This is a genomic window from Cellulophaga sp. 3_MG-2023 (genome assembly GCF_030546975.1).
In the GTDB taxonomy this organism is placed as follows: domain Bacteria; phylum Bacteroidota; class Bacteroidia; order Flavobacteriales; family Flavobacteriaceae; genus Cellulophaga.
The window spans coordinates 115344-230686 of sequence record NZ_JAUOPS010000001.1 but is presented as its reverse complement, the minus strand read 5'-3'; the positions used below and the strand labels follow the sequence as shown (position 1 = coordinate 230686).

Annotated in this window: 103 protein-coding genes and 1 other RNA gene (2 of these 104 cut by a window edge); 65 read left to right on the top strand and 39 right to left on the bottom strand. The window is 31.8% G+C overall.

Annotation, left to right across the window (positions count from 1 at the left end):
* The 4 genes from Q4487_RS00865 to Q4487_RS00850 form a co-directional block, all read right to left on the bottom strand.
* A protein-coding gene (locus Q4487_RS00865) for an HAD family hydrolase (RefSeq protein ID WP_100896286.1) crosses the window boundary here: on the bottom strand, positions 1 to 607 show its 5' portion. Its footprint begins 98 nt before the window's first position; the window shows 607 of its 705 coding nt (coding positions 1-607); it begins with the start codon at positions 605 to 607; the stop codon falls past the left edge of the window.
* Positions 598 to 1326, bottom strand: coding sequence for a 3-deoxy-manno-octulosonate cytidylyltransferase (kdsB, locus tag Q4487_RS00860; RefSeq protein ID WP_303542414.1), 729 nt, complete (start codon positions 1324 to 1326; stop codon positions 598 to 600). The genes Q4487_RS00865 and kdsB overlap by 10 nt, the downstream gene beginning before the upstream one ends.
* A gap of 12 nt (positions 1327 to 1338) precedes the next feature.
* Positions 1339 to 1908, bottom strand: a complete 570-nt coding sequence (locus Q4487_RS00855) for a DUF4126 domain-containing protein (protein WP_100896288.1) — start codon at positions 1906 to 1908, stop codon at positions 1339 to 1341.
* Positions 1909 to 1989: 81 nt separating this feature from the next.
* Complete coding sequence (locus Q4487_RS00850) at positions 1990 to 3429, bottom strand: ATP-dependent RecD-like DNA helicase (RefSeq protein WP_303542411.1); 1440 nt, start codon at positions 3427 to 3429, stop codon at positions 1990 to 1992.
* 103 nt (positions 3430 to 3532) lie between these two features.
* Here Q4487_RS00850 and Q4487_RS00845 point away from each other — a divergent pair, with 103 nt between their 5' ends.
* Genes Q4487_RS00845 through Q4487_RS00835 form a run of 3 tightly spaced genes read left to right on the top strand, consistent with a single transcriptional unit; the run spans position 3533 to position 5539 of the window.
* Positions 3533 to 4186: a hypothetical protein gene (locus Q4487_RS00845; RefSeq protein ID WP_100896290.1), complete on the top strand. Its 654-nt coding sequence runs from the start codon at positions 3533 to 3535 to the stop codon at positions 4184 to 4186.
* Complete coding sequence (locus tag Q4487_RS00840; protein WP_100896291.1) at positions 4164 to 4991, top strand: DUF3822 family protein; 828 nt, start codon at positions 4164 to 4166, stop codon at positions 4989 to 4991. Before Q4487_RS00845 ends, Q4487_RS00840 begins: the two co-directional genes overlap by 23 nt.
* Positions 4991 to 5539: an RsmD family RNA methyltransferase gene (locus tag Q4487_RS00835; protein WP_100896292.1), complete on the top strand. Its 549-nt coding sequence runs from the start codon at positions 4991 to 4993 to the stop codon at positions 5537 to 5539. Before Q4487_RS00840 ends, Q4487_RS00835 begins: the two co-directional genes overlap by 1 nt.
* Here the strand turns inward: Q4487_RS00835 and rnpB are convergent.
* An RNA gene (gene rnpB / locus Q4487_RS00830) (RNase P RNA component class A) lies at positions 5539 to 5851 on the bottom strand. The two genes, Q4487_RS00835 and rnpB, sit on opposite strands and share 1 nt — an antisense overlap.
* A 121-nt stretch (positions 5852 to 5972) precedes the next feature.
* Between rnpB and Q4487_RS00825 the strand changes: the two genes are divergently transcribed.
* Both Q4487_RS00825 and Q4487_RS00820 read left to right on the top strand, forming a co-directional pair.
* Positions 5973 to 7772: a DNA polymerase III subunit gamma/tau gene (locus Q4487_RS00825; protein ID WP_303542407.1), complete on the top strand. Its 1800-nt coding sequence runs from the start codon at positions 5973 to 5975 to the stop codon at positions 7770 to 7772.
* A gap of 189 nt (positions 7773 to 7961) precedes the next feature.
* On the top strand, positions 7962 to 9353 hold the full coding sequence (locus Q4487_RS00820) for a hypothetical protein (RefSeq protein ID WP_303542405.1): 1392 nt from the start codon (positions 7962 to 7964) through the stop codon (positions 9351 to 9353).
* A gap of 59 nt (positions 9354 to 9412) precedes the next feature.
* Here Q4487_RS00820 and Q4487_RS00815 read toward each other — a convergent pair whose 3' ends face one another.
* The gene (locus Q4487_RS00815; RefSeq protein ID WP_303542403.1) at positions 9413 to 10138 is read right to left on the bottom strand and encodes a ThuA domain-containing protein; all 726 of its coding nucleotides are present in this window, start codon (positions 10136 to 10138) and stop codon (positions 9413 to 9415) included.
* A gap of 456 nt (positions 10139 to 10594) precedes the next feature.
* Here Q4487_RS00815 and Q4487_RS00810 point away from each other — a divergent pair, with 456 nt between their 5' ends.
* Positions 10595 to 11176 (top strand): tRNA-(ms[2]io[6]A)-hydroxylase, encoded by a 582-nt coding sequence (locus Q4487_RS00810; protein ID WP_100896296.1) that lies wholly within the window; start codon positions 10595 to 10597, stop codon positions 11174 to 11176.
* 2 nt (positions 11177 to 11178) lie between these two features.
* On the opposite strand, the gene Q4487_RS00805 is transcribed toward Q4487_RS00810, so the two are convergent.
* From Q4487_RS00805 to Q4487_RS00785, 5 genes are all read right to left on the bottom strand, one after another.
* A complete protein-coding gene (locus tag Q4487_RS00805) occupies positions 11179 to 12075 on the bottom strand; it encodes a Ppx/GppA phosphatase family protein (protein WP_198519442.1) in 897 nt (298 codons plus the stop codon).
* A gap of 9 nt (positions 12076 to 12084) precedes the next feature.
* Positions 12085 to 14160, bottom strand: a complete 2076-nt coding sequence (gene ppk1, locus Q4487_RS00800) for a polyphosphate kinase 1 (RefSeq protein ID WP_100896298.1) — start codon at positions 14158 to 14160, stop codon at positions 12085 to 12087.
* On the bottom strand, positions 14153 to 14638 hold the full coding sequence (locus tag Q4487_RS00795) for a histidine phosphatase family protein (protein ID WP_100896299.1): 486 nt from the start codon (positions 14636 to 14638) through the stop codon (positions 14153 to 14155). Before Q4487_RS00795 ends, ppk1 begins: the two co-directional genes overlap by 8 nt.
* A 94-nt stretch (positions 14639 to 14732) precedes the next feature.
* The gene (locus tag Q4487_RS00790; protein ID WP_303542397.1) at positions 14733 to 15908 is read right to left on the bottom strand and encodes a GlmU family protein; all 1176 of its coding nucleotides are present in this window, start codon (positions 15906 to 15908) and stop codon (positions 14733 to 14735) included.
* 89 nt (positions 15909 to 15997) lie between these two features.
* Positions 15998 to 16249, bottom strand: coding sequence for a type B 50S ribosomal protein L31 (locus Q4487_RS00785; RefSeq protein WP_077403788.1), 252 nt, complete (start codon positions 16247 to 16249; stop codon positions 15998 to 16000).
* 171 nt (positions 16250 to 16420) lie between these two features.
* On the opposite strand from Q4487_RS00785, the gene Q4487_RS00780 reads away from it, so the two are divergent.
* The 7 genes from Q4487_RS00780 to Q4487_RS00750 are packed head-to-tail and all read left to right on the top strand — an operon-like array spanning position 16421 to position 23081.
* Positions 16421 to 16924 carry a DUF4199 domain-containing protein gene (locus Q4487_RS00780; RefSeq protein WP_303542393.1) on the top strand — a complete coding sequence of 168 codons (504 nt, stop codon included), beginning with the start codon at positions 16421 to 16423 and terminating at the stop codon, positions 16922 to 16924.
* Between the two features lie 41 nt (positions 16925 to 16965).
* Entirely contained in the window at positions 16966 to 17916 is a 951-nt protein-coding gene (locus tag Q4487_RS00775; RefSeq protein WP_100896302.1) for a glycosyltransferase family 2 protein, read from the top strand.
* Positions 17917 to 17947: 31 nt separating this feature from the next.
* A complete protein-coding gene (locus tag Q4487_RS00770; RefSeq protein WP_303542390.1) occupies positions 17948 to 19657 on the top strand; it encodes a phospho-sugar mutase in 1710 nt (569 codons plus the stop codon).
* Positions 19657 to 21486: an ABC transporter ATP-binding protein gene (locus Q4487_RS00765; RefSeq protein WP_100896304.1), complete on the top strand. Its 1830-nt coding sequence runs from the start codon at positions 19657 to 19659 to the stop codon at positions 21484 to 21486. Before Q4487_RS00770 ends, Q4487_RS00765 begins: the two co-directional genes overlap by 1 nt.
* Positions 21487 to 21538: 52 nt before the next feature.
* Positions 21539 to 22081, top strand: a complete 543-nt coding sequence (locus Q4487_RS00760; protein ID WP_303542388.1) for an RNA polymerase sigma factor — start codon at positions 21539 to 21541, stop codon at positions 22079 to 22081.
* Positions 22082 to 22114: 33 nt separating this feature from the next.
* Positions 22115 to 22642 (top strand): hypothetical protein, encoded by a 528-nt coding sequence (locus Q4487_RS00755; RefSeq protein WP_100896306.1) that lies wholly within the window; start codon positions 22115 to 22117, stop codon positions 22640 to 22642.
* Positions 22632 to 23081 carry a hypothetical protein gene (locus Q4487_RS00750; RefSeq protein WP_303542386.1) on the top strand — a complete coding sequence of 150 codons (450 nt, stop codon included), beginning with the start codon at positions 22632 to 22634 and terminating at the stop codon, positions 23079 to 23081. Before Q4487_RS00755 ends, Q4487_RS00750 begins: the two co-directional genes overlap by 11 nt.
* 15 nt (positions 23082 to 23096) lie before the next feature.
* Here the strand turns inward: Q4487_RS00750 and Q4487_RS00745 are convergent, their stop codons facing one another.
* On the bottom strand, positions 23097 to 24125 hold the full coding sequence (locus Q4487_RS00745) for an oxidoreductase (RefSeq protein WP_303542384.1): 1029 nt from the start codon (positions 24123 to 24125) through the stop codon (positions 23097 to 23099).
* 283 nt (positions 24126 to 24408) lie between these two features.
* On the opposite strand from Q4487_RS00745, the gene Q4487_RS00740 reads away from it, so the two are divergent.
* On the top strand, positions 24409 to 25620 hold the full coding sequence (locus Q4487_RS00740) for an RsmB/NOP family class I SAM-dependent RNA methyltransferase (RefSeq protein WP_100896309.1): 1212 nt from the start codon (positions 24409 to 24411) through the stop codon (positions 25618 to 25620).
* Between the two features lie 80 nt (positions 25621 to 25700).
* Here Q4487_RS00740 and Q4487_RS00735 read toward each other — a convergent pair whose 3' ends face one another.
* A complete protein-coding gene (locus Q4487_RS00735) occupies positions 25701 to 26135 on the bottom strand; it encodes a hypothetical protein (protein ID WP_303542378.1) in 435 nt (144 codons plus the stop codon).
* Between the two features lie 725 nt (positions 26136 to 26860).
* Between Q4487_RS00735 and purL the strand changes: the two genes are divergently transcribed.
* Together purL and Q4487_RS00725 are read left to right on the top strand one after the other, a co-directional pair.
* Positions 26861 to 30514: a phosphoribosylformylglycinamidine synthase gene (gene purL / locus Q4487_RS00730; protein ID WP_303543965.1), complete on the top strand. Its 3654-nt coding sequence runs from the start codon at positions 26861 to 26863 to the stop codon at positions 30512 to 30514.
* Positions 30515 to 30627: 113 nt separating this feature from the next.
* Positions 30628 to 31110, top strand: a complete 483-nt coding sequence (locus tag Q4487_RS00725) for a CIA30 family protein (RefSeq protein WP_303543963.1) — start codon at positions 30628 to 30630, stop codon at positions 31108 to 31110.
* A gap of 4 nt (positions 31111 to 31114) precedes the next feature.
* On the opposite strand, the gene Q4487_RS00720 is transcribed toward Q4487_RS00725, so the two are convergent.
* A complete protein-coding gene (locus Q4487_RS00720; RefSeq protein WP_303543960.1) occupies positions 31115 to 31567 on the bottom strand; it encodes a hypothetical protein in 453 nt (150 codons plus the stop codon).
* Positions 31567 to 32121, bottom strand: a complete 555-nt coding sequence (locus Q4487_RS00715; protein ID WP_303543957.1) for a hypothetical protein — start codon at positions 32119 to 32121, stop codon at positions 31567 to 31569. Before Q4487_RS00715 ends, Q4487_RS00720 begins: the two co-directional genes overlap by 1 nt.
* 143 nt (positions 32122 to 32264) lie before the next feature.
* Between Q4487_RS00715 and Q4487_RS00710 the strand changes: the two genes are divergently transcribed.
* Positions 32265 to 32918, top strand: a complete 654-nt coding sequence (locus Q4487_RS00710) for a DinB family protein (protein WP_303543954.1) — start codon at positions 32265 to 32267, stop codon at positions 32916 to 32918.
* A 92-nt stretch (positions 32919 to 33010) separates the two neighbouring features.
* On the opposite strand, the gene Q4487_RS00705 is transcribed toward Q4487_RS00710, so the two are convergent.
* Complete coding sequence (locus Q4487_RS00705) at positions 33011 to 35602, bottom strand: T9SS type A sorting domain-containing protein (protein WP_303543951.1); 2592 nt, start codon at positions 35600 to 35602, stop codon at positions 33011 to 33013.
* Positions 35603 to 36043: 441 nt separating this feature from the next.
* On the opposite strand from Q4487_RS00705, the gene Q4487_RS00700 reads away from it, so the two are divergent.
* The 6 genes from Q4487_RS00700 to Q4487_RS00675 all read left to right on the top strand — a co-directional run bounded on the left by Q4487_RS00700 (position 36044) and on the right by Q4487_RS00675 (position 45643).
* On the top strand, positions 36044 to 37813 hold the full coding sequence (locus tag Q4487_RS00700) for a long-chain fatty acid--CoA ligase (protein WP_303543948.1): 1770 nt from the start codon (positions 36044 to 36046) through the stop codon (positions 37811 to 37813).
* Positions 37814 to 37981: 168 nt separating this feature from the next.
* Entirely contained in the window at positions 37982 to 38416 is a 435-nt protein-coding gene (locus Q4487_RS00695; RefSeq protein ID WP_100896318.1) for a MarR family winged helix-turn-helix transcriptional regulator, read from the top strand.
* Positions 38417 to 38444: 28 nt separating this feature from the next.
* Positions 38445 to 40850 (top strand): 3-hydroxyacyl-CoA dehydrogenase/enoyl-CoA hydratase family protein, encoded by a 2406-nt coding sequence (locus Q4487_RS00690; protein WP_303543943.1) that lies wholly within the window; start codon positions 38445 to 38447, stop codon positions 40848 to 40850.
* A 74-nt stretch (positions 40851 to 40924) separates the two neighbouring features.
* On the top strand, positions 40925 to 42115 hold the full coding sequence (locus tag Q4487_RS00685; RefSeq protein WP_100896320.1) for an acetyl-CoA C-acyltransferase: 1191 nt from the start codon (positions 40925 to 40927) through the stop codon (positions 42113 to 42115).
* Positions 42116 to 42241: 126 nt separating this feature from the next.
* Complete coding sequence (locus Q4487_RS00680) at positions 42242 to 44050, top strand: acyl-CoA dehydrogenase family protein (RefSeq protein WP_100896321.1); 1809 nt, start codon at positions 42242 to 42244, stop codon at positions 44048 to 44050.
* Positions 44051 to 44227: 177 nt separating this feature from the next.
* Positions 44228 to 45643, top strand: coding sequence for an aminotransferase class I/II-fold pyridoxal phosphate-dependent enzyme (locus Q4487_RS00675; RefSeq protein ID WP_303543934.1), 1416 nt, complete (start codon positions 44228 to 44230; stop codon positions 45641 to 45643).
* 63 nt (positions 45644 to 45706) lie between these two features.
* On the opposite strand, the gene Q4487_RS00670 is transcribed toward Q4487_RS00675, so the two are convergent.
* On the bottom strand, positions 45707 to 47509 hold the full coding sequence (locus Q4487_RS00670) for a glycoside hydrolase family 15 protein (protein ID WP_303543932.1): 1803 nt from the start codon (positions 47507 to 47509) through the stop codon (positions 45707 to 45709).
* A 102-nt stretch (positions 47510 to 47611) separates the two neighbouring features.
* On the opposite strand from Q4487_RS00670, the gene Q4487_RS00665 reads away from it, so the two are divergent.
* The 5 genes from Q4487_RS00665 (at position 47612) to Q4487_RS00645 (ending at position 54680) form a co-directional block, all read left to right on the top strand.
* Entirely contained in the window at positions 47612 to 49819 is a 2208-nt protein-coding gene (locus tag Q4487_RS00665; RefSeq protein WP_303543929.1) for a bifunctional alpha,alpha-trehalose-phosphate synthase (UDP-forming)/trehalose-phosphatase, read from the top strand.
* 50 nt (positions 49820 to 49869) lie between these two features.
* Positions 49870 to 51045: a nitrate/nitrite transporter gene (locus Q4487_RS00660; RefSeq protein WP_303543927.1), complete on the top strand. Its 1176-nt coding sequence runs from the start codon at positions 49870 to 49872 to the stop codon at positions 51043 to 51045.
* Positions 51046 to 51064: 19 nt separating this feature from the next.
* Positions 51065 to 52402, top strand: coding sequence for a M28 family metallopeptidase (locus tag Q4487_RS00655; protein WP_303543920.1), 1338 nt, complete (start codon positions 51065 to 51067; stop codon positions 52400 to 52402).
* Positions 52403 to 52476: 74 nt separating this feature from the next.
* Positions 52477 to 52947, top strand: coding sequence for an FKBP-type peptidyl-prolyl cis-trans isomerase (locus Q4487_RS00650; protein ID WP_303543917.1), 471 nt, complete (start codon positions 52477 to 52479; stop codon positions 52945 to 52947).
* 110 nt (positions 52948 to 53057) lie between these two features.
* A complete protein-coding gene (locus tag Q4487_RS00645) occupies positions 53058 to 54680 on the top strand; it encodes a M1 family metallopeptidase (RefSeq protein WP_303543914.1) in 1623 nt (540 codons plus the stop codon).
* Positions 54681 to 54761: 81 nt separating this feature from the next.
* Here the strand turns inward: Q4487_RS00645 and Q4487_RS00640 are convergent, their stop codons facing one another.
* Both Q4487_RS00640 and Q4487_RS00635 read right to left on the bottom strand, forming a co-directional pair.
* Positions 54762 to 57614, bottom strand: a complete 2853-nt coding sequence (locus Q4487_RS00640; protein ID WP_303543912.1) for a pitrilysin family protein — start codon at positions 57612 to 57614, stop codon at positions 54762 to 54764.
* A gap of 36 nt (positions 57615 to 57650) precedes the next feature.
* On the bottom strand, positions 57651 to 58229 hold the full coding sequence (locus Q4487_RS00635) for a hypothetical protein (protein ID WP_303543909.1): 579 nt from the start codon (positions 58227 to 58229) through the stop codon (positions 57651 to 57653).
* Positions 58230 to 58293: 64 nt separating this feature from the next.
* Between Q4487_RS00635 and Q4487_RS00630 the strand changes: the two genes are divergently transcribed.
* The gene (locus Q4487_RS00630) at positions 58294 to 58866 is read left to right on the top strand and encodes a YdeI family protein (protein ID WP_303543907.1); all 573 of its coding nucleotides are present in this window, start codon (positions 58294 to 58296) and stop codon (positions 58864 to 58866) included.
* A 4-nt stretch (positions 58867 to 58870) separates the two neighbouring features.
* Here the strand turns inward: Q4487_RS00630 and Q4487_RS00625 are convergent, their stop codons facing one another.
* Both Q4487_RS00625 and Q4487_RS00620 read right to left on the bottom strand, forming a co-directional pair.
* Positions 58871 to 60337, bottom strand: coding sequence for a magnesium chelatase (locus Q4487_RS00625; RefSeq protein ID WP_303543904.1), 1467 nt, complete (start codon positions 60335 to 60337; stop codon positions 58871 to 58873).
* Positions 60338 to 60418: 81 nt separating this feature from the next.
* Entirely contained in the window at positions 60419 to 61546 is a 1128-nt protein-coding gene (locus tag Q4487_RS00620) for a VWA domain-containing protein (RefSeq protein WP_303543901.1), read from the bottom strand.
* Between the two features lie 155 nt (positions 61547 to 61701).
* Between Q4487_RS00620 and Q4487_RS00615 the strand changes: the two genes are divergently transcribed.
* The 6 genes from Q4487_RS00615 (at position 61702) to Q4487_RS00590 (ending at position 68327) form a co-directional block, all read left to right on the top strand.
* On the top strand, positions 61702 to 62262 hold the full coding sequence (locus tag Q4487_RS00615; RefSeq protein WP_232732637.1) for a PepSY-associated TM helix domain-containing protein: 561 nt from the start codon (positions 61702 to 61704) through the stop codon (positions 62260 to 62262).
* Positions 62263 to 62311: 49 nt separating this feature from the next.
* Positions 62312 to 65518: a hypothetical protein gene (locus tag Q4487_RS00610; RefSeq protein ID WP_303543897.1), complete on the top strand. Its 3207-nt coding sequence runs from the start codon at positions 62312 to 62314 to the stop codon at positions 65516 to 65518.
* A 52-nt stretch (positions 65519 to 65570) separates the two neighbouring features.
* Positions 65571 to 66227 carry a YceI family protein gene (locus tag Q4487_RS00605; RefSeq protein ID WP_100896336.1) on the top strand — a complete coding sequence of 219 codons (657 nt, stop codon included), beginning with the start codon at positions 65571 to 65573 and terminating at the stop codon, positions 66225 to 66227.
* 106 nt (positions 66228 to 66333) lie between these two features.
* A complete protein-coding gene (locus Q4487_RS00600; protein WP_303543893.1) occupies positions 66334 to 66912 on the top strand; it encodes a superoxide dismutase family protein in 579 nt (192 codons plus the stop codon).
* A 79-nt stretch (positions 66913 to 66991) separates the two neighbouring features.
* Complete coding sequence (locus tag Q4487_RS00595) at positions 66992 to 67522, top strand: RNA polymerase sigma factor (RefSeq protein ID WP_100896338.1); 531 nt, start codon at positions 66992 to 66994, stop codon at positions 67520 to 67522.
* Positions 67523 to 67526: 4 nt separating this feature from the next.
* Positions 67527 to 68327 carry an anti-sigma factor gene (locus Q4487_RS00590; RefSeq protein ID WP_303543891.1) on the top strand — a complete coding sequence of 267 codons (801 nt, stop codon included), beginning with the start codon at positions 67527 to 67529 and terminating at the stop codon, positions 68325 to 68327.
* Positions 68328 to 68874: 547 nt separating this feature from the next.
* On the opposite strand, the gene Q4487_RS00585 is transcribed toward Q4487_RS00590, so the two are convergent.
* The 3 genes from Q4487_RS00585 to Q4487_RS17030 all read right to left on the bottom strand — a co-directional run bounded on the left by Q4487_RS00585 (position 68875) and on the right by Q4487_RS17030 (position 71620).
* A complete protein-coding gene (locus tag Q4487_RS00585) occupies positions 68875 to 70152 on the bottom strand; it encodes a lipopolysaccharide assembly protein LapB (protein ID WP_303543888.1) in 1278 nt (425 codons plus the stop codon).
* A gap of 73 nt (positions 70153 to 70225) precedes the next feature.
* Positions 70226 to 70921: a hypothetical protein gene (locus Q4487_RS17035; RefSeq protein ID WP_336622674.1), complete on the bottom strand. Its 696-nt coding sequence runs from the start codon at positions 70919 to 70921 to the stop codon at positions 70226 to 70228.
* Positions 70922 to 70942: 21 nt separating this feature from the next.
* Positions 70943 to 71620 carry a DUF4331 family protein gene (locus Q4487_RS17030; RefSeq protein WP_336622673.1) on the bottom strand — a complete coding sequence of 226 codons (678 nt, stop codon included), beginning with the start codon at positions 71618 to 71620 and terminating at the stop codon, positions 70943 to 70945.
* 144 nt (positions 71621 to 71764) lie between these two features.
* Between Q4487_RS17030 and Q4487_RS00575 the strand changes: the two genes are divergently transcribed.
* Positions 71765 to 72949 (top strand): LETM1-related biofilm-associated protein, encoded by a 1185-nt coding sequence (locus Q4487_RS00575; protein WP_303543886.1) that lies wholly within the window; start codon positions 71765 to 71767, stop codon positions 72947 to 72949.
* A gap of 92 nt (positions 72950 to 73041) precedes the next feature.
* On the opposite strand, the gene Q4487_RS00570 is transcribed toward Q4487_RS00575, so the two are convergent.
* The 5 genes from Q4487_RS00570 to Q4487_RS00550 all read right to left on the bottom strand — a co-directional run bounded on the left by Q4487_RS00570 (position 73042) and on the right by Q4487_RS00550 (position 76224).
* On the bottom strand, positions 73042 to 73797 hold the full coding sequence (locus tag Q4487_RS00570; protein ID WP_100896344.1) for a LytTR family DNA-binding domain-containing protein: 756 nt from the start codon (positions 73795 to 73797) through the stop codon (positions 73042 to 73044).
* A 92-nt stretch (positions 73798 to 73889) separates the two neighbouring features.
* Positions 73890 to 74231 carry a 2TM domain-containing protein gene (locus tag Q4487_RS00565; RefSeq protein ID WP_100896345.1) on the bottom strand — a complete coding sequence of 114 codons (342 nt, stop codon included), beginning with the start codon at positions 74229 to 74231 and terminating at the stop codon, positions 73890 to 73892.
* 1 nt (position 74232) lies between these two features.
* Positions 74233 to 74565, bottom strand: coding sequence for a 2TM domain-containing protein (locus Q4487_RS00560; protein WP_100896877.1), 333 nt, complete (start codon positions 74563 to 74565; stop codon positions 74233 to 74235).
* The gene (locus Q4487_RS00555; protein ID WP_100896346.1) at positions 74565 to 74870 is read right to left on the bottom strand and encodes a 2TM domain-containing protein; all 306 of its coding nucleotides are present in this window, start codon (positions 74868 to 74870) and stop codon (positions 74565 to 74567) included. Before Q4487_RS00555 ends, Q4487_RS00560 begins: the two co-directional genes overlap by 1 nt.
* 31 nt (positions 74871 to 74901) lie before the next feature.
* Positions 74902 to 76224 (bottom strand): 2TM domain-containing protein, encoded by a 1323-nt coding sequence (locus Q4487_RS00550; RefSeq protein WP_100896347.1) that lies wholly within the window; start codon positions 76222 to 76224, stop codon positions 74902 to 74904.
* Positions 76225 to 76451: 227 nt separating this feature from the next.
* On the opposite strand from Q4487_RS00550, the gene rluF reads away from it, so the two are divergent.
* The 5 genes from rluF to Q4487_RS00525 all read left to right on the top strand — a co-directional run bounded on the left by rluF (position 76452) and on the right by Q4487_RS00525 (position 80240).
* Positions 76452 to 77189: a 23S rRNA pseudouridine(2604) synthase RluF gene (rluF, locus tag Q4487_RS00545; protein WP_303543881.1), complete on the top strand. Its 738-nt coding sequence runs from the start codon at positions 76452 to 76454 to the stop codon at positions 77187 to 77189.
* On the top strand, positions 77182 to 78012 hold the full coding sequence (locus tag Q4487_RS00540; RefSeq protein ID WP_303543879.1) for an endonuclease/exonuclease/phosphatase family protein: 831 nt from the start codon (positions 77182 to 77184) through the stop codon (positions 78010 to 78012). The genes rluF and Q4487_RS00540 overlap by 8 nt, the downstream gene beginning before the upstream one ends.
* 2 nt (positions 78013 to 78014) lie before the next feature.
* Positions 78015 to 78611: an FMN-binding negative transcriptional regulator gene (locus Q4487_RS00535; RefSeq protein WP_303543877.1), complete on the top strand. Its 597-nt coding sequence runs from the start codon at positions 78015 to 78017 to the stop codon at positions 78609 to 78611.
* Positions 78612 to 78734: 123 nt separating this feature from the next.
* Entirely contained in the window at positions 78735 to 79565 is an 831-nt protein-coding gene (locus Q4487_RS00530) for a metallophosphoesterase (RefSeq protein ID WP_303543875.1), read from the top strand.
* A 246-nt stretch (positions 79566 to 79811) separates the two neighbouring features.
* Positions 79812 to 80240, top strand: coding sequence for a DUF2141 domain-containing protein (locus Q4487_RS00525; protein WP_303543873.1), 429 nt, complete (start codon positions 79812 to 79814; stop codon positions 80238 to 80240).
* A gap of 81 nt (positions 80241 to 80321) precedes the next feature.
* Here the strand turns inward: Q4487_RS00525 and Q4487_RS00520 are convergent, their stop codons facing one another.
* Positions 80322 to 80795, bottom strand: coding sequence for a Dps family protein (locus Q4487_RS00520; RefSeq protein WP_303543872.1), 474 nt, complete (start codon positions 80793 to 80795; stop codon positions 80322 to 80324).
* A gap of 106 nt (positions 80796 to 80901) precedes the next feature.
* Between Q4487_RS00520 and Q4487_RS00515 the strand changes: the two genes are divergently transcribed.
* The gene (locus Q4487_RS00515) at positions 80902 to 81852 is read left to right on the top strand and encodes a LysR substrate-binding domain-containing protein (protein ID WP_100896354.1); all 951 of its coding nucleotides are present in this window, start codon (positions 80902 to 80904) and stop codon (positions 81850 to 81852) included.
* A 36-nt stretch (positions 81853 to 81888) separates the two neighbouring features.
* Here Q4487_RS00515 and Q4487_RS00510 read toward each other — a convergent pair whose 3' ends face one another.
* On the bottom strand, positions 81889 to 82086 hold the full coding sequence (locus tag Q4487_RS00510) for a hypothetical protein (protein WP_100896355.1): 198 nt from the start codon (positions 82084 to 82086) through the stop codon (positions 81889 to 81891).
* A gap of 105 nt (positions 82087 to 82191) precedes the next feature.
* On the opposite strand from Q4487_RS00510, the gene Q4487_RS00505 reads away from it, so the two are divergent.
* The gene (locus Q4487_RS00505; protein WP_303543869.1) at positions 82192 to 83487 is read left to right on the top strand and encodes a D-alanyl-D-alanine carboxypeptidase/D-alanyl-D-alanine-endopeptidase; all 1296 of its coding nucleotides are present in this window, start codon (positions 82192 to 82194) and stop codon (positions 83485 to 83487) included.
* Between the two features lie 83 nt (positions 83488 to 83570).
* A complete protein-coding gene (locus Q4487_RS00500) occupies positions 83571 to 83906 on the top strand; it encodes a hypothetical protein (protein WP_303543867.1) in 336 nt (111 codons plus the stop codon).
* 139 nt (positions 83907 to 84045) lie between these two features.
* Here the strand turns inward: Q4487_RS00500 and Q4487_RS00495 are convergent, their stop codons facing one another.
* A complete protein-coding gene (locus Q4487_RS00495; protein WP_100896878.1) occupies positions 84046 to 84501 on the bottom strand; it encodes a DUF4442 domain-containing protein in 456 nt (151 codons plus the stop codon).
* A 239-nt stretch (positions 84502 to 84740) separates the two neighbouring features.
* Between Q4487_RS00495 and Q4487_RS00490 the strand changes: the two genes are divergently transcribed.
* The 5 genes from Q4487_RS00490 (at position 84741) to Q4487_RS00470 (ending at position 89772) form a co-directional block, all read left to right on the top strand.
* Positions 84741 to 85085 (top strand): PadR family transcriptional regulator, encoded by a 345-nt coding sequence (locus tag Q4487_RS00490; RefSeq protein WP_100896358.1) that lies wholly within the window; start codon positions 84741 to 84743, stop codon positions 85083 to 85085.
* Positions 85078 to 86811, top strand: a complete 1734-nt coding sequence (locus Q4487_RS00485) for a PspC domain-containing protein (RefSeq protein ID WP_303543865.1) — start codon at positions 85078 to 85080, stop codon at positions 86809 to 86811. The genes Q4487_RS00490 and Q4487_RS00485 overlap by 8 nt, the downstream gene beginning before the upstream one ends.
* 100 nt (positions 86812 to 86911) lie before the next feature.
* A complete protein-coding gene (locus Q4487_RS00480; RefSeq protein WP_303543862.1) occupies positions 86912 to 87628 on the top strand; it encodes a head GIN domain-containing protein in 717 nt (238 codons plus the stop codon).
* Between the two features lie 90 nt (positions 87629 to 87718).
* Positions 87719 to 88729, top strand: a complete 1011-nt coding sequence (locus tag Q4487_RS00475) for a dipeptide epimerase (RefSeq protein WP_303543859.1) — start codon at positions 87719 to 87721, stop codon at positions 88727 to 88729.
* A complete protein-coding gene (locus Q4487_RS00470) occupies positions 88729 to 89772 on the top strand; it encodes an aminotransferase class I/II-fold pyridoxal phosphate-dependent enzyme (protein WP_303543856.1) in 1044 nt (347 codons plus the stop codon). The genes Q4487_RS00475 and Q4487_RS00470 overlap by 1 nt, the downstream gene beginning before the upstream one ends.
* Before the next feature lie 13 nt (positions 89773 to 89785).
* On the opposite strand, the gene trxB is transcribed toward Q4487_RS00470, so the two are convergent.
* Entirely contained in the window at positions 89786 to 90742 is a 957-nt protein-coding gene (trxB, locus tag Q4487_RS00465) for a thioredoxin-disulfide reductase (RefSeq protein WP_303543853.1), read from the bottom strand.
* Between the two features lie 111 nt (positions 90743 to 90853).
* Entirely contained in the window at positions 90854 to 91999 is a 1146-nt protein-coding gene (locus Q4487_RS00460; RefSeq protein ID WP_303543850.1) for a formylglycine-generating enzyme family protein, read from the bottom strand.
* Positions 92000 to 92341: 342 nt separating this feature from the next.
* On the opposite strand from Q4487_RS00460, the gene Q4487_RS00455 reads away from it, so the two are divergent.
* Positions 92342 to 93697: a sugar MFS transporter gene (locus Q4487_RS00455; protein WP_303543847.1), complete on the top strand. Its 1356-nt coding sequence runs from the start codon at positions 92342 to 92344 to the stop codon at positions 93695 to 93697.
* Positions 93698 to 93775: 78 nt separating this feature from the next.
* On the opposite strand, the gene Q4487_RS00450 is transcribed toward Q4487_RS00455, so the two are convergent.
* Together Q4487_RS00450 and Q4487_RS00445 are read right to left on the bottom strand one after the other, a co-directional pair.
* Positions 93776 to 94552, bottom strand: coding sequence for a patatin-like phospholipase family protein (locus Q4487_RS00450; RefSeq protein WP_100896368.1), 777 nt, complete (start codon positions 94550 to 94552; stop codon positions 93776 to 93778).
* Between the two features lie 11 nt (positions 94553 to 94563).
* Positions 94564 to 95154, bottom strand: a complete 591-nt coding sequence (locus tag Q4487_RS00445) for a DUF6134 family protein (protein ID WP_303543843.1) — start codon at positions 95152 to 95154, stop codon at positions 94564 to 94566.
* A 449-nt stretch (positions 95155 to 95603) separates the two neighbouring features.
* Here Q4487_RS00445 and Q4487_RS00440 point away from each other — a divergent pair, with 449 nt between their 5' ends.
* The 5 genes from Q4487_RS00440 (at position 95604) to Q4487_RS00420 (ending at position 104798) form a co-directional block, all read left to right on the top strand.
* Positions 95604 to 97238: a hypothetical protein gene (locus Q4487_RS00440; protein WP_303543840.1), complete on the top strand. Its 1635-nt coding sequence runs from the start codon at positions 95604 to 95606 to the stop codon at positions 97236 to 97238.
* A 242-nt stretch (positions 97239 to 97480) separates the two neighbouring features.
* Positions 97481 to 100564 carry a TonB-dependent receptor gene (locus Q4487_RS00435; RefSeq protein ID WP_303543837.1) on the top strand — a complete coding sequence of 1028 codons (3084 nt, stop codon included), beginning with the start codon at positions 97481 to 97483 and terminating at the stop codon, positions 100562 to 100564.
* Between the two features lie 20 nt (positions 100565 to 100584).
* Entirely contained in the window at positions 100585 to 102315 is a 1731-nt protein-coding gene (locus Q4487_RS00430) for a RagB/SusD family nutrient uptake outer membrane protein (RefSeq protein WP_303543834.1), read from the top strand.
* Positions 102316 to 102325: 10 nt separating this feature from the next.
* Positions 102326 to 103891, top strand: coding sequence for a PKD domain-containing protein (locus Q4487_RS00425; protein WP_303543831.1), 1566 nt, complete (start codon positions 102326 to 102328; stop codon positions 103889 to 103891).
* 91 nt (positions 103892 to 103982) lie between these two features.
* Positions 103983 to 104798 carry a sugar phosphate isomerase/epimerase gene (locus Q4487_RS00420; RefSeq protein WP_100896372.1) on the top strand — a complete coding sequence of 272 codons (816 nt, stop codon included), beginning with the start codon at positions 103983 to 103985 and terminating at the stop codon, positions 104796 to 104798.
* A gap of 25 nt (positions 104799 to 104823) precedes the next feature.
* Here Q4487_RS00420 and Q4487_RS00415 read toward each other — a convergent pair whose 3' ends face one another.
* Genes Q4487_RS00415 through Q4487_RS00405 form a run of 3 tightly spaced genes read right to left on the bottom strand, consistent with a single transcriptional unit; the run spans position 104824 to position 107541 of the window.
* Entirely contained in the window at positions 104824 to 106068 is a 1245-nt protein-coding gene (locus Q4487_RS00415) for an NAD(P)/FAD-dependent oxidoreductase (RefSeq protein WP_303543826.1), read from the bottom strand.
* Positions 106069 to 106073: 5 nt separating this feature from the next.
* Positions 106074 to 106382 (bottom strand): 2Fe-2S iron-sulfur cluster-binding protein, encoded by a 309-nt coding sequence (locus Q4487_RS00410; protein WP_303543823.1) that lies wholly within the window; start codon positions 106380 to 106382, stop codon positions 106074 to 106076.
* A 1-nt stretch (position 106383) separates the two neighbouring features.
* Positions 106384 to 107541, bottom strand: a complete 1158-nt coding sequence (locus tag Q4487_RS00405) for a cytochrome P450 (RefSeq protein WP_303543820.1) — start codon at positions 107539 to 107541, stop codon at positions 106384 to 106386.
* A 182-nt stretch (positions 107542 to 107723) separates the two neighbouring features.
* Here Q4487_RS00405 and Q4487_RS00400 point away from each other — a divergent pair, with 182 nt between their 5' ends.
* The 10 genes from Q4487_RS00400 to Q4487_RS00355 all read left to right on the top strand — a co-directional run.
* Positions 107724 to 108560 carry an AraC family transcriptional regulator gene (locus Q4487_RS00400; RefSeq protein ID WP_303543817.1) on the top strand — a complete coding sequence of 279 codons (837 nt, stop codon included), beginning with the start codon at positions 107724 to 107726 and terminating at the stop codon, positions 108558 to 108560.
* 150 nt (positions 108561 to 108710) lie between these two features.
* Positions 108711 to 109616 carry a YihY/virulence factor BrkB family protein gene (locus tag Q4487_RS00395; protein WP_100896377.1) on the top strand — a complete coding sequence of 302 codons (906 nt, stop codon included), beginning with the start codon at positions 108711 to 108713 and terminating at the stop codon, positions 109614 to 109616.
* Positions 109617 to 109720: 104 nt separating this feature from the next.
* Positions 109721 to 110740, top strand: coding sequence for an AI-2E family transporter (locus tag Q4487_RS00390; RefSeq protein WP_303543813.1), 1020 nt, complete (start codon positions 109721 to 109723; stop codon positions 110738 to 110740).
* Positions 110741 to 110948: 208 nt separating this feature from the next.
* A complete protein-coding gene (locus Q4487_RS00385; RefSeq protein WP_100896379.1) occupies positions 110949 to 111590 on the top strand; it encodes an NADPH-dependent F420 reductase in 642 nt (213 codons plus the stop codon).
* Between the two features lie 48 nt (positions 111591 to 111638).
* Positions 111639 to 111938, top strand: coding sequence for a ribosome-associated translation inhibitor RaiA (gene raiA, locus Q4487_RS00380; protein WP_100896380.1), 300 nt, complete (start codon positions 111639 to 111641; stop codon positions 111936 to 111938).
* Positions 111939 to 112012: 74 nt separating this feature from the next.
* Positions 112013 to 112327: a hypothetical protein gene (locus Q4487_RS00375; protein ID WP_303543808.1), complete on the top strand. Its 315-nt coding sequence runs from the start codon at positions 112013 to 112015 to the stop codon at positions 112325 to 112327.
* A gap of 39 nt (positions 112328 to 112366) precedes the next feature.
* Complete coding sequence (locus Q4487_RS00370; RefSeq protein ID WP_303543805.1) at positions 112367 to 113755, top strand: NAD-dependent succinate-semialdehyde dehydrogenase; 1389 nt, start codon at positions 112367 to 112369, stop codon at positions 113753 to 113755.
* Positions 113756 to 113970: 215 nt separating this feature from the next.
* Positions 113971 to 114420, top strand: a complete 450-nt coding sequence (locus tag Q4487_RS00365; RefSeq protein WP_100896383.1) for a PA2169 family four-helix-bundle protein — start codon at positions 113971 to 113973, stop codon at positions 114418 to 114420.
* 260 nt (positions 114421 to 114680) lie between these two features.
* Positions 114681 to 115235: an AraC family transcriptional regulator gene (locus Q4487_RS00360; RefSeq protein WP_303543802.1), complete on the top strand. Its 555-nt coding sequence runs from the start codon at positions 114681 to 114683 to the stop codon at positions 115233 to 115235.
* 12 nt (positions 115236 to 115247) lie between these two features.
* Positions 115248 to 115343, top strand: the start of a protein-coding gene (locus Q4487_RS00355; protein ID WP_303543800.1) for a response regulator. The gene runs 351 nt beyond the window's last position; only the first 96 of its 447 coding nucleotides appear in the window; the start codon lies at positions 115248 to 115250; its stop codon lies beyond the right edge, outside the window.

Here is a 115343-nt window from a genome sequence, read left to right as displayed (position 1 = left end):
TATGAAAAGGAATGTGTACCGCCTGTGCACCCAACTTAACAATAGGTAACACATCAGACTTTAAAGAATTACCAAGCATTATAAATTCTGATGTTTTAATTTGAAGGTGATCTAACAAGTTTTTATAGTTCTCTTCCTTTTTATCACTTAAAACTTCTACGTGATGAAAGTATTTTTTTAATCCAGATTTTTCTAACTTTTGTTCTTGATCTAATAAATCTCCTTTAGTTAAAACTATTAATCTGTATTTAGACTGAAGCTTTTGTAAAACAGACTCAACACCTGGTAATAACTCTACCGGTTGCTCTATCATCTCTTTACCTATATCTAAAATTTTAGCTATTACAGAATTGTTTACTTTATTGTTAGACAGTTCTAAAGCAGACTCTACCATAGACAATACAAATGCTTTTATGCCGTATCCGTACCGACCTAAATTTTGCATTTCCATTTTAAAAAGCTCTTGATCTATTTTGTTTTTAGTCTCATACCCTTCTAACAACTCTGCAAAACGTTCTTCTGCCTCTCTAAAGTACGTTTCATTAACCCAAAGCGTGTCATCGGCATCAAAACCAATAACTTTTATATTCTTATAATCTACTTCCATTCTGCCTGTGCTCTTTCTAAATCCTCTGGCGTATCTATCTCTATACCAGATGTATTATCTACAATCATTTTTATTTTTTTACCATATTCTAAATAGCGTATACACTCTACTTTTTCTGAAGCCTCTAAAGGCAACATTGGTAAATTATAAAAATCCATTAATGCAGATTTTCTAAAAGCATAAACACCTTTATGCTCGTAGTATTTAAGACCTACATTTTTTTCTCTAGGATATGGTATTGGAGAACGAGAAAAATACAGTGCAAAATTTCTGTTATCTACTATAACTTTTACAAAGTTTGGATCTTTAATATCTTCTTCATTTGTCATTTCAGACATAATAGTGGCCAGATCTATTTCTTTTTTATCGTCGTTTTTAAAAACAGATAACAACTCTTCTAATCCTTCTTTTGGAGTAAAAGGCTCATCACCCTGAATATTAAAAACAATATCTACATCCATATTTTCTACAGCCTCAGCTATACGGTCGCTACCACACTCATGCTCCTTAATACTCATTATAGCTTTGCCACCAGCTTTTGTAATAGTATTGTAAATAGTATCGCTGTCTGTAACTACAAATACATCATCAAATAAATTTGTTTTTACAGCTGTTTCATAAGTTCTAACAATTACGGGCTTACCCGCTAAATTTTGCATTAGTTTACCTGGAAATCTAGATGCTGCATAACGCGCAGGAATCATTGCAATAATCTTCATGTATCTCTTTTTCTATTTTTTACGTTTGGGCATTAATTTTCTGTACATTCTAAAAATTAATGCTAGTATTATTACTACCAAAACAGCTCCAATTACAGGAGCTACAATGGTTGCTGTAGAAACAACCACAGCTGTGCCTGTTTCTACAGTTGCTACAATTGGGTTTGCTAAACCACCTGTTGTAGCCGTAGATGTTAATCTTGTTGCGGCAGAAGTACCTTTAATAGCGCTAGCTGTACCACCACCAGCAATAATTGCCAAGGACCAAGTTATAACTGGGTCTAAATTTGCAACTGTAGATACCATAACTGCGGTACCTGCAATTGCAGCCAAAGGTATGGCAGCAGAATCTAATATATTGTCTACCCAAGGAATAAAATAAGCAAAAATTTCTACTACTGTTGCTACTCCTAAAACTATTAAAGCTGGTAAGCTCCCAATCCAGTTCCAACTTTCATTTAGCTCCCATACACCAAAGTAAGAGGCTAAACTTAATGCAAATAAAGGTAAAAAGACTCTAAAGCCTACAGATGTAGCCAAGCCTATCCCTAAAAAAATACTAATAATGGTTTCTGATGTCATTTGTAATGGTTTTATGTGTTTAAGTTGCTCTTAAAAGCAGCTATATGGTTAGTTATACACATATATTGTACCAAAAATAGGCTATTCCCAATCAAGAAAAAAATCGTTCTTAAATCCTATTAAATACAATTGTTTTTTAGCTCTTGTTACTGCAGTATATAACCAACGTAGATAATCTTTATCTATACCATTAGGCAAATATGGTTGCTCTACAAACACAGTGTCCCATTGCCCGCCCTGACTCTTGTGACAAGTAATAGCATAGGAGAATTTTACCTGTAGCGCATTAAAATATTTGTTATTTTTAACCTTTAAAAACTTTTTATATTTAGAGGTTTCATCTGCGTAGTCTAACATTACCTCTTGGTACAACCTATTACTTTCTTCATAAGGTAAAGATGGTGTTTCTGCATCTATAGTATCTAAAAGTAAAACGGTTTCAAAAGCTGGCATATTAGGATAATCTACCATTTTTACATTAACCTCTGCAAACCTAAAACCATATAATTCTTTTATAGCAAAAATTTCTAGTACCTCTAATATATCTCCGTTAGCAATAAAACCAGCCTCTGTGGTTGGTTTTATCCAGAAATAATTATTTTTAACTACCATCATGTAATCACCTGTAGAAATAACATTTTCTAGATATAAAATTCTATTTCTAATATTTGCATTGTACAAATTTGCTCTTTTGTTAGAGCGTACTATAAAAGCTGTTTCTTCTTTTCCATTTTTAGAGTAAGAATCTTCTATAGCTTCTAGAATGTCATTACCTTCTATTAAACGTACTATGTCTTTATACGGATTCACATCAAACTTAAAATCATCAAAAAAACTGCCGTGTAATTGCTCTCTTAAATTGGTGGCGTTCATTAAAATACCAGAGTCTTCAGCTTGCCTCATAACTTCATCTAGTTCTACCCTGGTTACATCTTTATTGTAATTTAAAGATAACCTGTCTTCATCCAAAGCCGGACTAATATCTAACCTAACGGGTGGTAATTGAGCCGTATCTCCTATTAAAACAAGTTTACAATTGTGTCCAGAATATACATAAGACATTAGATCATCTAGTAAAGATCCGTTTTCAAAAAGTTTAGAATCAGTTGGAGCATCGGGTATCATAGATGCCTCATCTACTACAAAAATTGTATCTCTGTGTTTGTTTGGTGCCAATGTAAACTGCACACCTCCTCCACTTTGCTTTTTAGGAAAATATATTTTTTTATGTATGGTTAAAGCCTTTGTATTTGCATAGTTAGACATAACTTTTGCAGCCCTACCAGTTGGAGCTAAAAGCACAGCTTTCATTTTTATATTCCACAAATTTGTAACTATAGTTCCAATAATTGTGGTTTTTCCTGTACCTGCGTAACCTTTTAAAAGAAAAAGATTGTCCTTATTTTTAGATAATAAAAACTGAGAAAGCTTCTCTAAAGTGATGAGCTGCTTTAAAGTAGGCTCAAAAGGAAATTTTTCTTTTAAAATATTAAAGAATGATGTAGGGGTGGGTAGATTCATAAGTGTTCAAAGATAATGATGAAATTTAAGGTGAAATACTTTTGTGATTAAAAAAAAATTGTAGATTTGTGTCAAACCACTAAATAAAAACAACATTATAATAATGAAAACCGTAATTAAAATTGTTCTTTGGTTAGCAGCTATCTTTTTTGGATACATGATATACCAATCTGTAAATGGTCCTATAGAGTTTAAAAAAGTAAAACAAGAGCGCTTCCAAGCTGTAGTTAATTCTTTAAAAGATATTAGAAACATACAAGAAGCTCACAAATCTGCCACTGGTAAATTTGCTCCTAACTTTAATGCTTTAGTTAAGTTTGTTGATAACGGAAACTACTACATTATACAGCAAAGAGACTCTTCTTATATGGAGTATGATAAAGACTTTGGTATTGATTTACAAAGAGATGTAAAAATTGTAGATACATTAAATATTATACCTGTAAAAGATTCTTTATTTAAGAATGATGACAGATATAAAACACTTAAGTTTGTTCCTTTCTCTAAAGATGGTAAAGCTGAAATACAAATGAGTACTTCTACTATTGAAAAAGGTGGTAAACAAGTATCTGTATTTAAAGCATTTGTTGAAAAAGATGTAGTTTTATACGATCAGCCAAAAGACTTAGTAGCTAGAGAAAATGCTCAAAATAGTGTTGAAGAAATAAATGGTACTGAAATTATAGTTGGTGACTTACAAGATGTAAGCACTAGTGGTAACTGGCCTCCAATTTATGACAGAAAAGCAAAAAAATAATACATTAGATACTACATCTAATTATAAAAAATTGTCCATTCAAATTAGTTTGAATGGACTTTCTTTTTGTGTTGTTGATACTCTAGATAATACTGTATTGGCTTCTGAAAGAAAAATATTTGATACCGAACTTGATAGTTTAGAGCTAGAAAAAGAATTGGTAACTATGTTAAAAGAACATAACATTACCAATAATACTTACGCAGAAGTAATAGCCACACACAGAAATACGCTATTTTGCTTTGTTCCAAAATCTTTATTTGTAGAAGATGAAGCTCATAATTATCTAAAATACAACACAAAAGTTTTAGCAACAGATCTTATAGCACAAGATGAGATTGCAAACTTTGACATTGTAAATGTTTTTGTACCATTGGTAAACATTAACAACTACATTTACGATCTGTTTGGTGATTTTACATACAAACACAGTTCTTCAATTATAACATCATCTTTATTAAATGCAAATACAAATAACGATATTACTTGTTATGTATATGCATCTGAAAGACAAATGGATATTATTATAATTGACAAAAAGAAATTACTCCTTTTTAATAGTTTTGAATATACTACCACAGAAGACTTTTTATATTATTTACTTTTTACGTGCGAACAATTAAAATTAAATAATGAAACTGTTTTGCTTCGCTTGTTTGGAGACATAGAAGAAGATAGTACTATTTACAAAAATTGCTACAATCATTTTAAAAACATTTGTGTGTACGCACCAGACCATAGTACATTTCAACTAGGAGATTTTACTAAAAAAAATATAGACTTTACCGCTTTAAACGCTTTATAATGCGCATAATATCAGGAAAATTTAAAAGTAAAAGGCTAACAGCACCAAAAAAATTGCCCGTTAGACCAACAACAGATATGGCTAAAGAAGCCCTATTTAATATTTTAAATAACCATTATTATTTTGAAGATATAAGTGTATTAGACCTATTTGCTGGCACTGGTAACATAAGCTATGAGTTTGCTTCTCGCGGAACAGAAAATATTATTTGCGTAGATGCAGACTATGGTTGTATAAAATTTATTAGTCAGACTGCTAAAGATTTAGAGGTAGATATATCTACTATTAAAAGTGATGTTTTTAAGTATCTAGAACGTACATCTATTAAATCTACTATTGTTTTTGCAGATCCTCCTTACGATTTCTCTAAAGAAAATTTTGCCAAAATACCTGAGTTAGTTTTTAAAAACGACTTGCTTACTGAAGATGGTTTGTTAATTGTAGAACACTCTAAACACACAGATTTAGAAGATTTACCAAATTTTTCATACCTAAAAAGATATGGTGGCAGTGTTTTTAGTTTTTTTGAAATTAAAAATGAAGCTTAAAAAAGAGCAGGTCATAAGCCGGATTCTGTAAAGCCAATAAGTAGCTCCTCTATCATTTATCTAGACTTTTGGTTACCCAAAAGCTCAAACCGCCTACCCTTTAGCTTGGGCGTGTACCCTTATAGCGCTAATTTACATGGCGTTGCACCGCATAGAGTTTACCTGGTTTCACTACAGCATTACCTGTACATACTTTCTGCTGCACTTGTCCTCGTTTTACAACGGACGGGCGTTACCCGCTATGCTACACTATGGTGTCCGGACTTTCCTCTTTACAAATCAAGTTTGTAAAGCGATAGAGTAACCTGCTCGCGGCAAAGGTAATTTAATTGTTGATAAGTAAGTACTATATCTTTACAAAAAACAAGGTAAAATAAGAGGGTATTTTTATATTTGTAATATAAGAGTAGTTCACTAAAAAAAAGCATAGTAATTGGAACCATTTGTAGTATCAGCTAGAAAATATAGACCCCAAACATTTAAAGATGTTGTTGGGCAACAAGCTATTACAAATACACTTCTAAATGCCATACAAAACAACCATTTAGCACAAGCTTTGTTGTTTACAGGTCCTAGAGGTGTTGGTAAAACTACGTGTGCTCGTATTTTAGCAAAAATGATAAACTCTGACGGAGAAGAAAACTCTGAAGAAGACTTTGCTTTTAATATTTTTGAACTAGATGCTGCATCTAACAACTCTGTAGACGGTATTAGAAGTCTAATAGATCAAGTACGTATACCACCACAAGTTGGTAAATACAAAGTATATATTATAGATGAGGTGCACATGCTTTCTCAGGCAGCTTTTAATGCTTTTCTTAAAACATTAGAAGAACCACCAAAGCACGCTATTTTTATTTTAGCAACTACAGAAAAGCATAAAATTATACCAACTATTTTATCTCGTTGTCAAATATTTGATTTTAAACGAATTACAGTTAAAGACGCAGCAGAATATTTAAAATATATTGCAGAAAACCAAGGTATTGAAGCAGATGATGATGCTTTACATATTATAGCTCAAAAAGCTGATGGCGCAATGCGAGATGCTCTTTCAATATTTGATAGAGTTGTTAGTTTTTCAGGCAAACAATTAACCCGTAAAGCAGTTACAGAAAACTTAAATGTATTAGATTACGATACATACTTTACTGCTACAGATTATATATTACAAAATGATATCCCTTCATTACTAATACTATTTAATACAACACTTAGTAAAGGTTTTGATGGTCACCATTTTATTATTGGCTTAGCATCTCATTTTAGAGATCTAATGGTTTGTAAGCATCCAAACACAATAAACTTATTAGAAGTTGGGGACGAAGCTAAAAAACGCTATTTAGAACAAACGCAGCAAACAAATAATGCTTTTCTACTAAAAGCAATAGATATTGCAAACAGTGCAGATCTAGATTACAAAACAAGTAAAAATCAACGCTTGTTAATAGAACTTGCCTTAATGAAATTAGCCTCTATCACTTTTGATGGAGAAAAAAAAAATCCTGAATCTCTAGCTTTACACAATCAAATTATATCTTTAGTACCTGCTTCTCATTTTAGAAAAAGCAATCCAAATAGTACCCAAACTACTAAAGCTAAAGAATCAACACCCAGTACAGAGCAAGCTACAGTAGCTAATACCACTACAGAAACAGCTCCTGTTGCTACTCCAAAATCTGTTACACCTACTGTTGTATCAAAAACAAATACAGCAACCGCAGAGGTAGCTACAGCTCCCGCAATAAAAAAATTAGACATAAATGCGCCTAAAAGAGTTTCTGGCTTATCTCTTTCTAGCTTAAAAGCAAAACAACAGCACAAATTAAATAAAGTTGATGTTGTTGTAGACGAGAGTAAACTACCCAATGAAGACTTTGCTGTAGAAAAATTACAAGAATTATGGAATATTTTTGTAAATAAAATTGAAGCTGAAGGTCAACGTATTTTAGCTTCTAACTTAAATAGTGACACTCCTACTTTAAAGGATAGAACAACTATTAGCATACAACTACCTAATGACACTATGAAAAAAGAGGTTGAACGTGAAAAGTACGACCTTATGGAATACCTAAAAAAAGAGCTAAATAATTATTTTATTACTCTAGAAGTTACAGTTAATGAAGAAGCTGTAAAAAAGTTTGCGTTTACTCCTGAAGAAAAATACCAAAAATTAAGAGAAAAAAACCCTGTAATAGACTTACTAAGACAGGAATTTGATTTAAGTATATAGTAATAATTGACCTAGTTTTATTAAAAACGATTTCTACAACCAAAATTAAGACAAAGTACCAACTCCTCTAAAACAAATAGTTACGCTTTACAATTAACAGTTTTTTACTTACAAATACATCTAATAAACTATTAGAAACAAATTACATTTAGTACAGTTTTTAATTTGCGAAAAATTAAAAATATACAAATGAAGAAAAACAATTTTAAGTCAATTATCTCTGCATTATTAATGATTATAACAATAATATCATGCTCAAATAAAGATGATGACTCAAATGAAAAACAAGACTCTATAAAAAATAATGATCCGCTTGTTTATGAAGGCGAAACTACTAATGATAGATTAGCTGATAACGAAGAAAGATTTTACTCAAACAAAATACCCAACAAACAAATAGTAGTAAACTTAAATGGCGATTGCAACCCTATAGATAGCGATATATTAAATAACGAAATAGAATCATTATCCAATGAAGGCGGAGGTATTATAAGAATACCTAAAGGCAGATACTGCTTTAGAGATATATTATTAAGATCTAATATTCATTTAAAAATAGACCCTGAGGCTGTAATAGAACCAGATTTAAGTGGAAATATTTCAAATCAAAACATAACCATATTTGTTGTTGGTGAAGATTTTTATACAGAAAACGTTGCAATAACAAGCTTAGACGAAGATAATACTGATAAAAGTACCTGGTTTAAGTCTAACATTCCTAATGGAGAATATGGAGGTGTTAAATTAGTAGAATTTGGTAATGTGAAAAATTTCAAATTATCTGGGGTAACATTAACAGATAGCTTCTCTAAGTTTTCTAATATTGTTTTAAACCTACCTTCTAGTTCAAAAACAGATGAAATATCCACAAAAGGTATTATAAAAGATATATTTATGACTAATATGCATGTTGGCTATGGAATTATACAAATGCAAACCGGCAGAAGTATTTTATGTAAAAATTTAAGTGGTGAAGGCGGCATTACAATGAGAGTAGAAACTGGTGCCGCAGAAACAAATATGGTAAATGAAAAAACTGTAGACGATATTGTGGTTAGAGATATTTACGTTAAAAATGGTGATGCTGCTATGAATTTTTCTCCTCACAGAGTAGATCAAGGCAGAGTAGATGTTGAAAGAGTTGTTGCTATAAACTCAACGCATGCAGTACAAATAGCTGCTGGTTTTTTAGATAATAATACTAATGGCATAAATAATTTAGGTACGTTTGACAGTAAATCTTACGTTGGAGACGTGACAGTTACTGGTGGCTATGGAGCACAAGTTAAAGGAAAAGACTATAAATATTTTGGATGTGATAAACGAAAAGAACTAATAGAAAAATGCTATAATCCAGATGACGAAAGTGTTACAGGTTCATCTATAAGTGCTGTTAGAAATAACGCTAGTATCAACGCTGATTGCGCTAACGGTAGTGAAGGTGGTTGTTATGAAATAATTATAGGAAGAATAACTAAAACCAATGAAGATTTTGAGCTAGATGATTTTTTTACTTACCCAAGCAGTGAAGTAAAAGGTTGTCCTAAAGTTGAAAAACCTAAGGAAGGTAATTGCAATTAATTAGTTCTTAAAATAAATAAAAAAAGCGTCTAGTTTTAAAACTAGACGCTTTTTTTTATTTACTTCTCTCCCATTGCATACTGCAAACCTCCATAGAGATGTGCCAAAAACACTGGATTTTTAAAAGTAACTTTTGTGTGTCCTAAACCTGTATAAAAAGCTCTACCACCATCGTACTCATGATACCAAGCCATAGGATGCTTATCGCCATTTTTACCACCAGTATAACTCTTTTCATCTAAATTTAAAAGCACATTAATATCCTTATTTATATCTTTATAGTTATACCACTCATCAACTTTTTCCCAGGTAGTGTCTAACATTTTTGTTGAGGAATGCGTATTATCTACAACTTGTAAAGTAGCTTTTTGAACTTTAGGATGACCGTTAAAATAACCTCCAACTAATTTATTATACCACGGCCAACTATATTCTGCATCTGCTGCAGCATGTATTCCTACATAACCTCCTCCAGATCTAATATAATTTTCAAAAGCAGCTTGTTGTTTTTCATTTAATAAATCTCCTGTAGTATTTAAAAACACAACAGCTTTATACTGCTTTAAATTAGCCTCTGTAAACATATCTGCATTAGCTGTAGTGTCTACAATAAACTTATGCTCCTTAGCCATTTTTTCAAAAGCAATAACACCATCCTCTATAGAACCATGTCTAAAGCCCTCTGTTTTTGTAAATACTAAAACTTTTGAACTTTGTAAACCACATGAAAAGAAGGTTACACTTAAAAATATAAAAACAAAAACTTTTAAAAAGGTAGATTTCATATAATAGATTTTATAAAATTGGTTGTTATTAATAATTGGTAAGTTAGTAAAATTATGAAAATGTAACCTATTTATTTTCAATTAGATAAACACACACCAAAAGAACAGTTATTAGTAATAATAAAATTAAAACACTGATTAACAGAGTGTTAATGTCATTTAAGTTATTATAAAATAGAATTATTCATTTAACAAATAGTACAAATTTGTTACTTTTCTGATTATTTTATTTCATTATTGAATGATTTATACTACATTTAGGCTTTAGTATAATTTTAACAAAAACACCACTAATTGTATTCTACTACAATAACAAGTGTTCTTAAAATAAATATTATATTTAAAATAACTGATCAACCAAAACCTTTAAAAGGCATATTTTCTATATTAGAAAATATGTCTTTTTTATTTGCATACAAATCAATATGACTATTTTTGCAGCTAAATTTGTGTGCTATGCTAGGTTTAAAATTACCAACAGACCCAAGATGGGTTAATATTGTAGAAAAAAATATTGATGATATATTAACAGATCATGCTTTCTGTGAGCAAAAAGCAGCATCTACAGCAATTTCCTTAATTGTAGGTTTTCCAGAGTATACAGACTTAGTACAGGAAATGGTAGCCTTAACTAGAGAAGAAATGGGACACTTTAAAATGGTACATGACCGCATTATAGCACGTGGTAACACTCTTGGTCGTGATCGTAAAGATTTGTACGTAATAGACCTTTTAAAATTTTTTCCAAAAGGAGGTAGCAGAACAACACAATTGGTACACAGGTTGTTATATGCTGCATTAATAGAAGCGCGTAGCTGTGAACGCTTTAGATTATTATCTGAAGAATTAACAGACAAAGACTTAGCTGAATTTTACCGTAAATTAATGATTAGCGAAGCAGGACATTATACAATGTTTTTAAACTTTGCTAGACAATATGGAGACCGTGAAGAAGTTGACCAAAAATGGCAAGACTTACTAGAATATGAAGCTGAACTAATGAAGAATTTGGGTGAAACAGGTAATGTACACGGCTAATACTAAATAGAATCTTTATTTTTTTGATACAGCGTCTTTATCATACCATCTGATAATCCTATTTTTGGCACATGTATTTTTTTAGATCCAGACCATTTAGCTGAAGATAAAAAAATACGTGTTGCTGGTATAATTACATCTGCTCTATCCTGGTTTAAACCAAGTTCAGATACTCTATCTTCATAACTCATACTCTCTAAAAAATGATACTGAGCATTTAGCCAAATATAAGATAAAGGCTCACCTATTTTACGGCCAGACATTTTATGTAACTTATTTATATTACCTCCAGAACCAATTATAGATACTTTAGGCAAGTCCTTTGTATAAAGCTTTATCCATTCTTCAATTTGGTTCCAAACTTTAACACCTACCATATCATTTAGCAATCTTACAGTGCCAATTTTAAAAGATTTTGATGCCACCAATTTCCCTTCAGAAAAAACAGTAAATTCTGTACTACCACCTCCAACATCTATATATAAATAAGCTTGGTCATTATTAATAAGCTCCTTTAAGTCTGTAGAAGCAATAATAGCAGCTTCCTTTTTACCATCAATTACTTCTATATTAACACCTGCCTCATTACGAATTTTTTCTATAACCTCATAACCGTTATTTGCTTCTCTAATTGCAGATGTAGCGCAAGCCATATAACTATCTACACCATTTACACTCATAAGTAATTTAAATGCCTTCATAGCATCTAACATACGCTCTATATTTCTCTCAGATATTTCACCTACTGTAAAAGAATCTTCACCCAAACGTATGGGCACCCTAACTAAAGAACTTTTCCTAAATTCGGTTTTCTTGTCTTTAGTTTCAATAATATTATGTATTAATAAACGTATGGCATTGGAACCAATGTCTATTGCTGCAAGTTTAAAAATCTTCAAAATATAAGTCTATTTACTTAATTGCTTTTTATAATAATCATACAATTCAAACTGAGAACGCAATTCTGGAGCATCGTTTATACGATAAGCATTATCTTGTTTATCTGAAAAGATACGTGCTTTTAAGTTATCATTCCATGAAATATCAAAAGTTTCTAATAATTGTTGTTTAATATCTCTGTCATAAATAGGACAACCAACTTCCACTCTAAAATCTAAATTTCTAGTCATCCAATCGGCTGAAGAAATATACACTTTAGGATCTCCGTCGTTTCCAAAAACAAAAAGTCTAGTGTGTTCTAAAAATTTATCTACAACACTAATAGCTTCAATGTTTTCACTCATTCCCTTAACACCAGGAACCAAACAACATACACCTCTAATAATTAACTGTATTTTTACACCAGCATTGCTGGCCTCATACAACTTATCTACCATTTTATAAGATGTTAAGCTATTCATCTTAATTCTTATAAATGCTTCTTTTCCTGCTTTTGCGTTTTCAATCTCTTGATCTATTAACGCTCTAAAAGCGTTTTTTGTATAATGAGGTGACACAATTAAATGTTTGTACTTATGAACTTTATAACTAGTTTCAAAAAAATCAAAAACTTTATTTAACTCTTTTAATATAGGTGAGTGCGCTGTAAAAAGAGTATAATCTGTATATATTTTAGCTGTAGACTCGTTAAAATTACCTGTACTAATAAAACCATATCGTTTTAAACCTTCAGCTTCTTCTCTCTCTATAACACATATTTTACTATGCACTTTTAAACCTGGCACACCAAAAATAAGCTTTACTCCTTCTGCTTGTAGCAATTCTGCATACTGTATATTTGCTTGCTCATCAAACCTAGCCTGTAACTCTATTTGCACAGTTACCTGCTTGCCGTTTTTAACAGCATTTATTAATGAAGACACTACCTGAGAATTACTTGCCAACCTGTAAACGGTTAACTTAATGGTTCTTACCTGCGGGTCTAAAGCTGCCTCCCTTAAAAATTTAGTGATGTAAGAAAAAGTATGATAAGGCGTATATTGTAAATGATCTTTTACTGCTATTTGCTCTAAAATACTACCTTCAAAATTAAAATCTTTTACCAATAATGGCGTAATCTTATCATACATAAGATCTTTACGCCCAAGACTAGGAAACTTCATATAATCCCTACGATTATGGTAAATACCACCAGGAATAATACTATCTGTTTCTTCTATTCCCATTTTCTCCATAAGAAAAGACAGCGTATCTTTTGCTATTCTTTTATCATAAACAAAACGTACAGGATCACTAATTTTACGGTGCTCCACACTAGAAGAAATTTTCTCTATAAAACTTTTACTTAAATCGTTATCTATATCTAATTCTGCATCTCTAGTTATTTTAATCATATGTGCAGATATAGACTCATAAGTAAACATATTAAAAATATGGCGCAGAGAATATCTAATTAAATCATCTAAAATAATAATGTAGTTTTTATCACCCTCTTTAGGTAGCACTACAAAACGATCTATATCTTTGGGTATTTCTATTAAAGCATATTTGTTCTCTGGCACATCTTCCGCACCATCTAAACTGGTTAATACCATTTTAACTGCCAAATAAGCCGCAGTATCTTTTAGTAAAGGAAACTCTCTTAAATCATTTAAAACAATAGTCATTAATCGCGGACTTACCTTTTCCATAAAGTAAGTCTTAATAAAATCTGCCTGACTTTTACTAACCTCTTTTTCGTTAATAATAAAGATATTTTCTGCCTGCAGTTCCTTTTCAATATCACCAAGAATCTTTAAACTTTTTGTTTGTTGTTTAATTACAATCTTAGTTATTTCCTCAAGTAAATCTTTTGCTTTTTCTCCCCCTAAAACACTTTTACCTGTTTTACCAGCATCTACAATACGTTTTACAGTAGCATAACGCACCTTAAAAAATTCATCTAAATTATTAGAGAATATTCCTAAAAAACGTAATCTTTCAATTAAAGGCACTTTAATATCTGCACTTTCTTGTAATACACGCGCATTAAAGCTTAACCAGCTAATTTCTCTATTTATATATTGATTTTTTGACTTAATCATTCTTTAAATGTTTAGGAAATATTACATTCTGCGTATTGCCTTTTACAATACCACTCCACTCCAAAGTATTAAAATTTAACTCTACCAAGCCCGCTGTTGGCACATTCTCTATCTCTTTATCTCCGTACATATTTACAATGTGAGTTAAAGCGTGGTTGTGACCAAAAATAACAACGTTGTTAAACTTGTTATCTAAAGATTTTATAAAGTTGATAACATACTCTCCAGAAAAATCATAAAGCTCATCATAAATACGCAACTCACTAGAAGGTATATTTAAGACCCTTAAAAAGATATTACAAGTGTGTAATGCTCTATTAGCTGGACTTGAAAAAACAGCATCAATAATTGGCTCTTTTAGTGCACCAGCAACCAAATAAGCATCGTTAATACCACGTTCCAACAAAGGTCTATCTCTGTCCGATACATTGTAATTCCAAGAGGATTTTCCGTGACGAATTAAAGTAAGTTTTTTCATTTAATTTTAATACTATTATAGATTAAAAATTAAATGGAAAAATACAAAAACTTATTAGATTTAACTTAATGTATTAGCGCTTCTTAATTATTTTTTAATCTTTACGCCACTTTTTTGTTTCCTCAAAAATGTGCGTTAAAATAGCTTCATCTTGTTCTGTAAATTCTACATTACGCCTAGCCATCATAATTTTTGCAGTATCAAAAGCTTTTTTAGTACCATATGTTGTAAAGCCAGAAGCACCACCCCAACTAAAACTAGGAACAAAATTCCTAGGAAAACCTGGTACATAAATGTTAACATTAACACCTACCACTGTACCTGTATTAAACATAGTATTTATTGCACTTTTACTATGGTCTCCCATCATTAAACCACAAAATTGTAAGCCAGTTTGCTCAAAACTTTCGCTTTCATAGTTCCACAATCTAACTTTAGCGTAGTTATTTTTTAAATTAGAGTTGTTAGAGTCGGCACCAATATTACACCATTCTCCTAAAACAGAATTACCTAAATAACCTTCATGACCTTTACTAGAATAACCAAAAATAACAGAATTACTTACCTCTCCACACACCTTACTATAAGGGCCTATAGTTGTAGCACCATATATTTTTGCTCCCATTTTTATCACTGCATTATCACACAACGCTAAACCACCACGTACCATAGCACCTTCCCAAATTTCTGCGTTTTTACCCACATAAATAGGACCTTTAGTTGCGTTTAACATACAATACTCTACAATTGCTCCTTCTTCAATAAAAATATTATCAGGATTTATAAGTGTATTTGTTTCAGATATAGGAGCACTTATTCTTCCTTCAGTCACCAAATCAAAATCTGCCTGCAAAGCTTCTTCATTTTTAGCAAAAATATCCCAAGTATTTTCTACAGTTATCACATCTTCTGTATAAGTAATAGCTTCGTAGGTATCAAAATCTATTTCTTCTTGTGCTTCTTTAGCAAAAAAAGCAACAATATTATCGTTGTGATATATAACTTGGTTCTCCTTTAAATCTTCAATTAAAGCAACTAAACTAGCATTAGGTAAATATGATGAATTTATCATTACATTTTCCTCTAGCTCCACCATAGGATGTTTTTCACTTAAATAGTCCTCTGTTATTGTACTTGTTGTGCTACCCAAATACTTTTCCCACTTTTCTCTAATGGTAAGTATTCCTATTCTAATCTCTGCTACAGGCCTAGTAAAAGTAAAGGGCAATAAAGCTGTTCTTGCAGCGCCATCAAATAAAATATAATTCATAAGACTATTAAGGTTTTGTATTAAACTAAAAAAGCCACGTTTCAAACTTAATTGAAAAGTGACTTTTAAATATTATGATAAAGAAATTACTATTTAGTAAATTTCTTGTACTTGTTCTTAAATTTATCAATACGCCCAGCTGTATCTACCAATTTAGCTTTACCAGTGTAAAATGGGTGTGATGTTCTAGAGATTTCTAACTTTACTAATGGGTATTCAACACCATCAACCTCTAATGTTTCTTTTGTATTTGCTGTAGATTTTGTTAAAAATACTTCATCGTTAGACATATCTTTAAACGCTACTAATCTATAATTCTCTGGGTGTATACCTTTTCTCATTTTTTAAAACTTTAATTCTTCTAAATAAATTTAGCGGTGCAAAAATACTCTTTTTTATGAAAACTACAATAGCTAATTAAAAAAAAAGATAAAAAAATACTTTCCTTTGCAGTGTAACAAAAATACAAAAAAGAATACTTACTAGATAACAACCAAAAAATAAAAATTAATATGGATAATAAGAACATTAAAGAGTTTATACTACCTATAGCTTTAATGGCGGGTTTAGCAAGAGTTATACTAGATTTTATACCTAAAATGCTAGATGCTTCTCCTGCTATATATTATAGTACTTTTTTAATCTGTTTTATTGCAGAAGTTGTATTACTGACTATTGTAACTAAAAGATTTAAAAAACTAAACGACAATTATTTAACCACAAGGCAAGCAATTAGTATTGGAGTTACTGCTATGGTAATTATAGGTACTTTATATGGCTTATCATCATATATATATGATAATTTTATAGATGAGTTTTACCAAACAAACACAATGATTCGTTGGGGACAAATGTGGGGCCCAGAAGCAGAGCAAGCAATAAACCAACAAATAAAAGACAACCCTCCGGTAACAAATATTACAGCAATATTTATTACTATTGTTAGATTTAGCATACTTGGCTTAATAATATCTGCTATTATTGGTGCAGTTTTAAAAACAAAGAAGTTAGAATAGTTTAATATTTGTACTTTTGAATATATTTTCAAGAGTACCCTATGAATTTATCTATTGTTATTCCTCTTTTAAACGAGGAAGAATCTTTAAAAGAATTACATGATTGGATTGTATCCGTAATGCAATCCAATCATTTTTTATATGAAATACTATTTATAGATGATGGTAGCACAGATAATTCTTGGAAAATTATTTCAGAATTATCTACCACTAACGCCAATGTAAAAGGCATTCGTTTTCAACGAAATTTTGGTAAGTCGCAAGCACTACACGCTGGTTTTAAAGCTGTAAAAGGTGATGTTGTAATTACTATGGATGCAGATTTACAAGATAACCCTGAAGAAATACCAGAATTATACAACCTAATTATTAAAGATGGCTTTGATCTTATCTCTGGTTGGAAAAAAAAGCGCTACGACTCTGTAATTGCTAAAAATTTACCATCTAAACTATTTAATTGGGCTGCACAGCAAACATCTGGTGTTAAACTACATGATTTTAACTGCGGATTAAAAGCTTACAAAAAAGATGTTGTTAAAAACATTGAAGTATCAGGAGAAATGCACCGTTATATTCCTGTACTTGCAAAAAATGCAGGTTTTACAAAGATTGATGAAAAAGTGGTACAACACCAAGCACGTAAATACGGAAGCACTAAATTTGGAATGGAACGGTTTGTAAATGGATTTTTAGACCTAATTACAATTTGGTTTTTATCTAAATTTGGAAAAAGACCAATGCACCTTTTTGGAGCCTTAGGAGCTGTTATGTTTATTATTGGTTTTGGTTTTGCTCTGTATTTAGGAATAGATAAACTTTTTCTTAATAAATTTGGCAGGTTAATTACAGAAAGACCACAATTTTATATCTCTTTAACCGCTATGGTTATGGGTAGTCAGTTATTTTTAGCTGGCTTTATAGGAGAAATTATTGTCCGTTCTAAAAAAAATGAAACAAGATATTCTATCTCAGAAGAGTTAAATATCAACTAAAAAATATTGTACACTTAAAAAACCATTAGATATGAGTTCAATTTTAGATACAGCAAAAACTTGGCTTACAACTACTTTTGATACCGATACAAAAACAAAAGTAGAAGATTTAATAAAAAACAATACAGAAGAACTTAATGATAGTTTTTACAAAAACTTAGAATTTGGTACTGGTGGTATGCGTGGTATTATGGGCGTTGGCACCAATCGTATTAATAAATATACATTAGGTAAAAACACCCAAGGGATTAGCAACTATCTAAAAAAAGTATACCCTAATGAAGAATTAAAAGTTGTTATTGCTTACGATTGCAGACACAATAGTGATACACTTGCTAAAACTGTTGCAGAGGTGTTTTCTGCTAATGATATTAAAGTATACTTATTTTCAGATTTAAGAACCACACCTGCATTATCTTTTGCGGTAAAGCACTTAAATTGTCACGTTGGCATTGTACTTACTGCATCTCATAATCCACCAGAATATAATGGTTATAAAGTATACTGGACAGATGGCGGACAAATTGTACCACCACAAGACAAGGAAATTATTGCAGAAATAAATAAACTAGATTTTAGTGAAATTAACTTTAATGCTGATGAAACTAAAATTGAATTGATTGATACAGAAGTTGATGAAGCTTTTTTAAGTGCATCTGTAAAAAATGGTAGTTTTAATGCTAAAGATAAAGACAACTTTAAAATTGTTTTTACATCCTTACACGGTACTTCTATTACTGCTGTACCAGAAGTTTTAAAACGCGCTGGTTATAAAAATGTAACTATAATAGAGGAACAAGCTAAACCAGATGGTGATTTTCCAACTGTAGTTTCTCCCAACCCAGAAGAACCAGAAGCACTTTCTATAGCTATAAAAAAAGCAGAAGAAATTGGAGCAGATATAGTTATTGGTACAGACCCTGATTGTGACAGACTAGGTATTGCTGTTCGTAATTTAGAAGGGAAACTAGAGCTACTAAATGGTAACCAAACTATGGTTCTAATGACCAAGTTTCTTTTAGAACAACGTAAGCAAAAAGGATTTACAGGAGATGAGTTCATTGGTTCTACTATTGTATCTACACCAATGATGAACAAGTTGGCAGATTTATATAAAGTAGAATGCAAAACTGCTTTAACAGGCTTTAAATGGATAGCTAAAATGATAAAAGACGCACCTAACCAATATTTTGTTGGTGGTGGCGAAGAAAGTTTTGGTTTTATGGTAGGCGATTTTGTACGTGATAAAGATGCAGTTACCTCTACCCTATTGGCTTGCGAAATAGGAGCAAATGCTAAAGCAAACGGAAGTTCTTTTTATAAAGATTTAATAGACACTTATGTTGACTGTGGTTTCTACAAAGAAAAGTTAGTCTCTTTAACCAAAAAAGGTGCCTCTGGTGCAGAAGAGATTAAACAAATGATGGCAGATTTTAAAGACAATCCTGTTACTACAATAGATGGTTCTAAAGTAGAGTGGATACAAGACTATAATACATCTACAGCTAAAAACGCAATTACAGGTGAAGAAAAAGAAATTGCAATTCCTAAATCTAATGTACTTATTTACATAGCAGAAGACGGCACAAAAATGGCTGCAAGACCAAGTGGTACAGAGCCAAAAATAAAATTCTATTTTAGTGTAAACACCAATTTAGAAAAAGCTGAAGATTTTACGGCTAAAAACGACGAATTAGAACAAAAAATAAACAGAATTCTAAAAGAACTGAATTTAAATTAATGAAATATTTTAATAAAATACTAGTATATGCCAAGCCTTATAAGACGTACGCAATACTAAACATAATTTCTAATATCTTTTACGCTTTATTTAGCACGTTAGCAATGGTATCGTTATTTCCTATGCTATCTGTATTATTTGGACAAACTGAATCTATCACTGTTGCGCCAGAATGGACAAGTATCACAGAAATTAAAGATTATACTATAGACTATTTAAACTATTACATAACGCAAAACGTTGGTAACGGCAATCAAGGAGATGCTTTAATGTTAATGGTTGGTTTAGTAATAGGTATGTTTTTCTTAAAAAACTTATTTGGCTACTTAGCTATGTATTTTATTGCCTTTTTAAGAAACGGTGTATTAAAAGATTTAAGAAATGCTTTGTATGATAAAACTGTAGAGTTACCAATATCTTACTATTCAGAAAAAAGAAAAGGAGATACTATTGCACGTATTACATCTGATGTTTTAGAAATTCAGCATTCTTTTTTATCTGTTTTAGAGTTAGCTGTTAGAGAGCCACTTACCATTATTTTTACCATAGCAATGATGGTTGCCTTTAGCGCCAAACTAACAATTTTTGTATTTATTTTTCTTCCTATTTCTGGTTTTATTATTTCGTTAATAGGTAAATCATTAAAAAAGAAATCTGATAAAGTACAAAAAGAGCAAGGTACTTTTTTATCAATTTTAGAAGAAACTTTAGGAGGCTTACGAGTTATAAAAGCGTTTAATGCAGAAAAAACATTTGCAGGTACATTTCAAAAATCAACCAACAGATTTTTTAAATTCTCTAATAGCTTATTAAATAGACAAAATTTAGCTTCACCGGCTAGTGAATTCTTAGGCATTGGTGTTATTGGTATTTTACTTTGGTATGGCGGACAAATGGTATTGGTAGAAAAAAGTATAGAACCAGAACTTTTTATCACTTATATGGGGCTTGCTTACCAAATATTAACTCCTGCAAAAGCCATAAGTAAAGCATCTTATGGTGTTAAAAAAGGTAATGCAGCAGCAGAGCGTGTTTTAGAAATTTTAGAAACTGAAAATCCTATTGCTGAAAAAGAAAACGCAATTGATAAAAAAGAGTTTAACAACAACATTACTCTAAAAAATATCTCTTTTAAGTATGAAGATGATTATGTACTTAAAAACTTTAATTTAACAGTTAACAAAGGAAAAACCGTAGCCCTTGTTGGTCAGTCTGGTAGTGGTAAAAGTACTATTGCAAATTTAGTTACACGTTTTTATGATGTAAACGAAGGTGAAATTGTTATAGATAATGATAACATTAAAGACTTAACTAAAAAATCTCTTAGAGATTTAATGGGATTAGTTACGCAAGATTCTATTTTATTTAATGACACCATTAAAAATAACATTGCATTAGGTAAAACAAATGCAACTGAAGAAGAAATTATTGAAGCTGCAAAAATTGCAAATGCACACGACTTTATAATGGAACAACCAAATGGTTATGACACTAACATTGGTGATAGCGGAAACAAACTAAGTGGCGGACAAAAACAACGTTTATCCATTGCACGTGCGGTTCTTAAAAATCCTCCTATAATGATATTAGATGAGGCCACTTCTGCATTAGACACAGAAAGTGAACGCTTGGTACAAGATGCATTAGAAAAAATGATGCAAAACAGAACCTCTATTGTAATTGCCCACAGGCTATCTACCATACAAAGTGCAGATACTATTGTAGTTTTACAAAAAGGAGAAATTGTAGAAAAAGGTACACACTCAGAACTTATAAACAACAACAACGTCTACAAAAAATTAGTAGATATGCAGTCTTTTGACGTTTAGTTTTTAAACCTTTATATTTTAATTAAGTTAAACATTTAAATAAGTACATTTTTTGATAACCGAAGAAGCTTTAGTACATCAACTTAAAGATAAATCCTCCCAAGCCAAGGCTTTTGAGGTGCTGGTTGACACCTATAAAGAAAGGCTTTATTGGCACATACGTAAAATTGTACTAAACCACAATGACGCTGATGATGTGCTTCAAAACACATTTATTAAAGTATTTAGAAATATAGATAAATTTAAGGGAGACAGTAAGTTATTCTCTTGGATTTATCGTATTGCTACTAATGAGTCGTTATCTTTTTTAAAAACAAAATCTAAAATGCTTGGTGTAACTAGTGAAGAATTACAAAATTTATTGCTAGACAACCTACAATCTGATGTGTATTTTGAAGGAGATGAAATACAACTAAAATTACAAAAAGCGATTAGTACATTACCAGAAAAGCAAAAATTGGTATTTAATATGAAATATTTTGACGAGTTAAAATACGAAGAAATATCAGAGATACTGGGCACTTCTGTTGGTGGTTTAAAGGCATCTTACCATCAAGCAGCAAAAAAAATTGAAAATTATTTAAAAAGCAATTAAACCATTTAGAGTATTGATAGTCAAATTATAAGTATGAAAAGCTTACCAAAAAATAGCGGATTTAAAATGCCAGAGTCTTATTTAGATAATTTCTCTGCAAAACTGAATAATTCTATTAACCAAGAAGAAACTGCTTTACCAAAAAAAGAAGGCTTTACTGTACCTAATAATTATTTTGATAACGTACACAAAAACATACAAACCAAACTAAACCAAAAAACAGAAGTTAAGGTTATAAAACTAAGTTCTTTTAAAAAGAAACTCTATGCAGCATCTAGCATTGCAGCAGCGGTAGCAATATTAACAGTAGCTATAGTTTTTAACTCTAACTCCACTCCTATCTCATTTCAAGATATAGCGGCATCAGATATTGAAAGCTATTTTAATGAAAGTAACGTAGAATTTTCTACTTACGACTTAGCCCAAATATTACCCGTAGATGACATTAACATATCTGACGTTGTAGAAAGTGAATTTAACGAAGATGAAATTATGAACTATTTGGAGTCTAACAACGGTATAGACATACAAGGTATTTATTTAAATGAAGATGAAAAATAACACCCGTAACATACTTACAATTTTAGTTTTCTTTTTAGGAACTACACTCTTTTATGGTCAAAAAAACGACTGGGAAAAAATTAAATCATTAAAAGTAGCCTATTTTACTGATAAATTAGAGCTATCTAGCAACGAGGCTAAAGATTTTTGGCCTGTTTATGATGAGTTTGAAAAAGAACTACATACGCTATATGATAGTAGAAGAGATTTAAAAAGAAAGTACGATTATAACAACTTATCTGAAGAAGACTCTAAACACTTACTTGAAACGTATTTAGATTTTGAAAAAGAAAAGGTTGATATCACTAAAAGATACTATGCAAAAATTAGTAAAGTTTTAAACTATAAAAAATCTTATAAACTTGCCCGCGTAGAGGAAGAGTTTAAACGTCGTTTAATAAGCGAATATAGAAACAAACATAAAAAAGGAAAGCAATAAGCTTTCCTTTTTTATTTATTTAAAAATCAATTTAGATATTCTATCCTTACCAGCCGCGTAAGCAACACTATCATTTACAAATCTTATAGTGTAAAAGCCTTCGCTAGACAGTTCTTTCCAAGTCTGTCCCTTATCTTTAGAGTATGCTACTCCTGTAAAACCAACAGCAACAAGCTCATTACCTTTACGCCCAGGAACAAATTGCACACAACTTTTATAATCTGGCTCTTTACCATCTGCTACCAACGTCCAATTTTTACCACCATCTGTAGTTATAGCTTTATTTTTTATGTTTTGTTTTGGCTTAGTAAAATCGCCTCCAATAGCAAAACCTAAATTTTCATTATAAAAATCTATAGAAAAAATCCCGTGTGTTTCTCCTAAACCTGTCATTGGAACGCTATACACATCCCAAGTAACCCCTTTATCTGCAGAATAAAAAATACGACCTTTAGTTGTTGCAACCCAAGTTTTGTCTCCAACAATTTTTATATTGGTATTACTTGCTGCAAATGCTCCTTCACCAGCAATGCCTTCAGGCAAATTATTACAAATTATTTTGTTCCAAGTAGTACCACCATCTCTGGTTACAATAACAGACAAGCAACCATCTACACTATCGCCAACTGCAATACCTTCTTTTGTGTTCCAAAAATTTATAGCATCATAAAAAACACCATCTCCTTTTTCTGTATACACTAATTCCATTTTTCCGTTTTCACCGGTTTTGTATAATAACGCAGGGTTAGTTACAGAAAGCATAAAAAAATCTGTTCCCGTTGTACCAACAGCTCTAAACTCTGGTAAAATAGTATCATACTTCTGCACATTGGTCAACACTTCATCTGTTTTTAAATTTATAGATCCAAAAACACCATTACTACCAGCAAAACCAATACTACCATCTAAAACCTCAATAGCCCTAACACTAACATTTTTAGTATACACATCTTTTACCGTAACTGCTGTAAATGGTTTTACCTCATTTTTTTCTTCACAAGCAAAAAGTGCTAGCGCACAAATTGCAAATACTATTTTCTTCATTTTCATTTAATTTTGTGCATTCAGTAAATACCGTAAACTACGCCTTTCTACTATTTAAATACGCAGTTACAGGACTAAATAGCTCTTTACACACATATATTCCATCAAAAATAAGCGTATTCCTTTCTAAAACAATACCTTTGCAGCCATATTTTTTTAAACGAATTAAATGTAATTTTTCTACTATGAAAATTTACATAGCGTCAAATTAAATTTATATGTATTCTAGCATATGTTTTTGTTTTAAAAACTCCTAGAAATCAAAAAAAAATAAAAAGTAAAAATGAAATTACACAGAAACTTAGTATTTGCGGTTATAGACGCACTAAACCTTATTTTTAATGAAGATGAATATGCAGATAAGGTTGTAGAAAAAGTTTTAAAGTTTGATAAACGTTGGGGTTCCAGAGACCGTGGTTTTATAGCAGAAACTACATACGAAATTGTTCGTTGGAAAAGACTGTACACAGAAATTGCAGATGTTAAAGCACCATTTAGCAGACCTAACCTTTTTAGAATTTGGGCTGTTTGGGCAGTTTTAAAAGGAATTGAATTACCAGATTGGAAACAAATAGAACCTACTCCTACACGTAGAATTAAAGGTAAATTTGATGAATTATCTAAAATTAGAAAATTTAAAGAATCTATTCCTGATTGGATGGATGAATTAGGTGAAAAAGCTTTAGGTGACAAAAAATGGACAAAAGAAATTAATGCACTTAATAAGCAAGCAGAAGTTGTACTAAGAGTAAATACTTTAAAAGCAACAAAAGCCAGCTTACAAAAAGCATTATTAGAAGAAAATATTGTTGCCAACCCTATAAAAGGATACCCAGATGCACTAACCCTTACAGAAAGAGCCAATGTTTTTAGAACAGAGGCTTTTAAAAACGGAATGTTTGAAATGCAAGATGCGTCATCACAATTAGTAGGTCACTTTTTAGACGTAAAACCAGGTCAACGTGTTATAGACACTTGTGCTGGTGCTGGTGGTAAAGCTTTGCATATAGCCGCTTTAATGGAAAACAAAGGACTTTTAATTGCTTTAGATATTTATGGTAATAAGTTAAAAGAACTAAAAAGACGTGCCAAAAGAGATGGCGCTCACAATATAGAAACAAGAGAAATAGACTCTACCAAAGTAATTAAAAAACTATACAATAGTGCAGACCGTGTTTTAATAGACGCACCTTGTACTGGTCTTGGAGTTTTAAAACGTAATCCGGATGCAAAATGGAAATTACAACCAGAATTTTTAGATAAGATTACAAAAACACAACAAGAAATTTTACAAAGTTACAGTAGAATGGTTAAAAGTGGTGGTAAGTTAGTTTATGCTACGTGTTCTATTTTACCTCAAGAAAACAACGACCAAGTAATTGCTTTTTTAGCTTCGGAGGCTGGTGCAGATTTTACACTTACTAAAGAAAATAAAGTATATGCATCTGACTCTGGTTATGATGGTTTTTATATGGCTTTATTAGAAAAAAAATAAAACCTAATATATATAAATTAAAAAAGTCGGCTCTAACCAGCCGACTTTTTTGTTCCCAAATACAAATTATAAATTATCAATTATAATCCAATTCTAACGCTAGGTACCCTAATACCAACATTAGTTCTTACAACAGTTGAGCGTCTTGGTGCTCTTCTGTAATTATTGTAGCTATAATAATACGTTGTGTGACTATGGTAATAATCACTATGGTGACAATGAGAATTACAGTGCTCAGCGTGTTCTGCATATGCATCTCTTTTTCCTCTCATATACGCTCTATAGGCTTTTTTATCTCTTTTCCTTAAATTCTTCTCATAAGCTTTTTGATCTTCCCAAAATTCTTCTTCATCTTCTACAGCTACTTCTGTAGATTGTTCATAGGCAGCATCTTGTTTTGCTCTTTGCTCGTAATAAGATAACTTTTCCTTTTCTGTAGGTTCTTTTTCTTGCGCTACTGCAGTAAATGATACAGTTACTAAAATTGCCGTAAGTAAAAAATGTACTTTCTTCATAAAACTTGGTTTTTAGTTTAAGCTATTACAACACATAATAACATTGTAATACACTACTATAACAATTACAAAAAAGAAAACCCTACCAAAAATTTTAAATTATTTTTAAATCAATAAAATTCACTACAACAAAAGCACCTTAACTAACAACAATTATATAGCAATTGACAACATAAAGTTTATTAAACTACATCTCCTTTATATATTCGTAGTATAATTAGTCAGAATAAAATTTTTCATTTTCATATAGTGTTCTCGTAAAAAGAGTCTTGTTTTTGCCAACAAGACTCTTTTTCTTTTTAAACCTTTTTTATTTTAGTAGTAACAAGATAAGCGTGTGACACATCTATACAGCTCATCAAAGAACAATCTACATTCATTTTATAATAGATAAAAAAGCAAAACAACAAAAGCTCCTTGGCTAACAACAACTATAGTGTTATTTACAACATAAAGTTTAGTAAACTACATCTCCATTATATATTTGTAGTATAATTAGTCAGAATAAAATTTTTCATTTTCATATAGTGTTCTCGTAAAAAGAGTCTTGTTTTTGCCAACAAGACTCTTTTTCTTTTTAAGTAGCTTTTATATTTATATAAATAAAAATTAAACATAGAAGAAATTAACAATCTCCACCAAAAACTGTTAACTATTCTTCTAAAAATTTACACTTAAAAAGTGTAAATTTGTGGCTTGTTAAACAAAACAACACAAGAGCTACAATGATTCACTTTTTCGGAGACCAGACCAGCAAAATTTTTGCTGTAGAAACCAAAAATAATCTTACACAAGAAGATATTTCTAAATTAACATGGCTTTTTGGCAACAATACTAAAATAAATGCGGCGTCTCTTGACGCCTTTTTTGTTGGCCCAAGAGCAGCAATGATTACTCCTTGGAGTACCAATGCTACTGAAATTACTCAGAATATGGGTATTGAAGGCATTTTAAGAATTGAAGAATTTTTTGCTTCTACTGCAGATGCAAAAGATTTTGACCCTATGATATCTCAAAAATATACTGCTTTAACTCAAGATATTTTTACAATAGCTATTACTCCAGAAGAAGTTTTACCTATTGAAGATATTGCTGCTTATAACCAACAAGAAGGTTTAGCTTTAAGCGATGAGGAAGTTGAATATTTAGAAAGTGTAGCTACAAAAATTGGCAGGAAACTAACAGATTCTGAAGTTTTTGGTTTTAGCCAAGTAAACTCAGAACACTGTAGACACAAAATATTTAATGGTACGTTTGTAATAGATGGGCAAGAAAAACCATCTTCTTTATTTAAATTGATAAAGAAAACATCTAAAGAAAATCCAGGTACCATTGTATCTGCTTATAAAGACAATGTTGCTTTTATAAAAGGCCCAACTGTAACTCAGTTTGCACCAAAAACAGCAGATAAGCCAGATTTTTATACAGAAGAAGAATTTAAATCTGTTATATCATTAAAAGCAGAAACACATAATTTCCCTACAACTGTAGAGCCTTTTAATGGTGCTGCAACTGGTTCTGGAGGAGAAATTAGAGACAGGTTAGCTGGTGGTAAAGGTTCTTTACCTTTAGCAGGTACTGCGGTTTATATGACATCTTACTCTAGGTTAGAAGAAAACAGACCTTGGGAAAAAGCAATGGAAGAACGTCCTTGGTTATACCAAACACCAATGGATATTTTAATAAAAGCATCTAACGGGGCGTCTGACTTTGGAAACAAATTTGGGCAACCTTTAATTACTGGTTCTGTTTTAACGTTTGAGCATCAAGAAGATGCTCGTAAACTTGGGTTTGATAAAGTTATTATGCAAGCTGGTGGTATTGGTTACGGTAAAGATAACCAAGCTTTAAAAGACGAACCTAAAGAAGGCAATAAAATTGTTATTCTTGGTGGCGACAATTACCGTATTGGTATGGGTGGCGCAGCTGTTTCTAGTGCAGACACAGGTGAGTTTGCTTCTGGTATTGAATTAAATGCCGTGCAACGTTCTAACCCAGAAATGCAAAAAAGAGCAGCAAATGCTATTCGTGGTTTAGTAGAAAGCAATGAAAACCCAATTGTTTCTATTCATGATCATGGTGCAGGCGGACACTTAAACTGCTTGTCTGAACTTGTTGAAGATACAGGCGGACATATAGATTTAGACAAATTACCAGTTGGTGACCCAACACTTTCTGCTAAAGAAATTATTGGTAATGAGTCTCAAGAACGTATGGGACTTGTTATAGGTAAAGATGATATGGGCTTGCTAGAGCGTATTGCAGAGCGTGAGCGTTCTCCAATGTACGAAGTTGGTGAGGTTACAAACAACCATAGATTTACATTTGAGTCTAAAACTACAGGAGAAAAACCTATGGATTTAGCTTTAGAAGATATGTTTGGGAGTTCTCCTAAAACAATAATGACAGATAAAACTGTTACTCGTAATTACCAAGATGCTAGTTATTCATTAGAGTTTTTTCACGATTATTTAGAGCAAGTTTTACAATTAGAGGCTGTTGGCTCTAAAGACTGGTTAACAAATAAAGTAGACCGTTGTGTTGGTGGCCGTGTTGCCAAACAACAATGTGCAGGCCCATTACAATTACCACTTAACAATTGTGGTGTTATGGCGTTAGATTTTAAAGGAAAAGAAGGTATTGCAACTTCTATTGGGCACTCACCTATTTCAGGATTAATAGACCCAGCTGCAGGTAGTAAAAATAGTATTACAGAAGCTTTAACTAATATTGTTTGGGCTCCTTTAAAAGATGGTTTACAATCTGTTTCTTTATCTGCTAACTGGATGTGGCCTTGTAAAAACGAAGGTGAAGATGCGCGTTTATACGAAGCTGTAGAAGCTGTATCTGAGTTTAGTATTGCTTTAGGCGTTAACGTACCAACGGGTAAAGATTCGCTTTCTATGAAGCAGAAATACAAAAATGAAGAAGTTATAGCTCCTGGAACCGTAATTATTTCTGCTGCTGCAAACTGCAACAATATTAACCAAGTAGTAGAGCCTGTTTTACAAAAAAACAACAATGCTATCTACTACATAAACCTATCTAAAGACAACTTTAAATTAGGTGGTTCTTCTTTTGCACAAACTCAAAACAAAATAGGAAACAATGCACCAAATGTTACAGATGCTGCTTATGTAAAAACAGTGTTTAACACATTACAAGACGCAATAAAAGCTGATAAAATTAACGCCGGACACGATGTTGCCTCTGGTGGTTTAATTACTACTTTACTAGAAATGTGTTTTGCTGATGTTAATTTGGGTGCCAACTTAGACTTATCTGCATTAGGAGAAGAAGATACCATTAAATTATTATTTTCTGAAAATGCTGGTGTTGTTTTTCAGGCAGATAAAAGTGTAGAAACTTTATTTGCTAACGCTGGTGTAACTGCTACTAAAATTGGTTCTGTGGTTGAAGAAGCTACATTAACAATAAAAAATAACGGTATGGAAATGGGACTAAACGTAACTTCATTAAGAGATACGTGGTCTAAAACATCATACTTATTAGACAACAAACAAACAGCAAATAATTTAGCTAAAGACAGGTTTGACAATTATAAAAATCAGCCTTTACAATACACTTTCCCTGCTAACTTTACTGGTAAGTTACCAACAGTAAACGGAGAGAGACCAAAAGCTGCAATTTTACGTGAAAAAGGAAGTAACTCTGAACGTGAAATGGCAAATGCAATGTATTTAGCTGGTTTTGATGTAAAAGATGTGCATATGACCGATTTAATATCGGGACGTGAGAACCTAGAAGACATTCAGTTTTTAGGAGCCGTTGGTGGTTTCTCTAACTCAGATGTACTAGGCAGTGCAAAAGGTTGGGCTGGTGCCATTAAATACAACGAAAAAGCCAACAAAGTAATAAACAACTTCTTTAAAAGAGAAGATACATTGTCTATTGGTATTTGTAACGGTTGCCAGTTATTTATGGAGTTAGACCTTATTAACCCTGAGCACGAGCAACACGGAAAAATGACGTATAACGATTCTCATAAACACGAAAGCAACTTTACATCTGTTAAAATTGAAGAAAACAACTCTGTAATGCTATCTACTTTAGCAGGCACTACACTAGGAGTTTGGATTAGTCACGGTGAAGGTAAATTTAGCTTACCACAAAACAAAGAAGACTACAATATTGTTTCTACTTATGGTTATGAAGGCTATCCTGCAAATCCAAACGGTAGTGATTTTAATACTGCTATGTTGTGTGATAAAACAGGTAGACACTTAGTTACAATGCCACACATAGAGCGTTCTACATTCCAATGGAACTGGGCAAATTACCCAACAGACCGTAAGGATGAAGTTACACCTTGGCTAGAAGCATTTACAAATGCTAGAGAGTGGATTTTAAAACAATAAGGATAATATTTCTTTTTAAATTATAAAGTAAAATCCCGTTTCTTAGTTGAAACGGGATTTTTTACATCCAATAAAAACAGACTATCTTCACGCAATAAAACTCTTTAAATCATATGAAAACTATTATCGATTTTACTTCTTCAACAGACTCTAAAGAATGGCATACGATTACAGATGTTGTTATGGGTGGTGTATCTAAAAGTAATTTTGAAGTTTTAACTGATCATATTGGTGTTTTTAGTGGTCACGTATCGCTAGATAATAATGGTGGCTTTGCTATGGTTAAACATAAAACAACGTTACACTGTAAAAATTACACCACTATTTGTATTACATTAAAAGGTGACGGCAAGGCATATCAATTTAGAATAAAAGAAAACACAGAAACTAAACATTGGTTTATTGCTCCTTTTACTACTAATGGAGAATGGCAGACTATAGATATTAAATTAAATAGTATGTATGCAATGTTTAGAGGAAATGAGGTTAACATTCCTAACTTTAATGGTAATAGTATACATGAGATTGCCTTTTTAATAGGTAATAAAAAAGCAGAGGATTTTAAATTAGAACTTAAAAATATTACGCTAAAATAAGAGCCTACTTCTTAAAATTTTGCTTACTTATAAGTCTTTTTAACTGTAAAAAGCCATTGGTTATATTTCCTTTATTTACAACAATAGGTATCGCTAAAGTTACCAAAAGAGCAATACACGCTGCAGAACCTAATCCGCCTCCAAAACCTGTAAAGTAAGTACTTGTATTTAAATAAAGTACCGTAAAAATTATTCCAGAAATACTTATTACCCAATAACTCTTTGTTACACTAGAAGACACCATGCCTATAAACGATGCTCCAAAACAAACTAAAGGTAAATGATGAGAAAAATAAGTTGGCAACAAATTAGGAAATAGAAATACAAATCCGCCAGACAAAACTCCCACTAATGCAGATGCTCTAACAGCGCTTTGCTTATACTTAAACTGCAATAAAAAAGTTACAATAGCAGATAAACTTCCAATAAGTAGCAATACAAAGTGTTCTGTTCTCATTATGATAGTAAAAAGGTTATAAAAAAGGCCAATACTACACCTCCAAAAGCTAGCGTACCAAGCTTGCCTCCCACTCCGTTAAAACTGTCTTTAGACCCCACCAATAATACTCCTGTAAACAAACTAGCCAAGGAGATAAACACATAATCTGGTGCTATGCTAGCATTTGTCATACCCACAAAAGCACCGCAATACACAGCGGTAGGTATTGTATTAACAAGCGTATTATTTTTAATTAAATTGGGTAAAAAACTAATAACTAAACCTACAACAGATGCTGCCAAAACAGCTGTAAAACCAAAAGAAGTATGTAATAAGTATGTGATTATTGCCCCAAAAAACACAAATGAAATAGTTAAAATATGCTCCAACGTGTGATTTTTAGCACTTAGAGGTGTTTTTTTATAGGTAACAAATAATAAAATTAAAGCTATAATTAAAAAGCCCGTAATTAAATAATTGTTCTGTTTTTCAAACAAAATAGCTGTCAAAAAACCTAGATGACATAGAATTATAAGAATAAAAGTAAGCTGTTTTGCACGCTTCTTAATCATACTAACAAATTTACAAGTTGCAAAAATAAGGAATATAACAACTTTAAAATCAATTAAACTGTAAGAAATAAGAGCAAAAAAAGATGTATTTATGTTAAAGTGATTTTTGTAACTTACCTCATAAATCATCAATCTAAAAAAAAATGGAAAAAAAAGAACAAAACAGCAGTAGAAGATCTTTTATTAAAAATGCGTCTTTGCTTACAATGGGAACAAGTAGTTTATTAGCTTTTCCGCTAGGCAAACCCACAACTACTATTTACACACAAGATACAGATATAAATATTATTGGTCCTAAAGAAGGTTACAGTCCGCAAATAGGAACCTTAGTTTCTATGATGACGTGGATGCGAATGGTTATACTTGCTCCAGTACGTAATATGAGTATTTCTGATTTAGATTATTTAGTAGATGACAATGCTAACTCTATTGGAGCAATGCTCATGCATTTAGCTGCAACAGAACGCTTTTACCAAATACATACTTTTAATGACAAAGCTTGGGGAGATTGGCCTAAAGAGGATACTAAAAGATGGAGTATTGCTTCTGGATTGGGAGATAAAGCCCGTAAAAAAATAAAAGGTAATGAATTAAGTTATTATTTAGATGCTTTAGACGAAGTAAGACAAAATACACTAAAAGAATTTGCTAATAGAGATGACAAATGGTTATTAAAAGTTGACGAAAAATTTCCTTGGGGCCCAACAAATAACTACTGTAAATGGTTTCACGTATGTGAGCACGAGTCTAACCACAATGGGCAATTTAAATTTATAAAAAGTAGAATACCAGCATAGAAAAACAAAAAAGGCAGGATTATAAAAATCCTGCTCTTTTTTTTGAATGGTTGTGTTTATGTAATGGTTAGTGTTTACATTAATGGTTGTATTTATTTTTTTATCATTTTACCACTCCAAATAGCATTGTTAGAGCTAATTAACTTGTAAAGGTAAATTCCTGTTGCCAAACTAGACACGTTAACATCTATGCTATTTTGTCCTTGTTTTGCACTCCCAACTATAGTATACGCAGGCATTAATGTTCCTGATACAGTATAAATTTCTAGTGTGTAAGTACTTGGTAACTCTTCAAAAAAGTATAGTGTTGTATTATCCTGTACAGGGTTAGGCAATAATACAGATTTAGTCCTATTTTTTTCTAAATAAGCATTACGCTCTTCTGTATTATTAAAATCAATATCAGACAATTGCAATTCTTTTTCCTGTAAAGAGCCATCACCAGACTTTAAGTTAAATAACAATACTTTTAATGAATTAAAATCTGTATCGCCACCAAATTCATTTTTAAAGTCATTGTCTTCTAGTACAAAACGTTGTTCCTCATTAGTTAATTCCACTGTTGCTACATACGGTTCTCCTGATGCTTTTAATAGTTTTACTTCTAATGTACCAGTGCCAGAAGCTGTAAAAGACAACTGCTTATATTCTGATAAATCTACTGCTAAAAACCTTGGATTAAACGCTCTGTAAGTACCAATATACTCTTGTGTTGTTCCTTTTAAATGTACATTACGCTCTATTCTATACCCATCTCCTAAATAAGGCGAACTGTTTTGTTCCACTTCATAGATTGTTACATCTGTAGTAGCTGTAGAACTATCTACTCCCCAAGGTGCATCTGCAACAAATAAATCATCAGGAGTATCTCCTTTTTCATTTTTAAGCCTAAAACCTAAATCAAACAAAGCACCAGTTTCTACAACTACTGTGTCTATGTACCTATCTAAAGAAGCCTGTAATGTAACCATATCAGTTTCACTAGTTTCTGTTCTTTTTAAACCACCCTCCAAAGTCATTTTTTTAGATACGTTTGTGTTTACAACTGTCATTTCTACAGTACCATTTGTATATTTTGCAGATCTTACAAATACAGGTGGTGGTGTAGAACCCTTATGACCTTCTATTGTAGCATTGGCTTCAAGCAGAGATAAAATTTCTTCTGCCATAACAACCAAATCATCTACAGAATTAGACCATATTTGAAAATTGTAAAACATATTATCTTTTTCATATGCATCAATATTCCAGTGAGACTCTACTGTAAAACTATTATTTGGATTAACTCTTGCAGAAAAAGACAAAGCAAACTCCTTGCTACCATCTGCTTGTTTAATTATAGATTTTATAAAATTATTATCTCTTATATTTAAATTAGATACAGAAAGTAATTCTGCTCCTAAAAAACGATCGCATATAAATTTACTGTGTTCATAAACAGTATTATCTGTTTTTATAACCATTAGAGCTCCAATGGTTTGCTCTCCTTTTAAATAATCTACAGAAAAAATATCACTTGCATTAGTTAATGCTAACAAATCTGCAGGAGAAGATTCTATTGTACTAGTTTCTCCTAAAACATTTAATGGTACAAGAGCAGATAACGGTATGTTATCACTAGAATATTTTCCGCTTAATTTGTATCCTTTATCTTTTATAACCTGCTTGGCTGTAGTTTTATCAAAAATATAATTGTTTTTTGCTCTATTGTAATTTCTGTTTGTAATAAGGTTTGCAAGTCTATCATTACTCTCTAAACCTCCATCATTACCTCCAGATGTTGTTGTAATTGCAGGACATAAACTAATTCCTGAACAAGAAGGATCATCACAATCTACAAGTCCGTCTCCGTCATCATCTATACCATTAATACAATCTTCTTGTGGTACTGGAGCTGTAGGACAACGTGCTCCGTCATTAGAAGAACTTGCTGGTCCAAAGGCAAAAATATTAGATATTATAAGGTTAGAACTTATGTTTTGCACCTCATTAATTTTGTAAACAGATCCTGTTTGGTTTGCAGATATATAAAGATTACCATCTACATCAAAATAAACAGCTCCATAGGTGTAATTAAAACCCGATAAGATTGGTACTTCACCCAAATCTTCTACGGCACCTGTTTCTGCTGTAATTCTATATAACCTATTTGTACCTTTACTAACCGCATATAATTTACCGTCTACAGAATTAAAAGCCCAATCATGAATACTAATACTAGTATCCAAAGTATAAGATCCAATGTACCCTAAGTAATTATTAGATTCAGGATTTAAATCTATTGCGTAATATGTAGAACCTCCTGCCCTTAAATAATAAATTCCATCTAAGTTAATGTCTCCAACATACTTATTTCCATTATTTGGTAATTCAGGAATAGTGTGCACTGTAGGCGTAAAGTCTTTACCTATTTGCACAATAGAAATTTGCGGAGAAGACAAATACCCCCAAATGTAACCATCTGCAGAGTTGTATGCTGCAGCATTAATGTTTCCTGGTACAACATCGGCTGCTACTAGGTATGAACTTCCAGATGCTAAATCTAGAGCATAAATATCATTTGTTTGAAAGAGGTACGCATTATAATCGCACTCAAAAGGCTCTGACTGTGCAGTTGTACTTAAAGCACAGAATACCACACTAAGTAGCAGCAAGTAGGTTTTTAAAGGTAAAATTTTAGTCATAATTAATGATTTGGGGCGTTAATTAATTACAGCAAAAATGCCTCTTTACTTCTTATTTTAGTAGTAGCACAAGATTAAAGGCTTATTTAGTGCGATAAAATGCTGTTTAGTGTAGACAAACGGTTAATTCGCAATAAAAGAGGCAAATAGACTCTTTTGTAAATAAAAATATAACAATTTATTATACTTCCAATACGAGTAAATAGTTTAATTTAGGGTATAGATTATTAAAATATTAAACCGTTTAACTGCTCTACAAGTATAAAAACAAAACAAATGTTCATATTTTTTTAAATTTTAACAAAAACTTAACTTGTTATATTATAGCTGATTAATAATACTAACTAAGAAAATAATAGAAATTATGCTATTTTTTTACGAATCTAATTTTAAAATAAGCATTCCTTTTCTTAATTTGCAACACTGATACAATCAATTCTTATGCAAGAAGTAACTAGATTATTTGACTTTCCTTATTATCAATTAAAAGAGTACAACCTACAAAAGTCATTAGCAACTAAGCACAATGACAAGTGGAAATATATGTCTACCCAAGAGTACTTAGACAAAGCAAATACAATGAGTAGAGCCCTATTAAGATTAGGTGTTTCTAAAAACGATAAAATTGCCGTGATATCTTCTACCAATAGAATGGAGTGGAATATTATGGATATTGGTATTCTTCAATTAGGTGCGCAAAATGTACCTGTATACCCTACTATTTCAGAAGAAGATTATGCCTATGTATTAAATCATTCTGAAGCAAAATATTGCTTTATTTCTTGTAAAGATGTTTTTGACAAAGTAAATCAAATAAAAGACCAAGTACCGTCTTTAATAGAAGTTTACTCTTTTGATGAATTAGATAATTGTAAAAACTGGTCTGAAATTTTAGATCTAGGTAAAGACAAATCTAACCAAGATGAAGTAGAAAAATTAAAAGACTCTGTTAAGCCAACAGATTTGGCAACACTTATATACACTTCTGGTACAACCGGAAGACCTAAAGGTGTTATGTTATCACACGATAACCTAGTAAGTAACGCGTTAGAAAGTTTTAAAAGAATACCAATAGCATTAGGAACATCAAAAGCCTTAAGCTTTTTACCATTGTGCCACGTATATGAGCGCATGCTTATTTACTTATATCAGTACTGTGGTGCAGCTATACACTATGCTCCCATAGACCAAATTAGTGAGTATGCACAAGAAGTGCACCCACAAGTAATGACGGCTGTACCAAGATTATTAGAAAAAGTATACGATAAAATTATTGCCAAAGGAACTGCTTTAACTGGTTTTCAAAAAAAAGCATTCTTTTGGGCTGTAGAAGTAGGTTTACAATATGAACCATACCAACAAAATGGCTGGTGGTATGAGAAAAAATTAGGCTTGGCTAGGAAGTTAGTTTTTAGCAAGTGGAAAGCTGCCCTTGGTGGCGAAGTTGGCGTTATGGCTTCTGGTAGTGCTGCCTTACAACCAAGACTTGCACGTGTATTTAACGCTGCTGGATTTGGTGTTATGGAAGGATACGGACTAACTGAAACATCGCCAGTAATATCTGTAAACGATATGCGTAATGGCGGATTTAGAATTGGTACCGTGGGTAAACCATTAGACCGTACAGAAGTTAAAATAGCTGAAGACGGAGAAATATGTATTAAAGGTCCACAAGTAATGATGGGCTATTACAAGGATGATGCTAAAACTGCAGAAGTAATTATAGACGGTTATTTTCATACAGGAGACATAGGAGAAATAGATTCAGATGGTTTCTTAAAAATTACAGACCGTAAAAAAGAAATGTTTAAAACATCTGGTGGTAAATATGTAGCTCCACAGTTATTAGAAAACAGATGTAAACAATCTAGGTTTATAGATCAAGTAATGGTAATTGGTGAAGGCGAAAAAATGCCTGCAGCTTTTATTCAGCCAGATTTTGATTTTGTTAAAGAATGGGCTAAACGTTACAATATTACCATTACAAGTAATGAGGACTTGGTTACTAATGAAAAGGTAATAGCTCGTTTTCAGGAAGAGGTAGACGCTGCCAATGAAAACTTTGCTAAATGGGAAAAAATTAAACAATTTAGACTTACTCCAGATGTTTGGAGTATAGAAGGCGGACAAGTTACTCCTACTTTAAAATTACGTAGAAAAATAATAAAAGAGAAATACAAAGCTCTTTACAATGATATTTACGGATATTAATTTTTTTTAGCTGCTAAGACTCTAAAACCTTAGTAGCTAATTAACTACACTTCTACCCACTCTACTTAATTTTAATGTTAAGTATATATTAAGGACACATTTTTTCTTGAATTTATTATGCATGCATAATAAATTTTCACTATATTTGGTAACCTATTCAAATTACAAATGAAAGAGATTACCATAGATTATGCTTTACGAGAAACTTGGCTAGCGGTAGCTAAGATGTATAATGAAGAAGCAAAAAACCATAATAATACAATGGCAATGGCTTTTACTTTATTAAGCATAGACCCAAAAACAGGTACTGCATCTACTGCATTAGGACCAAAAATGGGGATGGAAGCCACCAGCTTATCTAGAATACTTAAAAGTTTAGAAGCAAAAGAGTTTATAGTTCGTAAACCCAACCCCAATGATGGCAGAGGTGTAATTATTCACTTAACAGATATTGGATTACAAAAAAGAACGTTATCTAAAGACACTGTCTTTCAGTTTAACAGTACTGTTAAAGCTAATATATCAGAAGAAAAGCTAAACAATTTTTTTGAGGTTACAGAAACAATCAACTCGCTTATAGCTAAAAAAGAGATTTTTAAATAATATAACTAATAAATAGGTCTAAATAGAAATGAACAAACACATTAAAAAAATAGCCATAATTGGCTCTGGTATTATGGGTAGTGGCATTGCCTGTCACTTTGCAAATATTGGTGTAGAAGTGCTATTGTTAGACATTGTTCCTAGAGAACTAAACGACAAAGAAAAAGCAAAAGGCTTAACACTAGAAGATAAGGTAGTTAGGAATAGATTGGTAAACGATGCTTTAAAAGCTTCTTTAAAATCTAAACCCTCTCCTATTTACAGTCAAAAATTTGCAAACAGAATTACAACAGGTAACTTAGAAGATGATATTTCTAAAGTTGCAGATGTAGACTGGATTATGGAAGTTGTTGTTGAAAGGTTAGATATTAAACAACAAGTTTTTGAAAAATTAGAAAAATACAGAACTCCAGGTACGTTAATTACTTCTAACACTTCTGGTATTCCTATTCATTTTATGAGTGAAGGTCGTTCTGAGGATTTTCAGAAAAACTTCTGCGGAACTCACTTTTTTAATCCTGCACGTTACTTAAACTTATTTGAAATTATTCCAGGACCAAAAACTGATGCTGCGGTATTAGAATTTTTAAACGGTTACGGAGAGAAATTTTTAGGTAAAACATCTGTAGTAGCTAAAGACACACCTGCTTTTATAGGTAACCGTATTGGTATTTTTAGTATTCAAAGTTTATTTCACGCAGTTAAAGATTTAGACTTAACTATAGAAGAGGTAGATAAATTATCCGGACCAGTAATTGGTCGTCCTAAGTCTGCAACTTTCCGTACAGTAGATGTTGTTGGTTTAGATACTTTAGTACACGTAGCAAACGGTATTAGAGAAAACTGTCCTAAAGACGAACGTTTAGAGCTTTTTAAATTACCAGACTTCATTAATACAATGATGGAGAACAAATGGTTAGGAAGTAAAACGGGACAAGGTTTTTATAAAAAAACAGTTTCAGCAGAAGGTAAAAAAGAAATTTTATCTCTTGACTTAAACACATTAGAATACAGATCTGCTAAAAAAGCAAAATTTGCAACTTTAGAACTTACCAAAACAGTAGATAAAGTAGTAGACAGATTTAAAATATTAGTAAAAGGAAAAGATAAAGCGGGTGAGTTTTACAGAAAAAGCTTTACTGCCTTATTTGCTTACGTATCTAATCGTATTCCAGAAATCACAGATGAGCTATATAAGATTGATGATGCAATGAAAGCTGGTTTTGGATGGGAACACGGTCCTTTTCAGATTTGGGATGCAATTGGTGTAGAAAAAGGTATTGAATTAATGAAAGCCGAAGGTTTAGAGCCTGCTGCTTGGGTAAATGAAATGGTTGCTTCTGGCAATACATCTTTTTACACAGTTAAAGATGGTGCTTCATTCTTTTATGATATTCCTTCTAAACAACAAGCAAAAATTCCAGGTCAGGATTCATTTATAATTTTAGACAATATTAGAAAAACATCAGAAGTATTTAAAAACTCTGGCGTTGTTGTTGAAGATTTAGGTGATGGTATACTTAATGTTGAGTTCCAATCTAAAATGAACACTATTGGTGGTGATGTTTTAGCAGGATTAAACAAAGCTATTGACCTTGCTGAAAAAGACTTTGCTGGATTAGTAGTAGGTAATCAAGCTGCAAACTTTTCTGTAGGTGCTAACATAGGTATGATATTTATGATGGCTGCCGAACAAGAGTATGATGAGCTAAATATGGCTATTAAATACTTCCAAGATACAATGATGCGTATGCGTTACTCATCTATACCAACTATTTCTGCTCCTCACGGAATGGCATTAGGTGGTGGCTGTGAACTATCATTACACGCAGATAAAGTAGTTGCTGCAGCAGAAACTTATATGGGATTAGTAGAATTTGGTGTAGGTGTTATACCAGGTGGTGGTGGTTCTAAAGAAATGGCTTTAAGAGCTTCTGATCTTTTTAGCAAAGGAGATGTACAGTTAAATGTACTACAAGAGCACTTCTTAACTATTGGTATGGCAAAAGTATCTACTTCTGCTTATGAAGCCTTTGACTCTAACCTTTTACAAAAAGGAAAAGATATAGTTGTTGTTAATAAAGCACGCCAAATAGCAGTTGCAAAGCAGCACGCTAAACTAATGGCAGATATGGGCTACACACAACCAGTACGCAGAACAGATGTAAAAGTACTAGGTAAACAAGCTTTAGGTATGTTCCTTGTAGGTACAGATTCTATGGAAGATAGTAACTACATTAGTGAGCACGATCATAAAATTGCAAATAAATTAGCTTATGTAATGGCTGGTGGAGATTTATCTGAACCAACATTGGTAAGTGAGCAATATTTATTGGATTTAGAGCGAGAAGCTTTCCTAAGTTTATGTACAGAACGTAAAACTTTAGAAAGAATTCAGCATATGTTAACTAAAGGGAAACCTCTTAGAAACTAGAAACAAGAAGTAAGACTTGGAGATTCAAGAAAATTTGTCTTGACTCTTGATTCTATTAATCTTAAAGAAAAAAAATGAAAACAGCATATATAGTAAAAGCATACAGAACCGCAGTTGGTAAAGCACCAAAAGGCGTGTTCCGTTTTAAAAGAACAGATGAATTAGCTGCAGAAACCATTAAACATATGATGACTGAGCTACCTAGTTTAGATCCAAAGCGCATTGATGATGTTATTGTGGGTAACGCAATGCCAGAAGGTGCACAAGGTTTAAATATGGCACGTTTAATCTCTTTAATGGGATTAGATATTGTAGATGTTCCTGGGGTAACTGTAAACCGTTTTTGTTCTTCCGGAATAGAAACAATTGGTATGGCTACTGCAAAAATACAAGCCGGTATGGCAGATTGTATTATTGCTGGTGGTGCAGAAAGTATGAGTAGTGTACCAATGACAGGTTTTAAACCAGAATTAAATTATGACATAGTTAAAGCTGGTCATGAAGATTATTATTGGGGAATGGGTAACACTGCAGAAGCGGTTGCAAAGCAGTTTAAAGTTTCTCGTGAAGACCAAGATGAATTTGCATTTAACTCTCATATGAAGGCGTTAAAAGCACAAGCAGAAGATCGTTTTCAAGATCAAATAGTACCAATAGATGTAGAACAAACTTATGTTGATGCTAATGGTAAAAAAGCGACAAAGAAGTATACCGTAACTAAAGATGAAGGTCCACGTAAAGGAACAAGTAAAGAAGCTTTAGCTAAATTACGTGCAGTATTTGCTGCTGGTGGTAGTGTTACTGCAGGTAACTCGTCTCAAATGAGTGATGGTGCTGCTTTTGTAATGGTAATGAGCGAGGATATGGTTAAAGAGTTAAACTTAGAGCCAATTGCACGTTTAGTTAACTATGCAGCTGCAGGTGTAGAACCTCGTATTATGGGTATTGGCCCAGTTAAAGCTATCCCAAAAGCATTAAAGCAAGCAGGTTTAAAACAAGAAGATTTAGGTTTAATTGAATTAAACGAGGCATTTGCTTCTCAATCTTTAGCTGTAATTAGAGAATTAGATCTTAATCCAGATATTATAAACGTAAACGGTGGTGCAATTGCATTGGGTCACCCATTAGGTTGTACAGGAGCAAAACTTTCTGTTCAACTTTTTGATGAAATGCGTAAGCGTGATATGAAAGGTAAATATGGAGCCGTTACAATGTGCGTAGGTACAGGACAAGGAGCTTGCGGAATATTTGAGTTTCTTAATTAAGAAATTCAAATAAATTAAATTTCAGAAGAAAATAAACAAATACAAAAATGATTTCAAGTTTCAAATCCAGACTTAAGCTGTCTTGATTCTTGGTTCTAGAAATCTTAAAATCTAATAAAAAAACAAATGGCAGATACAGAAAAAGATATCCTACGCGGAGGTCAATTCTTAGTAAAAGAAACAAATTGCGAAGACGTTTTTACTCCTGAAGATTTTTCAGAAGAACAAACAATGATGAAAGAAGCGGTAGCTGAATTCAACGAACGTGAAATTATAGCGCACAAAGCAAGGTTTGAAGCTAAAGATTATGCATTAACAGAAGAAGTTATGCGTAAAGCTGGTGAATTAGGATTTTTAGGTGTTGCCGTACCAGAAGCGTACAATGGTTTAGGAATGGGCTTTGTATCTACAGTATTAACGTGTGATTATATCTCTAGTGGTACAGGTTCTTTTAGTACTGCTTTTGGTGCACATACAGGTATTGGTACTATGCCAATTACTCTTTATGGTACAGAGGAACAAAAACAAAAATACGTTCCTAAATTAGCTACTGGCGAGTGGTTTGGCGCTTACTGTTTAACAGAGCCAGGTGCAGGGTCTGATGCTAACTCAGGTAAAACTACTGCTGCACTTTCTGAGGATGGAAAATCGTACAAAATTAACGGACAAAAAATGTGGATATCAAATGCAGGTTTTTGTAGCTTGATGATTGTTTTTGCTCGTATTGAAGATGATAAAAACATTACAGGTTTTATTGTTGAGTATGATCCAGAAAATGCAAACGGAATTACATTAGGTGAAGAAGAGCATAAATTAGGTATTAGAGCTTCATCTACAAGACAAGTATTCTTTAACGATACTGTTGTTCCTGCAGAAAATATGCTTGCCGGTCGTGGAGAAGGATTTAAAATTGCAATGAACGCATTAAACGTTGGTCGTATTAAATTAGCTGCTGCTTGTTTAGATTCTCAACGTAGAATTGTAACAACAGGTGTACAATATGCTAACGAGCGTAAGCAATTTAAAACTCCTATTTCAGACTTTGGAGCTATTAAAATAAAATTAGCAGAAATGGCAACTAACGCTTACGTTGGTGAGTCTGCAACATACAGAGCTTCTAAAAATATAGAAGACCGTATTGCTATGCGTGAAGCTGCTGGTAACACACACCAAGAGGCAGAACTTAAAGGTGTAGAAGAATATGCTATTGAGTGTTCTATATTAAAAGTTGCAGTATCAGAAGATGTACAGAGTTGTGCAGATGAAGGTATTCAAATTTTTGGAGGTATGGGCTTTTCTGAAGAGACACCTATGGAAGCTGCTTGGAGAGATGCTCGTATTGCTCGTATATACGAAGGTACAAACGAAATTAACCGTATGCTTTCTGTAGGTATGTTGGTTAAAAAAGCAATGAAAGGTCACGTAGATTTATTAGGCCCTGCTAGTGAAGTACAAAGTGAACTAATGGGTATACCATCTTTTGAAACTCCAGATTTTTCTGAGTTGTTTTCAGAAGAAAAAGTAATGATTAAGAAGTTAAAGAAAACTTTTTTAATGGTTGCTGGTGGTGCTGTTCAAAAATTTGGACCGCAATTAGAAGAACACCAACAGTTATTAATTGCTGCTGCTGACATTTTAATTGAAATTTATATGGCAGAATCTGCTATTCTTAGAACTGAGAAAAATGCCAAACGTTTTGGTGAAGATTCTCAGAAAACACAAATAGCAATGTCTAAATTATATTTATACAACGCTGTAGATATTATTGAGAAAAAAGGTAAAGAAAGTATTATTTCTTTTGCTGAAGGTGATGAGCAACGTATGATGTTAATGGGACTTAAACGTTTTACTAAGTACCAAAACTACCCAGACATTGTAGACTTACGTAATGAAATTGCTGAAAAAGTAAAAGCTGAAAACAAATATTGTTTTTAACAGATAAAACCGTACATTTACAAAGATACAACCTACATAGATTTAGCTTGTATACAATAATTGACTAATTCAAATTGAAGCTTATAAAGCAGAGATTTAACAAAACCATCAGTTTTACTGATGGTTTTTTGTTTTTAAAAGGCCTAATTTTACAACTAGTATTTTAAATGCATAAGATTGAAAAAATTAGTTGAAGCATACAGTCCAGAAAACTTTAGAAAAAGGGGACACGAGTTAATAAATGAACTAGCAGACCATTTTGAAAACACTTTAGAAAATAAGAACAACAAAACCATACATTGGAATCAGCCAAAGGATGAACATCTTTTCTGGAAAGATTATTTAAAAAATGGTGATGAAAAAAACTTATTTAGCACAATAATTAGTCACTCTATACACGTACATAATCCAAAATACATTGGTCACCAAGTAACCCCTACCCTACCAATAACAGCATTAAGCGCACTTGTAAGCGCTTCTTTAAACAATGGTATGGCTGTATATGAAATGGGTGTTGCTGCCTCTGCTATAGAACGTATAGTTACAGATTATCTATGTATAAAAGCAGGTTATACACAAGCCGCAAATGGCATATTAACATCTGGTGGTACGCTGGCTAATTTAACCGCATTACTTACAGCACGCAAATCAAAAGCATCTACAAATGTATGGGCACAAGGTAGCACCAACTCATTAGGAATTATGGTTAGTGAAGAAGCGCATTATTGTGTAGACAGAGCAGCTAGAATTATGGGTTTAGGCGATGCTGGAATTATAAAAATACCTTCTACCGAAAATTTTAATATGAATCTGAATTTGCTTGAGGAATATTATCAAAAAGCAAAAGACAATGGTATAGAAGTATTTGCTATTGTAGGTAGCGCACCCTCTACATCTACTGGTATTTATGATAATTTAGATGCCATTGCAAACTTTAGCCAAGAAAAAAACATATGGTTTCATGTTGATGGTGCTCACGGTGGTGCAGCTATATTTTCTAAAACCCACAAACATACTGTAAAAGGTATAGAAAAAGCAGACTCTATTGTTATTGACGGTCATAAAATGATGATGATGCCAGCTTTAACCACAGCCCTACTCTTTAAAGATGGTAGCACGTCTCACGCTACTTTTAGTCAAAAAGCAGATTATTTACTAGAAGAATCTAAAGAAGAAGACTGGTACAATATTGCCAAACGTACGTTTGAGTGCACTAAAACAATGGCAAGTATACACTGGTACACTATTTTGAAAACGTATGGAGAAGAAATTTTTGATGAATATGTTACTACGCTTTATGATTTAGGGCATCAATTTGCAGAAATGGTTGTTGCTGATCCAAATTTTGAAATTGCGGTACAACCAGCTTCAAACATTGTTTGTTTTAGATATGTTAACTCTAATTTATCAGAAAAAGAAACAAACTCTTTAAATGAAAAAATTCGTCAATCTATATTAGAAAAAGGAGAATTTTATATTGTACAAACAAAACTAAGAGGCATACATTACTTACGTGTTACTATTATGAATCCTTTTACAACAAAAGCACATTTACAACAATTACTAGAACGTGTATTAGACGAAGTAAACTAAAGCAAAACCCTTATCTATATAACAGATAAGGGTTTTGTTTTAATATCAAAAAAATACAATAAACTACTCTCTCATAGATTCTAATACTTTTTCATCACTTTCTTTTGCAGAAAAATTTAATGCACATTCTATTAATGCTAAATGAGAATATGCCTGTGGAAAGTTACCTAAAAGTCGTTTTGTTTTAAAATCTACATCTTCACTAAATAACCCTAAATGGTTGCTATACCCTAGCAACCTATCAAAATATATACGTGCTTTTTCTTCTTCTCCTATTTTAAACAAGCTATTTATAAACCAAAAAGTACATATTGTAAAAGATGAGGATGGCAATCCAAAATCATCTTCATTTTTATATCTATACAACAAACCATCATTACATAAATTATTTTCTACAGCTTTTACTGTAGCTACAAATTTAGGATGCTTGGCGTGTATAAAACCGTAAGACTCCATTAGTAAAACAGAAGCATCTAAATAGGTAGACCCGTAAGACTGTGTAAAGGCGTTTACTTCATCATTCCAAGCATTTTCTAAAATGTCCTTTTTAATCTGCTGCTCTAACCTAGTCCATTTTTCAATTTTATGTGCTTTATTAAAAATTCTAGCAACCTTAATAGCTCTATCTATTGCAACCCAACATAAAACTTTAGAAAAGGTAAAGTGACGATCTTCTGCTCTAAATTCCCAAATTCCCTTGTCTGCCTCTTTCCAGTGTTTATCTACTATCCAAACAATACCTTTTGTTATTCCCCAGAGATCTTCTCCATTTTCTAAGTCTGTAGAAAACTTTACTAGTTGCTCATAAATAACATCCATAAGAATGCCATAAATATCGTTCTGCTTTTGCTTGTATGCAGCATTACCAACGCGTACAGGTTTAGAGCCTTTGTAACCGTCTAAATGCTCTAGTGTCTCTTCTGTAAGTTCTTTTTCGCCATTAATACCGTACATAATTTGCAATTTTTCATCCTTATCTGGTATAAGATTTATTATAAATTGCAAGTATCTTTTGGCTACGTTTTTGTGTCCAAGCTCAGACATTACTTTTATAACCATAGAAGCATCTCTAATCCAACAAAAACGATAATCCCAGTTTCTTACTTCTCCAATAGTTTCTGGTAAAGATGTGGTTGCAGCGGCCAAAACAGCTCCAGTTTTATCGTAAGTTAATAGCTTTAAGGTTATAGAACTCCTGTTTATTTCTTTATTGTATAAATGATACTTAGGAATTTTTCCACTCCAGTTTAACCAATAAACTTTGGTGCGTTGTTGTTCTAAATAAACTTTTTTTACTGATGGCGAAAAAATCTTTTCATTGTACCCAAATAAAAAATAACCATCTTGGGTAAGCTCTATTTCATTACCACTAACTACACGTTCTTTATTAAAAGAGGTGTATAAAAAAACGGTATCAAACTTTTCTCCGTGTGTTAAACTAGTAATAAATTCTTTTTTTATATAAGTTTTTGTTTCGCCAGCTGCATATTCTAACTTAGGATTGTACAATACTTTAAAAGTAGGTTTACCAGATACATACCTTAAATAGCGTATAATTTCTGGTGGTGAGTAATACGAACCGTCTTCAGTCTTATATCTTGGCATAAAATCACGTACTTCAAAAATATGATTACCATTAGTATATGTAGTAACTAATATTGCAGTTTGTGTTATATAATTCTGAGTAATTTTATAATCGCTACTTGTTAGGATTTCAAAACTACCCCCTTTATTTTCATCTAAAATTTTAGCAAAAACTGAGGAAGAATCAAATGCAGGCAAACAGCTCCATTCAATTGCACCATTCTTAGAGATAAGGGCTGCGCTTCTACAATTTCCTATAATTCCATAGTCTAAATTATCCATATAATAAATTAGGGTTAAACATTTCTAATTAGTAGGTTTTATTACCAATTTTATCGAAATTTATACAAAAATCAATTAAATTCTAGCAAAAAATACCGATTTATGAGTAAAACTATCATTATCTCAAATAGACTACCAGTACAATTAGAAATTCATAATAATGAAATAAAAACAACACCTAGTGTTGGCGGATTGGCAACTGGTATGAAATCTGTACACTCTGGAAGTAATGATTTATGGATAGGATGGAGTGGTTTAACAGATGAAAATATACCAGAAGGTTTAGAAAGTAATATTGATGCTACCTTAAAAGATCACGGTTGTGCTAAAGTTAAATTAAATGCAGAAGAGGTAGATGGATTTTATTTTGGATTTAGTAATAGAACTATTTGGCCTTTATTTCATTATTTTTTAGAGTATTCTGAATTTGAACTTGATAATTGGGAGATATATAAAGCTGTAAACCAAAAATTTGCTGACGCAATTATAGCTAAAGCAGACGATGATGATATTATATGGGTACACGACTACCAATTAATGTTAGTACCACAAATGGTTAAAGAGAAAAAACCAGATATTTCTATTGGTTTCTTTTTGCACATTCCTTTTCCGTCTTACGAAATTTTTAGAACGCTACCTTGGCGTGAAGAAATTTTACGAGGCTTAATGGGGTCAGACCTTATTGGTTTTCATACCTATGATTACGAAAGACATTTTTTAAGTTCTGTTAGGCGTTTACTTGGCTTAGACGTTAGCTTTAATGAAGTACATATAGAAAACAGAATTGTAAAAGTAGATTCTTTTCCTATGGGAATAGATTATAAAAAGTTTAGTGAAGCTGGTAAAGCAAACTCATTAAACGCTACAGAAAACCAGTCAGATTTTCAACAACGATTAAACGCTCACAAAGCATCTACTAAAGACGCTAAACTAATTTTATCTATAGATAGGTTAGATTACACTAAAGGAATTGCAAAAAGATTAAACGCTTTTGAGTATTTTTTAAACAAGCATCCAGAGTATAAAGAAAAAGTTAGACTAATAATCTTAGCCGTACCATCTAGATCTAACGTGCCACAATACCAACTACTGAAAAAAGAAGTTGATGAATTGGTTGGTAGAATTAACGGAGAATTTTCTACAGTGAACTGGACACCAATATGGTATTTCTACAGGTCTATGCCTTTTGAAAACTTAATAGATTTATATACCTCTTGTGATATTGCTTGGCTTACTCCTATTCGTGATGGTATGAACCTTGTTGCTAAAGAATATATTGCAACTAGAACAGACAAAACAGGGGTATTAATTTTAAGTGAAATGGCTGGCTCTGCTAATGAAATGAACGAGTCCTTACTAATTAACCCTAATAACTTTGAGCAAACTGTAGAAGCGCTGCAGCAAGCAATTAATATGCCTGTAGAAGAGCAACAAGAACGTAATGATATTTTGCAAAAAAGACTAGAGCGTTATAATGTAGAAAAATGGGCTAACGACTTTGTAAATTCTTTAAAAGAACAAAAAGAAAATAGCATTTCTTATGTATCTAAAAAATTAGGAAAAGAGCTTTTAAGTACTGTAGAAAAAAACTACAAACTAGCTAAAAAGAAGTTATTATTTATAGATTATGATGGTACTTTAGCTGCCTTTAAAAACGATCCTCAAAAGGCTAGTCCAGACGAAGAGCTTTACACTTTATTAGATAATATTGCTGCACAACCAAATACAGATATGTACTTAATTAGCGGTAGAGATAAAGAAACTTTTACCAAGTGGTTTTTACATAAAAAATATAATATGATTGTAGAACACGGTGTTTGGATTTCTCAAAACGGAGAAGAATTTAGAATGCTAGAAAATGTAAAGAAAGAATGGATGCAAAAAATTCATCCTGTTTTAGAATCATTTGTAGACCGTACACCTGGTAGTTTTATTGAAGAAAAAAATTATTCTTTAGCTTGGCATTATAGAAAAACAGATCCAGATTTTGGAAACAAAAGAGCAACAGAATTAAACACAGTACTAACCAGTTTAATTGCTAATGATGATTTAAGCGTACTAAATGGTAATAAAGTAATGGAAATTAAAAGTAGTAACGTAAACAAAGGTCGTGCTGCTATGCGTGTTTATAATGATGATACGTATGATTTTGTTTTTGCTATTGGTGATGACTGGACAGATGAATTTATGTTTCAAGAATTACCAGAAAGTGCTATTACCGTAAAAGTAGGTCACCAAAAAACACAAGCAAAATATTATGTAGATGGTACTACAGATGTACGCAAACTATTAAAACGTTTTATAGATTAATATTTAGGATTTAGGTTTAGTACTTTTGTACGACCAACCAAAAACCTAATATGAATAGCTTAACAAGGAAATCCTATATTTTACCATTATTAATAGTATCGCAATTTGCGTGTACATCTTTATGGTTTGCTGGTAATGCTATTGTAGACGATTTAGCTTTAAAAACCGGACTAGGAAACAGCATAATTGGTTATGTTTTATCCTCTGTACAATTAGGTTTTATATTAGGTACTTTGGTGTTTGCCTTATTTATGATTGCAGACCGGTTTTCACCATCTAAGGTTTTTGCAATTTGTGCTTTGTTTGCGGCATTATGCAATTTTAGTTTACTTGCAGATACTATTACCAAATGGCACATTTTAGGTGCTAGGTTCGGAACCGGTTTTTTTTTAGCCGGAATATATCCTGTAGGTATGAAAATTGCCTCTGATTATTACAAAAACGGACTTGGTAAAGCGTTAGGCTATTTAGTTGGTGCTTTAGTTCTAGGAACAGCTTTTCCTTTTTTAATTAGTGGCTTAAATTGGGGCAGTAATTACCAAACAATATTACAAGCAACATCAATTTTAGCTTTACTAGGAGGCTTAGTAGTTGTTATTTTTGTTCCTAACGGACCTTACAGAAAACAAAGTTCTAAACTTAAACTAAAAGCAGGCGTACAATTGTTTAAAAATCCCATTTTTACAAAAGCTGCAATAGGTTACTTTGGTCATATGTGGGAACTCTATGCATTTTGGGCATTTACACCATTAGCTATAAAAACAATAAACAACATACAAAACACCAACTATTCTGTTCCTATTTTCACCTTTATGGTTATTGCTTTAGGTGCAGTATCCTGTGCTGTTGGCGGCTCTTTTTCTAAAAAGCACGGTAGCTATAAAGTAGCTGTAATTGCTTTATTTATTTCTGGACTCTGCTGCTTTTTATCTCCTTTATTTTTTAAACTACCTGCGCTATTTTTTATTATTAGTTGGTGTATTTGGGGAATGGCAGTAACAGCAGATTCTCCACAATTCTCTAGTCTAGTTGCACAAGCCGCACCAACAGAATTAAAAGGAACTGGACTTACACTTGTAAACTCTATAGGGTTTGCTATTAGCATTTTAAGTATTCAGCTTTTAGCGGCTTTAGCAACAAGCATTAATGCTTCTTTTATTTTCTTATTTTTAGGCATTGGACCACTTATTGGTTTATTTGCTTTACTTAAAAAGAAATACAACTAACTCACATAAAAACTAAAAAATGACTCTCAAAAAATTATTCTTACTATTATTTATTCTTGGTATAACGTTTACAAATGCACAAACAAACTCTAAAATTTACGATATTATTAATGCGGTTTCAGAAGAGCGCATTAAAAATGATATTACTACACTAGCTAACTTTGGCACACGTAACACCTTTAGTGACACTGTATCTAATACAAGAGGAATTGGAGCTGCAAGAAGATGGATAAAATCTGAATTTGACAAAATGTCTACCGAATGTAACAACTGCTTAAATGTATTTTATCAGAAAGATTTTGTTACAAAAAAAGGAAACGGTAGAGTACCACATGATGCGTGGGTTGTAAATGTTGTTGCCATACAAAAAGGCACAAAGTATCCTAACAGATATATAATTATGAGTGGCGATATAGACTCTAGAGCTAGTGACACTATGGATTTTACTACAGATGCTCCCGGCGCAAATGATAATGCTAGCGGTATGGCTGGCACAATGGAAGCCGCACGTGTCTTATCAAAATATAAATTTGAAAATAGTATAATTTATGTAGGTTTATCTGGTGAAGAACAAGGCTTATTTGGTGGTGCTGGTTTAGCTAAATATGCCAAAGAAAAAGAATGGGACATTATTGGTATTTTAAATAATGATATGATTGGAAATATTAAAGGTGTTGATGGCGTAATAAGTAATAGGGATTTTAGAATTTTTTCTGAACCTGTACCTGCAAACGAAACAGAAAGGCAACGTAAAGCAAGACGTTTTTATGGTGGTGAGGTAGACGGTATATCTCGTCAATTAGCGCGCTACATTCATAAAAATGTAAAAACATATATGCCAGAAATGAATCCGATGATGATTTATAGGTTAGATAGATTTGGTAGAGGTGGGCATCACAGACCTTTTAACGATCTTGGTTTTCCTGGCATAAGAATAATGGAAGCGCATGAAAACTACACTCAACAACACCAAGATATTAGAACAGAAAATGGCATTGCTTATGGCGATGTTGTAGAACACGTTAATTTTGCATATGCTAAAAAACTAACTGCTGTAAATGCTATAACAATGGCTAATTTAGCTTGGGCCCCTCCTTCTCCTACAACAGTTAAAATTGGAGGTATTGTAGAGGCTTCTGCCAAACTTGAGTGGTCTCCGGTAGAAGGTGCTATAGGTTATAAAATATATTGGAGAGATACTACTTCGCCTACTTGGGACAACAGTAAATATGTAGGTAATGTTACAGAGCAAACTTTAAACGGTATTGTAATTGATAATTCATTTTTTGGTGTTGCAGCCGTTGGAAAAGATGGTTTTGAGAGTGTTGTAGTTTTTCCTAATAAAATTATGAGGTAGTTAACATTAACTTATTTTTAAAATTAAAGCTAAAGCTAAACACTTATATTTGCTAAGCTTAAATAAAACTATAAATGAAATACGGAATACTGATACTTGTTTTTACACTATTTATATCTTGTAAAAATGACGATGTTACAATTAAAGAACCTGTAGATTACACTGCACAAAACGAAGCAGAAATTAAAACTTACATAGAAAAAAACAACCTTACTGCTCTAAAGAGTGATAGCGGTTTATATTATGTAATAAATGATGAAGGTAACGGAATAAGACCAACAGCAACCTCTGATGTTACTGTAGCTTATAAAGGATATTTTACAGACGGCAACACTTTTGATGAAAGTGATACTAACGGAATTTCTTTTAACCTACAACAAGTAATTGCTGGCTGGACAGAAGGTATTACCTACTTTAAAGAAGGTGGTAATGGTGTGCTACTAATACCATCTAGATTAGGGTATGGCAGTAATGATGTAAGCCGCATACCAGGAGGATCTGTTATAATTTTTGATATTAATCTACTAAGTGTAAATCAAAATTAAACCTTAAAAATACAAGTTAAACAAGCCATTAATTAGGAAACTCTTTAATGGCTTTTTCTTTTTATTACATTTACAGATAAATATATTTGTACTACTAACAAACTACTCATATGAAAAAAGCTTTATTAATTTGTGCTACCCTACTCCTATCTTTTGGTGTATATGCACAAAAAACATTTACAAAAACAGATACTTTACGTGGCACAATTACTCCAGAACGCGCTTGGTGGGATTTAAATTACTACCATTTAGACGTAACAGTAGACCCTGCTACAAAGTATATTTCTGGTAAAAACACCATTATGTATACTGTTTTAGATGAAAATCAAGTGCTTCAGGTAGATCTACAACCACCTTTAAAAATTACCAAAGTAACACAAAAAGGGAAAAAGCTAAAATTCACCTCAGCAACAAATGCGCATTTTATAAAACTAAAGCAAAAACAACAAATTGGTGCCGTTAACCAAATTGTGGTGTATTATGAGGGTAACCCAAAAGAAGCTGTAAATGCACCTTGGGATGGTGGTTTTTCTTGGTCTAAAGATAAAAACGGCAAGCCATTTGTAGCTACATCTTGCCAAGGTTTAGGTGCCAGTGTTTGGTGGCCAAATAAAGACCATATGTATGACGAAGTAGATAGTATGCGCATTAGTGTTACTAATCCTAAAGGACTATCTAACATTTCTAACGGAAGACTAGAAAAAATTGAGGAACACGCTAATACTGTAACATCTCATTGGGTAGTTAAAAACCCAATTAATAACTATGGTGTTAATGTTAATATTGGTGACTATGTGCAATTTTCTGAAGTTTATAAAGGTGAAAAAGGTCCTTTAGACATGAATTATTATGTGCTACGCGATAACTTAGAAAAAGCAAAAGTACATTTTAAAGATGCTCCTAAAATGATGAAGGCCTTTGAGCATTGGTTTGGACCTTATCCTTTTTATGAAGATGGTTACAAACTGGTTGAAGCTCCTTATTTAGGTATGGAACACCAAAGTTCTGTTACGTATGGTAACAAATATATGCAAGGTTATTTGGGCAGAGATTTGTCTGGTTCTGGCTGGGGTTTAAAGTTTGACTTTTTAATTATTCACGAATCTGGTCACGAGTGGTTTGCCAATAACATTACCAATAAAGACATTGCAGATATGTGGATACACGAAAGTTTTACAGCTTATTCTGAAAGTCTATTTTTAGATTACTATTACGGAAACCAAGCTGCTAATGAGTATGTTATTGGTACACGCAAAAGTATTGCTAACGACATTCCTATTATTGGTAATTACAATGTAAATGATGAAGGCTCTGGAGATATGTATTACAAGGGTGCTAATATGATACATAGTATTAGGCAGTTGGTTGATAATGATGAAAAATGGAGACGTATTTTAAGAGGGTTAAATAAAGACTTTTACCATTCTGTTGTAACCACAGCGCAAATTGAGGATTATTTAAGTCATCAATCTGGAATAGATTTAACAACTATATTTAATCAGTATTTAAGAGACGTACGTATTCCTAACTTAGAATATAAAATTGAAAGCAATAAACTAAAGTACAGATATACAAATATTGTAAGTGGTTTTGATATGCCTATAAAAGTAAAAATTAACGATAAAGAACAATGGATTTTTCCTTCTGCTGATTGGAAAACAACTAAAGTATCTTCTGAAAACGCTACTGTAGTTTTTGATCCTAATTTTTACATCAATCTTAAAAAAATATAAATATATAGCACTTATAAAATGAGTATAAAAAAATCCGCTTTACAATGTGTAAAGCGGATTTTTATGATTAAAAACTAGTGTTTAGTCTTTTAATATCACATCAGGATTTAATAATTCTGGCTCACCGTACCCTAACTTATTAAGTTTATTAAGCTGCGTTTTAGCATCACCCACAATTAAGTAAATCATTTTATCTGGATTAACATATTCATCTGCTAATGCTTTAACATCTTCTACAGACATATTTTTTACTCCTTGCTCTCTTTGCTTAGCATAATCTACAGGATAATTATACATACTAATATTCTCTAGCATATTTAATTTAGACCCCATAGTTTCAAAAGCTCTTGCATTACTTTTTACCATATAGCCTTTAGATACCTCCAAATCGTTTTGGTTATAGCCTTTACTATAATTTTTCATAATATCTTTAACCAACTGAGAAGCCTCATAAGTTACATTGGTACGTACACCACTAGATACTGTAAATAAACCAGATGTTTTACCACCACTAAAGCTAGAGCCTACCCCATAAGTATATCCTTTACCTTCTCTAAGTTCTTGTGTTAATTGCGATGCAAAACTGCCCCCACCTAGCCTATAGTTCATTACCTGCGCAGGGTAAAAATCTTTATCTGTGGCAGCAATTGCTGGTGTCCCAAATAACAATATAGATTGTTTAGCATCTGGTACATTATAAAAATACACTTTAGATTTTTCTGGAGTTTTAGCTGCAATTACTGTTGGTACAGTTACATTTTTTTGTTCCCATTTAGTATTTAAAGTCTCTAAAGATGCTGTAGCGTTAGCCGCAGTAATATCTCCTACTATATGAAAATTAGCAACCGTTGGTGATACATTAGCATTGTAGTATTCTTTTAAATCATCTAAAGTTATTGTCTTTACAGATGTTGTTGTACCTGCATTATTATTTGCTAAAATATTGTCTGCACCATATAGTACTTTATAAAATTCGTTTCTAGCAATACTATTAGGGTTAGCTTGCGCTCTTTGCAATTGACTAATAGTACTTTGTTTAAGCAAATTAAACTCTTTAGCATCCCAACGTGGTTCCAAAATAATTTCATTAACCAAATCCATTACTTTTGTATAGTTTTTAGCTAAACAATTACCAGAAATTATAATATACTGGTTGCTTGCAGATGCAACAATTGTTGCTCCTAAAGTTTCTATAGCATTCTCTAATTCTTCTGGCGTTTTATTTTTTGTCCCTTTGGTTAACATAGATGCTAGCAAATTAGAAACACCTATTTTATTTTTATCTTCTAGTAACATACCACCATTAATTATAAAATTAAATTCTACTAATGGTACTTCATTATTCTCTATACCAAATACCTTAATTCCAGATGAAAGCTCCTCTTTATAAACGTCTGGTACTTTTACATCTGGGCTATCGCCGTAAGGAGGCTCTATACTACGGTCAAAACTAGAAGGTGTTTTTTGGTAAGTAGCAGCAATACTAGGATCAAAAGTACTTTCTTTACCTTCAACAATTTTCTCTTCTACAACCTCAGCTTTTATAGACCCTTCTAAAACCAAAGAAGATTGACCTTTTGGCACAGCACTTACCGCAACAAAATTCTTTCCTTTTACATACGTGTTGTACACACGCATAACATCTTCTTTAGTTACTGCTAATATATTTTTCACATCTTCACTAACATAACCAGGATCACCTGCAAAAATCTCATATTGTGCCAACTGAAATCCTTTACCCAGAACACTAGAAAGTGAATTGTAAAAATCTGTTTCTTGACCTGCTTTTATTCTGTTAATATCTACATCAGAAATACCATCTTTTTCAAACTTAGTAAAAGCTTCTTGTACAGCATTATTTACACTTGTAAGCTCTGTAGTATCAAAAGCAGTAACAGATAATGTTAATTCACCTGCAAGCTCTGATGAGTAATTATACATACGCACACGATCTGTTAGCTTTTTATCTTCTACCAAAACCTTATATAAAGGTGCTTTTTTACCATATGCTAGGTATGATGATAATACATCTAATGCATACGCATCTTTATGAAACTCTGGTACAGATGGCCACGTTATAGATAGTTGTGGTAAACGTGCAAAGTTATCTTCATAGTATAACTTTTTAGTTTCTGGTAAAGTAACAGGCTGCTTCTCTAAAGCTGGTATATCATCACCTTTTTTAATTTCATCAAAATACTTTTTAACCCATTCTTTTGCTTGGTTTTTATCAAAATCACCAGCAATTGTTAATGTAACATTATTAGGAACATACCACTTATTGTAAAAATCTTTTACATCTTGTAAAGTTGCATTTTGCAAATCTTCTAAAGACCCAATAACTGTCCAGCTATATGGGTGACCTTCTGGATATAATGCCTTTGTTTGCACATAGTTTACGTGTCCGTAAGGATTATTATCTACTCTTTGTCTTTTCTCATTTTTTACAACTTCTTTTTCTTTAGCTAAAACAGGTTCTGTAACTGTATTTATAAAATACCCAAGCTTGTCTGCTTCTGCCCAAATCATTTTTTCTAAGGCATCTTTAGGCACTGTCTGAAAATAATTGGTACGGTCTCTACTTGTAGATCCGTTTGCACCAGAACCGCCAATACGCGCACTCATTTTGTCTAAACCACCTTTACCCAGATTTTCAGATTCTAAAAACAATAAGTGCTCAAATAAATGAGCAAAACCTGTTCTGCCTACTTTTTCACGAGCAGAACCAACGTGACTAGTTAATGCTACTGCCACAACAGGATCTGACCTATCTATATGAAAAATAACTTGCAAGCCATTATCCAATGTAAATTTATCATAATCTACTTTAAATTCTGTTTTTGCTATTTCTTCTGATGTTTTTTCTGTTTTCTCTTTACAAGAGATTACAAGCAACACAGTTACTGCTGCCAAAAAAGATTGTAATTTTCTCATTTTTTTATTGATGAATTAGTTTTAAGTTAAGTATAATTATTTTTTAGTTCCCATTAATACATTTACCCCTTTAGGCATTGGGTTTCCAGAAGATCTGCGCATAACAACTATTTGTCCGCTGTGCCATATTGCATCTGCAATAGGTCCGTTTATAGCATTCCAAAACGGAAGCTTAAATTCTTCATTAAAAACCAACTCGTGTTCTTTTAAGTCAGTTGCATTTTTTAAAATATCACTAGCTTTTTTAAAGTTCTCTAATGTTTGTTTTCTTTTTTCCTTAAAGGTTAGTTTTTGGTTTTTATCTTCATCAATCTTTAAACTCGTTGTTTTTAAAATCATTTTAGATAAACCATAAATATGATCTACGGTTTCACCAGTGCTCCTACCCTCTTTGTTTGGTTTGTACTCTAAATCTTTTGGCTGTAACCCTTCTGTTGCCCAATAATATCTAAAACCTAAGGCGTCTATAGTTCTGGCAGCTACTGTGCCAGCTGTAAAACTGTCTGGTGCTTCTGGTATTTGATAATATGGTAGATCTTGTTTAGACAGTTCTTGCGCATTTACAGACATCATAATTATAAAGGTTAAAACAATAAAGGTATAAGTACGTTGCATCTTTTTAGTTATTTTTGGATATAAATATACATTAAAGTTTATACTAAAATATCACCAAGCCAAAATGGAAACAAAACCAGAACTCTATTTTAAAAACACTACCGAATGGCGAGAGTGGTTGCATAACAACCACAAAACTAGTTCTGGAATTTATATAATACTATACAAAGTAAGTCACGCTAAAGAAAGTATGCTTTGGGAAGATGCGGTTAAGGTTGCACTTTGTTTTGGTTGGATAGATAGTACCGTTAAAAATTTAGGTGACGGAAAAAGAAGGCAATATTTTTGCAAACGAAAAGCAAAAAGCGTTTGGAGTAAATTAAATAAAACACATATAAAAAATCTAATTGCTGCTGATTTAATGCACCAAAGTGGATTAGATAGTATTAAAATTGGTAAACAAAATGGTTCTTGGACAGCTTTAGATGATGTAGAAAACGGAGTTATACCTAACAACTTACAAGAAGCTTTTAATGAAAACCCCAATGCTTTTAGAAACTACAATAGTTTTGCTCCATCCTATAAAAAACATTATCTATACTGGTTAAACCAAGCCAAAAGAGAGGAAACAAAGCAAAAAAGAATCGCAGAGATTATAAAACTCTGCGATGCCAATATAAAATCTAGGAATACGTAGTAGTTTACAATCCGCTTATATAATTACTATACGGATCTTTAAACTGTATACCTTCTGTAAATCTGTATTTACTTAATTGCTTAAACTGTACTAAGCCCCAAAGTATAAACTCTTTTACAAAATAGCTTTCTTCTTTTTTTAATTTTGGTTGATGTGCTCCTAACAAATCATCTAAAGGAGAAACAGCATCTAACATATTCTTGTATTGTTTATCACTTAAATCATCAAGAAGTTCAAATCCGGCTTCATTATTAAAAAACCAAGAAACCACATCATCATAAGGACTATCGTCTTCTTGTTTTTTAAGTTTTTCAATTTTAGGAAAATAATCTACAAACAACGTTTGTACAGCCTCACCTATTAGATTATAAGCTACGCTTGCTGCACCTTCTTGTTCTCCTTCATAAACTAACTCTACTTTACCCGTAATTGCAGGTATAATACCTAGAAAATCACTAAGTCTAACCGTAGTTTTAGTGTCTCCATTTTTTAATGCTCTAAGTTCTGCTGTACTTAATAAATTTTCAAAAGCAGTAATACTTAGTCTAGCACTTACACCACTTTTAGCATCTATATATTCGCTTTTACGTGCTTCAAAAACAATTTGTTCTAATAGGTCTTTTGCTAGCTCTGGGACCATTACAGCATTAGACTGCCTTTCGTCTAACTTTGCCTCTTGCGCTGTTATTACTTTAGCTGTTTCTATATCTTCTGGGTAATGAGTTAAAATCTGTGACCCTATTCTATCTTTTAAGGGCGTAACAATACTACCACGGTTGGTATAATCTTCTGGATTTGCTGTAAAAACAAATTGCATATCTAAAGGCAAACGTAATTTAAATCCTCTAATTTGTATATCGCCTTCTTGCAATATATTAAACAATGCAACCTGAATTCTTGCTTGTAAATCTGGCAGCTCATTAATAACAAAAATACAACGGTTAGCACGTGGTATCATTCCGTAATGTATTACTCTATCATCTGCATAACTCAACTTTAAGTTTGCTGCTTTTATAGGATCTACATCTCCAATAATATCTGCTACAGTAACATCTGGTGTAGCCAACTTTTCTGCAAAACGCTCGCTTCTGTGCAGCCAAGTAATAGGTGTACTATCTCCTTCTTCTTTAATAAGTTCTACAGCGTATCTAGAAATTGGCTGTAAAGGATCATCATTAATTTCAGATCCTTTTACCACTGGTATATATTCATCTAATAAATTAAGCATTAGTCTAGCCAAACGTGTTTTTGCTTGTCCACGTAAACCTAATAAGTTTATGTTGTGTCTAGATAGTATAGCACGCTCTAATTCTGGTATTACAGTATTTTGATACCCGTGAACACCTGTAAATGTGGTTTCTTTATTTTTAATTTTTTCTATTAAATTATCTCTTAGCTCATCCTTTATAGACTTACTTTGGTAACCAGCTTTTTTTAAATCGCCTAGTGTTTTTATTGTATCTATTTTCATATTTTCTTTTTAGAAAAGAGGTTTATAAATTTAAGAAAACTGACTTTATTGTCTTATCTTATTTCTATTCTCTAAATTCTTTTATCCTTTAATTCGTTTTTTTCTATTGGTTTCGTAATCTTCAAAAATCATTTCTCCAAGTCCTTTTAAACCTGTATAAAATGCTTTTCCTTGGTTTGCGTGTGTAAACTCCCTTACAAATTGCATTAAATACGGGTCTTGCGCAATCATAAACGTAGTTATAGGTATGTGTAGCTTTCTTGCTTGTTGTGCCATACCATAGCATTTATTTATAATGTTCTCGTCTAAACCAACACTATTTTTATAATACGTACCATCTGGCATTTGCAAACAACTTGGTTTACCATCTGTAATCATAAAAATTTGCTTGTTGGTGTTACGCTTTCTACGGAGTAAATCCATTGCCAATTGCAAACCAGCAACAGTATTAGTATGGTAAGGGCCAACTTGTAAATACGGTAAGTCTGCAATTTTAATAGGCCAAGCATCATTACCAAAAACAAGTATATCTAACGTATCTTTTGGGTAACGTGTAGTGATTAATTCTGCCAAGGCCATTGCAACTTTTTTAGCAGGTGTAATACGGTCTTCTCCATAAAGAATCATACTATGGCTAATATCTATCATAAGTACAGTACTCATCTGCGACTTATGCATAGTTTCTTCAACCACCAAATCATCTTCCGTTAACCTAAAGTCACCAATACCGTTATTTACTTGTGCATTACGGAGACTTTCTGTCATAGACACTTTATCTAAAGCATCTCCAAATTGGTAATTTCTAAAATCGCCAGTATGCTCATCACCTGCTCCAACACCTTTGCTTTTATGGTTACCAGAACCGCTACGTTTTATTTTACCAAAAATTTGGTCTAATGCGGCTTGTCTAATAGCTCTTTCTGTTTTAGCTGTAATAGCAGTACCATTGCTACCATCTGGTTTTATTTCTTCTCTAATATAGCCTTTAGCCTTTAGGTCTTCTATAAAATCATCAATAGTATAGTCTTCTGTAGTAAGCTTATATTCTTTATCTAACTCCCGCAACCAATCTATAGCTTCATCAAAATCTCCAGATGTATGTGTAATTAGCTCTTTAAAAATCTCAAAAAGCTTTTCAAACGGAGTTTGTGAAGGGGCTTTGTATTGCTTAAACACAAAACCTTTTCTGTTTATTTTATCATTCTTCATACAAGTATAAAAATACGGCTTTTTCAATAAACCTTCTATTTTCAAAAACGTATTTGTATTAAATGTTTGCTAAATGTAAGCTTGCTTTGTTAACATATTATTATGAAATTTTGGTGCAGTTTTCGTTATTTTCGGAAACTTTAAATAAGTTCCTATTGAAAATTAAGATTAACAAACTCGCAAAAAGCACTCGTTTATACAGAAATCTACATAAAACAGTAGCAATAATTTTGGTTGCTTTTATATTAATTATAAGTGTTACCGGAGCTTTGCTTGCCTGGAAAAGCGAACTTTACTTAAAACCTTCTACCTACAAAATAACTGCAAAAAACAATACTCTTGTTCCTTTAAAAACTATAGAAGAAAATGCCATAGCGTATATAGATTCTTTACAATTATCTACAATAATAGACCGTATAGATTACAGACCTAAAAAAGGTATAGCTAAAGTTAGGTTTGATGAGCATTTTACAGAGTTACAAATTAACTGCTACACTGGCAAAGTTGTATCTGTAAAACAACGTACAGATACTATTATTGAAAAAATACATGATGGATCTATTATAGATTATTTTATAAAAAATGATGCTTCAATATTTAAACTTTTATATTCTACTATACTTGCTTTAGGACTCATATTTATTAGTGTAAGTGGTATTATACTATGGATAAACCCTAAGAAGATAAAAAAAATAAAGACCACTAATAATCAATAACTTAACTCAATATTACTTATTTTTAAAAATCAACTAACAACTCTAAAAAATGAAAAAACTACACTCACTTTTATTCTTTTTTACTGTTTTGTGCTTGTCTGCGCAAGACTTTAAAATGGATTATGTACAAGACTTAAAACCCAGAAACATTGGCCCTGGAGGTATGAGCGGCCGTGTAACTGCTATAGATGCTGTACATAGTAATCCTGATATTATTTATGCAGGTACAGCCTCTGGTGGATTATGGAAATCTACCTCTGGAGGTATAAAATGGGACCCTATTTTTGATAAAGAAGTTACAGCTTCTGTTGGTGCTGTTGCCATACAACAAAGCAACCCTTCTGTAATTTGGGTAGGCACAGGAGAAGGCAACCCTAGAAATAGTTTAAATGGTGGTTATGGTATTTACAAGTCTTTAGATGGCGGTAAAAACTGGTTACCAATGGGCTTAGAAAAAACCAGACATATACACAGAATTGTAATAGACCCAACAAACCCAAACATTGTTTATGCTGGTGCAATTGGTTCTCCTTGGGGAGAGCACCCAGAACGTGGTGTTTTTAAAACAACAGATGGTGGTGTTACCTGGAAAAAAATACTATATACCAATAATAAATCTGGTGTTGCAGATTTGGTAATGGACCCTACAAACCCAAACAAGCTAATTGCTGCAATGTGGGAGCACAAAAGAGACCCTTGGTTTTTTAAATCTGGTGGTGTTGGTAGTGGCTTATATATGACGCACGATGGTGGAGAAAACTGGAAAAAAATTACTGAAGAAGATGGTTTACCTAAAGGAAATTTAGGCCGTATTGGTGTTGCAATTGCGCGCAACAAAACTAATGTTGTTTATGCTTTAGTTGAAGCTAAAAAAAATGCATTATACAAATCTACCGACGGTGGCTTTAAATGGAAAAAAATTAATGATAAATCTGATATAGGAAATAGACCTTTTTATTACTCAGAAATTTATGTAGATCCACAAAACGAAAATAGAGTTTATTCTGTTTTTACTTATATAAATGTATCTGAAGATGGTGGTAAAAACTTTAGCCAATTAATGCCTGCTTATGGTGCAGATAATGGCGTACACCCAGATCATCACGCCTGGTGGATACACCCAGAAAACGGACAGTTTATGATGGACGGTAATGATGGTGGACTAAATATTACCAAAGACGGTGGTAAATCTTGGCGTTTTATTGGTAACCTACCTGTAGCGCAGTTTTACCATATTAATGTAGATAACGAGTTCCCATACAACGTTTATGGAGGTATGCAAGATAATGGCTCTTGGCGTGGACCTGCTTTTGTTTGGAAAGCACAAGGTATACGTAACAGCTACTGGCAAGAAATTTCTTTTGGTGATGGTTTTGATGTTGTACCAGATTTAGATGATTCGCAATTTGGTTATACAATGAGTCAGCAAGGAAATGTATCTAGATATGATTGGAAAACAGGGAACAATTACTCTGTAAGACCAACACCACCAGATGCAGAAACAAAATTGCGTTTTAACTGGAACTCTGCTATTGGTCAAGATCCTTTTAACAATGCTACAGCATATTTTGGTAGTCAGTTTGTACACAAAACAACAGACAAGGGGTTAACGTGGACAATTATTTCTCCGGATTTAACCACTAATGATCCAGAAAAACAAAAACAAAGCGAAAGTGGCGGATTAACTATGGATGCTACCGGAGCAGAAAACCACTGTACTATTTTAGTAATAGAACCTTCTCCTGTAGAAAAAGATATGTTGTGGGTTGGTACAGATGATGGCCGTGTACACGTAACACAGAATGGCGGTACCAACTGGACAGATGTGACCAAAAATATAAAAGGTCTACCAAAAGGTAGCTGGATACCACAAATTAAAGCATCTAACAAAAATAAAGGAGAAGCTTTATTAGTTGCTAACGATTATCGTAGGTTTAACTACGCACCTTACGTTTACAAAACCGTTAATTATGGTAAAACGTGGACTAGAATTGTTGATGAGAGCGATGTTAAAAGTTATGCTTTATCTATTATTGAAGATCCAGAAACACCAAACTTATTATTTTTAGGTACAGATGATGGTTTGTATATATCTTTTAATGCTGGTAGTAAATGGCAAAAATGGACAGAAGGTTTCCCTACTGTATCTACAAAAGATTTAATAATACACCCTAGAGAAAACGACCTTGTAATTGGTACTTTTGGTAGAGCTGCTTGGGTTTTAGATGATATTAGACCACTACGTGCTATAGCAAAAGACAAAACTGTACTAACTAAAGATGTTGCTTTATTTACACCTCCTGTTGCCTACCAAGCAGCTTACCAACAACCTACAGGTAGCAGATTTGGTGCAGATGCATTATTTAATGGTGAAAACAAAAAAGGTGGTGCTATGCTAACGTACTTCTATAAAAAGAAAGAAAAAGTAGAAAAGCCTAAAGATGAAAACAAAAAGGAAGAAAAAGAAAATACTCCTACAAAAAAAGATGGTGTAGCTTCTAAAGATTCTTTACAAATTCAGTTTTTTAATGGTGAAGAATTAATACGTACTATTAAAATTAAAGCTCCTAAAAAAACAGGATTACACCGTTACTACTGGAATATGTCTGAAAAAGGTTCAGAAAGACCATCACGTAGCTTACGTAAATCTAAAAGAGAACCAAGCGGGCAAAGAGTTAAACCTGGTACTTATAAAGTACAGTTAACCTACGGCTCAACCACAGATGAAACAATGCTAACTGTAAAATCAGACCCAAGGTTAAATGTATCTAAAGCTAATATTGATGAAATATACAATGCTAGCAAAACATTAGCAAGTTATACCCAAACTGCTGCAGACGCTGTTAAACAACTTGTAGAAAGTAAAAATACTGCCACAAAGTACAAGTCAGATTTATCAAAACTAGACAAAGAAAAATACAAAGAAGAAATTAAAGCTTCTGCAACTATTATAAAAGATATAGATGCTGTAATTGCTCTTTATATAGGTAAAGTAGATAAAAGACAAGGAATTACAAGAAACCCAGAAATTACAGTTATGCAAAGAATTGGGGCTGCAAACGGTTATGTACGTAGCAGAAAAACAGGTTTAACTAGCACAGAAAACAACCTAATACAATTTGCTAAAAAAGAGTTAGAAACGGCTTTAGAAAAAACAAATACCTTTTTCTCTGAAAAATGGAATCCGTACAAAACAAAAATTAGCAGTTTAGAAACCAATTCTTTTAAAGAAATAAAAACCTTTACAATTAATTAAAAGGATAAGAGTAATAGATTTTTTACCTTTATACTTTAAAATTTATAGTATTATGAAAAAGATAAAATTAGTATGTGTAAGCTTATTAGCTGTAGCAGCTTTTAGTTGTAAAAATGCAAACAAAGAAAACTCTCATAACTCTGAAGATCATAAAAACGCAGATCATAGTCACACAGAGGCAGAGGCTCAATATACTTTAGTTGCAGACTCTACAAAAGCTAGTTTTACAGCATATAAAACTACAGATAAAATTGGTGTTGGCGGTACATTTAAAACGGTTAACATTAAAAAATCTAACACAGGATCTACTCCTTTAGAAGCTTTAAACGGTACAGAGTTTAGCATTCCTGTAAGTAGTTTATTTACAAATGATGGCACTGGAACAAGAGACCCAAAAATTATAGAATTCTTTTTTGGAGTGATGAAAAACACAGAATTAATTTCTGGAGTTTTAAAAGTTGAAGATGATAAAGCTTCATTAGATGTTACTTTAAACGGAGAAACAGCAAACATTCCATTAGAGACTGAAAAATTATCTGATAATAAATTTACATTTACAGGTGTAATGAATTTAGAAAACTGGAATGCTTTAGACGCAGTTGCATCTATAAACAAAGCTTGTGAGGCTTTACATACTGGTGCAGATGGTGTTAGTAAAACTTGGAGCGATGTACAGATAAAAGGCGAAGTACTTTTAGCTAAGAAGTAATTTTTTAATTGATAGCGTTACTATTTACTTTTTATGGGTTAAAGATATAAGAGCATTACTCTTAGTTTAGTGCAATAATTTTGTACTAATAGAAAACCATAATAAGATGAAAAAAATAATAGTAACGCTATCAATTCTTTTTATAAGTTTTACATACAGCTGTAAAAATCAAAATAAAAAAGCGGAGGAAACAACTACTACAAATGCCACCGTAATTCCTGATAATAAGGAATCAAAATCATTAACAATTACATTGGAGCCTAAAAGTAACAGTAATGTCACTGGTAAAATTACCTTTACCCAAAGCAAAAATAAAGTGGCAATGGTTGCCAACCTTACTGGTTTAAAACAAGGTGAACATGCCATACATATTCACGAAAAAGCAGATTGCTCTTCTGAAGATGGTAAATCGGCAGGCGGACACTGGAATCCTACTTTTGAAAAACACGGAAAATGGGGTGATAAAGAAGGATACCATAAAGGAGATATAGGTAATTTTATTACAGATAAAAACGGTAATTCTGAAATTAAATTTAGCACCAATGAATGGTGTCTAGATTGTGAAGATCCCAAAAAAAATATTTTAGGAAAAGGAATAATAGTTCATGAAGGTGTAGACGATTTTACATCTCAGCCAAGTGGAGATGCTGGTACAAGAGTAAGTTGTGCCGGAATCATAGAATAAATTAAACAAACTTATACATTATAAAAAAGCTACACTTATGTAGCTTTTTTATATTATCTTACAACAGTAAATACAATATATGCAATTAGAAACCCTAGTAATACAATTTCAAAAGAAAGATCCCAAAGCTTTTGAAAAGCTATATAATATGTATGCTGAAAATATCTGTGGTGTTATAAATACAATTGTAAAAAACACAGACATCTCACAAGAAATTTGTCAAGACGTGTTTGTTAAAATTTGGAATAACTCAGACAAATACAACTCTTCTAAAGGCAGGTTTTTTACTTGGATTTTAAATATAGCTCGTAATGCTGCAATAGACGAAGTGCGTTCTAAATCCCACAAAAACAGCAAACAAAACCTATCTGCAGATTACTTCGTAAGTATACTTGAAGATGGTAATAATCTTGATAGTCAAATGGATGCTATTGGAATTAAAAAGTTTTTAGTAAACCTAAAAGACAAGTGCGTACAAATTATAGAAATGCTATACTTTAAAGGCTACACTCAAAAAGAAGCTTCAGAAGAATTAGATATTCCTTTGGGAACAATTAAGACAAGAAATAGAAGTTGCATATCGCAACTAAGAAAAAATGTATTAGACTAGGTATATGAATATTGAAGAATACATAGCATCGGGAAAATTAGAACTTTATGTTGCTGGGTTACTCTCTGAAGAGGAAAACCTGCAAATACATAAAGACGCAGAACAGTACCCGGAAATTAAAAAAGAAATAGAGGCCATAGAAGCGTCTATACTAGCACTTAGTAAATCTGCTTCGCCTAAAATAAATAGTGGTATGTTTACCTCTATTAAGCGTAAACTTAATTTTACAGAAGAGACTAAAGTTGTACAATTACCTAAACAAAAAACCAGCTGGGCAACTTATACTGGTTGGGCTGCTGCTGTGGTTTTATCTGCAGGTATGTTGTGGATGTACAACCAGAATAAAGATTTAGAGTCTAAGATCGAAATAGTTTCAAAAGAGAAAGTAGACTTAGAATCTAAAATTGACAATGCAAATAATTCTTTAACTGAAACACAAGATTTATTAAATACAATTAGAGATAAAGATATAGATGTTGTTGCTTTAGGAGGACAAACAGTTTCTCCAGAGTCATTTGCAAAAGCATATTGGAACAAAAAGGAACAAAAAGTATTTATAGATGCTAAAGGATTACCAGAGCCACCAGATGGTTTTGTTTACCAAGTGTGGTCTTTAAAACTTGATCCTTTAACACCAACTAGCTTAGGATTACTTGAAGATTTTAAGGGAGATGAAAATAAAATATTTGCTTTAGCAAATGCCAACAATTCAGAAGCCTTTGGTATTACCCTAGAACCCGCAGGTGGTAGCGAGTCTCCTACACTGGAGCAATTATACACTTTAGGTGTAGCCGCTAGTTCTTAAAAAAAATCACATATTAAATCAAAAAATCCTCTAGAAATAGAGGATTTTTTTATGCGTAAAACTTATAACAATAAAAAAAGCCCTGCGAACACAGGACTTTATATTTAACAAAACCAATAAATGTTAAACAAACATATTTTAATTCAGAATTTAAAAAACACTACTTGTGTATTTTAATCTGTTTTTCTTTTAATTTATGAGCGTTATTATACTCTACTTTTTTCAAAGACTTATGAGCCGAAAACAACTTGTAACAATAAAATGCCATTACGGCTATCCAAATAATAAAAAAATAATATTCCATAACAAATATGTTTTAATAGCAATAGTTCTTAAATAGTACTACTCCTATTTTTACTACATACGGAGTTTTAGGTTAAGTGGTTTTATTAAAACTGCATTTTTATTGTTTTAGTATATTAACATAAAAAAATCTTAAAATTACACTTCACTAAAAAGCACCGAAACCCAACCGTTTCAGTGCTTTAAGCAACAACCTACAACTAAACTCTACAAAAGTTGTACTTGTAAATATTTTATTACCTACCTATAAATTTGTTATTTTCTTCTCCATATTTGGCCCTAATTCATAAATGGCACCTGTTAATTCTGTCTTTAGCTCCTTTACCTTTTCTGTATCACCAGCAGCTTTGTATATTTCTGCTGCATTGTATAAAATATGTGGTTCAAACGTTTTACCATCTATGTGCTTTTTAATAATACTTACTGCGTTTGATACATCTCCTTTTTTGTAAAAACTATGTGCCAGTAACATATAGGATTCTGGTGTTTTTCTGTTACTAATCTCTTCTTTTGCAATTTCTAAAGCTTTGCCATACAAATCTGTATAGTCTAAATAAAAGTTAACATTATAGGCATTATACATAGCTCCGTAAGCAGGGTTTTTGACTGCTTTTATGTATCTATCCATATTTTTAAGCTTCTCTGTTTTGTTTTCTTGATATTCTGCTATTTCAGCTTTTAACAAGTAATAATCTGGAGTGTTATAATTTTTAGTAATTGCATTTAAAATACGTAATGCTTCTGTTGGGTTACGTTCATAAGAAAAAGCAATCCAAGCAATTCCTTTTTTAGCATATGCATTGTAAGGTTCTAATTCTAAAGATTTTAAATAATACTTGTAAGAGTCTTTAATTCTTCCGGCGTGCCCATAATAGTCTGCTATATTTGTATAAGACCATACTTTTAAATTAGTATTGTTAGACATTTCTGCCAACTGTTTCGCTTTTTCCATATAAACTATAGTAGCATCTAAATCTCCTTTATAGTCTTTCCATTTTGCTATTCTAATTAAATAACCAAAGCTGTTTTTATCTTTTAATGATAATAAATTTTCTTCTGCCTTTTTATATTCACCTAGTTCCATATATACATCAAACAAAAGGCTATGTGTTTGCGCTACTCCACTTCCCATTTTTTGGGCTGCTAATGCCATTTCTAAAGCTTCTTTAAACCTATGCTGAGAAATATAATTACGACCCAACGATCTGTAAAAATCTGCTTTATTAACTGCTGCAACATCTACGGCTCTTGTTAAACATTGTTCTGCCTTTTTAAGATATTCTATTTTACCCGTGTTTTTAAAGTACCTGTTGTACTCTTGTGCAACCATACCAAAACTGGCAATTTGCATACTGTCTGGCTTTATTTTTGAGTTCCATAACTCATATTGTCTTGATGTTGTTTTTTTTGCATCAACCTTTAAAAATGCATTATAATCTTTGGCATTTGTAATTGCTGAATTACCTTCTAAATTACAAGAAGCAAGCGTAATTAAAAGGGTAAATAAGGCTATATTTTTCATTTTATTAAATTTTGTAGAGTTAAATATAAGTTGAGAAAAGGGAGGTTAAACCTCCCTTTATGGCTATTGTAAATTAGTTTTCTGGAGTTCCTAAAAAAGGGAAATCTGTAGAAACTGTTGCTGTTAAGCTAACACCATCTGATGTTAAACGAGGTAAATCTGCCGTACCATCACCATCTGTATCTTGACCACTAAAACGGTCTCCTTCTGCTCCTCCAAAAAGTAATATTAAAGACACATCAATAACATCATCTGTTATTAGTCTTCCAGTTAAAGCAACTTCATCGCCATCTGGAACAAGAATTCTTCCATCACCATCATTATCTGTACCTGGATTAAAATATGTAGTTGGTAAGTTTGGAGCAACTTCTAATACATCTGCTGCTAAATAGCTAGTTAATGTTACTGCATCTAGACCTAAAATATTGTTCTCGTAGTTTACATCTGCAGGATCTGCTCCTAATAAATTGGCATAAACATCATGGTACTGCTCTAATCTAGCCTCAAAACCAGCCTGAAACATTGTACCCATTTCTGAAGGTACTGTAACATTTTGGGCATCTTTTACACTTGATTGCCCATCTATATCATAAGACAAAACAGTGTTAATACCTGGTCTACCCATATGGTCTACCTGTGTGTATGTACCAGAAAAATCTGTTGCCTCTGGCTCCATATTCATATCTCCGTTATCATCATCAGAACAAGACGCTATAGTTAATGCCGCCCCAAAAGCTAAGGCAAGATGTTTTATATTATATAATTTCATAATTGTAAGTTTTTAGTATTATTATTTTTTATTTGTAGTTACCCAAGTTTTGTACACTTCTAAACCTAGAGCATTTGTAGCGGTAGTGGTACCCAACATAGTATTAGGAACTTCTATAGCAATAGACATTGTATTGGCACCATTAAAAGTATCTGTAGCTTCATCTGAAGCCTTAAAACCTTCTGGAGCCATACCACCTATTACAGCATTAAACTGTGTAAAGTCAAAAAAGAAAGCATCTTGTCTTGGACCAGCAAATAACTTAACACCATTAGATAGTTCCTCTATAGTTGCTGTAGCACCAGATATAGCAACAGACCCTAAAGGAGCATTTACCATAACTTCTCCATTTAAACCAGTAGAAGAAGGCTCTACAGGACCAAAAAAGTACATTTTACCATCTCTAGGTATTGCTTGTATTACCAAATCTTCTACCAAATCACCATCTCTATCAATATTTATTTCAGTTAATACACCTTCATCAAAAGAACCATAAGCTAAATCTGGTAAAACGTTAGTTTGTAGATCAACAACAAATACTGTATTGTCTGAACCAGTTGTTGGTTCAAAAGCATAAAAATCTGCAATATCTGCAGTTTGTCCTGTAGTAGAAGGCGCATCAATATGATCTGCCGCTACTAAAACTACACCCACTATTGCTAGTAAGCATACAACTAATAAATTTCTGTTTTTTCTCATTGTAGTATGTTTTAATTATAAATTCACCCCTACTTACGGAGCTTTAAAAAGTAGGGTTTGGTTTTTAATTGTTAAAATTTTGTTAAACAGAAATAAAGCATATATTGCATCTATACAATATATAGTTTAGCAAAAAATTAAGTTATGAACCCGTCTGCTTCTGGTTGGATAGATAAGTTTGGACAAGTAGTTACTAATAGTAATGTTGTCTACACTAATTTTAATGACTTATACCGTAGTCTTTGTACTACAGGTTTTATATATGGAATTCACGTAAAATGGCTACAATTCATTCCAATTACACATACCCCTACAGAAGATGAAAATGCAAAAGCTAATCTAATTTCTGCCCTATATTTTACATATATATTAGAATATAAAGATTATAATTACGCTAATTTCATAAAAAAAACAACTCATTTTTATGAAGCTTTAGATGTAAACTCTAGCTTTTTTGATACGATTTTTACAGGATCTAAAGCAAGTAATAAATTAGAAGCTATTTTAAAATCTAGAGTATTTTTAGAGGAAAATTTAATTAATAAAACATTTGGAAGCTCTGTTACCAACACCTTACTTTTTGTTGATGTTTTACTTTTTAAGCGTTTTTTAACTGATGAAAAAGGCATAAAAAAATATGCAGAAGAGATAGAATATATCTTAATAAATCTTGTACATCACACCTTAAATTCTAAACAACAGCAAAAATATGATGAGCGTTTAAGTTATTTATTTATTGCTTCATTATCATTTTTACCAGATGATTATCATCATTTTGATGCACATTACAGAGCGTGTTTAATTGATAAATTTACACCAGAAGTATATCAATATTTAATGGATATTGTATGCGTTACAGCATGGGAAGATTTAACTTTAGACTACCAAGAATCTGAGTTTGTTTTTAGCATTGCAAACGACCTAAATTTAGAACGAAAAAAGGTTAAAAAATCTATTAAAAAAGTAGCTGTTTTTTTTAAAGAAAACGCAAAGGAAATTCCGTATTTAAAGGATCATAATTTAGCCGAAAAATTTTATAATAATACCTCTAAATTTGCTAACAAATTAATACTAAGAAATAGCAAAAGGTTACAAAAAGAATTAGCTGAAAGTAAAGAATTGGTTACGTTAATATCTAAATCTACCATTACAAATTTAAGTGTGGAAGAGAAGAGAAAAGTACAAAACCAACTGCTAGATATTTTTAAGAGTATACCTTCTTTAGCTATTTTTATGTTACCAGGAGGAGCTATATTGCTTCCTATTTTTATAAAATTAATTCCTAAATTACTACCATCTTCTTTTGATGAAAACAGGATTGAAGAATAAGCCTAAATTGCATAAAAAAACCTAGCATAGATAAATCTTATACTAGGTTTTTTTATGTACTAATAAATTTAATACCAATATTTTAAAAAGGTTTACTCTAACCACAACTTAAAGTCTTTTACTTTTTCTCTACTTACTATAATTTCAGAATCATTATACTTATTTAATACCAGTTGAAGTCTAGAATTTGTGTAAGATACAATATCTTTTATATAGTTTACATTTACATAGAACTTACGACTAACCCTAAAAAAGTTTTTAGGTTCTAACTCAGATTCTAAATTTTCTAAAGTAATGTCTAGCAAATAATTTCTACCATCTGCAGTTGCTGCGTATGTACCTTTGTTCTCACTAAAAAAACATTCAATATCATCTGCGTTTATAATTTTTATATGCTGCCCTACTTTAACAGTAAATCGTTTTTTATACTCGCGTTCTATTGGGTTTACTAGTAGCTTTTTTATGTCTTCAAAATCTACCGATATTTTTGCGTTAGAAGCGGTCATATTTTTATACTTATTTACAGCAACTTCTAGCTCTTCATCATCTATTGGTTTAAGTAAATAATCTATGCTATTTAATTTAAAAGCTTGCAGTGCATATTCGTCATAAGCAGTGGTAAAAATAATAGCACTTTTTACATCTACCTGTTCAAAAATTTCAAAAGATAAACCGTCTGATAATTGTATGTCTAAAAAAATTAAATCTGGGTGCTTATTCTCATTAAACCAAATTATAGATTCTTCAACCGAGTGCAACATAGTAGAAACTGTTACATCTAATTCTGCAAGTAATCTACTTAGTCTTCTTGCTGCTGGTTTTTCATCTTCAATAATAATTACATTCATTAGTTTGGTTATTTAGTTGTTGTTGGCAAAATAGAAAAAATCAATTTAATACTCCTATGCTATTTTATAAATTAAGGTTCTGTAATTTAAAACTACATGTATTTTACATCGTCATCCTGTTCCATATATTTTTCAATTTGTCTTTGTTCCCAATTTTTAAAAAACTGAAACTTATCTTTAAAAACATATAGTCCGTGGCAGGTTAACCCAAACAGCCAAAGTAATGGCATTACTGTCATATTAACATCTATCCAAACGGTTATGTTTTTTCCTACAGAAACAGAATCAAAAGAGAAGATATCAAACAGCTTAAATCTAATAATTAATACCACAATATTTACCACTAAAAACCAACCTAAATGATTGTAAAAATCTTTAATTTCTTTTACTTTTTTCTCTGCTCTTTCTAACTTACTTAATGGTGCTTTTTTCATCTTATTTCTTTTTTAAAAAGTCATCTGACTCCCTTTTTTCTTTTTCCATATACTTTTCAATCTGACGCTTTTCCCAATCTTTACTAAAAAATGGTAATGAGCCGTGAACTTTAGAGTAATGTGCTACTAAACCTATTCCCCAAAAAAATGGTGTAAAATATGTACCTATATTTAAAAATCCGTTCCAACCAGAACTAAAAATAACACTACCTACAATAAACAGGTTTACTAAAATAAACACCGTTAAATGAATGTAAAACCCTTTTAGTTCCTTTATTTTTTCTTTAGCTCTTTCTAGCTTTTCGTTTCTATATTGTTGATTATAATCTTCCATTACCTCCATTTTTTGTTGGTTTCTTCTTCCTCTTTCATTAATTGGTTAATTTTCTTTTGTTCCCAATCTTTACCCATAAAAGGGAAAATATTAAAAGCTTTAACCGCCTTAAATACAAGGCTAATACTTAAACCTAATACAACCCACAAAAACCAAGGATTACTAAATTCGTTAACATAATAGTTAATTGCAGCTACTACAGCTACAGTAAAAGCAGATGATATTACTTTGTTGTAAAACTCTTTTTCTTTCTTTACACGCTCTTTGGCTCTTGTGTATTTATCTTCGTTAGTATTAATCTCCATAGTTGTATTTTTAGTTGGTTAGTTATTTCTCTTAAAATTTATCGTCTTCCATATACTCTTTAATCTTGCGGTTTTCCCAGTTTCTACCAAATAAAGGGTTATAACCAAAGGCTTCCATACCGTGAGCTGCTAAACCTAACCCCCAACCAAAGGCAGGGAATACCGACCAAGGAAAATCTGTTGTTTGGTAGTTTAACCATATTAGAAACGGAATTACAAAACAGTATGATACTAAGTTGTATGTAAATCCTTTTATTTTTTCTACTCTCTCTTTTGCTCTTTGATAGCGTTTTTCGTCTAAATGTACTTTTTGTGTTTCCATAGTTGATACTTGTTTGGTTAAGATTGGCAAGTGCACACTAAATTCTGTTGCGTCTTTGTTGATGATTACTGTTCTGTCTGTTAACATTTGGTAGCGTTGGTGTATATTTTTAAGTCCTACTCCACTACTCTTTTTAACTACTTTTTTCTCTTGTAAATTATTACTCACAATTAGCATACTATCTACTTCTTCAACCTTTAGGTGCAAAGGCTTGTTAGACGATACTATGTTGTGCTTTACCGCATTCTCTAACAATAATTGTAGTGATAATGGTATTATTTTGGCATCTGGATTACTACTTTTTTCTGGTACATCAAAAACAATACTATCCTCAAACCTCATTTTTAGTAAGCGTATGTATGTTTTTGCAAATTTTAACTCCTCGTCTACTGTAACCAAATCTTTATTCTTCTGTTCTAAAACATATCTATATACTTTAGATAATGATGTGGTAAACTTTTGTGCCTGGAACGGGTCTTCTTCTATTAAACTAGTTAACACATTTAAGCTATTGAATAAAAAATGTGGATCTAACTGATTTTTTAAAGCATCAAACTTTGCAGATGCTGTACCTGCTATAATTTTTTGCTCTTTTATTTTAGAGTCTTGTATATACTTATAAAAATAATAAGCATGTAATGCTAAAGAAACCACTATAGATATTAGTATAGCAATCATATACGGAGATAACGTTTGGCTGTTTACATACTGCTCTACACTATTACCAAAAAGTACAATAGCTATTATAAACTTTACAATTGCAAAGGCAATAAGTGTTAGTACTACAGACCCCAATGCACCAAGCCATAGTCTTTTTTTAGGTTGCTCTTCCCAGCTATAAATACTAGATATATACTGAAAATAATAAGAGTTTACACAACTTAAAACAAATGAATACAAAAAACCAATGGCCACACTACGTAATGTATTGGTTAAAGAAAAGCCGTTACTAATAGTACCCAACACATTTATAATTGTTAGTACAATTGTAATGTAAATACTTATTTTTAATATTTTTTTAATATTGAACATTTTAAAATCTGATTTGGCTCTAATTTACTAAATAATTACTGTTCTTATCTGTTACAAAGTTGAGGCATTAGTTACTTTACTCAAATAATTTAGAACCCAATTGTAAATATTTACAGATGAGTTGTAAAAAATTAATGCAATCCTGTAGTTTAAGGTGTAAAACCAATAGTTTTTAAGAGCATAAAGCAAAACAATCTACTATCTTTGCTACCAGAGAAGCAATTACAATGAAAGAAGTACAGGCTACCAGAATTAACAAATACCTAAGTGAAGTTGGTTATTGTTCTCGCCGAGCGGCAGACAAACTTATAGACCAAGGACGTGTAACCATCAATGGAAAAATACCAGAAATGGGCACCAAAATAGTTCCTACAGATGAAGTACGCGTAGATGGCGAATTAATATCTGAGTCTAAAGAAGATTTTGTATACCTAGCATTTAACAAACCCGTTGGCATTGTATGTACTACAGATACACGTGTAGAAAAAGACAATATTATAGACTACATAAATTACCCTAAACGTATTTTTCCTATTGGTAGATTAGATAAACCTAGTGAAGGTTTAATTTTTTTAACTAATGATGGTGATATAGTAAACAAAATCCTGCGTGCTAGAAATCATCACGAAAAAGAATACATTGTTAAAGTAGACAATATTATTACAGATGATTTTATACACCAAATGAGTAATGGTATCCCTATTTTAGATACCATTACCAGAAAATGTAAAGTAGAAAAATTAAGTAAATACGAGTTTAAAATTATACTTACTCAAGGTTTAAACAGACAAATTAGAAGAATGACGGAGTATTTAGGATACAACGTTGTAAAACTAAAACGTGTACGTATTATGAATATTTCTTTAGATATGCCAGTTGGTACTTACCGTGAGTTTACAAAAGAAGAGCTCAAAGAAATAAACAGGTTAGTATCTACTTCTACAAAAACATATAAAAATGAGTAAAAAATTTATAGTAGCGCTAGTTTTTGCATTTGTAACAAATACAGTTATTAGTCAGGCAGTAAAAGCAATGACTTATAATATAAAGTATGATAATACTAGAGACACTATAAATAATTGGAACTACCGAAAAGATAAAATGGTAGATTTAATACAACATTATAATCCTTCTTTTTTAGGTATACAGGAGGGTTTACATAACCAGGTTAACTACCTAAACATTAATTTACCTAAGTATAACTATATAGGTGTTGGCAGAGATGATGGCAAAGAAAAAGGAGAATACAGTGCTATTTATTATAATAATGACTTTAAGCTTATAACTTCAAATACATTTTGGCTATCTACAACACCTAATAAAATATCTGTTGGTTGGGATGCCGCAATGGAACGTATTTGTACGTACGGTCTATTTCAACATAAGAAAACAAAACAGTATTTCTGGGTTTTTAATGCACATTTTGACCATATTGGTGTAGAAGCCCGTAAAAATTCTGCTAAGTTAATTGTAGAAAAAATTAAGACCCTAAACACAAAAAACTACCCAGTTATTATAATGGGAGATTTTAATGTAACTCCTACTACAGAAGCCATTACTACAATTACAAACTACATACCAGATAGTTACAGCATAAGTAAAACAGCTCCATACGGTCCTAAAGGAACTTTTAATGGATTTACAGATCATATCTTAACAAAGAGAATAGATTATATTTTTGCAAAACACTTAAATGTATTGTCTGTAACAATTATAGATGATAGGTTAGATAATAACAAACATATATCAGACCATTTACCCGTATTAGCAACAGTAATAAAAGAATAAAAATGTATATACCGCCAAGCTACCAAAACAATAACACAGAAGAAGTTAAAACCTTTATTAAAAACAATAGTTTTGGCATACTAGTTAACCAAACTAACGGTAAACCTTGGGCTACACACATACCGTTAGAGTTGCAAACAAAAAACGGAAAAGATATACTTGTAGGTCATATTGCAAAAGCTAATCCGCAATGGCATAATTTTAAAGAAACACCAGAAGTACTTTGTATTTTTAATGGACCGCATAGCTATGTATCATCATCCTGGTATAAAGATGAAGAGGTACCCACTTGGAACTATATTGCTGTACACGTTTACGGCAAAATTACCATTGTAGACCAAGACTCCGCTATGGAAGGATTACATAATTTGGTTGATAAGTATGAACAAGCATCAGAATGTCCGTTACATTTAGACAACCTATCTAAAGGCACATTAGCACAAGTAAAAGGTATTGTTGCTTTTGAGATTGAAATTACAGACATACAAGCTACCTACAAACTCTCGCAAACACGAGAGGAAGACAAACCAAAAATAATTGAAGAGTTAGAAAAAAGAGACCCAAGCGCTAAAGAAATTGCAAAACATATGAAAAAATAACACAGTTGTTTATTGTTAATCAAGTAAGTACTGCTTTATTTTGTATTTTTAAGTATGATAATCATTAACCGCCAACCTTTATTATTTAAACTCTTAGTATTTGTTTTTTTAGCAACACAAACTATGTCTTGCGCTAGTGATTCTAATAATGACAGCAACGAACCTAATGAAGACCCAAAAGCTATAGAACCAATTGTTTTTACTGCTATTGGGGATGTTCCTTATAATGACTTTCAAAGAGATTCTATACCCAAAGTAATTGCGGCACACAATGCAAGGGCTAAATCTAGTTTTGTAATTCACGTTGGAGATATAAAACCAGGAGCAGATGCTTGCACAGAAGATGTGTATGTAGACGTAAGCAATCTTTTAAAGCAATTTACCGCCCCTACTTTTATTGTTTTGGGTGATAATGAATATAATGACTGTACAAACCCAGAAGAAGGGTTAGCGTTTTGGAACAAGCACTTTTTAAAATTGAATACAAATTGGACTTTTAGCCCTAAAATTAGTTACCAAACAGAACGTCCAGAAAACTTTAGTTGGATACAAAATAAAGTACTATTCTTAGGTATTAATATTGTTGGCAGTAGTGTACATAATATCACCGAGTGGGAAACCAGATTAACAGATAATGCCAATTGGGTACAACAACACCTACAAGCAGAAAAAGACAATGTAAACGCCGTAGTTGTATTTGGACACGCAAATATTACAGAAGGTGATGCCACCAAGTTTAATACTTTTACCAATACTTTTAGAAGCAGTGCTGCTGCTTTTAATAAACCTGTGCTTTATTTACAAGGAGACGGACACGTTTGGTTTACCAACAAACCTTGGCCAGAAAAAAATATTACACGTGTACAAATAGATGGCGGACACAGAGCTGTAGAAGTAACCGTAGATCCAAACAAAAGTAATCCGTTTAGTTACAACCGCACTTTTTTAGACTAATTAATAGGTCTCATTTTCCTCCCCACAACACCTGTTTTTTATTTCATAGCATTACGCAACACTTTTAAAACTTTCTACTTTAAAGTTTATTCTCTCTATTCTCTACATTCTATTATTCATATTTCATCAATTAAAGCAAGCAATCTACAACTCAGCTTAAAAAAACTACAGTTGGGTTTATTGTATTTTAAAAAATTAAACTAGTACAGCATCTTTGTATCATAATCAACTTAAAAACAAAATATTATGAAAACTATAGCCTTATTATTCGGATTATTTTTAATAACAATTACTTCAAATGCTCAGGCAGAAACAGAAGCAAAAACATTTACAATTACTATTACCATAGATAATGTTTTAAATGATGACGGAACAGTTATGGCTGGCTTGCACACATCAGAGACTTTTATGAGAGGTATGGGCTTACAAAACAAAATTACAACTATAGAAGATGGTAAAGTAACCATTGTTTTTAAAGATATTGTAGCAGGAGAATATGCTATTTTAGCAATGCACGATGAAAATAACAACAAACAAATGGACAGAGAAGCTAATGGTATGCCTAAAGAAAGCTACTGTATTTCTGGATCATCAACACCTTATGGCCCACCAAGCTTTGCAGAAGCTAAATTTATGGTAGAAGACAAAGATTTAAAATTTGCACTAAGATTTTAATAACAGTAAATAAAAGTAAAAAAAAGGAGATAAAGCTATGCTTTATCTCCTTTTTAAATAGAACAATTTGGTTACAATCATCTATTCTTCTAACCAAGCATTCATCATCCAAATTGTTTTTTCTTGTTCAGCAATAAAATCGCTCATTAAAGAGTTTGTTCCTTCATCATTAGCATCATCAGAAAGGTCTAATAAATCGCGCTCTATAACTAGTAATTCTTTTAAAGAATTTACAATTAATTTTATAGCTTCTACATCTATAGATATGTTTTTACCTACTGGTAATTTAGAAACCGACATATAATCTTCAAAAGTGTGCAAAGGCTTACCTCCTAAGGTTAAAATACGCTCTGCAATCATATCTACTTTTTCATTTGCGTCTGTGTACAACTCTTCAAACTTAATATGTAAATCAAAAAAACGTCTACCTCTAATATTCCAATGAACACCTCTTAAATTTTGGTAATAAACCTGGAAACTAGATAATAAAACATTTAATTTACTGTTTAGCTCTTTAGCTTTTTCTACTTCTAATCCTATACTGTTTAATTCCATAACATTTATCTTTTTTGTGATACAACAAAGTTAGTTAGTATTTACTATTTTTGGGGATGATTAAAATCATTTGTTTTTATAATTTTATAGTTTATACCTATTAAGAATGACCATAACTCAATTACAATATGTTTTGGCAGTTGCCAAATACCAAAACTTTACATTAGCAGCAGAAAAAAGCTTTGTTACACAGCCAACTTTAAGTATGCAAGTACAAAAGTTAGAGGACGAGTTAGATGTTCAGATTTTTGATAGGAGTAAAAAACCAATTTCTATTACAGAAGTAGGCGAAAAAATTGTTGCGCAAGCTAAAAACATTGTAAACGAGGCAGACCGTATTAAAGATATAGTAGATCAAGAAAAAGGATTTATTGGTGGCGAATATGTTTTAGGTATTATACCTACTATTATGCCTACTCTTTTACCTATGTTTTTAAAAGCATTTATATCTAAGTTTCCAAAAGTAAACTTAGTTATTAAAGAACAAAGTACAGATACGCTAATTAGAAATTTACAAGACGGACAAATAGATGCTGCAATTGCTGCAACTCCTTTAGAAATTGAATTTATAAAAGAGAGACCTTTATATTACGAACCATTTGTGGGGTATATTCCTAAACAACATAGGCTAGCTAACACAGAAAAATTAACTCCCGAAGATTTAGACATAGATGATGTGCTTTTATTACAAGATGGACATTGCTTTAGAGATGGCGTTATAAACCTTTGTAAATCTCCAAAAAACAACACTGTTGACCATTTTAGATTGCAAAGTGGTAGTTTTGAAACACTAATAAACTTATCTAATGAAGGTTTAGGAATGACGTTACTACCCTATTTAAACACACTTGAGTTAGATGACAAAAAGAAAGAAAATTTAAAGCATTTTGAAGCTCCTTCTCCTGCTAGAGAAGTGAGTTTAATATATCATAAAAAAGAACTTAAAGTACAAATTACTGATGCTTTACACGATGTTATTACAAGTGTTGTACGTGGAGCAATTGCTTTTCAGGATGTAAAAATTATTAGTCCTATTAACAATAAAATTAAAGCATAAAAAAAAGCCACCGTTATGGTGGCTTTTTAGCATTTCCTATTTTTTGATGTAAATCATACACTGCCTCAATTCTGGCTTATCTGTAGTAAAAGAGTTTAACCAGAGTTTAAGCTCGTCTACCTCATAGGGTAATAATCTTGAAATTGCTTTTTCTAGCTCTTTGCAAAACAACTTAGAATCAAAACTTACTTTTTGCAAAACAGTTTTAGTGTAATCAAACATTGCTCTTGCCATATTTATAATTATTAAATTATTATTCCATAAATTTAACGATAAAAGAGCTAATTATTGTCTATATAAAATGTTAAATATTTAAATTATTCAATTAAAACATACGTAATGTCCTACAATATCAGATTTTACAATAACTACAGAACTTTTATATATTTTACAATTTTAGTACTCTTGAGTAGTTGTGCCTCTACAAAACAAAAAATCACAAAAAAAACCAATAGTAAATTAGATACTTCGCTTTTTAAAAATCACTTTGTAGGTATTAAAGTTTATGATCCAGAAAGCAAAAAAACTATTTTTGAGAAAAACAGCACCAAATATTTTACACCTGCCAGTAATACAAAAATATTTACGCTTTACACTGCTTTAAAACTATTACCAGAGTATAGCCCTTTATTAAAATATAGTGTAAAAGATAATATTACTTATATACAAGGAACAGGAAACCCAACAACACTACACCCCTATTTTAAAGATAGTACAGCTATCACATTTTTAAAACAACAACAAAATATAGCTTTATACTTGGCTAATTTTACATCAGATAAGTTTGGTGGCGGTTGGGCTTGGGAAGATTTTGATACTTATTTTACACCAGAACGTAGTGGTTTTCCTCTTTATGGTAACGTAGTAACTGCTTATAAAAAAGGAGAAATTAAAACCTACCCTAATTATTTTAAAGATAGTGTTTCTAGAAAACCACACAGCTTTAAAAGAGAAATGGCTAAAAACATTTTTTATATAAGTCCTAACTTAAAAGATACTATAGAAGTCCCTTTTAAAACAAGTAATAAACTAACAAAAGCACTAATAGAAAAAGAAATAAATAAAAAAATTAAAAACACCAATACATTACCAAATACAAAAAAAACAACACTTTACGGTATTGCTACAGATAGTATTGCACGCCGTATGATGTTTGTAAGTGATAATTTTTTAGCAGAACAGTTACTGGTTATGGCCTCTAGCACTTTGTCTGATACCCTAAATGTAAATAAAGCAATAAAACATATTTTAAAAACTGACTTAGCAGATCTAGAACAACAACCACGCTGGGTAGATGGCTCTGGACTCTCTAGATACAACTTATTTACACCAGCATCTTATGTGCAAGTATTAGATAAAATGTATCATCAAATTTCCAAAAACAGGTTATTTTCTTTATTTCCTGTTGGTGGCGAATCTGGAACCTTAAAAAACTGGTATAAAGGCACTCCTAAACCATACATTTATGCAAAATCTGGTAGTTTGGGTAACAATTATAGTTTAAGCGGATACTTAATTACCAAATCTGGAAAAACGTTAATTTTTAGTTTTATGAATAATCATTTTAAAACAAAAACTTCTGATGTAAAAAAAGAAATACAGACTGTTTTAGAAATGATAAGAGATAATTATTAATCCTATTTTACAAAACTAAAGACATAACTATAATTATAACAGTAGTAATAATCGGTATTGTATACGCATTAACAGTGCTATACTTGATAAAAAACAACAACATAAGTAAGCTAGAAGCAAACAATAGTAAGTTGTTATTTATATGCAAATCAACACTTAAAGGGTTTATTCTTTACACAATTGCAGGTTGCCTATTAGCCTCTATAATACTATTGTTTTTAATTTATCAAAACGGACAATCTCACTCTCATAATATGCCAGAATTATTGTACATATGGTTAGGAGCAGCAGGGGCTATTACAGGTTGCATTCTAGGTATCTTTTTATCTGTACTAAACACCTCTAGTATAAATAAAAAACTAATAGTTGGTTCTTTACTTTTTGTAATAGGATCTTTTATCTGGTTAGAACTTTTATAATTCTAATACCAATTATTTGTTTTCAATTTTAAACTAACAAATAGTTAAAAAACTTTTTTACAAACTAAATTTTATACCTCTATAAGTTAATTTGTGCACAAAAATTAAAACGTAAGTAAACACTTTTAACTTATTACCTTTACTTTCTTAAACGTATTGTCCAGTCAAAATTAAAGGTAGACACCACTACTCCGTCTTTATTAACACCAACAGATTTCATTGTAAAAATTTGTCCTTCTCCAGTTGCAACGGTTTTAGCAATAGCATCTTCAATTAAGTGTCCGTCTTCACAAGTAAACGTAATTCTTCCTGTAGCCTTTTTAGTAAATGTTGCATTGTTACTCGCAACTAACATAGATATTTTTTTACCACTTTTCTCAATTTGGTCAATAACCATAATACCTGTTGCATATTCTGCAGCCATACCTTGCACAGCCCAAAACATAGAGTTAAAAGGGTTTTGGTTAAACCATCTGTGCTTTACAGTTACTACCGCTTTTTTTTCATCTATATGCTGTAAACGTACGCCACACCACCAAGCAGACGGTAGTTTAAAAAAATTAAATACGTTGTATTTTAATGTGCTCTTTGCCATTCTATCATTTATAATTTCTATAAAAGTATTGAAAATAGTTGAATTTATAAATGTTAAATTAAAGTTAATTTTTAGTACTATGTTTTGCATAATACCTTTTTAAAGATATATATTTGCATAAGAAACTAACAAGTTAGAGTTATAGAACTTAATCAATTCTGTAAAAAAATAATTCAGCGGAGTTTGTTCATCAAATCAATTAACCCCTTTTGGTGGGTTATTAAAAGAATATCTAAACTATGAAGATAGAAAACACAAAGGCACAAATGCGCAAAGGTGTTTTAGAGTATTGCATCCTCTCTATACTTAAAGGAGAAGATAAATATACTTCTGAAATTCTTGCAACATTAAAAGATGCCAAAATGCTAGTTGTAGAAGGCACTATTTACCCATTATTAACAAGATTAAAAAATGCAGGACTACTAACTTACCGTTGGGAAGAGTCTACATCTGGCCCACCAAGAAAATACTACGCGCTTACAAAAACAGGAGAAGAATTTTTAACCGAATTAAATGCTACCTGGGACGAACTAAGAAATGCCGTAAACCTAGTTACCAACTCAAAAAAAACGAACAATGAATAAGACGATAAACATAAACCTTGCTAACTTATTCTTTCATATAGACGAAGATGCATACCGCAAACTAGACAATTATTTAAAAGCAATAAAGCAATCATTAAACAACGGTGCGGGTAGCGATGAAATTATTTCTGATATTGAAGCCAGAATTGCAGAGCTTTTTCAGGAAAAAGTTAAAAATAACCAACAAGTAATTACCAAAACAGATGTAGAGGATGTTATTGGTGTTATGGGACAACCTGAAGATTACCGCGTAGACGAAGAGATTTTTGAGGACGAAGAGCAGCCTACATCAAAATCTAAAGCAAAAAAACTATACAGAGATACAGACAATAAATACATAGGAGGTATATCTGCTGGTATGGCACACTATTTAGGTATTAACCCTTGGTGGGTTCGTTTATTATGGGTTGTACTTACACTGGCTACTTTTAGCGGATTTATAGTAATTTATATTCTATTATTATTTTTAATTCCAGAAGCTAAAACAACCTCGCAAAAACTAGATATGCGTGGTGAGTCTATAAACATTAGCAACATAGAACGTACTGTAAAAGAAAGTTTTAACACTGTTACAGATAAAGTTAAAAATGCAGATTACAATAAAGCCAGCGGAAAGCTAAAAACTGGTATTCAAACTTTTTTTGATGCTGTAGGCACCTTTTTTAGCTTTATATTTAAAAGTATTGGTAAAATTATAGGTGTATTCTTTATTTTAATTGGTGGTGCTGTGGTAATAGGCACCTTTATAGGCTTATTTACTGCGGGTTTTACAGATGCGTTTGTTATTAACAACACACCTCTTTATAGTATAGTTAATAGTACAAGCGCACCAATTTGGCTTATATCATTACTAACATTTTTTGCCGTAGCAATACCATTTTTCTTTCTACTTTATTTAGGATTAAAAATTGTTGTATCTAACTTAAAATCTATTGGTACAATTGCAAAAATAACATTGTTTGGTGTTTGGTTAGCTGCTATTATAGGTTTAACAATTGTTGGTATTAAAGAAGCTACAGCTAATATGTACAAGGGTAGTGTTAATAAAACAGAGGAGTTAAAATTTACACAGCCTTTAGACACTTTATATATTTCTACTAGAACTAGTAAAAACTATGACAGACCAGAAAATTTTAGAATTAATGGAATGACATTTACTATAGATGAAAACGGTAAAAAACTATTATTAGATAACGATTTTATATTTGATATTGTTAGGTCTAATGATGACGTAGCTAGAATTAAAATACAGAAAGTATCTCAAGGTGGTTCTTTTGAAGAAGCCAGACAAAGAGCTAAAACCATAGACTATAATTACCAAGTGCTAGATAATAAAATAATATTAGACAATTTTTTATTGCTAGACAGCAAAGGTAAAATTAGAGATCAAGAAGTAAACGTTACTCTTTATATTCCTAAAAATGTAATTATTAAGTTTGATTTTGATGCTGACACACACAATATTGGTTGGCATACATCATACAAAGAAGAAATTTACAGGTCTGAAGTTAAAGACTACACTTGGGTAATGAGTAAACAAGGTGTTCTGGAGTGTTTAGATTGTATTGAAGAGGAATTTATAGAAGATGAAGAAAAACAAGTTAATGAAGAGTCCAACTTATCTGTAGATGATGATGGCGTAAACATTAATATAAATGGAAATGAAAGTTCTTTAAATATTAAAATAGATGAAAACGGAGCACGTATCAAAGCTTCAAAAAATTAAAACATACAATTCAGCACTAAAAAACAACAATTCGGTCTATCTTTTTATAAATAACACTAACATTTATAGACTTTTACATCATCAATCAAAAACAACAATTATGACAACACTATCTAAAATCACAATCGCATTAATACTAAGTTTACTATTAACTTCTTGCTCTGTAAACTTTGGAAATGGTAAAAAAGGAAACGGAGTGCTAACAGAACAAAGCAGAGATATTGCAGCTAGTTTTGACCGTGTTTCGGCATCAGAAGGCATTAATGTTTATGTAACGCAAGCAAAAGAATTTAGCATACGAGTAGAGGCAGATGAAAATGTTATAGACCTAATTGGTACAGACGTCAAAGATGGCAAACTTAAAATACACGCTATTGAAAACATTGGTAGAGCTACTAAAAACGTACACGTTACACTACCTGTTATTACTGCTTTATATAGTTCTAGCGGAGCAGACTTAAATTCAGAATCTCAAATAGAAGCTGACGAAATTGATTTAAATGCCAGTAGCGGAGCTGATATACAAATTGCTTTAGTAGCAAACTCTGTAAACGCAGATTGTAGTGGTGGAGCAGATATTAAGTTAAGTGGTAAAACAAATAACTTAACTGCAAATGCTAGTAGCGGTTCTGATATTGATGCGCGTGAGTTAAAAACAAAAAACTGTGATGCAGATGCTAGTAGCGGAGCAGATATTAGCGTAGATGTATCAGATTCTTTAATTGCAGATGCAAGTAGTGGAGCAGATATATTGTATACGGGTAATGCTACTGTTAAAAAAAATAAATCTTCTTCTGGTAGCGTAAAAAAGAGATAAATACTAAATGTTAAAAGCGTTTTATTAAGGTCAATCTTGTTTTGTTTACAAGGTTGACCTTATTATATTAGTATAAATTTAAATACTGATATGAATTTAACCTTAACAAAGTATATTCTTCCCCTAAAACATACATTTAGTATTTCTAGAGAGTCTCATAATTTTCAAGACAGTATGGTAGTAAGTCTTGGTTTAAAAGGTAAAGTTGGTTATGGTGAAGCTACAGCAAACCCTTACTACAAAATTACTTTTGAGAGTATGCAACAAGAAATTGAAAACATACGAACAGAAATAGAACATTACAATTTTACTACACCTGAAGATTTTAATCAATTTTTAAACAAAAAACAATTAAGCAACTTTGCTATTTGCGCTTTAGATTTAGCTGCACACGACTTGTATGGTAAAATTTTAAACAAACCTTTGTATAAAATATGGAATACAGATAACAGCTCCTACCCTATTACAAACTTTACCATTGGTATAGATTCTATAGATAATATGGTAGCTAAAATGAAAGAACAACCTTGGCCTATTTACAAGATTAAATTAGGTACAAATCAAGATGTTGCTATAGTTAAAGAACTTAGAAAACACTCTGATGCCGTTTTTAGGATTGATGCCAATTGCGCCTGGACAGCAGAAGAAACTATTAATAATGCTCCTGAACTTAAAAAGTTAGGTGTAGAGTTTTTAGAACAACCACTAAAAGCAGATGATTGGACAGGAATGGAACAAGTTATGCACGCTAGTGTTTTGCCTGTTATTGCAGATGAAAGTTGCATAGTAGAATCTGACGTAGAAAAATGTGGCTATCATTTTAATGGTATCAATATAAAACTTACCAAGTGCGGCGGCTTAACTCCTGCTCTTAGAATGATAAAAAAAGGTAAAGAACTTGGACTAAAAGTTATGGTTGGTTGTATGACAGAGTCTTCTGTGGGAATTTCTGCAATAGCGCAACTAACGCCACAATTAGATTATGTAGATATGGATGGCGCAATGCTTTTAAGTAAAGACATTGCAAAAGGAGTAGAAATAGAGCCAAACGGAAATTTAATTTTTCCAAATAATGGTGGTTCTGGTATTACACTTTTATAATGACTTACGTTTCTTCTTTTCCTGCTAGAAAAATTAAGGTTAATGGTGCTAAAAAATTATATTTTGGAGGTACCGCATACCTAGGACTTCAAAAGCACAAGAAGTTTTTAAAAATTTACTTTAAAAATATTAAAAAGTATGGTACCAATTATGGTGCTTCCAGAAAGTCAAATATTAAAATTGATGTGTATGATGAGACAGAAAAATACCTTGCAAAGCTTGTAGGCAGTAAAGCTTGTGTAACCTTATCCTCGGGCTATTTAGCAGGACAATTAGCTTGCAATTACTTTAAAGCACAAGGGCATAGTTTATTTTACGCTCCAAACTCACACACTGCTCTACATCAAAACAACTCTAGCAATTATGCAAGTTATAGTGACTTGGCTGTTGCAGTAGAAAATCATATTAAAAAATCTAATGTTACTCCTGTAGTTTTTTTAGATAGCTTAGATTTTTATGGCCTAAATTATCCCAACTTTAAAGGGTTACAACAATTACCATTAGATAAAATAATAGTAGTTGCAGACGACTCACACACCATAGGTTTACCCTTAAATAATGGTACTGGCTGTTATGCTCAATTACATAAATTAAATCCAAAAGAGCTTATAGTATGTAGTTCACTTGGCAAAGGTTTTGCTGTGCAAGCAGGAGCTATTTTTGGCACAACTAAAAAAATAGAAGAATTAAAAAATACAGCATTTTTTGGAGGCGCTAGTCCGGCTACACCTGCAAACATAGCTACAATAGTAACTGCAGAAAATATCTATAAAAAAAGACAACAAAAGTTAAAACAACACATTCAACTTTTTTTAAAGGGCTTAAATAATAAAGAGCTGTTTACGTTTATGCCAAACCACTCAGCTTTTACATACAGTGATCAAAAAATAACTACTTATTTAAAAGAGCACAATATTATAGTTACTAGTTTTAATTATCCTGACAAAGATTCACCTACTATGAGCCGTATTGTGCTAAGTGCACACCATAAAAAAAAGGATATTAATAAAGTTGTTAGCCTTATTAATACCCTTTATGATTAAGTTTTATCTTAAACTAAGCTATTTCTTCTATAGCTGCTAAATAACGTTCTGCATCTAAAGCTGCCATACAACCTGTACCTGCAGCAGTAACTGCTTGTCTATATTCTTTATCTTGTACATCTCCACTAGCAAATACACCTGGTAAATTTGTTTTAGTAGACTTACCCTCTGTAATTAAGTAACCTGTTTCATCCATATCTAATTGTCCTTTAAATATGTCTGTATTAGGTTTATGTCCAATAGCAATAAAAAGTCCTGTAATTGCTATTTCTTCTTTTTCTTTAGTTTGATTGTTTACCATACGTAAACCTTCTACAACCTGCTCTCCTAATACTTCATCTACCTCGGTATTATATTTTACAGTAATATTAGAAATACTATTTACTCTATGTTGCATTGCTTTAGATGCTCTCATTTCATCTCTACGTACAAGCATAGTAACGTTGTTACAAATATTTGCTAAGTATGATGCCTCTTCTGCAGCAGTATCTCCTGCCCCAACAATAGCAACATCTTGTCCTTTATAAAAGAAACCGTCACAAACAGCACATGCAGATACTCCGCCTCCACGTAAACGTTGTTCGCTTTCTAATCCTAAATATTTTGCAGTTGCTCCTGTAGAAATAATAACTGTTTCTGCTTCAATAGTTTTAGAGTTATCTACAGTTACTTTGTGTATACCACCCACAGTTTCGTCAAACTCTACTGCTGTAACCATACCTATTCTTACTTCTGTACCAAAACGTTCTGCTTGAGCTTGCAATTGCGTCATCATTGTTGGTCCGTCTATACCTTCTGGATACCCTGGAAAATTATCTACCTCTGTAGTAGTTGTTAATTGTCCGCCTGGCTCCATACCTGTATACATTACAGGTTTCAAATCTGCTCTAGAAGCATAAATTGCAGCAGTATATCCTGCTGGTCCAGAGCCTATAATAAGACATTTAATTCTCTCTATTGTATCTGACATAATATTAGTTCAAAGTTTAGTTTAGAACACAAATGTAATTTTTTTATGCAAACTGAAAAGCTTATTGCCATAAATTGTTACAATAGAGTCATAGTCATATATAATTTGACTTTATTTTAACATTTTTACCGTAGCAACTGTTCTAAAACCTGTGTGTTCTGCAGAAGAGTCTACACTAGATCCCATACGAGCAGATATTCTATAACTAGCACAGTAACTGTCACTACATAAGAAAGATCCTCCTTTAATAACTTTTTCTTTAATATAAAGGTTTTGAGGGTTATATGCATCTGTTGCACCAAGCGGATTTTTTTTAGTTGTAACAGCTGCCAATTCTTTATAATAATTAACATTGTACCAATCTGTTGTCCACTCCCAAACATTACCTGCCATATCATACAATCCATAACCGTTAGGCTGGTAACTTTTTACAGGTGCACGATTCTCATATCCATCTTTTTTACTGTTTTCTACAGGAAATTCTCCTTCCCAACTATTGGCGTTTTTAGACAACACAGATTTATCATCTCCCCAAAAAAATATGGTTCCTGTTTTTCCTCCATTTGCAGCATACTCCCACTCTGCTTCTGTTGGCAATCTTCTTCCTGCCCAGTTACAATAAGCCATTGCATCTTCATAACAAATTTGTACAACCGGATGGTTATCTAATCCTTTTATAGAGCTTTTAGGTCCGTTTGGATGTTTCCAATTAGCACCAATTGTCCAGTCCCACCACTGAGAAAAATCGAATAAATTAGGGACAGATTTTTTACTTTTTTTAAACGTTAATGAGCCTGGCTGTAGTATAGAGTCGTGTGGTTTTGGTGTTCCTTCTGGAACTTGTTTTTTCATTTCTTCCCAATCTATTGCTCTTTCTGCAACAGTAATGTAACCTGTTTCTTTAACAAACTTAGCATACTGCGCATTGGTCACTTCTGTAATATCCATAAAAAAACCATCTACAGCTACTTTGTGTGCAGGTTTCTCATGCTGCATTGCCATTTTATCCTGTGGCACTGCTCCTTGTACAAACATACCTCCAGGTATCCAAACCATACCTTCAGGCACTTTTACATCTTCAGGTTTTTCTGTTATTAAGGTATAAGTAGTATCCTTTTTTACATTATCCTTTTTTGGAGTAACAGTTTTCTTTGGTTCTTGCTGTTCTTTTTTAGGTACATCTTTACATTGTGTACAAACAATTGCTACAAAAGATAAAAGTAAAATATAATGTAGGCTACGCATTTTAAGTTTCATAATTTAATTTGATAAAAAATAAGTAGTAACAAATATATAGATCTAAAAAAAGTTTAATGTATTTCTCAGTAATAAATACGTGCTTATTTGTATAACAAATGGTATTTATTGACTATTTACAGCAGTTACAAATGATTAAAAATTATCAAATTGACAAAAAACACCCCTATAAAAAATATATAATAAAATTATATCCTAGTCATTACTATTAAATTTGTATTTGGAAGTAAAACTTTATTATTTTTAAAATTTAACAACTGAATTATCATATAAAGTCTATTTTAGATTTTTATATAAAAACTTAACTAAAACTCAATTTTACCAAACAAAACAAACTAACTTATGGAAAACACAAATTCGGGAACAGGAACTAACGCAAAAAGACTATTTTACGGTAGCTGCTTTGCCCTAATTACAACGGCATTCTCATTTGCCATAGCAGCAGGTATTTTAGATCAACTAAAAACAGAGCTGGCTTTAAGTGCAAGTCAAGCTGGTTTAATTACTTCTATGTGGTTCTTAGGTTTCCCTATTTCTATGGTTGTTGGTGGTTTAATTTATCACAAAGTAGGCGGAAAAATTATAATGCAATTTGCTTTTTTTGCTCATTCAATTGGTATTTTACTTTTAATATTCTCTGGTAACTATATAGGTCTATTAATAGCCAACTTGCTTATAGGCCTTGGTAATGGTTGTACTGAAGCAGCTTGTAACCCTATGATTGCAGATGCATACAAAGGAAACAGAATGAGCACAATGTTAAACCGCTTTCATATGTGGTTTCCTGGAGGAATAGCTATTGGTAGTTTACTATCTGGCTTTATGACAGATTTTGAAATTATAGGACAAAACCAAGTATGGTTATTATTAATACCGGCTATTATTTATGCCTATTTATTTTATGGTCAAACTTGGCCAAAAGCTAAAATTGAAGAAGCGGCAACTATTAGCGGAAACTTAAAAGGTATGTTTACCCCTTTATTTTTATTCATAGGGTTATGTATGGCATTAACTGCCATATCTGAATTTGGTCCAAACCAGTGGGTTGGTCTTATACTTTCTAAAAGTGGCGCAGAACCAACACTTATTTTAGCGTTAACTGCCGGTTTAATGGCTGTTGCCAGGTATTTTGGAGGTAGTATGGTAGCTAAATTTAACCAAACGGGGGTACTTTTAGGTTCTGCTGTACTGGCAACTTTAGGTATATATTTATTTAGTACACAAACAGGAGCAATGGCTTACGTAGCCGCTATATTTTTTGCTCTTGGTGTTGCTTATTTTTGGCCTAATATGATTGGGTTAACCGCTACCAAAACTCCAAAAACCGGTGCTTTAGGAATGTCTATTATTGGTGCTATAGGTATGTTTTCATCTTCTATTTTTCAACCAATTATTGGTGGTTGGATTGATTCTGATGTTGATAAAATAGCCAATTCTTCACTTAATGTTTCTGGAAAAATATTTAATGAGGCTAAAAATATTTTTGAAAGTAAAGAAAATCTAAATGAAGCTGCTTCATTAATTAATGTTAGCGAGAGTAATTTAGAGTCTTCAATAAATAACGTAATTTTAGAGTCAGGTCAAGAAACTTTAGGTACTATGGTACTTTTTCCGGCAATATTAATTGTATTATTTACCATATTATATTTTTGGATGAAAAGCACAAAAGAATCAAGCAAAGAAACCGCTAGTGCATAATGTTGTTTTAGCTTAAAATATTAAAAAAGCTTCTCTATTACAGAGAAGCTTTTTTAATTATAGACTTTATATAGTAATTTAAACACTTTTAAAATTAGATAAGTTTGCATCAGTTTCAAGAAGCTTTTTTGTTGCAGAATAACCAAGTTCAAATATAGTATCAATACTTCCCATATCAAACGTACCAAAATCAGATAATCCTTCAGGTAAAACTATCATATCACATAAATTAAATTTAAGCATAGATTCTGATGCAGACTTTAATTTGTAAGCACGTTCTACAACTGTATAAGAATGTTTTAAGTCTTCTATTTTTATTTTCTTTAATGGATTTACATATACTCCTATAATTTTATCACAGTCCTTTTGTAGTGGTTCTATAGGAAAATTGTTTAAAACACCACCATCTACATAATAAGAACCATCTATTTTTATAGGGGTAAACATACCCGGAAAAGAAGCCGAAGCAAGTACAGGTCTAATAACAGGCCCTTTATCAAAAACCTTTAATGTACCCTCTATTATATTGGTACCTGTAACATACAACGGTTTTTTTAACGCACTAAAATCATCTTCAGGAAAAAAACCTTTAAAATTTTCATAATATTTTTCAGTGTCTAAAAAACCAGGCTTACTACGGGCGTAATTATGTCTATTAAATAAAGGTATTGTTTTAAAAAAGTGTAAAATATGCTCCCAACTAGCTCCACTAGCATATAAAGAACCTACAATTGCACCTGCACTTGTACCTGAAATATGAGTCGGAAAAATATTGTTTTCCTCTAAGGCTTTAATTGCTCCAATGTGAGCTACACCTCTAATTCCTCCTCCAGAAAGCACAAGACCTATATTCATTATAAACTATTTTATTTTTTTAATTGAATTACAAAGTTAATTAAACCACCATCTATAGTTGCTTCATATAAAACTCCATTTTTATATACATACACATTTTCATTTCCTTTACTATTAATTTTCTTGTATTTGTGGTTTCCTAAAGAAACTAGTGTATTAAAAGACCCGTCTTGCTCAGAGTAACACTCTTTAACATTTATGGGTTCTTTAAAATACAACAATACAGTGCTATAGACAATTGAATCTTGTAATTTAAGTACCTTTTTATTTTTAGTTACTAAATATTCTCCATTCCTAAACAATGTACTTGTTTCTGCTAAAGACTTACCATTAAGTAAAATATTAACGTTAGAGTTAAAAAGTTTATCACTATTAAAAGTTACGTTATAATCGTATTTTAAATCTACAGTTGTTATAATTTTAGTTTGTATTTGTGTAAAACTATGGTAACTAATTATATCCCCATTAATAACTTTGGTTGCTACTAAACTACCAACAACTTTATTTTTGTGAAGAATATTAAAATTTAAAACAGTTGTGTCTGCTTTAGTATTAATTAATAAACCACAAAAAAATAATACAAGCGCTATGTTTTTTATCATATAATTTAAAATAGTATTTATTTAGTTTAGCATCATTTTTATACCAAGCTATTTAAATTTAATTAATTTAAAAATGATATATATCAGTATAAATTTTAACTACACATTACTTAAAATTTAGTAAATATATTAACAATCTTCTTCTTTATATTACCACATTTTAATTCTAAAAACTCAATTTTTAGAATATTTACACCAAAATAAGTCATTTTAAACTAGACTAAAACTAGACAAATGCGCATTGTAAGTAAAATACGACTAGACCTAGTTGTATTTTTAACTACTTTTATTTTTTGTAATTTTTACAATAACCAGACCAACACACTTTAATTATTAACAAACTAAAAACTATAAACAACAAGCTATAAAATTTTCAACTACACATTATTAGGTACTTATAAATAATAAACCATTAAAAATAGTTGTAAAAAATAGCAAATTCATATTTTATGATATCCTCCATACTTAAACTAAAGCTTAACTTAAGACTTACAATTTTAACATTAATTGTCTTAAACACAACAAACATTTACTGCCAAGACAATAGACAAACAGAAAATTATTTAAATTTGGCACGTGAGTGGGCTCACAAAAATCCTGACAGTTCTGCTTATTATTTTAAACAAAAAATAGACTTAGATCTTGAGAAAAAAGACACCATTTCTGCAATAAAGGCATTAAAAGAAATATCTATTTTATATTCTCATAATTTAAATTACAGCAAGTCTTATGATGGATACTGGAAAGCACTTTTACTTGCAGACAAAATAAAAGACCCTAAGTTAACAGCAGATGTTTACCAAGAAATTGGGTGGCTTTATAGTTTTTATAAGCGTGATGAAAAAGCTCTAGAATACTTTAATAAAAGTATTAAACTTAGAAAGATAAAATTTAAAAAAAATGAATCTAACGCCCATTTTATTGCGAGTGATTATTTTTCTATAGTTAATTTATACAGAGGTAATAAAAATTATAAAAAAGCAGCACAATACCTAGATTCTTGTATTTACTACCAAGCTAAATTAGAACCAAAATTAACTAGTTATTATATTAAAGCAGAAAAAGGATATTTAGAAGCTGTTAAAGGCAACTATAATACTGCAATAGAAAAACTAGACAGCTGTAAAAACCACTTTACCTACAAAGACAAAACATACCTGGCAGTTATATACGCACTAAATGCAGATGTATATAGAATGATGCATAAGTATGACGAAAGTATTTTAGAGTATAAAAAATCTATAAGCTTATCTGAAAATAATAAAAGTCATTTAAATTATAAGCTAAAAGCATATGAAGGGTTAAAAGAAATTTACCTTGACTTAAAAAATTACAAAGAAGCTTACTACTATTTAAACAAGGAAACAGTTCTAAATAATAAAATATTCGGAATTACTAGTGAAAACAGTAAACATCTACTAGAGATTAAAGATAATTATAGATTAGAAAAAGAAAAACAAGAAGACGCTTTACAAGAACAACTAATAGCTAATTATGAACAGGAAGACAAAATTTGGCTTTTAAAGTCAATAATTCTCATCATACTTATTATATCCCTTCTTTTTTACGGTATTGTTTTAATAAAACAAATAAAAAACAAGCACAGAACTGAAAAGCAAATAATTACCGAGAAGCAAAAATTAAAAACTCAGAAAACAAATGAGGTTTTAGAATTAAAAAACAAAGAGCTTACCCAGGCAGCATTAAGATTAATAGAGAAAGATGAATTTATTGCTGGCTTACAAAAGAAGATAGAAGTAGCAGGAGAAACTGTAAATAAAAAAGTTATTTTAAGAGCACTAAAAACTTTTCAAGGAACTCCTAGCAAAAATTGGTCTGAGTTTGAAGCTCGTTTTACTACAATAAACCAAAGCTTTTACGAAAATCTTAGAGTAAAATTCCCACAGTTAAGCCAGACAGATCAAAAAATATGCGCTTTAGTCCGCTTAAATTTCCCTAGTAAGGATATGTCTAAATTACTGGGTATTTCTGTAGAAAGCGTACACACATCTAGATATAGGCTTAGAAAAAAACTTGGTTTAAAAAGAGAAGATAACCTAGAAGATTTTATCAGTAGATTTTAAAACTACGTCGTTATACATTAACACCATTGGTTCAGAAAAAAAAGGATTAGCATTTAAAATACATAAATGTAAACCACTGATAACAAGTAGCTAATAAAAATAAACAAATGCAAATTGTTCATTATAAGTCTAGTTAAAATTGCATTTTGTAGTGTTTTGTTTAGTTCTAGTCTAGTTAAAATAACACATACATGGGTTAATATAAACAACATTTGTAGCTAATTAACTTAAACAAACTTTTTATGAAAATTAAACTTAATTTAACAAGAAGGTTAAAGCCCAAATTACTCGTTTGGGTGCTATTCTTCAGTTTTACCTTTGGGTATGCACAAACTAGTGAGGTAAAAGGTACTGTTATTGCTGAAGGCTTTCCTATTGGAGGCGTAAATGTAATAATTAAAGGTACAATTAATGGTACTTATACAGATTTTGATGGTAACTATACAATTAAAGCCGAAAAAGGTAATACTCTTGTTTACAGCTATGTTGGTTACAAGTCTAAAGAAATTTTATTAACCGGCCAGGAAAATATTAATGTAACTTTAGAGCCAGATGCTGCTGCTTTACAAGAAGTTATAGTTATTGGTTACGGTACTCAAAAGAAAAAAGAAGTTACTGGTGCTGTAGTAAATATTAGTAATGATGTAATAGATAAAACAGCTACATCAGATCTTGGTACAGCTCTACAAGGCCAGGTTGCTGGTGTAAATATACAAGCTAGTAGTGGTAGACCTGGAGAAGCTGCAAATGTACAAATTAGAGGGCTAGGCTCTGTTAGTCCAAATGCTCTAGGCCCATTATACGTTGTAGATGGTATTCCTTACGAAGATAATCCAAACATATCTCCAGAGCTTATATCTTCTGTAGATATTTTAAAAGATGGTGCAGCAGCATCAATATATGGTACAAGAGCATCTAACGGTGTTATACTTATAACTACAAAAAAAGGAAAGTCTGGTAGTATAAAAGTAGACTTTAACACTTATACAAGTATACAAGATATTACATCTGGTACAGCTTTAATGAATACACAACAGCAGATATATGCAGAAGATGTAATGCTTAAAGCACTAGGGCGAGATCCTTTAATTTTCTTTTTTAATCCAGATGCATTAGATTATGACTCAGATTTTGTGGGTGATGTTCAAAATGATGGCGCTATAATAAGAAACTACAGTTTAGGTGTTTCTGGTGGTAGTGAAAACTTAACACTAAGCTTCAATACAAATTACTTTAACCAAGATGGTATTTTAGTTAATTCTGGTTTTGACAGGCTAGCAACTCGTTTTACAGGTGAGTTTAGAAAAAATAAATTTAAAGCATTTGCTACAATTGGCTATACAAATGAAAATAGAGAGCAAGAGCCTTGGGGTTTGTATGAGTATTCTATAGCTCAAAAACCTTGGCAACCACCTTTAACTGGCTTAAACAGCGTTGGTGGTAACGGCGTAGAAATTCCGGTACGTAATGCTATATTATACAGTTACCTTTCTCAGCAACTAAATAATGAAGACGACCGTAAAACAACAAGCGTAAATATTGCTGCTAATTTACAATATGAGTTCTTTGATGGTTTTACGTATAAAGTAAACCTGGGTAGAAATACATATGACTATAGTCGTTCTTTCTTTCAACCACAATATTTAGTATATGACAAAGATGGTTTAAACCCTACTGCATCTAGAGAAAATGCAAAATTAGAAGAGAACTTTGTTTCTACAGAAAGAAACGTTATTGAAAATATGTTTACCTATAAAAAATCTTTAGGGAAACACAATTTAAACTTTTTAGCTGTTTTATCTTATGAAGAGTTTAATTCTAAATCACTAGGTTTAGGGGTTAACTTTAGTGAGGAGTCTGGTAACAGTTCAAAAACACTAGGTTCTGGTAGTGACCCTATTGCTCCTACTTCTTTTATTGATGATAGAAAGCTAGCTGGTAAACTTGGGAGAATACAATATAATTTTGATGAAAAATACTTATTTTCTGCTAGTTACAGAAGAGATGGTTCTTCTCGTTTCTCAGAAAAAAATAGATATGGTGACTTTTATGGATTTTCTGCCGGTTGGAATATTCATGAAGAAAACTTTTTTAAAAATATATCTTTTGTAAACCAGTTTAAACTTAGAGTTAGTTATGCAGAGTTAGGAAATCAAAACATACCTTCATACTCATACATACCATCTATAGAAAGTGGTGTTAATTATCCTTTTGGTGGTAATGAAACATTAAGCTTTGGATTAACACAAAGAAGATTTGTAGATCCAAATATTAAATGGGAAACTACAATATCTAAAAACATTGGTATAGATCTTACTTTATTAGAAAACAAACTAAACATTACAGCAGATGTTTACCAAAACGATAAAAAAGATATGCTACTAGAGGAGCGTTTACCTTCCTCTGCAGGTACTTATCACCCTAACACTAATGTTTATGACACTAAAGTTATTAACGCTGGTAATATGGTTAATAAGGGTATAGAGTTGGCCGCAAGCTTTAAAAACAGGTCTAAAAAAGGAGATTTTGGTTATACAATTAGTGCAACTTTTACTAAGAATGATAATGAGGTTACTAACCTTAATGGCACAACAAGAGGTTATGGTAACGGAAGGCCTTCTACAGTTTTAGGTGGTAATATCGATTTTACTACTTTTTTAGCAGAAGGTTATGAGGCCGGCGCCTTTTTCTTAGTACAGCATGATGGTGTTATTAAAACACAAGAACAGTTAGATGCTTACAAAGTAATTAATAAAAGTGCACAGTTAGGAGATATGATGTACAAGGATATAGATGGTAACAATGTTATTAATGACAATGACCGTGTGTACTCTGGATCTGGACAAGCAGATTTTGAAGCTGGTTTAAGCTTAAATTTAGATTATAAAAACTTTGACTTCTACATTCAATCTTATTTCTCTAAAGGTGCAGAAATTTATAACGGAGCTAAATACTATGCTTACACTCAGGGTAGGCACTTAGAGCAATTTTATATGTGGAGCCCACAAAATCCTAATTCTGATGTTCCTACAAATAGGCAAAACTCTATTCATAATAATGTAAGGTCTAGATCTGATTATTTTTTAGAAGATGGTACTTACTTTAGAATTAGAAACATTAGCCTTGGTTATACACTTAAAGACATACCAGAACTAGGAGTAAATTCTGCAAGAATATACCTTTCTGCAACTAACCCATTTACGTTTACAGAATACACAGGTTATGATCCTGAGGTTGGTGGTGATGGTATATTTACTAGAGGAATTGATAAAGGTAACTACCCAGTTGCAAGACAATTTTTACTTGGAGTGCAATTGCACTTTTAATAACTGATTAATTTACAATTATGAAAATATCAAAAATACATTTAACTATAGCAACACTTGTTACTATACTTATACTCACAAGCTGTAATGAAGACAGGTTTTTTGACCAAGAAAATCCTAACTCTATTACATCTGAAACTTTTTGGAAAACAGAACAACAATTTAATAGTGGACTAACAACTGTATACGGTGCTCTACAGTTTCAAAGTATTAGTGGCGGAGAATTACAATTTGAAATGGCTTTGGGAGACATTGCAGGATCTGAATCTTGGTATAGGCCAACTGCCTTTAGAAACTTAACATATACAGATGCTACGTACTACGTTACCGATAAATGGAACGAACTATACATTGGTATATTTAGAGCAAACCAAATTATAGAGTTTATTGAAAAAGCAGACGAATCTAACTTTACTGGAGATAGTAAAGCACAGATTGAAGCACAGGCAAAATTTTTAAGAGCTTTCTTTTATTTTCAAGTAGCTAACACTTACGGTGGTGCTATAATACACACGGGGATACCTAAAACAGAAGAAGAATTAAACAAACCTATGTCTACCATTGCCGATGTAAATTCATCTATAATTATTCCAGACTTATTGTTTGCTCAAAATAATTTACCAAGAACTTGGGGAGCAGATGATACTGGTAGAGCTACTTGGGGAGCTGCAACATCTTTATTAGGTAAAGTATACTTATATGCTAAAGATTGGCCAAATGCAGTTACACAATTTAAAAATGTAGTAGAGTCTGATTTGTACCAACTAACACCCAATGTTATGGACAACTATACAGATGAGAATGAATTTAATAGCGAGTCTATTTTTGAAGTTGCTTACTCTGCAGAACTAAGCCCTGGAGTACCTGGTGGTAATGTAGACGATACACCTAGCAACTCGGGCGCAGAGGCCTCTACTATGGCAACTGCTTTAGGGCAATTAAGCTTTGGCGCATACAACACTCTATTACCAACATATTATTTACACGAGCTTTTTACAAATGATGAAGTAGACCTTACAAACCCTATTAACGATGGCAATACTTGGTCTAAAAGAATGAATTCTAGTATTGTACCAATTAATGGTGAAGGCTTGTATTATGGCTTAGAGATTGGTGAAAAAGGAGGCTGGGCATTTGGACAAAGTGCTTACATTAAAAAATTTACAAATTGGTATAGCTTAAAAGCAGAGGATAGTAGAAATAGATCTGGTATTAACTTTAGACACATTAGACTTGCAGATGTATACTTAATGTATGCAGAAGCTGTAATTAATAATAGTAGCGATTTTGCAACGGCTATTACATATATAGATCTTGTAAGAAGCAGAGCTGGTGTAAAAACACTACAACAATATATGGATGAAAACGGAGGTATGTTTCCGCAATTACACATAAGCAAGCAAGTACATGGCACACAGCCATTAGTTACTGCTTCTCCTAGCAATGTAATGACTCATATACAAAGAGTAGAGAGACCATTAGAGCTATGTTATGAAGGTCACCGTTGGAAAGATTTAGTAAGGTGGGGTATTGTTAAAGACGTATTTACAGAGCTAAGAGCAGACGAGGTTTGGAGAACAGAAAACAAAACAGCATTAGCTATAGATGATAACGGTATTGCTCCTTTATTTATTAAAGAACGTATAAGACCAGATTTCTTTTTGGCTGTAGATAATTATGATTCTACTACCCATGACTACTTTCCTGTACCTGCGCAAGAATTACAAACAAATGATAATTTTAACAACTAAAAAACACAATATGAAACATATATTAAGACCAAAATTATTGTGGTTGGCTTTTATGTCTTTTATCTTTATTGCTTCTTGTAATGAGGATGATACTGAAGGGTTAACAGAACCTAGTCACAGGGTTATATTTACCTCTGAGATGGATTTTGAAAATAAAGTAGAAATTAATGGTAGTATTACTTTTGGTGATGCTTCTCCTGGTGTAGTATCTAGAGAATGGAATTTTCCAGAAGGTACAGCAAACGTAAGTAATTCTGCAGAACAAAACGTAAAAGCTACATTTAAAAAAGCGGGTGTACATAATGTTACTTTAAATCAAGTTTTTAAGAATGATGCTTATGTTGGTACGCAGCTTAAAGGAAAAGAATTAGACACAACAATAGTTGTTACTGTTTTAAATCCTGTAAAAACAGAAATTAAAGCTAATTACATAAATCCAGACGGTACTTTAGGTGCTGCGTTAGATATTAGTGATAATGCAGAAAATGAAGTTGTTGCCAGTAGATCTGTACAATTTTCATATGTTGTAGATGGTGAACCTGAAGTTTTTAAATGGAACATAGACGGTGGTGACCCTGCAACTTTTGATGGTACTGACACAGAAATTAATGTAAAATACAAAAGACAAGGTACATACAATTTAAGCTTTGCTGCTACTAGACAAAGACCTTTTGGTGGCGATACAATTTCTTTTAAAAATTTAATAAAAGTAATACCTTCTACAGACCCTGTAGACTTAGAAAAGGTTGTTGATAAAAACGGAGCTATTGCACTTGTTTTTAGTAGAGAAATGGATGTAACATCTTTAAATGCTGCTGACTTTAATGTTACAATAACAAATAATGAAACCAATATACCTGCAACTGTTGGTACAGTAAATATAGACAGTGATGAGGGTAACATTGTATTAATTAATTTAGATGGTACTACTATTTATAATAATGATATTATAAACGTAAGTTATACCAAAGGAACATTAAAAACTTTAGATGGTGTAGAGTCTGAAAGCTTTGTAGATAATCAGCTTATTTTTAATAAAGTAAATATTTTGAAAGAATCATCAGACTATGATTATAGTTTTGAAAACTCTACCGCTGCTAATTGGCCATATACAAATTGGGGAGCTCCATGGGATGCATATAGCTTAGAAATTTCTACTGACCAAGCGCAAGATGGCACTAAAAGTGCTTATGTAGAAATGGATGCCAATGGAGGTATGATAATTGGACACAAAACAACATCTGGAGACAACATAACTTTTTCTGTAGAAGCTGGTAAAACTTATGAAATTGGTGTTTGGGTTTACGTAACTAGTTTAGGTAATAATAATGCCGCTGGTTTTGATCCAGATCTACGTTTCTTTTGGTTCCCAGACACAGATTGGGCCGTAAGCGGAAATCCAAATTTTGGTAGTGACTTTGCTGTTGGTAAATGGGTATACAGTTCTACTTTTGTAGAATTTAGCACCACTGGTGATAAATCATTTCAAATAAGAGGTTATAACCAAGATAATCCTGAAGTAATAAGTTTTTATATGGATAATTTAAGCGTTTCTGAAGCTTCACTTAGACCATAATATTTAACTGTTAATATTTTAAAACTTGCTCTTGTTTATTACCGTAAACAGGAGCAAGTTTTGTATTTTTATTGCTCATACTTTTTATAAAATGAAACTAAAATATGTATGCCCTTTTTGGGGTCAAGACGGCAAAAGTGCTAACGTTTTTATAGATAATGTTATTAATGCTGGTTACAACGCTGTAGAAGTAAATATACCAGCTAATATTAATTTTGAGACACAATTAAAGTCTATTTTAAGCTCTACAGATTTAGATCTTATTGGCCAGCAATGGTTACAACCTTTAAATGAGTCTGTAACTGAATATAGTAAACGTTTAGAAGAGCGTTTGTATAAGTTAGCAGAGTTTAACCCAATTTTTATTAACTCGCATACAGGTAGAGATTTTTTTACTTTTGATGAAAACTGTGCTATTTTAGAAACTGTTTTTAAGTTTGAAAAAGAAACTGGTATAAACGTATACCATGAAACACACAGAGGTAGGTTTAATTATAGTGCAAAAACTACAGAGAATTTTATTAACAAGTTTCCTAATTTAAAACTTACCGCAGACTTTTCACATTGGACAGTAGTATCAGAAAGTTTATTAGAAGACCAAAAAACAGCTGTAGATAAAGCTATAAATAACTCGAGGTATTTACACGCTAGAATAGCAGATACACAAAAGTCACAAGTAAATTACCCTTTTACAGATGAAAATAAAATATACTTAGATACATTCACCAATTGGTGGAAACAAATTATTAGCAATGCTCAAAAGACCAAAAAGGACACTTTTTATATTTGTCCAGAATTTGGTCCTTATCCCTATATGCCTTATCAACCTAATACAACAAAACACTTGGTAGACCAATGGGATTTAAATGTAAAAATGATGCAGTATTTAAAGCAACAAAAATTTTAGATAAATAACATATTACTTTGTGCTTTTAAAAAGCCAAAGCAAGGTCTTTAGATAAAGGAATACTAGCTTTTGCTAATTTTTCTTTATCTATTTTTTTACCCTCTTTAATAAATTTCGTTCCTAAAACATATGCTTTTGTATTGTTTATGGCATTTACAGCAAGTAGTTCATCGTTTTTAAAATACCATACAGAAATTACATTTTCTTTATTTTGTTCTTCTCTAACAATACTATCTGTGTAGCTATTTGCTAAACCAACAATTTGAAGTTTTATATTATATTGATCTGACCAAAACCAAGGAATTGTATCATAAACGTATTCTTTACCTGCAATAGATGCTGCAACAACTTTTGACTGGTCTACTGCATTTTGTACAGACTCTAACCTTATATAAGTTTTATAATGTGGATTATAATGATAACTGCAATCACCTACTGCATAAATACACGTGTTACTTGTAACACCTGTATTAGAAACACAAATTCCGTTTTTTAAATCTAAGTTTGCCATTTTAGCCAAATCTGTATTAGGAACTACACCTACACCTAAAATAAGAATATCTGCCTTGTAAAAAGACCCATCTGTAGAATAAACTTTAGTTACATCTGCTTCATTTTCAATTTTATTTACTTCTTTATTTTCAAAAATTTGCACTCCGTTGTGGGTATGTAAATCTCTAAAAAAATTAGAAATAACACTAGTAGCTACTCTTTTTAAAATTCTAGATTCGCGCTCTAAAACAACTACCTCTGCTCCTATTTTTTGCAATGATGCTGCAGTTTCTAATCCAATATATCCGCCACCAATAATAACCACTCTTTTATTTTTACTGGCATTATAAGCTTGTTTAATATTGGCAACATCTTCTGCTGTACGTAAACAGAAATAAGCTTTACAATTTTGCAAACCTGTAATTGACGGTACAATAGGTTTTGCTCCGGTGGCTAAAACTAACTTTGTGTAATTAATTTTAGTAGCATCATCTAATACTAACTGTTTGGTAGACTCATTTAAGTGAGTTACTTTTTTACCTAAAAGTAACTCTATGTTTTCCTTTTTATAACTCTCTACTGGTTTTAAAAGGTTTTTAACAGATGCATTATCTGTTAAATAAGTTTTAGATAAAGGTGGTCTGTGGTATGGTAATTCTGGATCTACGTCTATTAAAATAATCCTACCCTGCCACTTTTCTTTACGTAAATTAAATGCTGTATTTACACCTGCGTGGCTAGCTCCTATAATTACACAAATATCTTTAGAAGTATACATCCTATTTATTTAGCTACAGTAAAAACAACATTATCTAGTGCATCTGTTACAGGAATTTGACAACAAAGTCTACTGTATTCATTTGCATCATCTGCCAGCTCTAACATATCTGTTTCAATTTCACTTGCTGTACCTACTTTGTCTAGATCTTCTGGAGCAACAAATACATGACAAGTAGCACAAGAGCATACGCCACCGCAATCGCCATCTATACCAGCTACATTATTATTTACTGCCAACTCCATAACAGAGCCCTCTGTACCATTTACAGTTATTTTTTCATCACTACTTGTTATAAATGTAATTTTTGCCATTTTATTTTTTCTTAAATGTTGCTTTTAAAAAGTTGTACCCTACTTTTCTATTAAAATCTCCTAAATTCTCTATATTTTCTTCTGCTTCTAAAACAGTAATATCGCTTACTTTTTCTGCTAATAGTTTTACTGTAATTCTCATAATTTGTCTTGCGTGTGTTGCTCCTAAACAATTATGGTGACTAAAACCAAAACCTACGTGCGGATTAATTTTTCTGTCTAAAACAACCTCATCAGCATTCTCAAAAACTTTTTCATCTCTATTAGCAGATGCCCAACATAAAGATATTCTACTATCTGCTTTTACTGCGTGTTGGCAAACTGTAGTATCTTCTGTAACAACACGTCCCATATGGGTTAAAGGAGAAAAATATCTTATAAATTCTTCAACAGCATTGTTAATTATATTAGGGTTAGAATTTATGTATTGCAATGCTTTTTTATTTGCAGAAAAGTAGCTAATCATATTAGTTAAAGCATTAATAACAGTATCTCTACCACCGGCAAAAGTTAATATTAATACACCTTTTACTTCCTCTTTTGTTAGCTTTTTACCATTTACCTCTGCAGCTAATAATATACTATACAAATCATCAGATGGGTTTTGTATTGCTTTATCTATTTCTTCATCAATATAATTGTAAAGAATAGCTGCTTTATCACCGTCTAAAGCTTCTCCTTCACTTCTAAATACGTGAGTTCCCCAAGATATCCACTTTACAGACTTATCAAACGGAACATTTAATAAAAGAGTTAAAGCTCTAGATTGTATAACTAATGCCAAATCTGATACCACATCTACTTTATCCTTAGATAATACATCATCTAAAACAGTACTAATTATAGTAGTTAATTTGTCTTTATAAACATCTTGCAAAGGCCTTTTAAACCAAGCCTCAAGTATAGACCTATATTCTTTATGCATTGGTGGGTCTACCTCAAAAGGTATTTGGCGGGTGGTACGTATATTTACCTCAGATGGTACTACTATACGACCTGGAACAGCTTCTGATGAAAATGACTTATAATTATGGGCTGCCTTACGTACATCTTTATGGTTTAGCAACATAACTACAGGGTCTCCCTGATCATCCATTTTACCTATTCCAGAAGTTTTCCTCTCTGCTTTAAAAGCATCTGCAAATTCACACTTTCCCATAAGTATAATTTAATAGTTTAGATTAAAACAAATATCTATGTTTAAGCAGTATTATTAATTCTCTATTTTATCAAAAAAATAAACTATTTAATCACTTTAAAATTTAAATTAGAAACTAATTAATAAAATAAACTATATTTAATTAAAATTGATGATATGTATATCATCTATATTTACTTAAAATGAAACCAATATTAGAAACTATTCCTTTAGGTGTTGAAAAAAGTATTGTAGCTTTTAATTATATAAATGATAATTTTGAAACACCGTGGCATTTTCACCCACAACTAGAGCTTACTTATATTGAAGAGAGTTATGGCACAAAGTTTATTGGTGATTATGTTGGTGCTTATGAACCAGAAGAATTAGTTTTAATACAATCTAATGTGCCACATTGTTGGACAAATTATAAAAGTAGTGCTATAAAACCTAACTCTTTTGTTATACAATGGAACAAAGATATTTACGCTAACATACCAGAGTTAAAAGAGCTAAATATATTATTTAACACAGCTTCTAAAGGAGTTATTTTTAATAAAAAAGAAAGTAAAAAAGTTATTTCTTTATTAAAAGAAACTATAAACCAAGATGGTAGCAATTTGTATGTTTCTCTTTTAAAATTATTATTAAAATTAACCCATATTCCCTACAAAACATTATCTAACAGTAGCTTTACAAATAACATATCTAACGAGTATACTAGTAAAATTTCTAAGGTTCATTCATTTATAGCAGAAAACTATACCCGTAAAATTTACTTAAAAGAAGTAAGTAAAGAGGTAAATATGTCAGAACAATCTTTCTCTAGATTCTTTTTAAAAATTATGGGTCGTACATTTTTTATATTTTTAAATGAGTATCGTATAAATATTGCTACAAGAATGTTACTACACACAAACAAATCTGTCTCCGAAATTGGATACGCTTGTGGTTATGAATCTCTTCCCTTCTTTTTTAAAAAATTTAAAGAACTACACCACTCCTCTCCTGCTCAATACAGAAAAAATTATAGTAAATAATCCTATCAAAAACTTTAGAACGGAATTGCATTAACAATAAATTCATTTGGATTAATTCCTTTTAATAAAAACAAGCAACTTTGGTTTACCAATGTAGTTTGTAACCAGCACCTAACTTTATTAGATGTGCTTTATTAAAAGACAACACAAATGATACAAGAAAAAAAATCTTCTAATTTTAAGCTTAAAGAGTTGCCATCTCTATTAAAAGAAACATATACTTCTTGGATGGCAGATGACCCTTTTAGGCTTAGTGCAATTGTTGCCTATTATACGGTTTTAGCTTTACCTGCATTACTAGTTATTATTATAAATGTTGTTGGTTCTATATGGGGAATAGATATTGTACAAGGAAATTTAACCGAAGAGTTTTCCTCTGCTTTAGGTAGTGATGCTGCTAAAGCTATTGAAAATATTATTGGTGAAACTCAAGGTTCTGATAAAAACCTTATTTCTACTATTATTGGTATAGGAACCTTACTTTTTGGTGCAACAGGTGTGTTTTATCAATTAAAAATATCTTTAAATGAAATATGGAAAATTAAAACAAACCCTAATGCTAAAATCTGGAAAATAATTACAGACCGCGCCCTTAGCTTTGCTTTTATACTAGTTATTGGTTTTTTATTACTTGTTAGTTTTATTGTTACCACTGCAATTAGTGCCTTAAATAATTACATACGCGAAGTTTTACCAGATGTTTTATTATACCTAGCTTACATTTTAGATTTTACACTGTCTATTGGTATAATATCTATACTATTTGCTTTAATGTTTAAATACTTACCAGATGCAAAAATTAAATGGAAAACAGTATGGATTGGCGCTATTTTAACAGCTGTACTTTTTGTGGTTGGTAAGCTTTTATTAGGTATTTATTTTGGTCAGGCAGATCCTGGATCCACATATGGTGCAGCCGGAAGCATTATTCTTATACTTTTATGGGTTTCATACTCTTCGTTAATTTTATTTTTTGGAGCAGAGTTTACTTATGTTTTTGCCAAACGATACGGAGATGGTATAGAGCCAAAATCTATTAGTATAAAAAAAGAATAACTGCTTTATAAGAGTTAACCTTTTATCTGATACAATTAAGAGATCTCCGGGTATTTTCTAAAATTTGATGTACACAATAATCACCTAACTAAATACATTAAAATATGAAATACATTAGCCCACACATTATAAGACAAATATTTGTTTTAATGCTTATAGTACTTATGGGCGGACTCATATTTAAAGAGATTCTACCCTATTTAAGTGGTGTTTTAGGTGCTATTACCATTTACGTTATTCTAAAAAAGCCAATGCAAAAATTGGTAAACAAAGGCTGGCTCCCTAACATTGCTGCTATTTTTTTAATGATACTTTCCTTTTTATGTATAATGATTCCTATTGCCGGCTTAGGTCTAATGATGGGAACTAAAATAAAGTACGCCGTAGATAACTCACAAAAAGTTATAGATGCTAGTAAAGAGCAATTACAAAAAGTAGAGTCTTTTTTTAATATAGATATGGGTACAGATATAGATACCAGTTCTATTACCTCTTGGTTATCAGAAAATCTTCAGAATTTTGCTGGTGGTACATTTAATATGGTCATCTCTATAACTATAATGTACTTTATTCTATTTTTTATGCTAACCAACAGAAGAAAGCTAAAAGAATCTCTGTTTGAGTATATACCAATTAAAGATAAAAATTTAAAAACAATAGGTAAAGAAACAAGTGCAAATGTAAAAGCTAACGCATTAGGGATTCCGTTAGTAGCTATAGGTCAAGGTGTGGTTGGCCTTATTGGTTTCTTAATTTTTGGTATAGAAGATCCTTTCTTTTGGGCAGCAGTAGTTACTATTGGCTCTATGATACCGTTTGTTGGTAGTGCATTAGGAACTATACCTGTATTTATTTTAGCTCTTTCTAATGGTGATACTTTCCAAGCCTGGGGAATTTTAATTTATGGTTTAGTAGCCATTGGAGCAACAGATAACGTTTTTAGATTATTTATTTTAAAAAGGTTAGACGATGTACACCCTTTAATTACGCTTGTTGGTGTACTAGTGGGTGTTCCTTTGTTTGGTTTTATAGGATTAATTTTTGGTCCTTTATTGGTTAGTCTTTTTTTAATACTAGTGCGCATTTACAAAAATCAGTATGGCGAATCTCAGGAAAGTCTTTAAAAACAAAAATCCTCAAAAACATTAAAAAACGCTCAAAAACCTACAAAAAACATCTATTTCTTTCAAAAAAAAAACATAAATGCTTCATTTTACGGATAGCATTAAAAAAGAACCTTTTTCAGTTAATCCAAACTTTTAATCTGTTGTAATATTGATGTAACAAGAAAAGTATAACATTCTGTTACATCAGAATATAAAACAATATAATATGAAAATAGGAATTATAGGAAGCGGAAATATTGGAGGTAATTTAGGTAAACATTGGGCAAAAGCAGGACATAATGTTATGTTTAGTTCTAGACACCCAGAAGAATTAGGTAGCTTGGTTAAAGAAGCTGGTCCTAATGCAAAAGCAATGAGCGTTACAGATACTTTTGAAGCTAAGGCAGATGTTTATGTATTAGCAATGCCATACAAAGCTATAGACCAAATATCCGAGCTTTATGCTGGCGAATACGCAAATAGCGTAATACTAGATGCTACAAACCCATATCCAGAAAGAGACGGAGAAATGGCACAAGACGTTAGAGATGCAAACTACAACGCGTCTGAGTATACTGCTATGAAATTTAGTTCTGCCAAAACTGCAAAAGCTTTTAATACCATTAAAGCTTCAGATTTAAAGAACCGTGCTTTTGAAGACACAGATAAATTATCTGTACCATTTGCAGCACAAGATCAAGAAAGCAAATCTGTAGTAAAAGAATTAATAGAAGATATTGGTTTTGATGCAGTGTATGTTGGTAATTTAAGTGATACCAAAATTATGGATCCAGACCAAGAAATATATGGTTTAAGCACATCTAAATCTAATTTATTAGAAACCATAAACTCTCAAAGATCATTTTAAATAGTAATTACTGCCATTTAAAATAAAATACAAACTTAAAAGAAAAATATGCAAATTATATACGAATACCACGATGTTACAGCAAGCAGTAGATTAGAAGCTATAGCTAAAGAAAAACTAGATAATTTACACAAGAAATTCAATTTTGTACACCGTGCAGATGTATTTTTTAAAGTACAAAACAGGTCTGATGATCAAGAGCAAATTTGCGATATACGTTTAAGTATGCCCGGCCCTAGAATTTTTGCATCTACAAACGCAGATAATTTTGAAGCTGCAATAGCAGAGACTATTCGTGATTTAGAACACCAGCTTAATAAAACAAAAGATAAAATGGGTGTTAGGTAGTATGAATTTAGAATAGCAATTGCTTTTTTAAGCAAGAATGAAGAAAGAAACATCACTTTAAAAAACATAATACAATGAACACAGATAAAAAAAATAAAGTTAATACAGATACAGAAACTTATAATTCTAATATAACTGAAGAAGACTTACAAGCCATTGGCAAAAAAGGTTTAAGAGTAGATACAGGTGACGATGAGTTATTATTAAATAGAAAAGAACCGATAGACTTTCAAGGAAAAGATTTGGATATACCTGGTAGAAACGAAAGTAAAGTATACACCAAAAACAATTTAATTGACGAGGAAAACAGTTTGTTTGGTCAAGGTGGTGAATTAAAAGAAAATTTGGAAGAGCCAGAAAGGGCTAATACAAATAAAGATAATTTATAGAAGCAAGACGTAGAAGAGGAATAAATTAAAAGAACAAAAATGAGCACAGACAAAAATAAATTTAAAACAATAAATCCTGCTACGGAAGAAGTCATAGCAGAGTATACATATTTAAATGGTGATGAAGCTGCCAAAAAGGTAGAAGATTGTCACAATGCTTTTTTAGACTGGAAACTAAAATCTTTAGAAGAACGAGCAGATGTATTAAAATCTATTGGTAAGACTTTAGAAAAACACAAGGATAGTTATGCTACGCTAATGACCCAAGAAATGGGTAAACTAATTAGCCAAAGCTATGAAGAAATAGATTTGTGTATTGCTATTTGTAATTACACAGCAACAGAAGGAACAAAACAATTACAAGACGAGGAAAGACCACTTTATGATGGTGGTAAAGGTACCATACACTACTCGCCAATTGGTGTAGTTTATGGTATACAACCTTGGAATTTTCCTTTGTACCAACCTATACGTTACTCTATTGCTAGCTTAATGGCTGGTAATGGTGTTTTACTAAAACACGCTAAAAATGTAACTGGTTGTGCTTTAAAGTTAAAAGAAATATATGAAGAGGCTGGCTTACCAAAAAATCTGTTTCAAGTACTTGTCATAGACCATGATGTATCTGATGAAATAATTGCTAACAATTACGTTAAAGGTGTTACTTTAACTGGTAGTTCTGCTGCTGGTAAACACGTTGCTGTAAAATCTGCAGAGGCAATTAAAAAAACAGTTTTAGAACTAGGTAGTAATGATGCATACATTGTTTTAGATGATGCAGACGTTAACAAAGCGGCAAAAATCTGTGCAGAAGCTAGACTATATAATAACGGAGAAACGTGTATTGCTGCAAAAAGATTTATAGTAGCAGATAAAGTTTATGATGCATTTAAAACTGAATTTGTTAGCATCATGAAAAGCATGACATATGGTGACCCTACCAAAGATGAATTTGATTTAGGACCTATTGCACGTAAAGATTTAAGAGAGCAACTGCATGATAAAGTAGAAAAAAGTGTAGAAAAGGGTGCAGAGATTTTGTGCGGTGGAAAAATACCTGATACAAAAGGGTACTACTACCCTTCTACCGTAATTGCAAACATTACTCCAGACCAACCTGCATATAGTGAAGAGCTTTTTGGTCCGGTTGCATCTTTAATAAAAGCAAAAGATAATGATGACGCTATGCGTATTGCAAATGATAGCAAATTTGGCTTAGGTGGTGGTATTTTTAGTGAAGATGTTGATAAAGCAATGGACCTAGCTAAAAATTATTTTGACACAGGTATGATACATATAAACTCTTACGGTTTAGCATACCCAAATATGCCTTTTGGTGGAGTTAAAAACTCTGGTTACGGAAGAGAACACGGAGGTTTTGGTGTACGCGAATTTATTAATGCAAAAGCCATTACTCAAGGCAGCTAAAACATAAGAAATAATACTCTTTACTAACGCTAAATCTTAAGACTAAGATTTAGCGTTTTTTTTGCAAAAAACAGTAATTGTACTCTTAAATCATATGAGCAAAAAAGTAAACTATTTGCGTTAATCTACCCCTTACATTACTCGTAAATTTGAGTATGATATTAAACGGACTATATCACTAAAAATAAGTTCGGTAATTTAATCTTTATATAAAAATGACAACATACACTGAACAAGTAGGAACAAAATTAAACAACTTATTAGAAAAAACATACGATGCTGAAAAAGGGTATAAAAAAGCAGCAGAAAACACAGACCACAACGCACTTAAAACATACTTTAATAAAAGAAGTCAAGAGCGTTATGATTTTGGACATCAGTTAAAATCTGAAATTGCTAGGTTTGGAGAAAAACCAGAAAAAGGTGGTAGTATTACTGGTACTATGCACAGAGCTTGGATGGATACCAAAGCATTTTTTGCAGACCAAGAAGCAGAAGCAATGTTAGAAGAGTCTATTAGAGGAGAAAAAGCAGCTGTAGAAGAGTATGAAAGTGTTTTAAATGATACCACTTTACCATCTAGTACTGCTAGCGTGTTATTAACACAAATGAATACCATAAAATCTGAACTAAACACTATCAAATTTTTAGAAGATATTAGCTAGTACAGTTAAAAAAATATAGAATAAAAAAGAGATGCATATTGCATCTCTTTTTTTATACTTAAATTCTACAAATAAGTAAAAACTAAACACACATAACTACCTAAAAATTAACAAACTAAAAAATAAACTGGTTTTTTTGTCGCGTATAGACTATAAAACATATGTATATTGATAAAAAGCCTATATTTAGCAAAATAATTTTGACAGTATATAACGCATATTTTTAAAAATAATATAGCTTTAAATTAGCATCAGTTTTTATGAAAATGAATATCAAATTTGATTATAACTTTATCTGTAAAGCCGTTTTACAGGAGCAGTTACACGCATTAAATTTGGAATACAAATTACACAGTTTAAGTGAGGTTGAGTTTAAGAAAAAACCAACAGATACAGAGTTAAAGAAAATAACAGAAGTATTAAATAAATACGGCATAGAGGTTATTGCTAACCCACAAGACGCACTAGTACAACGCATTAAAGAACTTGTTACTACGCTAATAAATGATCCGGAAAAATCTAATAAGTACAATGTATCAGACTATTTAGCAGAAGAGTTAAACTATTCATATGCGCATTTGTCTTCTGTTTTTTCAGAAACAACATACTCATCTATAGAAAATTTTATAATTCTAAAAAAGATAGATTTAGCTAAAGAGTTAATTATATATAGAGATTATACTTTAACAGAAATTGCGCATCAATTAAATTATAGTAGTGTAGCACATTTATCTTCCCAGTTTAAAAAAACAACTGGTTTAACACCTTCTGCTTTTCAGCGGATAATTAAGAAACGAAAAAAAAATGAATCATAAAACCTTAAACATATGGCTATAGATATTATGAATATAGTTTTAGCCGACGATGACTCTGACGATCGATTATTGTTTGAGGAAGCTATTACGGAGATTGATGTAAAAACA

What these genes read in the sequence shown, in the direction of transcription:
- kdsB (WP_303542414.1), bottom strand. Translation starts at nt 1,326, where the DNA reads ATGAAGATTATTGCAATGATTCCTGCGCGTTATGCAGCATCTAGATTT.
- Q4487_RS00855 (WP_100896288.1), bottom strand. Translation starts at nt 1,908, where the DNA reads ATGACATCAGAAACCATTATTAGTATTTTTTTAGGGATAGGCTTGGCT.
- Q4487_RS00850 (WP_303542411.1), bottom strand. Translation starts at nt 3,429, where the DNA reads ATGAATCTACCCACCCCTACATCATTCTTTAATATTTTAAAAGAAAAA.
- Q4487_RS00845 (WP_100896290.1), top strand. Translation starts at nt 3,533, where the DNA reads ATGAAAACCGTAATTAAAATTGTTCTTTGGTTAGCAGCTATCTTTTTT.
- Q4487_RS00840 (WP_100896291.1), top strand. Translation starts at nt 4,164, where the DNA reads ATGACAGAAAAGCAAAAAAATAATACATTAGATACTACATCTAATTAT.
- Q4487_RS00835 (WP_100896292.1), top strand. Translation starts at nt 4,991, where the DNA reads ATGCGCATAATATCAGGAAAATTTAAAAGTAAAAGGCTAACAGCACCA.
- Q4487_RS00820 (WP_303542405.1), top strand. Translation starts at nt 7,962, where the DNA reads ATGAAGAAAAACAATTTTAAGTCAATTATCTCTGCATTATTAATGATT.
- Q4487_RS00815 (WP_303542403.1), bottom strand. Translation starts at nt 10,138, where the DNA reads ATGAAATCTACCTTTTTAAAAGTTTTTGTTTTTATATTTTTAAGTGTA.
- Q4487_RS00810 (WP_100896296.1), top strand. Translation starts at nt 10,595, where the DNA reads ATGCTAGGTTTAAAATTACCAACAGACCCAAGATGGGTTAATATTGTA.
- ppk1 (WP_100896298.1), bottom strand. Translation starts at nt 14,160, where the DNA reads ATGATTAAGTCAAAAAATCAATATATAAATAGAGAAATTAGCTGGTTA.
- Q4487_RS00795 (WP_100896299.1), bottom strand. Translation starts at nt 14,638, where the DNA reads ATGAAAAAACTTACTTTAATTCGTCACGGAAAATCCTCTTGGAATTAC.
- Q4487_RS00790 (WP_303542397.1), bottom strand. Translation starts at nt 15,908, where the DNA reads ATGAATTATATTTTATTTGATGGCGCTGCAAGAACAGCTTTATTGCCC.
- Q4487_RS00785 (WP_077403788.1), bottom strand. Translation starts at nt 16,249, where the DNA reads ATGAGAAAAGGTATACACCCAGAGAATTATAGATTAGTAGCGTTTAAA.
- Q4487_RS00780 (WP_303542393.1), top strand. Translation starts at nt 16,421, where the DNA reads ATGGATAATAAGAACATTAAAGAGTTTATACTACCTATAGCTTTAATG.
- Q4487_RS00775 (WP_100896302.1), top strand. Translation starts at nt 16,966, where the DNA reads ATGAATTTATCTATTGTTATTCCTCTTTTAAACGAGGAAGAATCTTTA.
- Q4487_RS00770 (WP_303542390.1), top strand. Translation starts at nt 17,948, where the DNA reads ATGAGTTCAATTTTAGATACAGCAAAAACTTGGCTTACAACTACTTTT.
- Q4487_RS00765 (WP_100896304.1), top strand. Translation starts at nt 19,657, where the DNA reads ATGAAATATTTTAATAAAATACTAGTATATGCCAAGCCTTATAAGACG.
- Q4487_RS00755 (WP_100896306.1), top strand. Translation starts at nt 22,115, where the DNA reads ATGAAAAGCTTACCAAAAAATAGCGGATTTAAAATGCCAGAGTCTTAT.
- Q4487_RS00750 (WP_303542386.1), top strand. Translation starts at nt 22,632, where the DNA reads ATGAAAAATAACACCCGTAACATACTTACAATTTTAGTTTTCTTTTTA.
- Q4487_RS00745 (WP_303542384.1), bottom strand. Translation starts at nt 24,125, where the DNA reads ATGAAGAAAATAGTATTTGCAATTTGTGCGCTAGCACTTTTTGCTTGT.
- Q4487_RS00740 (WP_100896309.1), top strand. Translation starts at nt 24,409, where the DNA reads ATGAAATTACACAGAAACTTAGTATTTGCGGTTATAGACGCACTAAAC.
- Q4487_RS00735 (WP_303542378.1), bottom strand. Translation starts at nt 26,135, where the DNA reads ATGAAGAAAGTACATTTTTTACTTACGGCAATTTTAGTAACTGTATCA.
- purL (WP_303543965.1), top strand. Translation starts at nt 26,861, where the DNA reads ATGATTCACTTTTTCGGAGACCAGACCAGCAAAATTTTTGCTGTAGAA.
- Q4487_RS00725 (WP_303543963.1), top strand. Translation starts at nt 30,628, where the DNA reads ATGAAAACTATTATCGATTTTACTTCTTCAACAGACTCTAAAGAATGG.
- Q4487_RS00720 (WP_303543960.1), bottom strand. Translation starts at nt 31,567, where the DNA reads ATGAGAACAGAACACTTTGTATTGCTACTTATTGGAAGTTTATCTGCT.
- Q4487_RS00715 (WP_303543957.1), bottom strand. Translation starts at nt 32,121, where the DNA reads ATGATTAAGAAGCGTGCAAAACAGCTTACTTTTATTCTTATAATTCTA.
- Q4487_RS00710 (WP_303543954.1), top strand. Translation starts at nt 32,265, where the DNA reads ATGGAAAAAAAAGAACAAAACAGCAGTAGAAGATCTTTTATTAAAAAT.
- Q4487_RS00705 (WP_303543951.1), bottom strand. Translation starts at nt 35,602, where the DNA reads ATGACTAAAATTTTACCTTTAAAAACCTACTTGCTGCTACTTAGTGTG.
- Q4487_RS00700 (WP_303543948.1), top strand. Translation starts at nt 36,044, where the DNA reads ATGCAAGAAGTAACTAGATTATTTGACTTTCCTTATTATCAATTAAAA.
- Q4487_RS00695 (WP_100896318.1), top strand. Translation starts at nt 37,982, where the DNA reads ATGAAAGAGATTACCATAGATTATGCTTTACGAGAAACTTGGCTAGCG.
- Q4487_RS00690 (WP_303543943.1), top strand. Translation starts at nt 38,445, where the DNA reads ATGAACAAACACATTAAAAAAATAGCCATAATTGGCTCTGGTATTATG.
- Q4487_RS00685 (WP_100896320.1), top strand. Translation starts at nt 40,925, where the DNA reads ATGAAAACAGCATATATAGTAAAAGCATACAGAACCGCAGTTGGTAAA.
- Q4487_RS00680 (WP_100896321.1), top strand. Translation starts at nt 42,242, where the DNA reads ATGGCAGATACAGAAAAAGATATCCTACGCGGAGGTCAATTCTTAGTA.
- Q4487_RS00670 (WP_303543932.1), bottom strand. Translation starts at nt 47,509, where the DNA reads ATGGATAATTTAGACTATGGAATTATAGGAAATTGTAGAAGCGCAGCC.
- Q4487_RS00665 (WP_303543929.1), top strand. Translation starts at nt 47,612, where the DNA reads ATGAGTAAAACTATCATTATCTCAAATAGACTACCAGTACAATTAGAA.
- Q4487_RS00660 (WP_303543927.1), top strand. Translation starts at nt 49,870, where the DNA reads ATGAATAGCTTAACAAGGAAATCCTATATTTTACCATTATTAATAGTA.
- Q4487_RS00655 (WP_303543920.1), top strand. Translation starts at nt 51,065, where the DNA reads ATGACTCTCAAAAAATTATTCTTACTATTATTTATTCTTGGTATAACG.
- Q4487_RS00650 (WP_303543917.1), top strand. Translation starts at nt 52,477, where the DNA reads ATGAAATACGGAATACTGATACTTGTTTTTACACTATTTATATCTTGT.
- Q4487_RS00645 (WP_303543914.1), top strand. Translation starts at nt 53,058, where the DNA reads ATGAAAAAAGCTTTATTAATTTGTGCTACCCTACTCCTATCTTTTGGT.
- Q4487_RS00640 (WP_303543912.1), bottom strand. Translation starts at nt 57,614, where the DNA reads ATGAGAAAATTACAATCTTTTTTGGCAGCAGTAACTGTGTTGCTTGTA.
- Q4487_RS00635 (WP_303543909.1), bottom strand. Translation starts at nt 58,229, where the DNA reads ATGCAACGTACTTATACCTTTATTGTTTTAACCTTTATAATTATGATG.
- Q4487_RS00630 (WP_303543907.1), top strand. Translation starts at nt 58,294, where the DNA reads ATGGAAACAAAACCAGAACTCTATTTTAAAAACACTACCGAATGGCGA.
- Q4487_RS00625 (WP_303543904.1), bottom strand. Translation starts at nt 60,337, where the DNA reads ATGAAAATAGATACAATAAAAACACTAGGCGATTTAAAAAAAGCTGGT.
- Q4487_RS00620 (WP_303543901.1), bottom strand. Translation starts at nt 61,546, where the DNA reads ATGAAGAATGATAAAATAAACAGAAAAGGTTTTGTGTTTAAGCAATAC.
- Q4487_RS00610 (WP_303543897.1), top strand. Translation starts at nt 62,312, where the DNA reads ATGAAAAAACTACACTCACTTTTATTCTTTTTTACTGTTTTGTGCTTG.
- Q4487_RS00605 (WP_100896336.1), top strand. Translation starts at nt 65,571, where the DNA reads ATGAAAAAGATAAAATTAGTATGTGTAAGCTTATTAGCTGTAGCAGCT.
- Q4487_RS00600 (WP_303543893.1), top strand. Translation starts at nt 66,334, where the DNA reads ATGAAAAAAATAATAGTAACGCTATCAATTCTTTTTATAAGTTTTACA.
- Q4487_RS00595 (WP_100896338.1), top strand. Translation starts at nt 66,992, where the DNA reads ATGCAATTAGAAACCCTAGTAATACAATTTCAAAAGAAAGATCCCAAA.
- Q4487_RS00590 (WP_303543891.1), top strand. Translation starts at nt 67,527, where the DNA reads ATGAATATTGAAGAATACATAGCATCGGGAAAATTAGAACTTTATGTT.
- Q4487_RS00585 (WP_303543888.1), bottom strand. Translation starts at nt 70,152, where the DNA reads ATGAAAAATATAGCCTTATTTACCCTTTTAATTACGCTTGCTTCTTGT.
- Q4487_RS17035 (WP_336622674.1), bottom strand. Translation starts at nt 70,921, where the DNA reads ATGAAATTATATAATATAAAACATCTTGCCTTAGCTTTTGGGGCGGCA.
- Q4487_RS17030 (WP_336622673.1), bottom strand. Translation starts at nt 71,620, where the DNA reads ATGAGAAAAAACAGAAATTTATTAGTTGTATGCTTACTAGCAATAGTG.
- Q4487_RS00575 (WP_303543886.1), top strand. Translation starts at nt 71,765, where the DNA reads ATGAACCCGTCTGCTTCTGGTTGGATAGATAAGTTTGGACAAGTAGTT.
- Q4487_RS00570 (WP_100896344.1), bottom strand. Translation starts at nt 73,797, where the DNA reads ATGAATGTAATTATTATTGAAGATGAAAAACCAGCAGCAAGAAGACTA.
- Q4487_RS00565 (WP_100896345.1), bottom strand. Translation starts at nt 74,231, where the DNA reads ATGAAAAAAGCACCATTAAGTAAGTTAGAAAGAGCAGAGAAAAAAGTA.
- Q4487_RS00560 (WP_100896877.1), bottom strand. Translation starts at nt 74,565, where the DNA reads ATGGAAGATTATAATCAACAATATAGAAACGAAAAGCTAGAAAGAGCT.
- Q4487_RS00555 (WP_100896346.1), bottom strand. Translation starts at nt 74,870, where the DNA reads ATGGAGATTAATACTAACGAAGATAAATACACAAGAGCCAAAGAGCGT.
- Q4487_RS00550 (WP_100896347.1), bottom strand. Translation starts at nt 76,224, where the DNA reads ATGTTCAATATTAAAAAAATATTAAAAATAAGTATTTACATTACAATT.
- rluF (WP_303543881.1), top strand. Translation starts at nt 76,452, where the DNA reads ATGAAAGAAGTACAGGCTACCAGAATTAACAAATACCTAAGTGAAGTT.
- Q4487_RS00540 (WP_303543879.1), top strand. Translation starts at nt 77,182, where the DNA reads ATGAGTAAAAAATTTATAGTAGCGCTAGTTTTTGCATTTGTAACAAAT.
- Q4487_RS00535 (WP_303543877.1), top strand. Translation starts at nt 78,015, where the DNA reads ATGTATATACCGCCAAGCTACCAAAACAATAACACAGAAGAAGTTAAA.
- Q4487_RS00530 (WP_303543875.1), top strand. Translation starts at nt 78,735, where the DNA reads ATGTCTTGCGCTAGTGATTCTAATAATGACAGCAACGAACCTAATGAA.
- Q4487_RS00525 (WP_303543873.1), top strand. Translation starts at nt 79,812, where the DNA reads ATGAAAACTATAGCCTTATTATTCGGATTATTTTTAATAACAATTACT.
- Q4487_RS00520 (WP_303543872.1), bottom strand. Translation starts at nt 80,795, where the DNA reads ATGGAATTAAACAGTATAGGATTAGAAGTAGAAAAAGCTAAAGAGCTA.
- Q4487_RS00515 (WP_100896354.1), top strand. Translation starts at nt 80,902, where the DNA reads ATGACCATAACTCAATTACAATATGTTTTGGCAGTTGCCAAATACCAA.
- Q4487_RS00510 (WP_100896355.1), bottom strand. Translation starts at nt 82,086, where the DNA reads ATGGCAAGAGCAATGTTTGATTACACTAAAACTGTTTTGCAAAAAGTA.
- Q4487_RS00505 (WP_303543869.1), top strand. Translation starts at nt 82,192, where the DNA reads ATGTCCTACAATATCAGATTTTACAATAACTACAGAACTTTTATATAT.
- Q4487_RS00495 (WP_100896878.1), bottom strand. Translation starts at nt 84,501, where the DNA reads ATGGCAAAGAGCACATTAAAATACAACGTATTTAATTTTTTTAAACTA.
- Q4487_RS00490 (WP_100896358.1), top strand. Translation starts at nt 84,741, where the DNA reads ATGAAGATAGAAAACACAAAGGCACAAATGCGCAAAGGTGTTTTAGAG.
- Q4487_RS00485 (WP_303543865.1), top strand. Translation starts at nt 85,078, where the DNA reads ATGAATAAGACGATAAACATAAACCTTGCTAACTTATTCTTTCATATA.
- Q4487_RS00480 (WP_303543862.1), top strand. Translation starts at nt 86,912, where the DNA reads ATGACAACACTATCTAAAATCACAATCGCATTAATACTAAGTTTACTA.
- Q4487_RS00475 (WP_303543859.1), top strand. Translation starts at nt 87,719, where the DNA reads ATGAATTTAACCTTAACAAAGTATATTCTTCCCCTAAAACATACATTT.
- Q4487_RS00470 (WP_303543856.1), top strand. Translation starts at nt 88,729, where the DNA reads ATGACTTACGTTTCTTCTTTTCCTGCTAGAAAAATTAAGGTTAATGGT.
- trxB (WP_303543853.1), bottom strand. Translation starts at nt 90,742, where the DNA reads ATGTCAGATACAATAGAGAGAATTAAATGTCTTATTATAGGCTCTGGA.
- Q4487_RS00460 (WP_303543850.1), bottom strand. Translation starts at nt 91,999, where the DNA reads ATGAAACTTAAAATGCGTAGCCTACATTATATTTTACTTTTATCTTTT.
- Q4487_RS00455 (WP_303543847.1), top strand. Translation starts at nt 92,342, where the DNA reads ATGGAAAACACAAATTCGGGAACAGGAACTAACGCAAAAAGACTATTT.
- Q4487_RS00450 (WP_100896368.1), bottom strand. Translation starts at nt 94,552, where the DNA reads ATGAATATAGGTCTTGTGCTTTCTGGAGGAGGAATTAGAGGTGTAGCT.
- Q4487_RS00445 (WP_303543843.1), bottom strand. Translation starts at nt 95,154, where the DNA reads ATGATAAAAAACATAGCGCTTGTATTATTTTTTTGTGGTTTATTAATT.
- Q4487_RS00440 (WP_303543840.1), top strand. Translation starts at nt 95,604, where the DNA reads ATGATATCCTCCATACTTAAACTAAAGCTTAACTTAAGACTTACAATT.
- Q4487_RS00435 (WP_303543837.1), top strand. Translation starts at nt 97,481, where the DNA reads ATGAAAATTAAACTTAATTTAACAAGAAGGTTAAAGCCCAAATTACTC.
- Q4487_RS00430 (WP_303543834.1), top strand. Translation starts at nt 100,585, where the DNA reads ATGAAAATATCAAAAATACATTTAACTATAGCAACACTTGTTACTATA.
- Q4487_RS00425 (WP_303543831.1), top strand. Translation starts at nt 102,326, where the DNA reads ATGAAACATATATTAAGACCAAAATTATTGTGGTTGGCTTTTATGTCT.
- Q4487_RS00420 (WP_100896372.1), top strand. Translation starts at nt 103,983, where the DNA reads ATGAAACTAAAATATGTATGCCCTTTTTGGGGTCAAGACGGCAAAAGT.
- Q4487_RS00415 (WP_303543826.1), bottom strand. Translation starts at nt 106,068, where the DNA reads ATGTATACTTCTAAAGATATTTGTGTAATTATAGGAGCTAGCCACGCA.
- Q4487_RS00410 (WP_303543823.1), bottom strand. Translation starts at nt 106,382, where the DNA reads ATGGCAAAAATTACATTTATAACAAGTAGTGATGAAAAAATAACTGTA.
- Q4487_RS00405 (WP_303543820.1), bottom strand. Translation starts at nt 107,541, where the DNA reads ATGGGAAAGTGTGAATTTGCAGATGCTTTTAAAGCAGAGAGGAAAACT.
- Q4487_RS00400 (WP_303543817.1), top strand. Translation starts at nt 107,724, where the DNA reads ATGAAACCAATATTAGAAACTATTCCTTTAGGTGTTGAAAAAAGTATT.
- Q4487_RS00395 (WP_100896377.1), top strand. Translation starts at nt 108,711, where the DNA reads ATGATACAAGAAAAAAAATCTTCTAATTTTAAGCTTAAAGAGTTGCCA.
- Q4487_RS00390 (WP_303543813.1), top strand. Translation starts at nt 109,721, where the DNA reads ATGAAATACATTAGCCCACACATTATAAGACAAATATTTGTTTTAATG.
- Q4487_RS00385 (WP_100896379.1), top strand. Translation starts at nt 110,949, where the DNA reads ATGAAAATAGGAATTATAGGAAGCGGAAATATTGGAGGTAATTTAGGT.
- raiA (WP_100896380.1), top strand. Translation starts at nt 111,639, where the DNA reads ATGCAAATTATATACGAATACCACGATGTTACAGCAAGCAGTAGATTA.
- Q4487_RS00375 (WP_303543808.1), top strand. Translation starts at nt 112,013, where the DNA reads ATGAACACAGATAAAAAAAATAAAGTTAATACAGATACAGAAACTTAT.
- Q4487_RS00370 (WP_303543805.1), top strand. Translation starts at nt 112,367, where the DNA reads ATGAGCACAGACAAAAATAAATTTAAAACAATAAATCCTGCTACGGAA.
- Q4487_RS00365 (WP_100896383.1), top strand. Translation starts at nt 113,971, where the DNA reads ATGACAACATACACTGAACAAGTAGGAACAAAATTAAACAACTTATTA.
- Q4487_RS00360 (WP_303543802.1), top strand. Translation starts at nt 114,681, where the DNA reads ATGAAAATGAATATCAAATTTGATTATAACTTTATCTGTAAAGCCGTT.